75 protein-coding genes and 2 pseudogenes are annotated in these 90,017 nt (G+C 70.9%); 44 read left to right on the top strand and 33 right to left on the bottom strand.

From position 1 onward, the window contains the following. The first annotated feature begins 203 nt into the window (after nucleotides 1–203). From QSK32_RS33355 to QSK32_RS33365, 3 genes are all read left to right on the top strand, one after another. Complete coding sequence (locus QSK32_RS33355) at nucleotides 204–3,374, top strand: SNF2-related protein (protein WP_285474089.1); 3,171 nt, start codon at nucleotides 204–206, stop codon at nucleotides 3,372–3,374. Beyond that, entirely contained in the window at nucleotides 3,367–4,155 is a 789-nt protein-coding gene (locus QSK32_RS33360) for an SWIM zinc finger family protein (RefSeq protein ID WP_285474090.1), read from the top strand. The genes QSK32_RS33355 and QSK32_RS33360 overlap by 8 nt, the downstream gene beginning before the upstream one ends. Before the next feature lie 283 nt (nucleotides 4,156–4,438). Further along, nucleotides 4,439–5,197, top strand: a complete 759-nt coding sequence (locus tag QSK32_RS33365) for a hypothetical protein (protein WP_285474091.1) — start codon at nucleotides 4,439–4,441, stop codon at nucleotides 5,195–5,197. A gap of 65 nt (nucleotides 5,198–5,262) precedes the next feature. Here the strand turns inward: QSK32_RS33365 and QSK32_RS33370 are convergent, their stop codons facing one another. The 3 genes from QSK32_RS33370 to QSK32_RS33380 form a co-directional block, all read right to left on the bottom strand. Continuing rightward, nucleotides 5,263–6,657 (bottom strand): SDR family NAD(P)-dependent oxidoreductase, encoded by a 1,395-nt coding sequence (locus tag QSK32_RS33370; protein WP_045747250.1) that lies wholly within the window; start codon nucleotides 6,655–6,657, stop codon nucleotides 5,263–5,265. A gap of 331 nt (nucleotides 6,658–6,988) precedes the next feature. Further along, a complete protein-coding gene (locus QSK32_RS33375; protein ID WP_285474092.1) occupies nucleotides 6,989–12,127 on the bottom strand; it encodes an MMPL family transporter in 5,139 nt (1,712 codons plus the stop codon). Between the two features lie 33 nt (nucleotides 12,128–12,160). Continuing rightward, nucleotides 12,161–13,000, bottom strand: coding sequence for a hypothetical protein (locus QSK32_RS33380; RefSeq protein ID WP_285474093.1), 840 nt, complete (start codon nucleotides 12,998–13,000; stop codon nucleotides 12,161–12,163). A 156-nt stretch (nucleotides 13,001–13,156) separates the two neighbouring features. On the opposite strand from QSK32_RS33380, the gene QSK32_RS33385 reads away from it, so the two are divergent. Beyond that, complete coding sequence (locus tag QSK32_RS33385; protein ID WP_052721137.1) at nucleotides 13,157–13,678, top strand: FKBP-type peptidyl-prolyl cis-trans isomerase; 522 nt, start codon at nucleotides 13,157–13,159, stop codon at nucleotides 13,676–13,678. Here the strand turns inward: QSK32_RS33385 and yaaA are convergent, their stop codons facing one another. Genes yaaA through QSK32_RS33400 form a run of 3 tightly spaced genes read right to left on the bottom strand, consistent with a single transcriptional unit; the run spans nucleotide 13,679 to nucleotide 16,679 of the window. Continuing rightward, complete coding sequence (gene yaaA / locus QSK32_RS33390) at nucleotides 13,679–14,476, bottom strand: peroxide stress protein YaaA (RefSeq protein ID WP_285474094.1); 798 nt, start codon at nucleotides 14,474–14,476, stop codon at nucleotides 13,679–13,681. A gap of 10 nt (nucleotides 14,477–14,486) precedes the next feature. Then, nucleotides 14,487–14,846: an STAS domain-containing protein gene (locus QSK32_RS33395; RefSeq protein WP_083449606.1), complete on the bottom strand. Its 360-nt coding sequence runs from the start codon at nucleotides 14,844–14,846 to the stop codon at nucleotides 14,487–14,489. A gap of 51 nt (nucleotides 14,847–14,897) precedes the next feature. Then, entirely contained in the window at nucleotides 14,898–16,679 is a 1,782-nt protein-coding gene (locus QSK32_RS33400) for a copper resistance CopC/CopD family protein (RefSeq protein WP_245674289.1), read from the bottom strand. 64 nt (nucleotides 16,680–16,743) lie between these two features. Here QSK32_RS33400 and pgm point away from each other — a divergent pair, with 64 nt between their 5' ends. From pgm to QSK32_RS33415, 3 genes are read left to right on the top strand one after another with little or no spacing between them, the layout of a single operon-like run. Continuing rightward, nucleotides 16,744–18,384 carry a phosphoglucomutase (alpha-D-glucose-1,6-bisphosphate-dependent) gene (pgm, locus tag QSK32_RS33405; RefSeq protein WP_285474095.1) on the top strand — a complete coding sequence of 547 codons (1,641 nt, stop codon included), beginning with the start codon at nucleotides 16,744–16,746 and terminating at the stop codon, nucleotides 18,382–18,384. A 46-nt stretch (nucleotides 18,385–18,430) separates the two neighbouring features. After that, a complete protein-coding gene (locus QSK32_RS33410) occupies nucleotides 18,431–20,725 on the top strand; it encodes a putative bifunctional diguanylate cyclase/phosphodiesterase (RefSeq protein ID WP_045747246.1) in 2,295 nt (764 codons plus the stop codon). 18 nt (nucleotides 20,726–20,743) lie between these two features. Continuing rightward, complete coding sequence (locus tag QSK32_RS33415) at nucleotides 20,744–22,237, top strand: MFS transporter (protein WP_285474096.1); 1,494 nt, start codon at nucleotides 20,744–20,746, stop codon at nucleotides 22,235–22,237. A gap of 853 nt (nucleotides 22,238–23,090) precedes the next feature. On the opposite strand, the gene gnd is transcribed toward QSK32_RS33415, so the two are convergent. Beyond that, nucleotides 23,091–24,530 carry an NADP-dependent phosphogluconate dehydrogenase gene (gene gnd / locus QSK32_RS33420; protein ID WP_045747256.1) on the bottom strand — a complete coding sequence of 480 codons (1,440 nt, stop codon included), beginning with the start codon at nucleotides 24,528–24,530 and terminating at the stop codon, nucleotides 23,091–23,093. A 137-nt stretch (nucleotides 24,531–24,667) separates the two neighbouring features. On the opposite strand from gnd, the gene QSK32_RS33425 reads away from it, so the two are divergent. From QSK32_RS33425 to QSK32_RS33455, 7 genes are all read left to right on the top strand, one after another. Then, the gene (locus tag QSK32_RS33425) at nucleotides 24,668–26,080 is read left to right on the top strand and encodes a GGDEF domain-containing protein (RefSeq protein WP_285474097.1); all 1,413 of its coding nucleotides are present in this window, start codon (nucleotides 24,668–24,670) and stop codon (nucleotides 26,078–26,080) included. A gap of 115 nt (nucleotides 26,081–26,195) precedes the next feature. Next, nucleotides 26,196–26,510, top strand: coding sequence for a type II toxin-antitoxin system PemK/MazF family toxin (locus QSK32_RS33430; RefSeq protein ID WP_045747244.1), 315 nt, complete (start codon nucleotides 26,196–26,198; stop codon nucleotides 26,508–26,510). 183 nt (nucleotides 26,511–26,693) lie between these two features. Next, entirely contained in the window at nucleotides 26,694–28,541 is a 1,848-nt protein-coding gene (locus tag QSK32_RS33435; RefSeq protein ID WP_285474098.1) for a SpoIIE family protein phosphatase, read from the top strand. A gap of 251 nt (nucleotides 28,542–28,792) precedes the next feature. Next, nucleotides 28,793–29,146 (top strand): DUF1304 domain-containing protein, encoded by a 354-nt coding sequence (locus QSK32_RS33440; RefSeq protein ID WP_083449603.1) that lies wholly within the window; start codon nucleotides 28,793–28,795, stop codon nucleotides 29,144–29,146. A gap of 12 nt (nucleotides 29,147–29,158) precedes the next feature. Continuing rightward, a complete protein-coding gene (locus QSK32_RS33445; RefSeq protein WP_045747242.1) occupies nucleotides 29,159–29,572 on the top strand; it encodes an NUDIX domain-containing protein in 414 nt (137 codons plus the stop codon). Then, nucleotides 29,569–29,838 (top strand): sulfurtransferase TusA family protein, encoded by a 270-nt coding sequence (locus tag QSK32_RS33450; protein WP_045747241.1) that lies wholly within the window; start codon nucleotides 29,569–29,571, stop codon nucleotides 29,836–29,838. The genes QSK32_RS33445 and QSK32_RS33450 overlap by 4 nt, the downstream gene beginning before the upstream one ends. Before the next feature lie 389 nt (nucleotides 29,839–30,227). Continuing rightward, a complete protein-coding gene (locus QSK32_RS33455) occupies nucleotides 30,228–31,322 on the top strand; it encodes an alpha/beta fold hydrolase (RefSeq protein ID WP_045747240.1) in 1,095 nt (364 codons plus the stop codon). A 57-nt stretch (nucleotides 31,323–31,379) separates the two neighbouring features. Here QSK32_RS33455 and QSK32_RS33460 read toward each other — a convergent pair whose 3' ends face one another. The 3 genes from QSK32_RS33460 to QSK32_RS33470 form a co-directional block, all read right to left on the bottom strand. Continuing rightward, on the bottom strand, nucleotides 31,380–32,285 hold the full coding sequence (locus QSK32_RS33460; RefSeq protein WP_169792550.1) for a calcium-binding protein: 906 nt from the start codon (nucleotides 32,283–32,285) through the stop codon (nucleotides 31,380–31,382). Between the two features lie 263 nt (nucleotides 32,286–32,548). After that, complete coding sequence (locus QSK32_RS33465) at nucleotides 32,549–32,992, bottom strand: hypothetical protein (RefSeq protein ID WP_285474099.1); 444 nt, start codon at nucleotides 32,990–32,992, stop codon at nucleotides 32,549–32,551. A gap of 480 nt (nucleotides 32,993–33,472) precedes the next feature. Further along, the gene (locus QSK32_RS33470) at nucleotides 33,473–34,090 is read right to left on the bottom strand and encodes a DoxX family membrane protein (protein ID WP_285474100.1); all 618 of its coding nucleotides are present in this window, start codon (nucleotides 34,088–34,090) and stop codon (nucleotides 33,473–33,475) included. A 477-nt stretch (nucleotides 34,091–34,567) separates the two neighbouring features. Here QSK32_RS33470 and QSK32_RS33475 point away from each other — a divergent pair, with 477 nt between their 5' ends. Then, entirely contained in the window at nucleotides 34,568–35,359 is a 792-nt protein-coding gene (locus QSK32_RS33475; RefSeq protein ID WP_285474101.1) for a slipin family protein, read from the top strand. Beyond that, nucleotides 35,359–35,532, top strand: a pseudogene (locus QSK32_RS33480) (phosphoketolase family protein); the annotation flags it as partial. The gene QSK32_RS33475 and the pseudogene QSK32_RS33480, both read left to right, overlap by 1 nt. Nucleotides 35,533–35,642: 110 nt before the next feature. On the opposite strand, the gene QSK32_RS33485 reads toward QSK32_RS33480, so the two are convergent. Beyond that, the gene (locus tag QSK32_RS33485) at nucleotides 35,643–36,347 is read right to left on the bottom strand and encodes a VIT1/CCC1 transporter family protein (protein ID WP_285474102.1); all 705 of its coding nucleotides are present in this window, start codon (nucleotides 36,345–36,347) and stop codon (nucleotides 35,643–35,645) included. Nucleotides 36,348–36,807: 460 nt separating this feature from the next. Continuing rightward, nucleotides 36,808–37,020, bottom strand: coding sequence for a hypothetical protein (locus tag QSK32_RS33490; RefSeq protein WP_285474103.1), 213 nt, complete (start codon nucleotides 37,018–37,020; stop codon nucleotides 36,808–36,810). Nucleotides 37,021–37,507: 487 nt separating this feature from the next. Here QSK32_RS33490 and QSK32_RS33495 point away from each other — a divergent pair, with 487 nt between their 5' ends. Next, the gene (locus QSK32_RS33495; RefSeq protein WP_285474104.1) at nucleotides 37,508–38,845 is read left to right on the top strand and encodes a hypothetical protein; all 1,338 of its coding nucleotides are present in this window, start codon (nucleotides 37,508–37,510) and stop codon (nucleotides 38,843–38,845) included. On the opposite strand, the gene QSK32_RS33500 is transcribed toward QSK32_RS33495, so the two are convergent. From QSK32_RS33500 to QSK32_RS33530, 7 genes are all read right to left on the bottom strand, one after another. Next, entirely contained in the window at nucleotides 38,832–39,947 is a 1,116-nt protein-coding gene (locus tag QSK32_RS33500) for a Gfo/Idh/MocA family protein (RefSeq protein WP_285474105.1), read from the bottom strand. The two genes, QSK32_RS33495 and QSK32_RS33500, sit on opposite strands and share 14 nt — an antisense overlap. 31 nt (nucleotides 39,948–39,978) lie before the next feature. After that, nucleotides 39,979–42,960, bottom strand: a complete 2,982-nt coding sequence (locus tag QSK32_RS33505; protein ID WP_285474106.1) for a glycoside hydrolase family 2 TIM barrel-domain containing protein — start codon at nucleotides 42,958–42,960, stop codon at nucleotides 39,979–39,981. A gap of 95 nt (nucleotides 42,961–43,055) precedes the next feature. Then, complete coding sequence (locus QSK32_RS33510) at nucleotides 43,056–44,030, bottom strand: LacI family DNA-binding transcriptional regulator (RefSeq protein ID WP_285474107.1); 975 nt, start codon at nucleotides 44,028–44,030, stop codon at nucleotides 43,056–43,058. A gap of 47 nt (nucleotides 44,031–44,077) precedes the next feature. Continuing rightward, nucleotides 44,078–44,638 carry a hypothetical protein gene (locus tag QSK32_RS33515; protein ID WP_285474108.1) on the bottom strand — a complete coding sequence of 187 codons (561 nt, stop codon included), beginning with the start codon at nucleotides 44,636–44,638 and terminating at the stop codon, nucleotides 44,078–44,080. Next, nucleotides 44,635–45,498 (bottom strand): carbohydrate ABC transporter permease, encoded by an 864-nt coding sequence (locus QSK32_RS33520; protein ID WP_285474109.1) that lies wholly within the window; start codon nucleotides 45,496–45,498, stop codon nucleotides 44,635–44,637. Before QSK32_RS33520 ends, QSK32_RS33515 begins: the two co-directional genes overlap by 4 nt. Then, nucleotides 45,495–46,463, bottom strand: coding sequence for a carbohydrate ABC transporter permease (locus QSK32_RS33525; protein ID WP_045746647.1), 969 nt, complete (start codon nucleotides 46,461–46,463; stop codon nucleotides 45,495–45,497). The genes QSK32_RS33520 and QSK32_RS33525 overlap by 4 nt, the downstream gene beginning before the upstream one ends. Before the next feature lie 55 nt (nucleotides 46,464–46,518). Beyond that, on the bottom strand, nucleotides 46,519–47,811 hold the full coding sequence (locus QSK32_RS33530) for an ABC transporter substrate-binding protein (RefSeq protein ID WP_045746648.1): 1,293 nt from the start codon (nucleotides 47,809–47,811) through the stop codon (nucleotides 46,519–46,521). A 706-nt stretch (nucleotides 47,812–48,517) separates the two neighbouring features. Between QSK32_RS33530 and QSK32_RS33535 the strand changes: the two genes are divergently transcribed. Next, entirely contained in the window at nucleotides 48,518–50,506 is a 1,989-nt protein-coding gene (locus QSK32_RS33535; RefSeq protein WP_285474110.1) for a polysaccharide lyase family protein, read from the top strand. Nucleotides 50,507–50,690: 184 nt separating this feature from the next. Here the strand turns inward: QSK32_RS33535 and QSK32_RS33540 are convergent, their stop codons facing one another. Further along, on the bottom strand, nucleotides 50,691–52,628 hold the full coding sequence (locus QSK32_RS33540) for an Lcl domain-containing protein (protein WP_285474111.1): 1,938 nt from the start codon (nucleotides 52,626–52,628) through the stop codon (nucleotides 50,691–50,693). Between the two features lie 261 nt (nucleotides 52,629–52,889). Between QSK32_RS33540 and QSK32_RS33545 the strand changes: the two genes are divergently transcribed. Continuing rightward, a complete protein-coding gene (locus QSK32_RS33545; protein WP_285474112.1) occupies nucleotides 52,890–54,479 on the top strand; it encodes a rhamnogalacturonan lyase B N-terminal domain-containing protein in 1,590 nt (529 codons plus the stop codon). Nucleotides 54,480–54,523: 44 nt separating this feature from the next. On the opposite strand, the gene QSK32_RS33550 is transcribed toward QSK32_RS33545, so the two are convergent. Next, complete coding sequence (locus tag QSK32_RS33550; protein ID WP_285474113.1) at nucleotides 54,524–56,029, bottom strand: FAD-dependent monooxygenase; 1,506 nt, start codon at nucleotides 56,027–56,029, stop codon at nucleotides 54,524–54,526. A 308-nt stretch (nucleotides 56,030–56,337) separates the two neighbouring features. Between QSK32_RS33550 and QSK32_RS33555 the strand changes: the two genes are divergently transcribed. Then, complete coding sequence (locus QSK32_RS33555) at nucleotides 56,338–57,006, top strand: hypothetical protein (RefSeq protein WP_285474114.1); 669 nt, start codon at nucleotides 56,338–56,340, stop codon at nucleotides 57,004–57,006. Next, nucleotides 57,003–58,193 (top strand): PrsW family intramembrane metalloprotease, encoded by a 1,191-nt coding sequence (locus QSK32_RS33560; protein WP_285474115.1) that lies wholly within the window; start codon nucleotides 57,003–57,005, stop codon nucleotides 58,191–58,193. The genes QSK32_RS33555 and QSK32_RS33560 overlap by 4 nt, the downstream gene beginning before the upstream one ends. 512 nt (nucleotides 58,194–58,705) lie before the next feature. Here QSK32_RS33560 and QSK32_RS33565 read toward each other — a convergent pair. The 4 genes from QSK32_RS33565 to QSK32_RS33580 form a co-directional block, all read right to left on the bottom strand. Continuing rightward, nucleotides 58,706–59,578 carry an SDR family NAD(P)-dependent oxidoreductase gene (locus QSK32_RS33565; protein ID WP_285474116.1) on the bottom strand — a complete coding sequence of 291 codons (873 nt, stop codon included), beginning with the start codon at nucleotides 59,576–59,578 and terminating at the stop codon, nucleotides 58,706–58,708. Between the two features lie 50 nt (nucleotides 59,579–59,628). After that, the gene (locus QSK32_RS33570) at nucleotides 59,629–60,585 is read right to left on the bottom strand and encodes an AraC family transcriptional regulator (RefSeq protein WP_285474117.1); all 957 of its coding nucleotides are present in this window, start codon (nucleotides 60,583–60,585) and stop codon (nucleotides 59,629–59,631) included. Nucleotides 60,586–60,872: 287 nt separating this feature from the next. Then, entirely contained in the window at nucleotides 60,873–61,625 is a 753-nt protein-coding gene (locus QSK32_RS33575; RefSeq protein ID WP_285474118.1) for an SDR family oxidoreductase, read from the bottom strand. 77 nt (nucleotides 61,626–61,702) lie between these two features. Beyond that, nucleotides 61,703–62,542: a helix-turn-helix transcriptional regulator gene (locus QSK32_RS33580; protein ID WP_285474119.1), complete on the bottom strand. Its 840-nt coding sequence runs from the start codon at nucleotides 62,540–62,542 to the stop codon at nucleotides 61,703–61,705. Between the two features lie 298 nt (nucleotides 62,543–62,840). On the opposite strand from QSK32_RS33580, the gene QSK32_RS33585 reads away from it, so the two are divergent. Together QSK32_RS33585 and QSK32_RS33590 are read left to right on the top strand one after the other, a co-directional pair. Next, complete coding sequence (locus QSK32_RS33585) at nucleotides 62,841–64,019, top strand: aldo/keto reductase (protein ID WP_045746657.1); 1,179 nt, start codon at nucleotides 62,841–62,843, stop codon at nucleotides 64,017–64,019. 59 nt (nucleotides 64,020–64,078) lie between these two features. Continuing rightward, nucleotides 64,079–64,792, top strand: coding sequence for a flavodoxin (locus QSK32_RS33590; RefSeq protein ID WP_285474120.1), 714 nt, complete (start codon nucleotides 64,079–64,081; stop codon nucleotides 64,790–64,792). 130 nt (nucleotides 64,793–64,922) lie between these two features. Here the strand turns inward: QSK32_RS33590 and QSK32_RS33595 are convergent, their stop codons facing one another. Beyond that, entirely contained in the window at nucleotides 64,923–65,795 is an 873-nt protein-coding gene (locus QSK32_RS33595; RefSeq protein WP_285474121.1) for a helix-turn-helix transcriptional regulator, read from the bottom strand. Between the two features lie 100 nt (nucleotides 65,796–65,895). Between QSK32_RS33595 and QSK32_RS33600 the strand changes: the two genes are divergently transcribed. The 7 genes from QSK32_RS33600 (at nucleotide 65,896) to QSK32_RS33630 (ending at nucleotide 72,158) form a co-directional block, all read left to right on the top strand. Continuing rightward, entirely contained in the window at nucleotides 65,896–67,284 is a 1,389-nt protein-coding gene (locus QSK32_RS33600; protein WP_285474122.1) for an MFS transporter, read from the top strand. 12 nt (nucleotides 67,285–67,296) lie between these two features. Beyond that, the gene (locus tag QSK32_RS33605) at nucleotides 67,297–68,184 is read left to right on the top strand and encodes an aldo/keto reductase (protein WP_285474123.1); all 888 of its coding nucleotides are present in this window, start codon (nucleotides 67,297–67,299) and stop codon (nucleotides 68,182–68,184) included. Between the two features lie 75 nt (nucleotides 68,185–68,259). Next, entirely contained in the window at nucleotides 68,260–69,243 is a 984-nt protein-coding gene (locus tag QSK32_RS33610) for an aldo/keto reductase (protein WP_285474124.1), read from the top strand. A 602-nt stretch (nucleotides 69,244–69,845) separates the two neighbouring features. Then, nucleotides 69,846–70,658 (top strand): SPFH domain-containing protein, encoded by an 813-nt coding sequence (locus QSK32_RS33615; RefSeq protein WP_285474125.1) that lies wholly within the window; start codon nucleotides 69,846–69,848, stop codon nucleotides 70,656–70,658. A gap of 222 nt (nucleotides 70,659–70,880) precedes the next feature. Continuing rightward, the gene (locus tag QSK32_RS33620; protein WP_285474126.1) at nucleotides 70,881–71,048 is read left to right on the top strand and encodes a hypothetical protein; all 168 of its coding nucleotides are present in this window, start codon (nucleotides 70,881–70,883) and stop codon (nucleotides 71,046–71,048) included. 53 nt (nucleotides 71,049–71,101) lie between these two features. Then, entirely contained in the window at nucleotides 71,102–71,893 is a 792-nt protein-coding gene (locus QSK32_RS33625; protein ID WP_285474127.1) for a universal stress protein, read from the top strand. A gap of 64 nt (nucleotides 71,894–71,957) precedes the next feature. Beyond that, on the top strand, nucleotides 71,958–72,158 hold the full coding sequence (locus QSK32_RS33630; protein ID WP_285474128.1) for a hypothetical protein: 201 nt from the start codon (nucleotides 71,958–71,960) through the stop codon (nucleotides 72,156–72,158). A gap of 883 nt (nucleotides 72,159–73,041) precedes the next feature. On the opposite strand, the pseudogene QSK32_RS33635 reads toward QSK32_RS33630, so the two are convergent. The 5 genes and pseudogenes from QSK32_RS33635 to QSK32_RS33655 all read right to left on the bottom strand — a co-directional run. Beyond that, a pseudogene (locus QSK32_RS33635) lies at nucleotides 73,042–73,795 on the bottom strand (sulfite exporter TauE/SafE family protein); the annotation flags it as partial. Further along, nucleotides 73,792–74,391, bottom strand: coding sequence for a rhodanese-like domain-containing protein (locus QSK32_RS33640; protein ID WP_285474129.1), 600 nt, complete (start codon nucleotides 74,389–74,391; stop codon nucleotides 73,792–73,794). The gene QSK32_RS33640 and the pseudogene QSK32_RS33635, both read right to left, overlap by 4 nt. A gap of 83 nt (nucleotides 74,392–74,474) precedes the next feature. Continuing rightward, entirely contained in the window at nucleotides 74,475–75,836 is a 1,362-nt protein-coding gene (locus tag QSK32_RS33645) for an MBL fold metallo-hydrolase (RefSeq protein ID WP_285474130.1), read from the bottom strand. 24 nt (nucleotides 75,837–75,860) lie between these two features. Continuing rightward, nucleotides 75,861–76,181 carry a rhodanese-like domain-containing protein gene (locus QSK32_RS33650; RefSeq protein WP_285474131.1) on the bottom strand — a complete coding sequence of 107 codons (321 nt, stop codon included), beginning with the start codon at nucleotides 76,179–76,181 and terminating at the stop codon, nucleotides 75,861–75,863. 97 nt (nucleotides 76,182–76,278) lie between these two features. After that, nucleotides 76,279–76,407, bottom strand: coding sequence for a hypothetical protein (locus QSK32_RS33655; RefSeq protein WP_285474132.1), 129 nt, complete (start codon nucleotides 76,405–76,407; stop codon nucleotides 76,279–76,281). 215 nt (nucleotides 76,408–76,622) lie between these two features. Here QSK32_RS33655 and QSK32_RS33660 point away from each other — a divergent pair, with 215 nt between their 5' ends. Further along, nucleotides 76,623–76,889 carry a metal-sensitive transcriptional regulator gene (locus tag QSK32_RS33660; protein WP_285474133.1) on the top strand — a complete coding sequence of 89 codons (267 nt, stop codon included), beginning with the start codon at nucleotides 76,623–76,625 and terminating at the stop codon, nucleotides 76,887–76,889. A gap of 69 nt (nucleotides 76,890–76,958) precedes the next feature. Here the strand turns inward: QSK32_RS33660 and QSK32_RS33665 are convergent, their stop codons facing one another. Continuing rightward, a complete protein-coding gene (locus QSK32_RS33665; RefSeq protein ID WP_285474134.1) occupies nucleotides 76,959–77,135 on the bottom strand; it encodes a hypothetical protein in 177 nt (58 codons plus the stop codon). 214 nt (nucleotides 77,136–77,349) lie between these two features. Here QSK32_RS33665 and sqr point away from each other — a divergent pair, with 214 nt between their 5' ends. The 6 genes from sqr (at nucleotide 77,350) to QSK32_RS33695 (ending at nucleotide 82,055) form a co-directional block, all read left to right on the top strand. Then, nucleotides 77,350–78,591 (top strand): type III sulfide quinone reductase, selenoprotein subtype, encoded by a 1,242-nt coding sequence (gene sqr, locus QSK32_RS33670; protein ID WP_285474135.1) that lies wholly within the window; start codon nucleotides 77,350–77,352, stop codon nucleotides 78,589–78,591. 7 nt (nucleotides 78,592–78,598) lie between these two features. Then, the gene (locus QSK32_RS33675) at nucleotides 78,599–78,913 is read left to right on the top strand and encodes a TusE/DsrC/DsvC family sulfur relay protein (protein WP_285474136.1); all 315 of its coding nucleotides are present in this window, start codon (nucleotides 78,599–78,601) and stop codon (nucleotides 78,911–78,913) included. Between the two features lie 14 nt (nucleotides 78,914–78,927). Beyond that, nucleotides 78,928–79,440: a DsrE/DsrF/DrsH-like family protein gene (locus QSK32_RS33680; RefSeq protein ID WP_285474137.1), complete on the top strand. Its 513-nt coding sequence runs from the start codon at nucleotides 78,928–78,930 to the stop codon at nucleotides 79,438–79,440. A 9-nt stretch (nucleotides 79,441–79,449) separates the two neighbouring features. Further along, on the top strand, nucleotides 79,450–79,851 hold the full coding sequence (locus QSK32_RS33685) for an OsmC family protein (RefSeq protein ID WP_285474138.1): 402 nt from the start codon (nucleotides 79,450–79,452) through the stop codon (nucleotides 79,849–79,851). A 145-nt stretch (nucleotides 79,852–79,996) separates the two neighbouring features. Continuing rightward, complete coding sequence (locus QSK32_RS33690) at nucleotides 79,997–80,689, top strand: response regulator transcription factor (RefSeq protein ID WP_285474139.1); 693 nt, start codon at nucleotides 79,997–79,999, stop codon at nucleotides 80,687–80,689. Beyond that, the gene (locus QSK32_RS33695; RefSeq protein WP_285474140.1) at nucleotides 80,679–82,055 is read left to right on the top strand and encodes a HAMP domain-containing sensor histidine kinase; all 1,377 of its coding nucleotides are present in this window, start codon (nucleotides 80,679–80,681) and stop codon (nucleotides 82,053–82,055) included. The genes QSK32_RS33690 and QSK32_RS33695 overlap by 11 nt, the downstream gene beginning before the upstream one ends. Nucleotides 82,056–82,162: 107 nt before the next feature. On the opposite strand, the gene QSK32_RS33700 is transcribed toward QSK32_RS33695, so the two are convergent. After that, nucleotides 82,163–82,849, bottom strand: coding sequence for a ferritin-like domain-containing protein (locus QSK32_RS33700; protein WP_285474141.1), 687 nt, complete (start codon nucleotides 82,847–82,849; stop codon nucleotides 82,163–82,165). Between the two features lie 419 nt (nucleotides 82,850–83,268). Here QSK32_RS33700 and QSK32_RS33705 point away from each other — a divergent pair, with 419 nt between their 5' ends. The 7 genes from QSK32_RS33705 (at nucleotide 83,269) to QSK32_RS33735 (ending at nucleotide 89,790) form a co-directional block, all read left to right on the top strand. After that, nucleotides 83,269–83,955 carry a CBS domain-containing protein gene (locus tag QSK32_RS33705; protein ID WP_285474142.1) on the top strand — a complete coding sequence of 229 codons (687 nt, stop codon included), beginning with the start codon at nucleotides 83,269–83,271 and terminating at the stop codon, nucleotides 83,953–83,955. A 99-nt stretch (nucleotides 83,956–84,054) separates the two neighbouring features. Further along, the gene (locus QSK32_RS33710; protein ID WP_285474143.1) at nucleotides 84,055–84,279 is read left to right on the top strand and encodes an SHOCT domain-containing protein; all 225 of its coding nucleotides are present in this window, start codon (nucleotides 84,055–84,057) and stop codon (nucleotides 84,277–84,279) included. A gap of 378 nt (nucleotides 84,280–84,657) precedes the next feature. Continuing rightward, the gene (locus tag QSK32_RS33715; protein ID WP_285474144.1) at nucleotides 84,658–85,542 is read left to right on the top strand and encodes a universal stress protein; all 885 of its coding nucleotides are present in this window, start codon (nucleotides 84,658–84,660) and stop codon (nucleotides 85,540–85,542) included. Between the two features lie 11 nt (nucleotides 85,543–85,553). Then, a complete protein-coding gene (locus QSK32_RS33720) occupies nucleotides 85,554–85,829 on the top strand; it encodes a dsRBD fold-containing protein (protein WP_285474145.1) in 276 nt (91 codons plus the stop codon). A gap of 135 nt (nucleotides 85,830–85,964) precedes the next feature. After that, nucleotides 85,965–86,357 carry an Hsp20/alpha crystallin family protein gene (locus QSK32_RS33725; RefSeq protein WP_285474146.1) on the top strand — a complete coding sequence of 131 codons (393 nt, stop codon included), beginning with the start codon at nucleotides 85,965–85,967 and terminating at the stop codon, nucleotides 86,355–86,357. A 109-nt stretch (nucleotides 86,358–86,466) separates the two neighbouring features. Next, nucleotides 86,467–89,163 carry a cation-translocating P-type ATPase gene (locus QSK32_RS33730; RefSeq protein WP_285474147.1) on the top strand — a complete coding sequence of 899 codons (2,697 nt, stop codon included), beginning with the start codon at nucleotides 86,467–86,469 and terminating at the stop codon, nucleotides 89,161–89,163. A 6-nt stretch (nucleotides 89,164–89,169) separates the two neighbouring features. Continuing rightward, nucleotides 89,170–89,790 carry a CBS domain-containing protein gene (locus QSK32_RS33735; protein ID WP_285474148.1) on the top strand — a complete coding sequence of 207 codons (621 nt, stop codon included), beginning with the start codon at nucleotides 89,170–89,172 and terminating at the stop codon, nucleotides 89,788–89,790. The last annotated feature ends 227 nt before the right edge of the window (nucleotides 89,791–90,017 follow it).

The raw sequence follows: 90,017 nt of genomic DNA on the forward strand, positions 1-90,017 counted from the left end.
GGTGATTACGGGCGTGCTGGGCGCCCGAAGTCACCACACCCGTGGTGGTGTGGTGAATTCGGGCGGGCTGCGTGCCCCAAGTCACCACGGGGACGCTGACCGCGAAACGTGTCTAGAGTCGTCGGCGTGCTGATGAGGATGACGACGCCGCCGGAGAGCGGTCGTTCCCGGACGGTGTGGCCCGGGACGATCGGGGTCCCCGCATGAGCACGATGCTCGCCACCGGCGTCCGTGTCCTGCACGGCCTGGTCGCCCGCGACGGTTCCCTGCTTCTCTGGGCCGAGTCCGACGGCGGCGCCCCCACGATCCCGTCGCGCGATGATCCGTCGCGCGGCGACCCGTCGCGCGATGATCCGTCGCGCGGCGATCCGTCCCGCGATGATCCGTCCCGCGATGATCCGTCCCGCGAGGACCCGTCCCGCGAGGGCGCGCCTGCGGCCACGTCCGGTGGGCCTGGCGTGGCCGGGCAGCCGGGCAGGTCGGCCGGTGGGGTCTCGTCCGCGGTGCAGCGGCCGCGGCGGGGGTATGCGCCCTGGCATCCGTTCGCGGTCGCCGCGGGGGAGTTGCCGGCCGGGGAGGTACGCGACGGCGTCACCGTGATGCTGCCGTCCACCAGTACCGGTCCGCTGGCCTCGCCGCAGCTGGGACTGCCCCCGCGGCAGGGCCGTCCGCGGGCGCGCACCTGGCGGGTGCCGGTGGTGGCGGTGCCGTTCCTCGACGCCGACGTGACCGCCGAGTTCGAGGGGCGGGTCGCGCCGTCGGCGGCCTGGCTCGTCGAGCTGTGCGCGTTCGCCGCGTCGCTGGTGCGGCGGGGGCGGGTACTGCCGCTGGTGCGGGCCGACGGCGCGCGGCCGGTGGCCTACTGGCGACCGGTTCTGATCGGTGGCGACACCGCCCGGCAGGCCGCCCTGATCGAGCGGATGCCGCCCGCGTGCCGGGCCGGTGACCCCACCGTGGCGGCCGCCGACCTGGCCGGGAGCGCGCTGGAACTGCTCGTCGACGGCCTGGTGCGGACCCGGCTGGCCGAGGCGGGCGTGGAGCTGGCCGGGTACGGATGGCTGGCCGCGCTCACCGGCGAGCCCGCGTTCGCGGCCGCGCCCGCGCTGCTCGACGAGCTGATCCGGCGGCTCGACGGCTGGCACGAGCAGGCCGCCCGCGGGGCCGGGGTGCGGGTCTGTTTCCGGCTGTCCGATCCGCGCGAGCACGAGCCGGTGATGCCCGACGAGGTGCCGCTGCCGGAGGACGCGTGGCGTCTCGAGTTCCTGCTCCAGGCCACCGACGAGCCCAGTGTGCTGGTGTCGGCCGCCGAGGTCTGGAGCGACCACTACTCGCCGCTGAGCCGGTGGACCGACCATCCGCAGGAGCGGCTGCTCGCCGGGCTGGGCCGGGCCGCCCGTCTGTTCCCCGGCCTGGCCGAGGCGCTGCGTGAGGCGCGCCCGGCCGAGATGCTGCTCGACACCGAGGGCGCCCACCGGTTCCTCAGCCACGCCGGGGTGCTCGCCGAGGCGGGCTACGGCGTGTTGCTGCCCGCATGGTGGCAGCGCCGTCCCGGGCTCGGCCTGTCGCTCGACGTGCGGGGCCGCGAGCCGGTCGCCACGGTGCTGCGGGACCAGGCGGTCGGGTTGCGGGAGATCGTCGACTACCGGTGGGGGCTGGCACTCGGCGGCCGCACGCTCACCGCCGACGAGCTGACCGACCTGGCCCGGGCCAAGGTGCCGCTGGTCCGGCTGCGCGGGCGCTGGGTGTTCCTGGACGCCGGCCGGCTCGCGGCCGGCCTGCGGTTCCTGGCGCGCGGCGGCGGGACGATGACGGCCGGCGACGCGCTCAAGGTGACGCGGCTGCTGCCGCCCGAGGAGCTGCCGCTGCCGGTGACCGACGCCCGGGGCGAGGGCTGGCTGGCCGACCTGCTCTCCGGGCGCCTCGACTCCCGGCTCGAGCTGCTCGACCAGCCGGAGGGTCTGGGGACGGTGCTCCGGGCGTACCAGAGAAGGGGTTTCTCCTGGCTCGCCTTCATGGACGCCCTGGGTCTGGGGGCCTGCCTCGCCGACGACATGGGGCTGGGTAAGACGGTGCAGCTCCTGGCGCTGCTGCTGCATCATCGGGCCGGTCCGGCGCTGCTGATCTGTCCGCTGTCGGTGCTCGGCAACTGGCAGCGTGAGGCGGAACGTTTCGCCCCCTCGCTGCGGGTGCGGGTGCTGCACGGCGCCGGGCGCGACGACCCGGCCTCGCTGGCGGCCGGCGCCGACGTGGTGCTGACCACGTACGCCACGGCGGTCAGCGACATCGACGCCCTGGCCGCGATCGACTGGGACCGGGTGGTGCTCGACGAGGCCCAGCACATCAAGAACAGCGCCGGGCAGGCGGCTCGGGCGGTGCGGCGGTTGCCGGCCCGTAACCGGATCGCGCTGACCGGCACCCCGGTGGAGAACCGGCTGGCCGAACTCTGGTCGATCCTCGACTTCCTCAACCCCGGTGTGCTGGCCTCGGCGCACACGTTCCGGGCACGGTTCGCCGTGCCGATCGAACGCCACGCCGAGGAGGACGCGGCCGCCCGCCTGCGCCAGGCGACCCGGCCGTTCCTGCTGCGGCGCACCAAGGCCGACCCGGGGATCGCCGGTGACCTGCCCGCGAAACGGCACGTCCGCCACCTGTGCGGGATGACCACCGAGCAGGTCAGCCTCTACAAGGCGGTCCTCGACGAACTGCTGCTGCACCTCGAGGAGCCCGGCGAGACCCGCCGCAAGGGCCTGGTACTGGCCGCGATGACCAAGCTGAAACAGGCGTGCGTGCACCCGGCGCTGCTGCTCAAGGACAATTCGGCGCTGCCCGGCCGGTCCGGCAAGGTGGAACGGCTCGAGGAGATCGTCGATCACGCGCTGGCCGCGGGGGAGAGCGTGCTGTGCTTCACCCAGTTCGCCACGTTCGGCGCGATGCTGCAACCGCATCTGGCGGCGCGGTTCAACGTGCCGGTGCGGTACCTGCACGGCGGCACCCCGCGCGGCGCCCGCGACACCATGGTCAGCGAGTTCCAGCAGGCCACCCGGCCGGGCGTGTTCGTGCTGTCGCTGAAAGCCGGCGGCACCGGGATCAACCTGACCGCGGCCAACCATGTGGTGCACGTCGACCGCTGGTGGAACCCGGCCACCGAGACCCAGGCCTCCGACCGGGCCTTCCGTATCGGCCAGCGGCGTGACGTGCACGTCCACACGCTGGTCTGCCTGGGCACCCTGGAGGAACGCATCGACCGGCTGATCGCCGACAAGGGCGTGCTCGCCGAACGGGTGGTCGGCAACGGTGAGGGCTGGCTCACCGGGCTGTCCACCACCGAACTGCGTGACCTGGTCACGCTGGCCCCGGAGGCGATCGTTGACTGACCTGCCACTCGCCTTCCTGGGCATGTTCGAGTCGCTGCGGATGGGGCCCACGTTCGCCCGGGGCCGCCGCGACGAACGCGCCGGGCACGTCCGCAGTCTGACCGTGTCCGGGAGCCTGGCCGTCGCGCTGGTCCGCGGCCCCGACGACCCGGTGGCGTTCCGGTCCCGGATCGCGGTGCGCTCGTTCGGCGCGGCCGACTGGTCCCGGGTGGAGAAGGCCCTGGTCGCGGAGGCCCGGTTCGTGGCGGACCTGCTCGACGGGCGGATGCCGGCCGGGATCGAGGCGGTGTTCGCCGAAGCCGGTCTCGGGCTGTTGCCGCTGTCGCTCGACGAGGTGGCGATGGACTGTACGTGCGAGCGGTGGCCGATGCCGTGTATCCATCTGGCGGCCATGTGTTACGCCCTGGCTCGTACGTTCGAGAGTGATCCGTTCGAGGTCTTCACCTGGCGGGGGCGCCAGCGTGACGAGCTGCTGATGCGGTTGCGGCGGCTGCGGGAGTCGGCGGCGGTGGACTCGATGACCTCGGCCTCGGCCTCGACCTCGACCTCGGCGTCGGCAACGGCAACGGCGTCGGATCCTCGCCGGGTGGAGCGTCCGCTCGTCGACCCGGCTGATCCGGACGCCTTCTGGGGAGAGGTCCGCCCGGAGGACCCGGTGGAGCCGCCGGCCGGCGCCCGCCCGGATGCATTGCTGGATCAGTTGGATCCGCCCGGGCTCACCCATGAAGGGCGTCCAGTGAACGAGGTTCTGCGCGAGGCATATCTCGCGTTACCCGACTGATTCGGAATCTCGTATTTCCCGGTCATGGCGCGTTAAACACGGATTCTGCATTTCGCATATAAGTGTCCCCGTGGTGACGCGGTGGCCACCGTGTGCCTGGCAAGTGCCTGTGGAGAGCTGCGAAAGAGGTTCCACGCGCTTGAAACATGATCGGCCGGAATATGTCCGCACGGCCACGGAAAGGATCGTCCGAACGGCCCGGTTTCGGCAAACGCCTGATTTCTGCTATCGCCCGTGATGGGCTGAGGGAGTCAAGCAAATGTGGTCGAAAAAGGTGTTGGCAATGAATGATGTGACGCGCATGGTGGCGCTCACGGGCATGAGTGTGGCCGCGGGCGCGATGATGGGAATCGGACCGGCTCAGGCGGCTCCGGCGGCCACCACGAGCACCCTCGGCGGGAGCAGCAGCACCGCTCAGGTCCAGGGACCCTACGACGACGACTACGTGGTCGGCTACTTCCGGTCCGAGCGCCGCTGCCAGCGGGCCGGCTGGATCGGCGAGCGGCGGGGCGCCTGGGACGACTACCGGTGCTACAACGCCCGGGTTCCCGGATACGGCTGGGTGACTGTGCTCGAGGTCGAGCAGGACAACTGGCGGTGGCGGGACTGGCGGGGCGGCTGGCCGGGTGACTGGCCGGAGCGCCCGGACTGGGTGGTCGGGGTCTACCACATCGGTGGTCCCTACAAGCACCCGTTCCGGAACGGGCCGGGCAACTGGGACGGCCCCGGTGGTCCCGGCGGACCGGGTAACTGGGACGGTCCGAAGGGTGGCCCTGGCGGACCTGGTGGACCCGGTGGTCCTGGCGGTCCCGGCGGACCGGGTAACTGGGACGGTCCGAAGGGGGGCCCCGGCGGACCTGGCGGACCGGGTAACTGGGACGGTCCGAAGGGTGGCCCCGGCGGACCCGGGGGACCCGGTGGTCCTGGCGGCCCCGGCGGGCCGGGTAACTGGGACGGCCCGAAGGGCGGACCCGGTGGACCCGGCAACTGGGACAAGCCGAAAGGCAGCGTCAGCATCTCCGTGCTCGGCGGCGGCTTCTGAGATCGCGGACTGACGAGGGCCGCACCGGATCACTCCGGCGCGGCCCTCGCCGTGTCACCGTCGTCCTACCAGGCGACCGGCGCGTAATCCTTCAGGAAACACCCGTAGACGTCCTCGCCCCGCTCACCGCGGACGATCGGGTCGTACACCCGGGCCGCCCCGTCCACCAGGTCCAGCGGCGCGTGGAACCCCTCCTCGTGCAGGCGCATCTTCGTCGGATGCGGGCGCTCGTCGGTGATCCAGCCGGTGTCCACGCTCGTCATCAGGATCCCGTCGGCGAACATGTCCTCCGCACTGGTGCGGGTCAGCATGTTCAGCGCGGCCTTCGCCATGTTCGTGTGCGGATGCCCGGCACCCTTGTACCCACGGGCGAAGATCCCCTCCATCGCGGACACGTTCACCACGTACCGCCGGGGGAACGAGGACGCGGTCATCGCCGTACGCAGACGGCTGACCAGGATGAACGGCGCGGTCACGTTGCACAGCTGCACCTCGAGCAGTTCGAGGGGGTCGACCTCGTGCACCCGGTCGCTCCAGCTGTTCGTTGACGTCGTGTCCGGCACCAGGCCACCCGCGTCGATCGCCACCGACCGCGCGGTCAGCGCCATCTCGGTGATCTGCTGCGGCGTCAACGTGGTCACACCCGACGTCAGCGCGGCCGCCGGCGACGAACCGGCAGTCCCGAAATACTCCAGCTCGGGCAGCGGACCGGACGGCAGCGACTCGGCCTCGGCCGCCGCGATCGCCGCGTAGGAGCCGGCGGTCCGGCGTACCGTCTGCGCCGCGTTGTTCACCAGGATGTCCAACGGCCCGCGCGCCGCCACCGATTCGGCCAGACCCACCACCTGGGCCGGATCCCGCAGGTCGAGGCCGACCACCCGCAGCCGGTGCATCCAGTCACCGCTGTCCGGCATCGCCGTGAACCGCCGGACCGCGTCATGCGGGAACCGCGTCGTGATCGTCAGATCGGCCCCGTCGCGGAGCAGCCGCAACGCGATGTACATGCCGATCTTCGCCCGCCCGCCGGTGAGCAGCGCGGTCCGGCCGGTGAGGTCGGTGCGCGCGTCCCGCCGCGCATGGTTCAGCTCGGCGCACCGCGGACACAACTGGTGGTAGAACGCGTCCACCACGGTGAACCGCTGCTTGCACACGTAGCACCCGCGCGCCTGCTTGAGCACACCCGCCGACGCGCCGCGCACGGTGCTCTTCAACGGGATGCCGGCGGTCTCGTCGTCGATCCGTCCCGGCGCGCCGGTCGCGGTCGACGCGGTCACCGCGTCGTCGTGCGCCAGCATCGCCTGCCGCCGGTCCTTGCGCCGCTGCACCTTCACCGTCTTGAACAGGCTGGCGGTCGCCCGCCGCACCGCGACCGCGTCCGGGTGCTCCGGCGGCAGACCCTCCGCCTCGGCGATCACCGCGAGGCAGGCCGCGAGCCGTTCCGGCTCGATGCCGGGGACCATGTCCGTTTCGGCGCCCAGCGTCACATCCAGGTCCGGAGTCCGTTCCGGCCCGTGCTCCGCGCCCGGCCCGGCACCCGATGCCGCGCCCTGCCCGGCGCTTCGGTCCGAGCTCGGTCCCCCACCCCGTCCCAAGCGCTGTTCCACACCCGGCTCCACGCCCGCAGCGACACTGCCGGTCATTCCCACGTCCTTGTCTGATCCCACCGCGGGGCCCTCTGTTCCCACCGGAGGCACTGTACTGACCCGGCGGTCCTATCGGCCGCCGGGCATCATCCCGCAAGGATGCCGGTCACGCCTGCGGGAGGTGATTTTCCCCCGGAACGCGGACCCGTCACTTCCCCGCGTCGGGGCTGTGGTCCGGCTCGTCGTCCTTCTTGCGCGGGGTGCGCTTCGTGCCCGGGTGGTCGGCCAGCGATGCCGGGCGCCGGCTCCTCTCGGGGTACGAGTGATCGCCCGCGCCACTGGTGGACGCCGGAGGGCCGGCGTGACGTCCGCCCTCGTGCGTCTCGCCCCGCGTCCTGCGGGACTCGGCGTCCTTCTTCCGCCGGGGCTCGGCATCCTCCAGCGTCCGCGGCCGCCGCGCCGGCGTGCCGGCCGCCCTGCGGCCCCCCGTCACACCGGAACCCCGACCCGCGGGATCCTGACCCTCGACACCCTGGTTCGCGGCGGTCCCGGTCACGATGTTCTCGGCTTCGACGGGGCGTCGTTCCGTGGTGCTGGGCTCGGTGCTTCGTCCGGTCGAGAGGTCGCCCAGGGTCGCCGGACGGTCCGTAGCGGGAGAAACCGGCTCGATCGGCGAGGACCCACCCGACAGCCACTCGTCAAGAGTGTGCGGCCGCCGCTGCCGCTCACTCGCGGTGCCCGCGATCGGCACGGGCGTTTCGGGCGTGGTAGCCGCCTGAGGGGTCGTGGCCGGCTGAGGGGGCGTGGCCCGCTGGGGAGCGGCGGGTGTCTCGGGCGCGGCGGGCGCCTCGGATGTGGCGGGTGTCTCGGGCGCGGCGGGAGTCTCGGGTGTGGTGGGCGTCTCGGGTGTGCTGACGGTCGAACCGGTGGCGGTCGAACCCGCGGCGGTCGAACCGGTGGCGGCGTTCGGCCCGTCGTCGCCGCTCTGGGTGCGGATCAGCCAGTCGTCGAGTGTTGCGGGCCGGGGTGCGCTGGGCGGGTAGGGAAGTTCCGCCTCCGGCTTGCGCTGCGACAACCAGTCGAACGAACCCGCCCCCGAAGTGAGATCCGCCAGCCGGGGATCCGCCCGCCACGCGAACGGATCCGGGGCAGCCTCGCGGGTGCCCGCATCATTACTAGCGACATCATCAGAGACATCAACGGCTACGTCCTCGACCGCCTCAACGGCTGTCGGGGTGGCAGCTTCCTTCAGCTCCGCAGGCGGAGATGCCGCAGGCTCGTCGGCCTCCACAGATGGGGACGCCGCAACCTCGTCCGTCGTTTCGGCAGGCGTGGACTCTTCGTCCGCGTCCGATTCGGCTACCTCGTCCGATTCGGCTACCTCGGCTACGTCGGCTGCCTCAGCTGTCTCAACAACCTCAACTGCCTCGACTGCCTCGACTGCCTCAACGACCTCAGCCGTCTCAGCCTCAGCCGTCTCATTCGCCGCGGATTCGGACGGCTCGGCGAGGACCGTCTCGGGAAGGTCCTGGATGGACTCATGCTGCGCGGGTTCCTCGAGTTCGGTCGCCAGCTCCGGCTTTTCGGCGGCTGGTTCCTCGGGCTTCGGCTCGGACTCCTCGGCTTCGGGGGTCTCGGGTTCGGGTTCTGCCTCGATCGCCGCGGCGCCGGCGGCCAGGGTGGCATCCACCTCGGCCCAGATGTCGTCGCTTCCGGCCGGTTGGGGCGCTTCCGAAGAATCGGATTCCTGGGGCACCTGCTCCGGGGCCTGCGGTTCCTCGTGCAGGGTCTCTTCGGCCTGCGGTTCTTCGGCCTGCGGTTCCTCGTGCAGGGTCTCTTCGGCCTGCGGTTCTTCGGCCTGCGGTTCCTCGTGCAGGGTCTCTTCGGCCTGCGGTTCCTCGGGCTGAGGTTCCGGGGCTGGGGAATCCTGAGAGGTGGGCTCGTCTGGTTCGGGTTCTGTGCCGGTGGGCTCGGCGCGGGGGACCGACAGGTCTTCCATCAGGGCGGACCAGGTGGGTACCGGTTCGGCGGAGATGGCTACCTGGACCTCGGCGGCGGCGAACACCGGCAGGACTGTCGTCGCGTCCGGACCGGGGTCGGTGGTCGCCTCCGGCACGGGCACGTCCAGGACGTCAACCTCGACGTCGGTCTCGGCCTCGTCGGTCCTGATCGCATCAGGGACGGTCTCGGCGGTGCCGCCGGTAAGAGCCTCGGTGGTGCCGGGAAGAGCCTCGGCGGTGCCGGGCGAGGTGCCGGCGTCGGGGGTGGCCCGGGGCTCGGTGCTGTCGGGGGGAGTGTCCTTGCGGCCGGAGAGGGCGTCCTGACGGCCGGCTGCCTCCACCAGACGGGTGGCCTCGTGGGAGGACTCCTTCTCGGCGAGGAAGTCGAGGACCGTCTCGTAGTCCAGGATGGCCGTTCTGTTGACGTCCGCGTCCGATGCGGGCGAGGAGCCTGCGGGCAGGGCCAGGACGGTGAGGTACTGGGTGGGATCGGCGATCGTGCCGGTCAGCGCGGGAGGCTTCGGGTCGCTCTTCGCGTCTGAGTCGTCCGGCTCGTCCGGTGCCTTCTCGGCCGGGCGGCCGGAGTCTGCCTTCTCGGCCGGGCGGCCGGACTCGCCGAGCGCCTCGGCGTGGGTCGCCGACTCCTCGGACGGCTTCTCCGGCTTGGAGAGTCTCTCCGGCTTGGAGGGCTTCTCCGCAGCGGTGGGCTTGTCGTCGGGGTGTTCGACCTCGCCGAGCGCCTCGGACGGCTTCGCCGGTGTCTCGTTGCCGGGGTTGTCCAGGTCGCGGAGCGCCTCGTAGCGCTTCATCGACGTCTCGTCGTCCCGGGTCAGGTTGAGCTGGGTGACGGCCGGATCCTGGTAGGCCGCTGCGGGCTGGGCGGGATCGGTTCGTGTCGCCCGGCTCCGGGTCAGGGGTGACGGGTGGGTCGGAACCGGCGAGATGGGCGCCACGAGGGTGGTGACGGTGGCGGCGGGATCCTCGGGAACAGCGACGTCCGGTTCGTCGGGGACGGCGGCCGCAGGTTCGTCGGGGACGGCGACCGCCGGGTCGTCGGGAACGATCGCGGTGTCGGACGGGACGGGAGGAGCCGTGGGAACCGGGCCGGCGGGCGGGGCGGGAGCGGCCGGCGCCGCCGTCGTCGCCGCGGGGCTCGGGGTGGGGGGACCTTCGGGAGCTGACGGAGGCGTACCCGGAAGGAGGGAATGCCGCCCGGTGGGCTCGTCGTCGTCCTCCTCGCCGGCGTGTTCCGCCAGGCCCGCACGCTCCTGAAGGCGCCGCAGCGGCCCCGGCGCCCACCAGGCCGCGTCGCCGAAGAGGGCGAGTACCGCGGGGACCAGCAGCATCCGGACGACCGTGGCGTCCAGGACCAGCGCGATGATCATGCCGACGCCGACGAAGCGCATCGTGGTGACGGTGGAGAGGGCGAACGCGCCGGTGACCACGATCAGGAGCAGCGCCGCCGCGGTGATCACGCGGCCGGTGCTGGCCAGGCCGGCGGTGACGGCCTCGCGGCTGGTGGCGCCCTTGAGCCGGGCCTCGACCATCCGGGAGAGCAGGAACACCTCGTAGTCGGTGGAGAGGCCGAAGACGACGGCGGCCATCAGGACCACGATGCCCGCTTCCAGCGGTGCGGGAGTGACGTCGAGCAGCCCGGCGCCGTGGCCGTCCTGGAAGATCGCGACGAGCAGGCCGAAGGTGGCGGTGAGGCTGAGGCCGCTCATCACCACCGCCTTGATCGGCAGCAGGATCGAGCCGAAGGCCAGGAACATCAGGATCAGGGTGGCGCCGGCCAGCAGGCCGATCATCAGGGGCAGTTTGCCGGCGATGGCCTCCAGGCTGTCGACGTTGCGGGCGGTGGTGCCGCCGACCAGGATCTCGGCGTTCGCGGGTGGGGTGAGGGCGCGCAGGTCCGTGACGACCTGGCGGGAGGCGTCGCTGAACGAGTCGCCGTCGGTGAGCGCGGCGGTCAGCACCACGACGCCCGGGCCCTGACCGGACGGGGTCACCGCGGCGACACCCGGCACGGCACCGGCGGCCTGCGTCAGCGTGGTCACGTCCGGTTCGCTGCCGTCGGCGGTACGCACCACCACCTGCACACCGTCGGCGCTGAACTGCGGGTAGTCGGCCTTGAGCGTCTCGATGGCGATGCGGGACGGGTCGCCGGCCGGCAGGGTACGTTCGTCGACCTCGCCGAAGCGGACGCCGGTGATCGGCAGGGCGAGCAGGACGAGTCCGATCAGGATCGGCGCGGCCACGAGCAGCGGGCGGCGCAGCACGGCCCCGGAGAGGCGTTCCCAGCCGGTGCCGCCGCCGTTGCCGGTGAACGGCAGCCGGACCGGCAGCTTGTCGACGCGCGGGCCGAGGATCGCGAGCAGCGCCGGGAGCAGCGTCAGGGACAGCAGCATCGCCAGGAAGACGGCCGCGAGACCGCCGTAGGCGAGCGACTTGAGGAAGCCCTGCGGGAACAGCAGCAGGCCGGCCAGGGCGGTCATCAGCAGGGTGGCGGAGAAGAGCACGGTACGCCCGGCGGTCGCCACGGTCCGGCGGACCGCCTCCGCGGTGTCGTGCTTGGCCTGCTCCTCACGGAACCGGCCGACCATGAAGAGGCCGTAGTCGATGGCCATGCCCAGGCCGAGCAGGCTGGCCACGTTGACCGCGAACGAGTTGACCTCGTGGGTGAGGGCGACCGCGTGCAGCACCCCGAGGGAGCCGAGGACCGCGGCGCCGCCGACCACGACGGGCAGGGACGCGGCGACCAGCGAACCGAAGATGACCAGCAGCAGCACCAGCACGATCGGCAGCGAGATCATCTCGGCGAAGACCAGGTCGTCGGTGGACCGTGACGTCGAGGCGTGGGCGAGCGGGATGCCGCCGGCCAGTTCGACGCTCGCGCCGGGGACCGTGAAGTCGTCCTCGATCCCGGCGTACGCGGCCAGCTTGTCCGCGTCGTTCTCGCCGACCAGCGTGATCATGGCGACCGCGCTCGACTTGTCCGCGGCGGCGAACGCCGCGGATTTCGTCTCCCAGTACGACACCTTGGCGCTGACCGCGTCGGCGGGCAGTGCCGCGAGCCGTGCGGTGATCCGCTCGGCGAGCGCCGCGTCGTCGATGCCGCCCTGGTCCGGGCGGTAGATGGCGATGACGTCACCGCCCTGCCCACCGGCCGCCGTGGCGGCCACGTCGGCGGCCCGCGACGACTCACTTCCCGGGTCGTTGTAACCGCCCTCGGTGAGCTGCCCGAACACCCCGAAGCCCCAGACACCGGCGCCGAGCACCGCGACCAGCGCGACGATCAGTACCGGCCACCGACGTCGGGTGACTCGTGATCCCCAGCCCGCGAACACCGCAACCTCCCGCAGTCATGCTTCTCCCGCAGGTCAGCTCAGAGTCGCAGCCTGCAGGGCGACACCACCGCAATCCTCGTCGAAGGACTGCCGGGTGATCCATTCGACGGAGATCTTGCCAGGGCGGGTCGCGCTGTAGTGAACCGTGTAGGCCGCGGTCTTCAGCCCCGTGCCCCGATGCTCCCAGGAATCGGTCACCGTCTCACCCCCGGTGGACAGTTTCAGGCGCAGTTCGCCCTCGGCGGCGGCCAGCCCGACGTACAGCCGCAGGATGCTGATGCCGCTGCCGGCCGGGGCGGACAGCGTGAAGCCCTGACCGGCGCCGCAGACCCGGGCGCCGCTGGTCACCCCGGTCGCCGCGGCCAGCGGCTTCCCGCCGGTCCAGCTGAACCTCTCCGGGCTCAGGGTGTGCCGTTCCCGGGCGGTGCCGGGGGTGCCCTCCAGGATGGCGAAGCCGCCGGCGGCGTTGCGGTCCATCGCGTACCGGCCCTGCTCGCCCCAGTGCACCCAGTCGGCGACGCCCTCCTCGGTCAGGTCGACGGCCTCCGGCACCGCGGACCGCTCGATGGAGACCGAGTCGATGGAGACGAACGACGGTGCCACCGAGGCGCTGCCGAGCGGGATCGGGATCTGCGGGCCGGGGGTGGCGGCGAGTCCGTCGACCGGCGGCCCGGCCGGCGGTGGCGGGTTCGGCCGGCTGGTGTCGAGGACCACGAGACCGAAGGAGACCACGGCGATGATGCCCACCAGGATCACCGCGCCGGTCGCGGCGTGATCACGCCAGGGGCGCCGTCCACCGTCCATCGGCACTGCCTGCACCTCGTGCCGGGTACGGCGGCGGGCGGCGCGGCCGGTGGGCGGGCGATCAGGCACGGACGCCTCCAGGATCGGACGGGGAAGGGCCGTAAACGATCTCATCCTGCCGGTCCGGTGGTGAAGAGAGGGATGTTCCCCGCCACATCGGTGGCGATGACTAGTACGGTGTCCGGGCTGTTGCTTTCCGTCCGTTCCGAGCCCAAGGGGACCGCGATGCCCGACAAGAACGCCTCGACGAACACGCGCCGGGGTCCGGCGCTGGCGGGTCTCGCCGCCGCGGTCCTGATCCTCGTGGTGGCGGTCGTCGTCTTCGTCATGGTGCGGTCCGGTGATGACAAGGGCGCGACCGCAGCCCCGGAGAGCACCGCCGCCACCCTCTCGCCCGAACTCCAGAAGGAGCCCGAGGTCACCAAGGGTGACGGGGCGCCGCTCACCGCGCTGGGCATCACGGAGATCGTCGCGGGGGCGGGCCCGGTCGTGCAGAGCGGGCAGACCGTGACGTTCAACTACAAGCTGGTGTCGTACACGTCCGGCGAGATGATGGACTCGTCGTGGAGCCGGGGCGAGCCGTTCACCAGCCAGATCGGCGTCGGCTCGCTGATCAAGGGCTGGGACCAGGGCATTCCCGGGCAGAAGGTGGGCAGCCGGATCCAGATGGACGTGCCGGCCGATCTCGCCTACGGCCCGGAGCGCGGCGACCTGCGGTTCGTCGTCGACATCCTGGACGCCAAATAGCTACAGGTCGGTGACGACCACGTCGAGCTGGCGGGGCCTGGTGGCCGGTCCGGGGCGTTCCTCGACCGTGAACTTCAGGTCCCGCAGCGCGGTGACCAACTCGTCGACGCCGGTCGCGGTGACGCGTTCGGTGGCGAGGGCCCGCACCAGACGGCCCTTGGTGGCCTTGTTGAAGTGGCTCACCACCGACCGTTTCGGCACGCCGTCGACCACCCGCTCGTGCAGCACCCGCAGGGCGGCGGCGTCCGGCCCCGGCGTCCAGACCGCCGCGTAGGCGCCGGACCGCAGGTCGAGCACGGTCCGCCCCTCGGTGGCATTCTTCAGAGCCACGGTCAGGTTCTTCTTCCAGTACGCGGTGAGCCCGCCGACCGGAGCGGGCAGCGTCACGCCGATCGCGCACCGGTACGCCGGGATCCGGTCACCGAGCCCGACCACGCCCCACAGGCCGGAGAAGACGAGGGCGGTCCGGTCCAGCCACTCCCGTTCCGGCGCCGCCAGGGTGTCCGCACCCAGCGCGTCGTACAGCACCCCGGTGTAGATCTCCGCCGCCGGGGCGGCCGGTGCCGTCAGCAGTCCCGCGTTGCGGGCGATCTCCCCGCGCTGCCCCTCGCTCAACCCGAGCACCCTCAGCGAGTCGGTGATCGACCGTTCGCTGCTGCGCCCGCAGAGGGCGACCAGACGCTGGAGCACCCGGGTGCGGGCGGCGGCGAGTTCGGGCAGCCGGAGCCCGGCCGGGTCGGCGGGGTCGCCGGACACGGCCGGGGTCTTGCCCTCGGACGGGGGAAGCAGGATCAGCACGCGGGCGACATTAGCCCGCGTGGCCGTCCTGACGATCGGCGAGGGCGTCCGCCACGCTGGGGTAGATCCCGAGACGCTGGGTCAGGCCCACCGTGTCGAGCAGGCGTTCCAGGAACTCGCCGGGCCCGGCGATCCGCAGCCAGCCGCCGGCCCACTTGGCCCGGTTGTGGCCGATCACGAACGTGCTGAGCCCGATCGAGTCGCAGAAGTCGACGCCGGCGAGGTCGACGACCACCCGTGGCTCGGGCCGGGCCAGGGCTTCCTCGATCCGGTCGGCCAGCAGCGGCGCGGTGTCCAGGTCGAGGTTGCCCTGCACGGTCAGGACCACGGCGGGTGATCCGGGGTTATCAGCAATCGAAACATTCAACATGGGGGACCTCCTTGAGTCCCCTCTCTGCCCAAAAAGTGACTGGCTGTCACATCACTTGCCCGGCGGGACGGTCACGGTGGTCTTCACGGTGGCCCGGTTCAGGTCGTCGACCCGGATGGTGAAGGCCAGCTCGTACGTGCCGGGCAGCGGGAACGTGATCGAACCGAGGGCCTGGTGCGCCGGGCTGTCCAACGGGGCGATCTCCTGTTCGACCGCCTCCAGGTCGAGGTTCTCGTCGAGCAGACGGGCGGTCAGCTCCCATTCGGCGGCCCGCAGCGGGGCGCCGGACGGCGCGTACAGGAAGGCGTGCACCGTGTTGTACTCGCCGAGCTCGACCGGGTAGAGGTCGAACTGCAGCGCGTAGATCGAGCTGTCCAGCGTCTCGGCGGCGCCCTTGCCGGTGATCGCGCCGTCCTTGACGCCCGCGGTGCGGCCCGGGTCGACCTGCACCAGCACGGCGCTGAGCGCCAGGATCACGACCGTCGCGACGACCTCGACGCCCACGGTACGCGCCAGCCCGGTCCCGTGCCGCGCGGTGAGCACGAGCTTGCGGGCCAGGGCGGCGAACCCGAGGACCACGGCGAGCAGGCCCAGCTTGGCGAGCAGGAGCCGGCCGTAGCCGGTGTTCCAGAGGGCCGCGACCGAGCCGAGCTGGACGGCCGACTGGATGCCGCCGGCGATGGCCAGCCAGAGCACCGACATGGCCGCCCATCGTGACCAGACCGGCAGGATCCGGCCGAGGACCCGCCGGTGCACGCCGCGCAGCAGGAACCCGATCAGGGTGACCAGCCCGCCGATCCACACCGCCATGGCGGCCATGTGCACGGCACCGACGGTGACGGTGAGCCAGGGCATCGGGGCGGCGACGGCGTGGCCGGTGAGCGGCCAGGTGGTCAGCCCGGCGGCGCCGAGCGCGAGGACGAGGACGGCGCGTGCCCGCGACCGGTCCGGGCGCCGGGCGGCGAGTGTGGTGGCCGGGGGAGCGGTGAGGGTCAGCACGGCCCCGTCGGCGGGCGGGTCGGTGGAGACCAGGGTGACCGGGCGGGCCGGTGCGGTGGTGGCCGCCGCGGGGCGCAGCAGCGGCGGCACGAGCAGGGCGATCAGGGCGAGGACCGCCAGCCGGGCCATCAGGATCCAGCCGAACTGGCTGTTCAGCACCTCGGCGATCTCCGGAATGCTGACCTGCCAGGCCGCGGATCCGCTGCCCTGCGGTGCCTGGAGCAGCAGGGCGCCGACGGTGGCGACGGCGGTCAGCGCCACGCCGGCCCGCACGAGCCGCAGCGCCCCGCGACGGGAGCGCCGGGGCGGCCACAGCAGGGCCAGGAACAGGGCGGGGCCGGCGATCAGCGTGACTCCGGCGTACCCGGTGAAACGCAGGGTGGGGACCGCGGCCGCGACCGACCAGTGGGGTCCGGTGCTGGTGGCGGCCTCCGGGCGGGCCGAGGGCGCACCGACCGAGAAGGTGATCGCGCCGCCGATCGGGTGGCTGTCGGCGGAGATCACCCGGAAGCTGATCAGGTACGTGCCGAGCGGCCGGTCCGGTTTGCGGACCGGGATGGTCAGCACCGCGCCGTCGATCGTCGGGGTGCCGTTGATGCGCTCGCCGTCCGGGGCGATCACCTGGATCCGCCCGGCGACCGGCGCCACCGGCTCGCTGAACGTGACGGTCACCACCGACGGTGAGGTGCTGATCACGCTGCCCGGTGCGGGGTCCGACCCGACCGGGGTGGCGTGCGCGGACGCCGGGGCGGCGGGGGCGAGCAGCGCGCCGAACAGGATGAGCAGGAACAGCAGTACGCGCGGCCTCGTCACACCGGGTAGTTCGGATGCCACCCGAGAAAGGTTCAAGCGCGCTGGATACGATTCGGGGCAGGTCCACGCTCTCCAGGAGGCCGCCTTGTCAGTCCATCCCCGCGCCGGCCGGCCGGCCGAGGCCGCCGACCTGATCGATGTTCCCCAGGTCATCTCGCGTTACTACACGGAGCACCCGGACCCGTCGCAGGCGGGGCAGCGGGTCGCGTTCGGCACCTCCGGGCACCGTGGGTCCAGCCTGCGGTCCGCCTTCAACGAGGATCACATCGCCGCGACCAGCCAGGCGATCGTGGAGTACCGCCGGGAGCAGGGCACCACCGGCCCGCTGTTCCTGGGCCGCGACACCCACGCGCTCAGCGAACCCGCGATGATCACCGCGCTCGAGGTGTTCGCGGCGAACGACGTGACCACGCTGATCGACAGCCGGGACGGCTACACGCCGACGCCCGCCCTGTCGCACGCGATCCTCACCTACAACCGGACGTCCCCGGTCAAGGCGGACGGCGTGGTGGTCACCCCGTCGCACAATCCGCCGGACGACGGCGGCTTCAAGTACAACCCGCCGAACGGCGGGCCGGCCGACACCGACGCCACCAAGTGGATCCAGGACCGGGCCAACGAGCTGATCGCCGGCGGCCTCAAGGACGTGCGGCGGATCAGTGCGGCCCGGGCCCGGCAGTCGGCCACCGTCTCCGGCTACGACTTCTTGGCCGCGTACGTGGACGACCTGCCCTCGGTGATCGACGTGGACGCGATCCGCAAGGCGGGGGTGCGCATCGGCGCCGACCCGCTCGGCGGGGCGAGCGTGGCGTACTGGGGGGAGATCGCCGACCGGCACGGCCTGGACCTGACCGTGGTCAACCCGGCCGTCGACCCGCGGTTCGGCTTCATGACCCTGGACTGGGACGGCAAGATCCGGATGGACTGCTCGTCGCCGTACGCGATGGCGTCCCTGATCGAGCAGAAGGACCGGTTCCAGATCGCCACCGGCAACGACGCCGACGCCGACCGGCACGGCATCGTCACCCCGGACGGCGGGCTGATGAACCCGAACCACTACCTCGCGGTGGCGATCGACTACCTGTTCCGGACCCGTACCGGCTGGCCGGCGGGCGCCGGGATCGGCAAGACGCTGGTCTCCTCCTCGATGATCGACCGGGTGGCCGCTCAGCTCGGCCGCCGCCTCGACGAGGTGCCGGTCGGCTTCAAGTGGTTCGTGCCCGGCCTGATCGACGCGTCGATCGGCTTCGGCGGCGAGGAGAGCGCCGGGGCGTCGTTCCTGCGCCGCGACGGCAGCGTGTGGAGCACCGACAAGGACGGGCTGCTGCTCGACCTGCTCGCCGCGGAGATCATCGCCACCACCGGCAAGACGCCCAGTGAGCACTACCGGTCGCTGACCGGGCAGTTCGGCGAGCCGGCCTACGCCCGGATCGACGCGCCGGCCACCCGGGAGCAGAAGGCGATCCTCGGCAGGCTGTCCCCCGAGCAGGTCACCGCGAAGGAACTGGCCGGCGAGCCGATCACCGGCGTGCTGACCAGCGCGCCGGGCAACGGCGCGGCGATCGGCGGCCTCAAGGTGGTCACCGCCTCCGGCTGGTTCGCCGCCCGGCCGTCCGGCACCGAGGACGTCTACAAGATCTACGCCGAGTCGTTCCAGGGCCCGGACCACCTGGCCCGGATCCAGGACGAGGCCCGCGGGGTCGTCTCGGCAGCCCTCGGGGGCTGACCGGGGCGTCACTCAGGTTCCGGATGCGCCCGCCGACAGGTATGCCATGAGCACGCCCCGGTCCGGCCCCGGCGGACTCACCGCCGTGGTGGTCTCCCTCGCGGCCATCGCCGGGGCGGTGGTGTGGCTGGTCGTCCGGGACCCGGCCGACGTGACGCACGGCTATCTCGCCGCGCCGGTGGCGATGACGGCGGGTGTGGTCGCGGTGTTCCGGCTCGCGGCCCGGCCCGGTCTGCCGCGGCCGGCCCGGGCGTTCTGGCGGATGCTGCTGGCGTCCGGGTTCAGTCTGCTGGCCGCGTCGGTCGTCTCGCTGGCCCAGGCCAACAACGACACCGGCCTGTCGCCGTGGGTCGGGCTGCCGCTGCTGCTCGGCCTGCTCCTGCTGATGATCGCGTTCCTGCGGCTGCCGGTGGCGCGCCGGACCGCGGCCGGCTGGCTGCGGGCACTGCTCGACGGCGCGACCGTCGCCGTCGCCAGCGGGCTGATCTTCTGGTACCTGGTGCTCGACCTGGCCCCGGAGGGCTCCTCGCTGGTCAAACGGGTGGCCGCCGGCGTGCTCGGGGTGGGCGGCGTGCTGCTGCTCGTGGTGATCGGCAAATCGGCGGCCCGCCCGGCAAGCCTGATCTCGCCGGGCGCGCTGCGGGTCCTCACCATCGCGCCGCTCTCCGCGGTCGTCGGCACGGTCCTGCTGATCGCCGGCAACGACACCAGCCGCCTGGCCTTCTCGGTGCTGGCCATCTCCCTGGTCGGCGTGGCCCTGGCGATCGCCGCCCACGTGCAGTCCCGGGTGCCGGCCGCGCCCGCCGGAGACGACGAGCCGCTCTCCGGGCGGTCACTGTTCAACCTGCTGCCGGTCGTGGCGGTGGTCGCCACCGCGGCCATGGTGATCAGCGTCAGCGCGCAGGAGATGACCGCCCGCCAGCGTACGGTGATCATCGGCGCGGTGCTGATCGCCGGGTTCGTGGTCGCCCGCCAGCTGCTGTCGCTGCGGGAGAACACGGTGGCCTTGCGCGGCATCCGCCGCCAGCAGGAGGAACTCGAACGGCTCGCCCTCGTCGACCCGCTGTCCGGCCTGCGCAACCGCACCGGCTACAGCATGGCGCTCGCCCAGCGCCTGGACCACGGACTGCCCGCCGCCACGGTCCTGATCGACGTCGACGACTTCAAGATGATCAACGACACGCTCGGGCCGGCCGCCGGCGACCAGCTGCTTCGGCGGATCGCCGAACGCCTGCGGGACCGCTGCGCGGACAGCGAACTCCCGGCCCGGCTGGGCGGCGACGAGTTCGCGGTCCTGCTGCCCCTGGACGAACCGGCCGCCGCCGAACACTCCACCGCCCGGCTGCTGCAGACCCTCGCCGAGCCGCTGCGCGTCGGCGACCAGCAACTGCTGCTGCACGCCAGCGCCGGCATCGCCATCGCGGTGCCCGGCGAGACCGCCGACGAGGTGCTGCGCAACGCCGACATCGCGATGTACGCGGCCAAGGAAGCCGGCAAGGCGTCCGCGGTCCTCTTCGAACCGCGGATGCGCCAGGACATGGTCGGCCACGCCCGGGTCGCCGGCGAACTGCGCGACGGCATCCTGCGCGGCGAACTGCGGTTGCTCTACCAGCCGGTGTACGACCTGGTCACCGGAGCCGTCAGCGGCGCCGAGGCGCTGGTCCGCTGGCAGCACCCGCACCGCGGATTCGTGTCGCCCGCCGAATTCATCCCGGTCGCCGAGAAGTCCGGCCTGATCGTGCCACTGGGCTCCTGGGTGCTGCGCGAAGCCTGCTCCCAGCTGCACCGGTGGCGCGGCGAACTCGGCGACGCGGCCATCGAGGCGGTCAACGTGAACGTGGCCGTCCGCCAGCTGCGCCAGGCCGGGTTCGTCGACGAGGTGGCCGCGGTCCTCAGCGAACACGATTTGCAGCCGGTCAACCTGATCCTCGAGGTCACCGAGTCGTCGGTGGCCGACGGCTGGCAGGTCTCCGAAACCCTGGAAGCCCTGCACCGGATGGGCGTACGCCTGGCCCTCGACGACTTCGGCACCGGCCAGTCGTCGCTGAGCCTGCTGCGCGCCTTCCCGGTCGACGTCCTCAAACTGGACAAGTCGTTCGTCGACGGCATCGCCTCCGGCGCCGACCGGGGCCGGCTCGCGGTCGCCGCCGCCGTCGCCCAGCTCGCCGAACACCTGAAACTCAAAGCCGTCGCCGAAGGCATCGAGAGCCGCGACCAGATGGACCGGCTCCGCGAAATGGGATACCGGTACGGTCAGGGCTATTTCATGGCGAAACCCCTGCCCGCCGCCGAATGCGGCGCCCTGATGACCGCAATTCCGGTGGACCTCAAGGCGGGGTGAGGCCTTACCTTCGGTGGCATGCCCGCCATCCACGGACACCTGAAGACCTTCTACCAGCTGCTGGCCAACACGCTGCTGGTGTCGGTGATGAACTACACCGTCTGGTTCGCCGTCACCTTCTGGGTATATCTGGAGACCCGGTCGGTGTTCGCCACCGGCATGATCTCCGGCATCTTCCTGGTGCTCACCGCGCTCACCGGCATCTGGTTCGGCAGCCTCGTCGACGGCCACCGCAAGAAGACCGCCCTGCAGATCTCCGCGGCCGCCTCGCTGACCCTGTACGCGGTCGCCTTCGCCGTCTACCTGGCCACCCCGGACTTCTCCGACCCGGCGAGCGCCCGGCTGTGGCTGTTCGTCCTGCTGCTGATGTTCGGCGTGATCGCCGGCAACATCCGCGGCATCGCCCTGCCCACCCTGGTCACCCTGCTCATCGAGGAGGGCGGACGGGACCGGGCCAACGGGCTGGTCGGCACCGTCTCGGGCGGCAGCATGCTGGTCACCTCGGTGATCAGCGGGGTGCTGGTGGCGTTCGACGGGATGCGGTCCGTGCTGCTCCTGACCATCGTGGTGCTGATCATCGCCCTGGCCCACCTGGCCTTCGTGCCCATCCCGGAACGCGTCGCTCCCGTCGGCGGTTCCGCGACCGGCGGCGTGGACCTGCGCGGCACCCTGCGGATCATCGCGGGCGTACCGGGACTGTTCGCGCTGATCCTGTTCACCACGTTCAACAACTTCCTCGGCGGTGTGTTCATGGCGCTCGCCGACGCGTACGGGCTGTCCCTGGTGTCGGTGCAGACGTGGGGGCTGCTCTGGGGCGTCCTGAGCACCGGATTCATCGTGGGCGGCCTGATGGTGGCCCGGACCGGGCTGAGCCGCCGGCCGGTGCGCCTGCTCCTGCTGGTCAACATCGCCCTGTGGACCGTGATCGTGGTGTTCCCGCTGTGGGCGTCGATCATCCCGCTGGCGATCGGCTTCTACGCGTACATGGTGCTGGTGCCGTACGCGGAAGCGGCCGAACAGACGATCCTGCAACAGGCGGTGCCGTACGAGCGGCAGGGCCGGGTGTTCGGGCTGGCCCAGAGCGCCGAACAGGCGGCGTCACCGCTGACGGCATTCCTGATCTCGCCGATCGCGCAGTTCGTGTTCATCCCGTTCATGAGTACGGGCGGGGCGGGCGCGGACCTGATCGGATCGTGGTTCGGGACCGGGCCGGCCCGCGGGCTGGCGCTGGTGTTCGTGCTGACCGGGATCATCGGGGTGATCGCTACGACCCTGGCGATGCTCAGCCGGCCCTACCGTCGTCTCAACGCCGGGATCGCCCGTCCCCGTGCCGCCGAACCTGATGAGGACGGCAGCGGTGGGGCCGGCCCGGATGGGGACGGTCGCGGCCTTGCCGGGCCGGATGGGGACGGTCGCGGTGAGGCTGGACCGGGTGAGGACGATCGTCGTGTGACGGGGGCGGGTGGCGTCGGTGACGGGATCATCCGGACCGGGGTTGCCGGGCCGGATTGAAAGAACGACTCGGGTATTCCGGGCCGGATCGGACTGCGGTCCGAGGCTGCCGAGCCGGATCGGAGAGCGGCTCGGCAACCCCGGACCGGTGGGTGGCCCGGACAGTCAGCGGGTGGCGTGCCCGGTGGGCGGCCTCAGTAGAGGGAACGCCCGGTGCGGCGGCGACGGGTTGGGCGGGGAACGGGGCGGCGCTGACGGCAGCGTCGCCCGCGGCCCCGGGCCGTCAGCGAGACCGCCCACATCGGGACGGCCGACTCCGGGCGGCCGGCCCGGCGCCGGTCGCGGCGGTTGAGTGCGGTGCTCAGGGTGATGATCACAGAGGGGTGCCGTTCTGCTGCGACGTTCGCGTGCGGAGACGCGGCTCCGCGGGAATGTCCGCCCACGACGGTGTGGCGAGGGGCGTGGCCGTCCGTCGTGGGCGGCACGCCGCGCCCGCCCCGGTCGTGCGGGACTGCCGGTGCGCGGTGAACTGTCTCAGCGGTGATACAACGGCCGGCCTCTCTCGTCGGCGCCCGGACCACACGTCACAGGCGATGCGACAGCGACGCTAGCAGCGCCCCCGCCCGCCCTCCACCGATTATCGCCGCGCTGCCGGATCCGCTGCTCGGACGTGTTCCCGCCCGTCCCGGACCTGCCCGGACCCGCCCGGACCCGCCCGTCCCGGACCTGCCCGGACCCGCCCGTCCCGGCTCGGTCCAGACCTGCCCGCCCCGCCCGGAAAAGGCGAACGCCCCGGCCGATGGCCCGGCCGGGGCGTTCGTTCCGCGCTGTATCGAAGTTCCGCGCCTTTTAGCGAAAGGGAGAGTAGCGGACGTCGGGACTCGCGGAAGTCAGACGTTACTCATGCCGGGGATCAGGCGTCCACCTCGGGGCGCCCCTCGGCCGCCCACAGGGTGTGGAACGAGCCCGGCTTGTCCACCCGGTGGTAGGTGTGCGCACCGAAGAAGTCCCGCTGGCCCTGGATCAGAGCGGCCGGCAGGCGCTCGGCCCGCAGACCGTCGTAGTACGCCAGCGCGGACGCGAAGCCCGGTGCCGGGATGCCCTGCTGGGCGGCCGTGACGACGACCTTGCGCCAGGCGTCCTGGGCACCGCTGACGGCGTCCAGGAAGTACTGGTCCACGAGCAGTGTCGGCAGGGTGGGCTGCTTGTCGTACGCCTGCTTGATGAAGTCCAGGAACTTGGCCCGGATGATGCAGCCGTCCCGCCAGATCTTGGCCATCGCGCCGGGGTCGATCTCCCAGCCGTATTCCTTGCTGGCCGCCTGGATCTGCTGGAAGCCCTGCGCGTACGCGACGATCTTCGACGCGAACAGCGCCTGCTCGACGTCGGCGACCAGGTCACCGGCGTGCTGGCCGAGGTTCGCGGACGGGCCGGGCAGGCCCGCCTCGGCGGCGGCCTTGCGCTCGTCCTCGCCGCCGGACAGCGCGCGGGCGAACACCGACTCGGCGATGCCGGAGACGGGCACACCCAGGTCGAGGGCGGCCTGCACGGTCCAGCGGCCGGTGCCCTTCTGCTCGGCGGCGTCGGCCACGATGTCCACGAACGGCTTGCCGGTGGCGGCGTCGGTCTGCTTGAGGACCTCGGCGGTGATCTCGATCAGGTACGAGCCGAGACGGCCCTCGTTCCAGCCCTTGAAGATCTCGGCGATGTCCGACGGGGAGTGCCCGCCGACCCGGCGCAGCAGGTCGTACGCCTCGGCGATGAGCTGCATGTCGGCGTACTCGATGCCGTTGTGCACCATCTTGACGAAGTGGCCGGCGCCGTCCGGGCCGACGTGCACGCAGCACGGCTCGCCGTCGACCTTCGCCGCGATGTCCTCGAGCAGCGGGCCCAGGGCGTCGTAGCTCTCCTTCGGGCCGCCCGGCATGATGCTCGGCCCGTGCAGCGCGCCCTCCTCGCCGCCGGAGACGCCGGCGCCCACGAAGTGCAGGCCCTTCGCCTTCAGGGCCGCCTCACGGCGACGGGTGTCCGCGAAATGCGCGTTGCCCGCGTCGATCAGCATGTCGCCCTCCTCCAGGAGGGGGGCGAACTCGTCGATGACCGCGTCGGTGGCCGGCCCGGCCTTCACCATGATCACCACACGGCGGGGGCGTTCCAGGCTCGCCACGAAATCCTCGGCGGTCTCGGCCGGCAGGAAGGCGCCCTCGTGGCCGAACTCCTCGACGAGCTCCTTGGTGCGGCCGTAGGACCGGTTGTGCAACGCCACGGTGTGCCCGTGCCGGGCGAAGTTGCGAGCCAGGTTGCGGCCCATCACCGCCAGGCCGGTGACACCGATCTGCGCCTTCTGCGACATCGTCATGCGTCCTTCCTCGTTACCCGCCCGTTACGGGCCCCGCGGTCATTCTTACGGGACGCGGGGCCCGACGGTTCGATCACGTCCACGTGTTGAACTCACTCAGGTGTGACGCCCGCCCGCCGATGGCTTGCGGCGTGATCCGTATCCGGGGTGTGCCGGCCGTCGTCGGGGCCGGCGTCGTGCTCACCGCTGCCATGCTGGTCACCCCCGCCACCGGTCGCCGCGTCCTGTTCGTGCTGGTCACACTCTGCGCGCTTCTTCCCGTACTGGGAATCCTGCCACGCCTGCCGCGCGGGCAGCGTCTGCCGTGGGTCCTTCTCGGCGTGGCACTGGGCCTGGTGCTCGCCAACAATCTGACCGTGCTGATCGGCGGGGACGCGGCGGTGCCGCTCGCCGACCTGCTGGTCAGCGTGGGCAACGCGCACATGCTGGCCGCCGCGGTGCTGCTGGTGCTGCGCCGGGGCCGCAGCGACATCGGCGGGGTGCTCGACGTCACGCTGGTCTCGCTCGGCGCGGGCGGGCTGCTGTGGACCACGGTGCTGCTGCCCCGGCTGCGCGACTTCGCGGTGCCGGTCGACCAGCAGATCGTCCTGCTCGCCACGGTGCTGCTGCTGTTCGGGGTGCTCGGTGCGATGACCCGGCTGTGGCTGGCCGACGGACGGGCGCCGGTGCTCAAGTACTTCGCCGCGGCGGTCGCGGGCCTGCTCGCCGCCGACATCGCGATGATCACCGCGACCGGGGCGACGGCCAGTCAGGCCGCCGCCTGGTACGACGCGATCTACGTACCCTCGTATGTCTTCCTGGGTCTTGCGGTCCTGGATCCGTCGGCGTCGAGTCTGGCCCGGCCCGGGCACGCCCCGCAGGACACCCTCTCCACCGGCCGGTTGCTGTTCCTCGGCGGGGCCCTCGGGCTGGCGCCGTGCGTGGCCGGGATCCGTGAGATCGCCGGCCTGCAGGGTGACGGTGTGCTGCTCGCCCTGCAGAGCCTGCTCGTGGTGCCGCTGGTGATGCTGCGCATCGGCTGGCTGGGCCGGCAGCGGGAGCGTGCCGAACGGCGGCTGCGGCACCAGGCCACCCACGACCTGCTCACCGGCCTGCCCAACCGGGCCGAGTTGTGGTCCCGGCTGGACGCCGCCCTGGACGCCGAGCGCCGGGCCGGCCGGCCCGCCGTGGTGCTGCTGTTCTGCGACCTCAACGGGTTCAAGGCGGTCAACGACCGGCTCGGCCATCTGGCCGGCGACCGGCTGCTGACCGAGGTGGCCGCCCGGATCCGGGCCGGGCTGCGGGCCGGGGACACCCTGGCGCGGTACGGCGGTGACGAGTTCGTGCTGCTCTGCGAGGAGCCGGGCGCCCAGGAGGAGGCCGCCGACCGGCTGGCCGGCCACGTCCACGACGCCCTCGGCGTGCCGGTGACGTTGTCCGGTGAACAGGTGACGGTCAGCGCCAGCGTCGGTGTGGTCCTCTCGGCCGGCGGGGCCGGTGCCGACGAGCTGATCCGGCGTGCCGACGAGCGGATGTACGCGCACAAGGCCGCCCGGAGCGCCTGATATCGACGCGTTTCCGCACGGCACGCCGGGGCCGGGGGTGCACGTCGCGGAGATCCGTGCGGCGGTACGCTTCTCGCCATGCCGATCCGCCATCCGATGACCGGATCATGCTGACATGAGACGCGGCGAGATCTGGACGATCGGTGACCGATCCGATCTGCGTTACCGGGTCCTGGTGCTCTCCGCGGACACCTACAACGAGCGGGGCAACGCCGCGCCGTTCTGCGCGCCCATCGTCCGGCAGCGTGGTGTCACCGAGCTTCCCCCGTTCGCGGTCGCCCTCACCGAGCAGGACCCGATCACCGGGGTCGTCGTGGTCAACCGGATGCGCCGCCTGCCCGCCGCCACCGGTGCCGAACGCATCGGCATGGTCACCGGTGCCAGCATGGCCCGCCTCACCGAGGCGATGCGCGACCTCTTCGAGATGTGACCATCCGGCCGCCGACGGTCCGGATCCCCCGTTCGGCCCGCCACCGCTGGCGATCATGCGACGCCCGACCGGGTGACCACCGGCGGCGTCCCCGCAGGCCACGGCCGTGGCCGGATGATCGGGGGATGCGACGCCCCGTCGTACTGGCGTAAGCAGGAAGCCGGGAGACGGGGGAGGTCGCCGGTGGGAGGTCAGGTGTACGCGCAGGCAACGAGCGAGCTCTGGTCGACGGCCGGCAGCGAACCGGCCCGGATCGTGGTGGCCCGGGCCGTCGGACTGCTCGCCGGGCGGGCCCGGTGCCGCCTCGCCGACGCCCACCGGCACCTGATGCGGATGGCGTCCGCCCAGCACCGCGACGTGGGTGAGGTCGCCGGCCGGGTGATCCGGCTGCTGGACAGCGCCGGAGCCGTCGACGACCGGCCCGGCCCGGAGACCGTGCAGCGCCTGGTCGCCGTCGCCCTCGCCGGACCGGGCACGGTCGTCCCGGAGCCCGCCCCGGCCACCGGCCCCACCCCGTGGTTGTCCATCGTGCAGGGTGTGCTCGACGCGCTGCCCGGCATGGCCGGATATCTCACCCCGGTCCGCGGCCCCGACGGCACCGGCCTGACCGACCTGGTGTGGGCGGCCGTCAGCCCCGACGCGATCAGCCCGGACGGCCGGTGCGGTGCCGAACTGCTCGGCCTGCCGGTCAGCCGGCACTACCCGGACGTGCTGACCGCCGACCGCTGGCAGACCTACCAGCGGGTGCTGGAGACCGGTGAACCCGCCGACATCGGTCCGCTGCACCTCGGCGATGCCGAGTTCACCGTCCGGGCCCGCGCGCTCGGCCCCGGCCTGTTGCTCAGCTGGGACCGCCGCGACGCCACCGACCGGTCCCGGGTGGAACGCCTGGCCAACCTCGGCTGGGGCGAGTGGAACCTGGTCAGCGGCGAGATCTCCTGGTCCCCGCAGATGTACCGGATCTACGACCGGGACCCGGGTCTCGGCCCGCTCAGCCTCGACGACGGGCACGCCCTCACCGTGGTCGAGGACCGCCCCCAGCTGCTGTCCGCGCTGGAGTTCCTGCACCGCGGCCGGCGCGCCGACGTCGTCACCCGGATCCGCTCCGGCGACCGGGTCAAGCATCTGCGCATCGTCTGCGAGGCGGTCCGCGACGGCGAGGGCCGGACCCTGCGGCTGTACGGGATCATCCAGGACGTCACCGAACAGCAGGCGGGAGCGGAACGTCTCGCCGAGGTGGAACGTGACCTGGCCGCCGAACACGAACTGGCCGCCCGCCTGCAGCGCATCATCCTGCCGGTGCCGACCGAGGCGATCGACCTGCCCGGTCTCAGTGCGGCCGTCCGCTACCTGCCGGCCGGTGACGACACCGCGCTGGGCGGCGACTGGTACCAGGCGATCCCGCTGCCGGACGACTCGGTGCTGCTGGCCGTCGGCGACGTCGCCGGCCACGGCACCCAGGCGGCCACCACGATGGCCCAGTTGCGGCACGCCCTGCGCGCGCTGGCCGTGGTCACCAGCGATCCGGGCGCGCTGCTCGGGCACCTCAACCGGCTGACCTGCGACCTGGAACGCGACAACCCGGAACTCGCCGCGACCGCGGTGATCGCCCGCTTCGACCCGATCCGGGGGGAGCTGACCTGGGCGCAGGCCGGCCACCCGCCGCCGCTGGTGAGCCGGTCCGGGCGGACCGCGCCGCTGCACCGTCCGCCGGGGCCGATGCTCGGGGTGCTGGACGACGCGGCGTACACGAGCGCGGTCACCCCGTTCGGTGGCGACGACGTGCTGCTGCTGTACACCGACGGGCTGGTGGAGAGCCGCCGGTGGGGCTGGGACGCCGGCCTCGACTCGGTGATCACCATGATGGACGCGGCGGGGTCCGCGCCGGAGCAGCCGCTGACCGATCTGCTGGGCCGTCTGCGCCGCGCCAATCCCGACGACGACGCGTGCATCCTGGCGGTCCGGCCGTCGATGGCGGACGCGAGGCTGGCCGGGCTGACCCCGTGTCCCAGTGCGGCGTCCTTCCGCTGATCCGTCCACTGTGCTCGCGGGGTGGTCGCCGGGCGGATCGGCGTGCCCCCGGATCCGCCGGTGCCCGGTACGCCCGCCGGACGGTGACGGCGTGGGGAGTGCGGGTGCAGCGGGGCCCGGCAGCGCCGGACGGCCGGGACGGACCGCCCGGATCGCCGTCGCCCTCACCCGGGACGCGTCGTCTCGTACCCCATGGGGAGAAGGGGAAAGACGGCCGGAGGGACCCGGGGGAGTAGGGTGACGCGGTGATCATGGTGGGAAATGTGCTGGTGGCGCTGGTTGCGCTGATCCACGTCTACATCCTCGTGCTGGAGATGTTCCTGTGGACCAAGCCGCGCGGTTACCGGGCGTTCGGTCTGACGCCGGAGTTCGCGCAGCAGACCAAGGTGCTGGGCGCGAACCAGGGGCTGTACAACGGGTTCCTCGCGGCCGGGTTGTTCGGGGGGCTGATCGTGGGCGGGGACACCGGGACCGCCGCGAAGATCTTCTTCCTGGTGTGTGTGGCGATTGCCGGGCTCTACGGGGCGGCTACCGCGAGTAAGCGGATCCTGTTCGTGCAGACCGTTCCGGCGGTGCTGGCTTTGATTTTCGTGCTGCTGGGCTGAGATCATCAGTCGGTGACTCCCTCGGTTTCCTGCGTGTTCGTGTGTCATGACGGTGCGGGGCGGATCCTGCTGGCGCGGCGGTCGAAGCAGGCCAGGGACGAGCCGGGCGTCTGGGACTGCGGTGCGGGGGCGCTGGAGTTCGGGGAGTCGTTCGAGGCGGCGGTGACCCGGGAGGTCACCGAGGAGTACGCGACCGCGCCCCTGGAGATCGTCCAGTTGGGTGTGCGGAACGTGGTGCGGGCCGAGCCGGCGTCACACTGGGTGGCGATCGTGTTCGCGGTGCGGGTGGATCCGGCGGCGGCGCGGATCGGGGAGCCGCACAAGTTCGACGAGTTGGGCTGGTTCGGTGCGGGGGAGTTGCCGGCGCCGTTGCATTCGCAGCTGGCGGCGACGCTGGCGCTGGCCGGGGCGGTGACCGGGAAGTGACACCGGTCCTGCTGGACGGCGGTGACAAGCGGTGTGTGCTGCTGTTGATCGAGCTGCGGAAGCTGATCGCCACGCTGGAGCCCGAAGCGGTGGTTCACCTGCGTGCGACGGATCCGGCCGCGCCCCTCGACCTGCCGGCCTGGTGCCACTTGACCGGCCACGAGTACCTTGGCGTCATTTTTCAGGATATCTATGGTGTACGCGTGAAAAAAGCCGCAGTGGAGACCGACCCACGGCAACCGTGGCGCGCCATCGCCGCCGAATAACCTGTGAAGTCTTACATGAGCAGTCCTCGGAAAAGGCGGGACTCCGCCGGCCGCGACACGCCCCGCGACCGGATCTGGTCACCATCCGCCCCGCCTGCCGGCGGCCGCGCAAGGCCCTGCCCCGGGCGCCTTCGTTCGCGTGAATCCGGCCCTCGTGAGGTGGACGGCCACGAACCGGGCACTTCCCCCGCCGGTGTCTGATTCTGATAATGAAGAGCCGATTAAATCGATCTTTGCTACCGGGAACGCCTATCGGGCAGTTGACGTGCGCCGATGCCTGAAAAGTTAAAGATCCCTACCCCTCGATACTGATCCACAGTGTCGTGATCGGACTTACGCTGTGGCCTGCACCGATCACCATGTTGGATCTTCGATGGAACGGGGTTCCCATGAAAAGGATCTCACGCCTGCTCCTCGCCACGCTGATCGCGGCGGTAGGGGCCGTCGTCGGGACCACCGGACCGGCGGTCGCGCTGGCACCGGGATTCGTGCTCACATCGAGCACCGCCAGCCTGCCCACGGAACTGTCCGGGCTGGCCAACGGCAAACGCATCCAGTACGTCACCACCACCATCAACGGCAGCACCACCACCTCGACCGGTCTGGTACTCACCCCGAAGACCGGAAAGAACAACAAGACCGTCGTCTGGGCGCACGGCACCACCGGCCTCGCCGACCAGTGCGCACCATCGGCGAACCAGAGCGTCTTCTGGCCCGAGGCGCGCATCGCCATCGCCGAACTGCTCTCCCGCGGCTTCACCGTGGCCGCTCCCGACTACCCCGGGCTCGGCAGTGTGGGCGCCCACCCGTACCTGGTCGGGGCCAGTGAGGGACGCTCCATCATCGACAGCGTCAAGGCGGCCCGCAGCCTGGACTCCGCGCTGACCGTCAACTACGCCGTCGACGGCCACTCCCAGGGCGGCCAAGGCGCGATCTTCGCCAGCCAGCTCGCCCCGTCCTACGACGGGAACCTGGTGCTCAAGGGCACCGCCACCATCGCACCGGTCTCCAACACCCAGGAGATCATCCCGTACATCGCCGGCACCCCGGTCCAGGGCTACCTGCCGATGGCGATGTACGGCGTGGCCGCGGTCGACGCCACCTTCAACCCGCTGACCGTGCTGGCCGCCCCGGCCAAGGCCAAACTGGGCGTCCTGCAGACCGGCTGCCTCTACGAGATCCTCGACGCGTTCGAGGACCTCACCGCGGAGCAGATGGTCGTCGGCGGCGAGGTGCCGCCCGCGGTCGTCACCAAGATGGCGAGTTACGAGAACCCGGCGCAGACCGCGCCGAGCGCACCGGTGCTCATCGTCCACGGGACCGACGACGAGGCCGTGCCGTACTTCCTGTCCGAGATCCTGCAGGACCAGATCCAGGCGTACGGGGTGTCCGCCGAACTGGAGACCATCCCCGGCGCCAGCCACGACCAGGCCGTCATCGACTCGGCCGACCTGGTCGCGGACTGGATCGTCGCCCGCTTCTGAGACGTCCGGCCCGCACCCCTCACGACCGGTGAGGGGATGCGGGCCGGCCGCGAGGGATCAGCAGGAGTCCTCGGCGGCGACGACGCACTCGTCGTTGCCGGGGCCGCTGTAGTAGCGGTTGAGGCCGCTGTCGCCGCCGTTCAGGTAGTCGTCGCCGTCCTCGCCGTAGATGTCGTCGTTGTCGTTCTCGCCGTGCAGCTCGTCGTTGCCGGCGCCGCCGTACAGCAGGTCGTTGCCGTTGCCGCCGTAGACCGCGTCGTCACCGTCGTCGCCACGGAGCGTGTCGTCACCGTCGTCGCCGTGCACGCTGTCGTCGCCCGCGCCACCGGAGGCCTCGTCCGCACCCAGGTTGCCGTAGACGTCGTCGTCACCACCCTCGCCGAAGACGTGGTCGGCGCCGCCCCGGCCGTAGAGCCGGTCCCGGTCGTCACCGCCGCGCAGCGTGTCGCTGTCGGCCCCGCCGAACAGCCGGTCCGACCCGGGCCCGCCGTCGACCACGTTGTCGCCGCCGTCGCCGTAGAGCCAGTCGTTGCCGGCGCCGCCCTCGATGACCTCGGGCAAGCCGTTGCCGTAGACGGTGTCGTCGCCGTCGCCGGCGCGGATCGTGCTGGGTAGCTGAGTGTTGTTGCTGACCCGGTCCCTGCCGTCGCCGGCGTCCAGCACGAGCGCGGTGATCGACCCGGCGGCGCACCGGACGATCGCCCGGTTGTTGTTGTACTGCTCGCAGCCCTCACCGGCGGTGACCCCGGCGTAGTCCCGGATCCATACATACTCCGGTGCCGACTGGGTCAGATCGATGCGGCTGCCGCCGCCGGGAACGCTGGTGTAGTTCAGCACGCCGTCGCTGTCGACGTACGCGATGCCGTCGGCGGCGGCCTGAGCCGTGCCGGTGCCCGCGGCGACCGCGGTGGCCGCGGATAACAGGACGGTGGCGGCCACACGGGTGGCCAGTCTCGATGGCATGTACCGCTCCCCTCGTGCCGGCCCGGGCGCCATTCGTCCGGGCCGATGCGGTGTGATGGCGGTCACTGTAGGATCGGCTGCTCCGGGGCCGCATCTCTAGATCTGACAGAGCCGGATTGGCGACGCGGGCGCCCGGTCAGGCGGGGGTGCCCGGCGGCGGCCCCCAGTCGTCGTGGCCAGGGCCGGGCGGGAACGTTCCGCCGGGTCCCGGTCGGCGAGCAGGGTCTCGATCCGCACCGGCCCGCTGCGGCACCGGCAGAAGTTCATGGATTGAGCATCCGGTCCACGAGCGCCGTGCGCGCCTCGGGCATCGTGGCGAAGATCGGCAGACGGCGCGGGCTGAGCCGTTGCAGGCGCTGTTCCAGCAGGGCCGTGACCGGCAGACACAGTGCAAGCTGGATCGGCGGGCGCAGGACGCTGGTGGTCCTGCGGGCCGCCAGCCACAACGGCAGACTGGCGGCGTCCGGGTCGACCAGGTGGTGAAGGTCGACGATGAGCGCGGCCGGCCGGGTGGCGAGGTGTTCACGAAGCCGCTGGGTGATCTCGGTGCCGAGACGGCGCGACCACGGCCCGTGTACCTCGAGCTCGGCCACGACGGTGGCCGCAGGCCCGGCGGCGGATACCGGATCGGATGTCGCGTCGGTGTGTGCGGGGCGCGATGGCATCGCGTGAAGCCCTTCCGGCTGCCGCCCGCCGGTCCAGCGCACGCCCGGATGGCGCGCCGAGGCCCGGGGCCTGGACGCGGCCGCAACGAGGCGTCGCCGTGCCGTGAAGGTAGTGAAGCGGCAGTCATCGTGAAGCACAGTCCGGGCGCATGCTGCTCCCGGGTGTGCGGACGGATCGTCGAGCGCACTACCGAGGGCTGGGGCAGCGTGCGGCGGTGGATGGCCACCGACCTCACCGGTAACGGTAGACCGGTTAAGGGCCCCGCATCATCACCTGACAGAGGTACCCACCCGAACCAGGATTCCTGATCGGGTGGGACGCGCGGCGGCCGGCAGCGCCGCTGTCATCCAGGTGTCATGCGAGCCTCGGGGGCGCGGAGACGGTACGGCCGCGATGACCGCGATGATCCAGTTCACCCCACCACTCGTGCGGGCAGGCCCGATGATCACGGTGTTCCGGCTGAACGAGGCGGCGACGGCGTACGCACTCCGGGCAGGCGGACTGCGCACGCCGCGCGAGAACTACGTGAGCCAGGTGTTGCGGCGTACGAGTGAGGTCGCCGCCCAGCGGTGGCCGAGTCCCCACGTGTTTCCGGCGTTGAGCAGTGTCAACAGGATGAGGACCGCGGCGTAGACGAGGTGGTCGTCCATGAACGGGTTGGTGGCCGGTGGTAGTACCGCGGTCCACATCAGGACGGTCAGCAGTGCTCCGGCTGCCGCGGCGATACGCATGCCGATGCCGAGGATCAGCGCCATGCCGATGCCGAGCAGGGCCGTCATGAACAGGGTGTCGACGACGGCGTTGCCGGCCATCGAGTGGTAGATGCCGGCGAAGGGGCCGGTGGCGGCTTTGCCGAGGAACCCTGCGGTGGGGCTGCCGCCGTCCAGCCATGCGTTCGCGGCGGGGGTGCTGCGGCCGAGGCCGAACAGTTTGTCGAGGAACGCCCACAGGAAGATCCAGCCCAGTGCGAGGCGGAGGCCGGCCAGCAGGTATCGCGTCGTGGTGGTGGCCGTCGCGGTCGCTGCCGGTGCGGGGTCGGGGACGACAGCGGTGCCGGAGTAGTGCCGTGCGGTGTGTTGCGGCCGTTCGGTGGGGGTCGTGGGCGGCGACGATTCGTGGTTGTTGGCGATGTCGACCATCGCACTCACATTCCTTCGGGTGTTCGTGGCGCGTGTTCCGTGGCGCGTCGAGGGCGTCCACGGATCGATCGGATGGCGGCGCCACCGGTTCAGAGCGGCAGCCGTGCTCCTATGGGATTTCGAAGCCGTTCAGGAGCACGTCGACGGCGGCGGGATCCACGATCGGTGGGAGGCGTCGGCAGGACGGCGGGCTCGAACGGCCACCGGGGTCCGAGGCGACAGTTCGACCGTACGCGCATCTCGCCGGGACTGCTCGGCAGGCCGGCGTCCGCTGTCGGCCGGTGTGGACAGGGGTAGGGTCGGAGTGTCGCCCGGGACCCCGGTGGCTGGTATCCGGCTGCTGCGAGCGTCTCGGTGTCACCTCGCCCACCGCAGCGATCGGGTGCGTTTCGCACACAGGCTGTTCTCGGGCACGACTATCCGGCTGCGGCCGAAGTCAGGATCTCCACCATGTGGTACGTGTGGATCGTCCTCATCATGTTCTTGGTTGTGGCGGCGCTCGCGGTGAAGGTCGTCAAGCAGTACGAGCAGGGAGTCCTGTTCCGGCTCGGTAAGGTCATCGCCGTCCGCAAGGCCGGCCTCACCGTGATCATCCCGTTCGTGGACGTGCTGAACAGGGTGAGCCTGCGGATCGTCACCATGCCGATCCAGTCGCAGGGCATCATCACCCGCGACAACGTCAGCGTCGATGTCTCCGCCGTCGCCTACTACCGGATCGTCGACGCGCAGAAGTCCGTCGTCGCGATCGAGAACGTCGGGGCGGCGATCAACCAGATCGCCCAGACCACCCTGCGCAAGGTCGTCGGCCAGCACACTCTGGACGAGACCCTGTCCGAGACCGACCGGATCAACATCGACATCAAGACGATCCTGGACATCGCCACCGAGGACTGGGGCGTCGAAGTCACCCTGGTCGAACTCAAGGACATCCAGCTGCCCGAGAGCATGAAACGGGCGATGGCCCGGCAGGCCGAGGCGGAACGCGAGAAACGGGCGAAGATCATCGCCGCCGAGGGTGAGGCCCTGGCCGCCGACGCGCTCGGCTCCGCCGCCGACATCATGATGGCCCACCCGCTGGCCTTGCAGCTGCGTAACCTGCAGACCCTGGTCGAACTGGGCGTCGACAAGAACAGCACCGTCGTGTTCCCGGCCCCGCTGATGAGCACCATCGGCGAACTCGGCACCTTCCTCGCCCGCGAGAACGCCGCGGCGACCACACCGACCGGTATGCCGCCGCTCAACGGCGTGCCGCTGACGACGACCTCCTGATGACCGCGACACGCACCTTCCCCACGGTCACGGGGGAGCCGCTGGGCGCCGACGAACTGCACCGCGTCGACGCGTACTGGCGGGCCGCCAACTATCTGTCCGTCGGGCAGATCCATCTGATGGGCAACCCGCTGCTGCGTGAGCCGCTGCAACCGGCCCAGGTCAAACCGCGGCACCGGCCGCCGTCCGAGACGATCCTCGGCGCCGGACTGTGACAGCGCATCCTGCGTGTCGGCGCGGTCTCCCACCACACCACCCGCCGAGCATCCGCGGCCTGCGGGCCTCAGCCCACGGCGGCACCGACCAACTGCCCGATGCCGAAGGTCACCGCCATGGCCAGGGCGCCGCCGCCGACCAGGCGTGCGACCGCACGGGCGACACCGGCCGAGCCCAGCACGGCGCTCACCGCGCCGGTCACGGCCAGGGCGACGACGACCACGGCGACGGTGACCGGCAACCGTAGGCCCGGCGGCGGCAGCAGGATCGCGATCAGCGGGAGCAGCGAACCGGCGGTGAAGGCGACCGCCGAGGCGCCGGCCGCGTGCCAGGGATTCGTCAGGGCATCGGGGTCGATGCGCAGCTCCACGTCCGCGTGGGCGGCGAAGGCGTCCCTCGCGGTCAGCTCCAGCGCCACCTGGCGGGCGGTTGCCGCAGTCAGGCCCTTGGCCTCGTACAGGGTGGCGAGTTCGGCGAGCTCCTCCTCGGGGAACGCGGCGAGTTCGCTGCGTTCCCTGGCGAGCAGGGCCCGTTCGCTGTCGCGCTGGCTGCTGACCGAGACGTACTCGCCGAGGGCCATGGACACCGCACCGGCGACGACACCGGCGACTCCGGCCGTGGCGATCGCGGCGAGGGAAAGGGTCGCCCCGGCTACGCCGACGACCAGGCCCGCGGTCGAGACGATCCCGTCGTTGGCGCCCAGAACCCCGGCCCGGAGCCAGTTCAGACGGCCGGCCGGCACGCCGTCGTGTGGTTCTGCGGCATGTGTCATGACAACCCGGCTCGCTCTCTGGTCCGCATGATCGAATCGTGCTCCTCCCCGCCCCGCGCGGGTAGAGGCGACCGGCCCGCCTCCGTCGGGGCCGGTCTCTCTCCGTGACGATGCGGTCCGCCCCGTGCGCGACCGCGAACGTTCAGGTGCTCCACGGCGCCGTGGCCGACGGCGTCACTTGCTGACGTCGGGGGCGTCGTCGTCGCCGTCGGTGACGATCAGGGCGGTGGCGGAGTCACCCCACTGTTCGAGGAAGCCGTCGAAGTCCATGCCGCAGCTGCGCCCGACGATCTCGGGGCGCCGCTCACGATCGTCCTCACAGGTGGAACAGGGGCAGCCGCCGTGCCACATGCCGCCCCAGCTGAGCCGCCAGGCGACGGCCCCGGGATCGGGGGTGTCCAGGCCGGAGTAGTACTCCAGGGCGGGGAGCCCGGCGAAGGAGGCGAGACACCTTTCGCAGTCAGGGTCTGCCTCTGTGGTGATTTCGGGCGCTCAGCGCGCCCGTATTCACCACACCCACAACAGCGTGGTGATTTCGGGCGTCCAGCGCGCCCGTATTCACCACACCACCCGGGGTGTGGTGAATTGGGGCGTCGAGCGCGCCCGAAATCACCATGCGGACGGGCTTCGCACCCTGACCACGAAACGGGTCTAGGTGGTCGTCGTTGTCCATGGCCCGGCACGGTGGCAACGGCGTATGACACTCCCGGCGGGAGGAAAGCCGCCGCCGGATGAGCCGGTCCTGCTCGGAGCAGGACCCTGCAACGGACGGTGGACGTCCCGTTCCCGGCTGTTCCGCCGCGATGGAAAGATGGATTCCGGTACCCGCCGGGCGGGTGAACGCGGGCTGTTCTTCCCGCCGGGTCCCGGCGGTGCAGGACATCGGGGCGTTCGCCGGTGGCCGGGTCGTTGAAGCAGATATCGGAACAACCTGACGAATCACGGAAATGCCAGCTCAGGGCGGGTTCGGTGAGGCGTGATCAATATCCTGGTGGAAAAGTGATACGAGGTGGCCGCGATTTTGCTCGCATCTCTCGGCATCCAATTCAATGTTGACGTGATCGGTATTCGTGCATATGGTCTGATCCGGTTTCGGAAATGGCGGAAGCGTGGCGGCCACGGCAATTCCGTCGCCGCCGGCAGGTCGAGGAGTCCACGCGTTGAATCGTCAGTTGTCGGCCGGCGTGCTCGCCGTCCTTGCGGGAGCTGTTCTCGTCGTCGCGGGAGTCGGCCTGGTTCCCCGGGTCGCCGCGACGGTCAGTGCGGTGGCGGGCGAGGAGCCGTACACCCCCTCGCCCGGCGGCAGCGGGCGAGTCCCGGTGCCGCCGGCGACGCCGTCGGCCTCCGGGCTCGCGTCGACCGCGTCAGCCGTCCCGTCGAGCAGGGCGAGCGCGCCGGTGGCGGCGAGCGTGTCCGCCGCCGCCGTGCCGGTGCCGTCGTCGGCGTCGTCCTGTGGCGGCGGAGCCCAGGACGCCACGGTGGTCCGCTCCGGTGACACGTGGACCGCCAGCCGAGCCGGCCGGACGGTGTACACCGGTGCGGACACCCGCAGCGCCATTCAAGCCGGTATCGACAGTCTGACGCCGGGCCGGACCGTCAAGGAGCGGGTGGTGGTCCGGGGCTCCGGATCGGTGTCCGCCGCGGCGCGGATCAAACTGCACAGCTACACCACCATCGACGTGTGCGGCACGATCGACGTCGTCGGCGCGGGTGCGACGGACATGGCGCCCGTCTTCGCCCGTGACGTCACCGACATCGAGGTCCAGCATCTCAAGGTCACCGGCACACCGATGTACGGCATCTTCCTGCGCGACGTGACCAACGTGAAGCTCGGCCGGATCGACATGCGGCTCTCGGGCGGGCTCGGTGTCCGCATCGACAACGGCAGCACCGGCCCGTTCAGCAAGAACATCGTCATCGACGACGTGTACGTCTCCGGTGCCGGCTCGCATGCCGTGGAGACCGCCGGGGTGGACGGTCTGACGATCGGCACGGTGACCGCCCGCGACGTCGGCGAGGCCGGTCTGCTGCTGAACACCACGATCAACGCCACCATCGGCACCGTCGACGCCGCGAACACCGGCACCGGCACCGGGTACGCCGCCTTCCGGATGGCCAACCGCAACGGCCGCGTCGGTGACGCCTACCCGTCCAACATCACCGTCGGCCTTGTCAAGGCCCGCGGCGGCGGCCGGGGTATCTTCTGCGTCTCCGAGAGCGGCGGCGCGAGGATCGGCCGCGTCGACATCGCCGACACCGGCGGCAACGCCATCCTCCTCGAGAACTGCTACAACACCACGATCGCCACCCGGGGCGGCACCATCACCGGCGGCGGCGAGATCCGGCTGGCGTCCCGCAGAACCTTCGCCCCCAGCCGGGACCTCACGCTCGGGAAGCTGACCATCGTAGACAACCACATCACGGAAGCGCCGTGCGTCGCCGGGCTCACCATCACCGACGTCGAGGTCGACAGCCCCGCGGACATCAGGCGCTGCTGACCGACGGCCTACCGGCCCGCGGCCAGGGCGCGCCGGTACCGTCCATCCGTTGCGTGAACGGGTCGCCCGGCCCGAGTTGCCCGGCGCGGACCGGGCGGCCGGTGAACGCGGACGCGTACAGCGCGGCGATGAACTCCACGGTGGTCCGGGTGTCGGCCAGTGTCACCGGTGGTGCGGCGCCCGCATCCAGGGCATCGAGGACCGCGGCCAGCTGGGCGAGGTGACCGTTGCCGGCGGTCGAGGGGGATCCGGCCCACGCGGCGGTGAGGTGCTCGTGGCCGGGGGCGGGGGTCACCGTCCAGTCGTCGTCGGTGTAGCCGTACAGGTGGGTGAGTTCGATCGTGGCGTGTGCGTAGTCGAATCGCAGCGCGGAGACCTGCCGGGGCGAGACCACCGAGTTGACCACCGAGGCGACGGCGCCGCCGGCGAACGTGACGATGGCCAGCGACACGTCCTCGGTGTCCGTCGGCCGGCTCTGCCGGGCCGCCACGGCGACGACCTGCTCCCACGGGCCAAGAATCGACAGCAGCAGGTCGAACTGGTGGATGCCGTGTCCCATGGTGGGGCCGCCGCCCTCGGTCTCCCAGCGTCCGCGCCACGGTACGGCGTAGTAGGCGTCGTCGCGGTACCAGTGGGTGTGGCAGGTCGCCAGCAGTGGCGCTCCGAGGTCGCCGGCGGCCGCCAGGGAACGCAGCCGCGGGGTGCCGGGCCCGAAACGCTGCTGGAAGACCGTCGCCACGTGGGCGCCGGTCCGGGCGGACGCCTCGATCAGGGTGTCGAGTTCGGCCAGCGACAGCGTCGGTGGCTTCTCCAGCACGACGGTGACTCCGGCCTCGAGGCACTGCAGTGCGAGGGCCGCGTGCGTCGACGGTGGTGTGCACACGTGCACCAGGTCCACGTCGCCGGCCGCCAGCAGTGTTGCCAGGTCCGGTGCCACCGAGGGCACGGCCCATTCGTGGGCGAAGCCGTGTGCCCGGGCCGGGTCGACGTCCACGACCGCGGTGAGCTGGACCCGGTCTTCCAGGCCGTGCAGGGCCGCGGCGTGGGCGTTGGCGATCGACCCGGTGCCGACGATGGCCGCCCGGCGGACAGTGTGGGTCATGACGTCCTCGTTCCTTCTCGGTGTGGTGGGGTCAGCCGGCCGTGTGCACCCGGAGCCGGGCGCGGAGTTCCGTCGTCCGGGGTGACAGGCGATCCGCCGGCAGTGGTGCGGGGCCGCACGCGGCGCTGCCGATGCCGTCGAGTGCGATGTCGAGCGTGAAGACCGTTTCCGGGCCGGGGCTGAGTTCGTGGTGGTGCCGTGCCGCTGTCAGGTCCTCCGGCGTCCACGGCCGTGCGGTGAACCCGAGCTCCGATTCGGCGACCACGTCGAGACGGTGGTGGCCGTTCGTGGTGGTGAGGTGGCGCAGGCCGCCTCGCGCGCCGTTCTCCTGCGGCACCACGTACGGCGTCTGGAGTTCGGTGACCGGCGCGGACCACCGGCCCAGCCGGGTCGCCGAGTAGGTGTCGGGGTACCGCTCGCCGGGGCCGTAGCCGTACCAGGTCACGTGGTCGTAGGTGGCCGGGACCGCGAAGCGGAGTCCGATCCGGGGCCAGGTCGACGGCCAGGCGCCGTACGGGGTCGCGGTGAGCGACAGCCGCACCTCGCCGGGGTCTCCGGTGAGTGACCAGAGCGCGTCGACGTGGACGCCGAAGCTGCGTGCGAGCGGCGCCACCCGGGTGAGGACCCGGATCTGGCCGGTCGTCTCCGTGACGGCCAGGACGGTGTGGTCCAGGGCGTGGAGGTTCGCGCGCCGCCAGCGGGCCGCCGCGGAGCCGTCCTGGCCGGTCTGGAGGTCGTTGCTGGTCGGCGCCCGCCACAGGTCGAGGCGGGGCGGGGAGGTGAACGTGACGCCGCCGAGACGGGTGAGTGTGCCGGACCCGGTGTCGAAGGAGGCCGGCCCGAGCCGGATCGACGCGGCCCGTACGGCGTCGACGGCGACCGCCCCGGGCCGGGGTGTCGGGGCCGGAGCGGGTACCGGCCGGTGCCCGGCGGCCTGGCCGAAGGCGATCTCGTGACCCGCGTCCGCCCACCGGCTGCCGGACCGGGTGACCGCGGTGACGGTGACGACGCGTTCGCCGTCGCCCGGTGGTGTCGCGGGGACCGGGACGGTCACGGCCGTCCCGGCCGGCAACCGGGGGACGTCGAGAGTGCCGGAGGCGGCTGTCATCCCGTCGAAGGCGACCGTCCACCGGAACTCGGTGTCGTCGAGGGTGGCGAAGTCGCGCAGGTTACGGATGTGGACGGTGTCGCCGCCGGGTTCGACGGTGATGCGGATCGGGGCGAAGACGGCCTTGAACTCGAGCAGCCCGGGTGAGGGGTTTCCGTCGGGGAACACCAGACCGTCGATCGAGAAGGTGCCGTCGTGTACGGGCTCCCCGAAGTCGCCGCCGTAGGTGTACCCGATCCGCCCGTCCGGTAGTGGCCGCGCCAGGCCCTGATCACGCCACTCCCAGACGAACCCGCCCTGGCAACGGTCGTACTTCTCGAACAGGGCCCGATAGTCGAGCAGGCCGCCGGGACCGTTGCCCATGGCGTGACCGAACTCGGTGAGCAGGTACGGCAGGCGGCGCCGGGCGACGTCCTGGAGGGTGTCGACGGTGGACGCGGGATCGATGCGGTCCAGGCGCCGGCCGATCTCGTCCATCCGTGCGAACGGGGTGTACATCTCGCCGAACACGTCGACGTACTCGCAGGCCACGTCGTCCGCGTAGTGGATCGGCCGGGTGTCGTCGCGGTGCCGGGCCCAGGCGGCCATCGCGGCGAAGTTCTCCCCGGTGCCGGCTTCGTTGCCCAGCGACCAGAGGATGATGCTCGGGTGGTTCTTGTCGCGTTCGACCATGCGCCGCATCCGGTCGAGATAGGCCGGTTTCCAGGACGCGTCGTCTGACGGGTTCGACTTCCAGGGGGCGGTCCACGCGCCGTGTTCCTCGTCCTGGTGCAGGAACCCGTGTGTCTCGATGTCGCATTCGTCGACGACCCACAGTCCGTACTCGTCGCACAGGTCGAGCAGGCGCGGCGACGGCGGGTAGTGACTGGTCCGGACCGCGTTGACGTTGTGCCGTTTCATCGTGCGGATGTTCGCCTCGAGGTCGGCGGGGGTCACCGCACGTCCGCGTTCCGGGTGGAATTCGTGGTGGTTGACACCGCGCAGTTGTACGGCCCGGCCGTTGACCAGCAGGTTGCCGTCACGGACCTCGACCCGGCGGAAGCCCACCCGCAGCGTCCGTGTCTCCGCGGCGGTGGAGACCGTCACGGTGTACAGGCGGGGGGTCTCGGCGGTCCAGGGTTCGGCCCCGGGCAGGTCGATGGTCTCGCCGCTGCTTCGTCCGGTGATGCCGAGTTCGGGGGAGTCGATGCGGGCCGGCTCGGTCGTCTCGATCCGCAGTGTCGCGGTGCCGGTGCCGGTGCCGGTGCCGGCGTCGAAGTCGGCGCGGACGAAGAGGTCGCCGATCTCGCCGTCCGGGCGTTCGAGCAGGGACACGCCCCGGAAGATTCCGGGGAGCCACCACATGTCCTGGTCCTCGAGGTAGCTGTGTGCCGACCACTGGTGGACGCGGATCTCGAGCAGGTTGGTGCCGGGCACGAGGTGGTCGGTGACGTCGAAGTCCTGTTCCAGCCGGCTTCCGCGGGTGACGCCGACCAGGACGCCGTTCACCCGGATCCGGCCGATCGACTCGATGCCCTCGCAGCGCAGGACCCATCGCCGGCCTTCGACCGGCTTGTCCCAGGTGAATGCGCGCCGGTAGTCACCGGTCAGATTGTCGGAGGGCACCCGGGGCGGGTCGACCGGGAAGGGGTAGTCGGCGTTGGTGTACCAGGGGTCGCCGAAGCCCTGCAACGGCCAGTGCCCCGGCACCTGGATGTCCTTCCAGCCGTCGGTGCCGGGTGCCAGGTCGTGCCGTTCCGCCGCGACGGCGGACCGGGAGAGACGGAACTGCCATGTCCCGTCGAGGTCGACACGGTCGGCGTCGGTGACCGGTGTGGAGGCGCGCGGGGGCAGGGTGCCGTCCGGGGGTGTGATGGCGGTGATGTAGTCGAGGTCGCTGCCCGTCGTGGGGGAGATCTCCTGCATGCTGTTCCCTGTGTGGCGGGGGCCGTGACCGGTCACGGCCGGGGGAGGTGGAGTTCGGTCCGGCCGGTGGTCCACCGGCCGGGAAGGGGTGCGGGTCAGGCGGATTCACGCCAGACGACGACAGGGGTGACGGCCCTGGTGAGAGATCCGTCCGGCACCGGGCCGCCGGCGAAGAGCTGCGCGAGGATCTCCGCGGCCTCACCGGCGACGGCTGCGGATTCCAGCGACAGGCTCGTCAGCCGCGGGCTCACCGCCTCGCCGAGCGAGAGCCCGTCGACGCCGACGATGCGGATCGTGTCCGGGACCGCGATGCCCAGCGTGTGCGCGCCCTGCACCGCACCCATCGCCATCAGGTCGTTGAAAGCCAGGACCGTGTCGATCCGCGGGTCCCGCTCGAGCAGGTTCCGGATGCCGTCGGCGCCACCGGCGATCGACTGCGTCTCGGTGACGACGGTGCACGGTTCGCCGACCGCATCCTCGAAGAAGCGGCGGCGGGGTGCGAGGCCGTGGGGCTCGGGCGCCGCCGCATCGATCATCGCGAACCGCCGAGAACCCTTGGCCCGCAGGGCGGAGACCATGTCGGCGATGCCCCGCTCCCAGTCGAGTTCGACGGAGTGGATGCCCGCTGTCGTCGCGCGATGTTCGAGACGGATGATCGGCATGCCCCGGAACGTCGCCGCGATCTCGTCCTCGGCCTGGTCGATGTAACCGACGATGGCATCGACCTGTGCGGCCATCGCACCGATCACCTCGGCTTCGCCCCGTTCCGAGGTGCCGACGACGAGTTGCCAGTCCCGGCGCTGCAGCTCGTTGACGAACGCGTCGGCGAGCTGGGCGTAGTACGGGTTCCGGAACGTTCCTATGATCAGGCCGACCGAGAGGGTGCGCTGGCGGGAGAGTTCGATCGCGAACCGGTTCGGCCGGTAGCCGAGTTCCTCCACCGTCTTCATGACACGTTCCCGTGTCTCCCGGCTGATGTCGGCCATGTCGTTGATGGCCCGGGTGACCGTCTGCCGCGACACCCCCGCGGCGTGGGCGACATCCCGGATCGTCACCCGGCGAGACTGCATGCGGACTCCTTCGGTCAAGGGATACGTGTCGAAACCAGGGACCATCCTCAGGTAACCATGCCGGGTCCGCGGTCCCGGCCCGCGAGGTCCACGGCGACGGCGCCGAACGCCAGCAACCCCGGCAGCAGCAGGGCCGTGATCGGCACCGCCACGGCCACGACGATCGCGATGACCGTCGCGAGCAGCAACAGTAAGCTCTCCCGGACGCCGTGCAGCAGGTCGGTGGCCGCGGCCCGGGCCACCTGCGGCCAGCGCCGGCCAGGCCGCCATCGGGCCGCGGCCCGCAGGCCGAACGGCACCGCGGCGGCACCGGCCAGCACGGTGATCGTGGCGAGCACGGGGGCGCCGGGGACACCCGATCCGACCGCGACCGCGTCCGCCACCAGCACGAGCAGTACCAGGGGCGGCACGATCAGCACGAGTGGCCCGCTTCGCAGGACCTCGGCCAGGCACCTCACATATGTGCCCGGACCGGCCGGGCGCTCTTCACGAAGCATCGTGCACGCCGCGGTGAAGGCCGCGAACGCGCTCACCACCGGGAGCGAGAAGAGGGCGGTGAACATGCCGACCAGCAGACACTCGGAGAATCTTGCGAACCGGTCGCTCATCCCTTCATCCCCGTGGTCGTGACGCCCTGCACCAGCAGGCGCTGGAACGCCACGAAGAACAGGGCGATCGGCAGCAGGGTGAGCACCGACATCGCCATCATCGCACCGTACGAACTCTCGCCGGTCTGGTCGATGAAGAGGCGCAGCGCCAGTGGCATGGTGTAGGTCTCGGGGCTGTTGAGGTAGATCAGCTGGCTCAGGAAGTCGTTCCAGGACCAGATGAAGGTGAAGATGGCGGTGGTGACGAGCGCGGGTTTGCTCAGCGGAAGTACCACGTACCGGAACGCGCGCAGTGGTCCGCAGCCGTCGATGCGGGCGGCGTCGCCGAGTTCGCTGGGCAATCCGCGCATGAACTGCACGATCATGAAGATGAAGAACGCATCGGTGGCCAGCAGCTTGGGCAGTACCAGCGGCCAGATGGTGTCGATCATGCCGAGGTTCTGGAAGATCGTGTACTGGGGGATGAGCAGCACGTGTACCGGCAGCATGATCGTGCCGATCATGAAGGCGAACATCGGGCCGCGCAGCCGGAACCGCATCCAGGCGAAGGCGTACGCGGCCAGCGAGCACGACACGACGTTGCCGACGACCGCGCCGGCGGAGATGAGCAGCGAGTTGACGGCGAATCGCCAGACGCCGACCCCGGCGACGCCGGCGAACACCTCGGTGTAGTTGCTCAGCACGATGCGGCTCGGCCACAGGCTCGCACCGGACAGGATCTCGGACGCCGGTTTGAAGGACGACGAGATCAGCCAGGCGACCGGGTAGAGCAGTGCGCAGATCGCAGCGATCATGGCGAGGTGGAGGAGGACCTTGCGGACCCTGCGGGTGACCGGGACGGCGGCCGTGACAGTGGTCATCGCGCATCCTCTCCCGCGTAGTAGACCCACCGGCGTGATGTCCCGAACAGTGCCGCCGTGACGACGGCGATCACCAGGAGCAGCACCCAGGCCATCGCTGAGGCGTAGCCCATCCGGAAGTTCGAGAAGGCGTTGTCGTACAGGTACAGGGTGTAGAAGAGGGTGGTGTCGCTGGGCCCGCCACGTCCGCCGCTGACCACGAACGCGCCGGTGAACGACTGGAAGGCGTGGATCATCTCCAGAACCAGGTTGAAGAAGACGACCGGCGACAGCATCGGCAGGGTGACCGAGCGGAAGGTCCGCCACGGGCTCGCCCCGTCGACGGCGGAGGCGTCGTAGAGTTCCTGCGGGATCTGCTTGAGGCCGGCCAGGAAGATGACCATCGGTGCGCCGAACTGCCAGACCGCGAGTGCCACGATGACCAGCAGCGCGTACCGGGGTGAGGCGACCCAGCCGCCGGTGTGGATGCCGACCGCGGACAGTCCCTTGTCGACGATGCCCTGGTTGTCGAAGATCAGGCGCCAGACGATGGCGATGGCGGCGCTGGCGCCCAGCAGGGACGGCGCATAGAACGCGGAGCGGTAGAACGCGGAACCCCGGGTCACCCGGTTCAGCAGGATGGCGACGCCGAGGGCGGCGATCAGTTTGAGCGGTGTGGAGATCAGCACGTACCGCAGGGTGACGCCGACCGAGGTGAGGAAGCGGGGATCGTCGTCGAACAGCCGTCGATAGTTGGCCAGGCCGACCCACTGCGGCGAGGTGAACAGGTCGTAGTCGGTGAACGAGAGGTAGAGCGAGGCGAGCATCGGGCCGATCGTCAGCACCAGCGCTCCGGCGATCCATGGGGACAGGAACAGGTAGGCCAGGCCCGGCCGTTCGCCGTACCGGTGTCGCCGGCGCCGGTGTCCCGGGTCGGTGGGCGGTTCGCTGGCGGCGGCCGGCCTCGCCAGGGTTTGTTGTGTCATGTCAGAGGTCTCCCGGATGGTGGGGCCGCGCCGGGCGCGGCCCCGGATGCCGACGTCAGGACGCGATCGCCCGTTCCGCCTCGCTGATGAACTTGGCCGCGCTGGCCTCGATCGTGGCGCGTTCGAAGATGACGTCGTCGTACACCCGCTGGAAGGCGACCTTGGCCTCGCCGGCGCCCTTCGGCGGAGGCGGGGGAGCCGCGTCGAGCCCGGCGATGACCTTCTGCTCGTATTCGTAGGCGGCTTGCGGCGGCCCCTGCAGGGTGGCACCGACCAGCTTGCGCACCTGCTCGTCGGCGGGCAGGCCACGGGACATCCCCAGGGCGGTGCCGGCGCCGGTGTCGTGGATCAGGAAGTCGACCAGTTTGGCCGCCGCCTGTTTGTGCTGCGAGCGCTGGGCGACGCTGAGCATCATGGCGGGTTTGGCGTACTGGCCGCGCTTGCCGGTGCCGGTGGGGAAGGACGCGGCGGTGAGTTCCCGGCCGTACTGCTCCCAGAGCTTCGGTGTGAAGCCGCTGTCGTAGCCGAACGTCGCCGAGGACAGCTTCTGCGCGACCGGGTCGTTCTCCTGTGTACCGTCGATCTTCGTGGTGGTCTCCGCCGGTGTGACGGCGCCGGTGCGCCGCCAGGAGTCGCTCATCTGCCACCAGGCGGTGACGTCCGCAGCCGTGTAGCCGAGCCGGCCGTCCTCGGTGTAGAGCTGCTTGCCCTGCTGGCGCAGCCACACCTCGAACCAGTCCAGGACGCCGCCGAAGTCGTTGAGCCCGTGCACCTTCGCGCCGGTGCCGTCGGTGACCGCCTGGGCTGCTGCCCGCAGGTCGTCCCAGGTCCAGGTGTCGGCCGGCGTGGTGGCGCCCGCCTGCTTCCACTGCGCGGCGTCGTAGCTGAACATCTGCGTGTTCTGCGCGATCGGGATGGCGAACAGTTTGTCGCCGACGGATCCTCCGGTGAGCAGTTGCCGACTCAGGCCCGAGGTCTGTACCTGTGCTTCGCCGCTGTCCAGTTGCGCGAGCACCCCGCGGTCGCCGTACTCGCGGACGTAGCTGTAGTCCATCTGGAGCACGTCGGGGGCGCTGCCGCCGGCGATCTGTGTCGCCAGCTTCTGGAAGTATCCGCCGAAGTCGGAGAAGGAGGACTCCACGGTGATCGCCGGGTTGGCCTGCTCGAAGAGGGCTATCGCATCGTTGGTGGCCTGGGCGCGTTCGGTCGAGCCCCAGTAGTCGAACCGGATGGTCACCCGGCCGTCCTCGCCGTCCCCGCCACCACCGCAGCCGGCGGCGAGGAGTGCGCCGATCACCGTGACGGCGAGAACGCGTGGAACTCGATACGGATGTTTCCGGAGCCGCATATCTGTCTCCTTCAAAGCTGGTGAGCGCTGGAAGGTTCAGGCCGTGACCGGTCACGGTCCCTGCACCGTGACCGGTCACGGAATAAGCCGACGAGGGCGTGACCGTTACTGATGGATTGACTGAGAGGGGAGGCGAAGAAGCTGAGGAGAATGCGTCAATGAAACGTTCAAATGTCCCCGCAGGTCGGAGCGTAACGCCGCCGAAACAGTCGTGTCAAGAAGGTGTCCGCGGTTGATGAATGCGGCAGTACGGGGCCTGGCTGCGGCAACTCCGCCCGGGTGGTGGCGGGGGAGCGCGCCCGGCCGCCGGCGGCGACGGAGCGCGCCGCGGATGTGCGGTCATGGATTGACGCGCATGACACCCGGGGGTAGCGTCCCGGCAATCAGGTAAGCGCTTACCCGCACGTCGCCGGCTCCCTGCCCGGTGGCGGGGCCGCGCGGATCCCCGTCGGCGACCGTGACCGGCCCGCCGTTCAGAACGTTTTGCGCCGTGATTCCCGAAGCGGATGTCTTCGGGTGCCACTCGTCCTGAATCGGCACCACGAAAACCTGTGAAACGCGCTCCGGGAAACTTCTGTGCCGCCCGGTGGCAATTCGCCGCGCAGCGCCGAGAACCGGAGAATCTCGACCACGGAATCCGCCGTAACCGGGCGTCCGTGGCAATGGTGTCTGCCGAAGAATCGATTCCATCGAACAGGGAGAAGCTATGTCCCGACCTGTCTCACGGCGCACTGTCCTCGGCCTTGCCGGGGGCGTGGCGGGAGCCGCCGTCCTGGCTCCGGCCCTCGCCACGCCCGCGACCGCCGATGCCGGATCCGACGTCACCCTCACCGACAACGGCACGACCGTGACCCTGGCCAACGGCATCATCGAATTCACCGTCGTCAAAGCAACGGCGGAACTCGTCAAGCTCCGGCTGATCGGCAGCACGCAGGGCAACGAGAACATCGACCTGCTGCCCGGCGGACGCAGTCACGGATACACGACCTTCAACATCGGCACCGCGCCCGCGAGCGGCATGAAGGGCGCGACCTTCAGCGTGACCGCGCGGACGACCGACCGCATCGAGATCTCCCTGCTGTCGGACGACGCCACCCTGCTGCCCTTCCGCCTCGACATCCGCTTCGCGCTCGAACGCGGCGCGTCCGGGCTGTACTCCTACTGGCTGGCCGGATACCCCGACGGCATGCCCGACGGCCTCGCACTCGGACAGCTCCGGTACGCCTTCTCCACCGGCGCCGACCCGTCCTTCCGCTGGTTCGTCGTCGACGACGCACGTGGTGTCCAGCAACGGCCGAGCATCGCCGACCTGCAGAACGCGGTGACCCTGCAGGACTCGACCGTCGTGCTGCCCGACGGCCGGATCTGGAGCAAGTACCAGAACAGCTCGGACCTCGAAGGCGACAACAACGTCTTCCTGATGTCCAACGGCACCATCGGGCTCTCCCTCGTCCAGGCGAGCAAGGAGAGCTTCGGTGGGCCGACCCGCCAGGAACTCACCGTCCACGACTACTACGACGGCATGATCCTGCTCTGGCATCCGCTGACCGGCCACTACGGCATGCCGGACGTACGACCCGAAAAAGGGTGGAGCAAGGTCTACGGGCCCTTCTACCTCCACGTCGGCGAAGCCGCGGTGGGCGACGAGGCCGGCAACGTCGCGGCGCTCTGGCAGGACGCCAAACAGGTCGCGGCCCGCGAAGTGGCGCGCTGGCCCTATCAATGGGTCACCGATCCGGGTTACGCCGCCACGCAACGGTCCGCCGTCAGCGGCCGGCTCGCGATCACCGGACATCCCGTCGTCCGCGACGGCTGGGCGGTGCTCTACCGGCCGGGCCCGGACCGGGACTGGCGCGGCACCGTCCTCGACGGCACCGACTGGCAGTATCTCGGCCTCGACTACCACTACTTCGCCCGGATCGACCCCGCCGGCACCTTCACGATCCCCGCCGTGAGACCCGGCACCTACACCCTCGCCGCATTCGCCGGAGGCGCGCTCGGGGAGTACCGCCGGACCGGGATCACCGTGCCCGCCGGTACCCGGGTCGACGCCGGCCGACACTCGTGGAAGCCGGTCAGCCACGGAACGACCCTCTGGCAGATCGGCACACCCGACCGGACCGCCAAGGAGTTCCACATCCCCGGCGGCGCCGACGGGTACCGCAGCACCCTGGCCTGGCTCGAATATCCCTACGACTTCCCGGACGGTGTCGATTTCACCGTCGGTGTCGACGACCCGGCCGAGAAATGGAACTACTTCCACCCCGTCCTGGCCACACCCGGCACGGCCGCCCAGTTGCAGTGGCGGGGCACCACCCCCGACGACACGCTCACCGAGTGGACCATCCGTTTCGCCGCGCGCCGCTACCGGGCCGGCACCGGGCACGTGGACATCGCGGTGGCCGGGGCCGTCTTCGCCACCCTCGCCGTGACACTCAACGGCACCCGCATCGCCAACCTCGACCCGCTCCCCGGTGTGCCCGGTGACAACAGCTCCTACCGCCAGGTCGCACGATCCATGTACCGGCTGCTGCCGACCATCGCCTTCCCCGCCACACTGCTGCGGGCGGGCGACAACGTCCTGACCCTCGCCCCGCTACGCCCCGGCGAGATCACCGACGGCCTGGACGACTGGATGGAGCCGATGTCCGGCATCATGTACGACACCATCCGGCTGCAGGTCGACCCCCGATGACGCGGTCGCGGTGACGACGGGCGCCACCCCGGTGCCGGTGTCGTCCCCCCAGGGTTCCGGCCGGCACCGCGCCCGGGGTCGTCCCACCGCGGTTCCGGTCGGCGCCGCGGTCGGTGACCCGAGCGGGGAGGCGTCCGCCCGGCGGAGCGCGGCGATGCCGGCCGCGCCCGTCACCACGAGGTCGTCAGCGTACGCAGCGGGCGTACCCGGAAACGATCTTGCGGTAGTTGGTGTAGCCGTCGTCGTAGTTGAGGGCCCACCGCAGGCCGGTGTCAGGGGCCGCCCGGGTGGCGGTCCAGTACCAGCCGGCCTTCACCGTGCCGGGGAACGCCGTCGTGGTGATCGCGGGGGCGACCCGGGAGTCGTCGACCGTTGTCGACACCTCCTGCAGGGTCGGCAGGCGCCACCGGTGCCCGCCCAGGTCGAGGGCGGCGCAGTAGCCGGTCGCGGCGGCGGCGCTCATCTGCTCCGAGGTGGCGCGCTGCCAGACGAGGCCGGTCTTCGGGTCGGTGACCTGGCCCCCGGCGATCCGGTAGGACGGCTTGCCGGAGCCGCCCGCAGAGCGTACGCAGCGCACCCGGTAGTCCGCGGACTGGTAGGCGCCGTTGCTGGCCAGGCCCTCGTAGAAGTTGACGATCCAGGCGCGCAGCGGGGTCTTCGTCACCGCCCACGGCGTCGACGTCCAGAAGAACTGGGCGGGGGTGCCCGGGAACGCGGTGGTGTCGATCGCCGGGCCGGAGCGGCCGCTGTCGATGATCGAGCTGAGCTCGACGCGGGTGGGCAGGTGCCAGCCGCCACCGTCCAGGGCGAGATCCGCGCAGTATTCACCGGCCGCGGTGAACGTGTAGGTGCCGGGGGCCGGCTCGCGCTGCCATTCCAGGCAGGTGACCTGGTCGCGGACGGTGCCGTCCTTGAGGTTGCGGTAGCTCGCCGGGCGGTCCGGGCCGGGCATCGGCCAGCTCGCCCAGCGGCTCGCCAGTCCCGCACCGCCGCATCGCGCCGTGCCGCTGCTCGGGGCGGGACTCGCCGCGGGCACCGCCGCGGCGGAGGTGGCACGGGCCGTGCTGGGCGACGGCGTGCCGCCGACCGCCGCGGAGGCCGGGGTCGCGGGCGTGGCGGCGGACGCGACGGCGGGGGCGGCCGCGGTGGTGGCGGCCGGGGACTCGGGGCCGGCGGCGTACGCGACGATTCCGGCCGCCACCACGGCGACGGCCACCACCGACGCGGCCACCGTCTTGACCGCACCGGCCCGGCCGCCGGACACCGGGCCGCCAGCGGGAGCCGCGGACGCCGGGCCGCCGGCGGGAGCCGCGGACGCCGGGGTGCCGGCGAGAGCCGCGGCCGCCGTGGCCTTGCCGAGCACGGCGGTGGACAACGTGGCCGGAACCGGCACCATGGCGCAGCCGACCAGCAGCCGCTCGACGGCGATCTCGCCGCCCGGCCGCCCGGGACAGACTCGGCAGTCACGCACGTGCCGGTCGATCCGTTTGCGCCACAGCGGACTCGGCCGCGAGTCCCAGCCGCCCAGGACCGCCTGCAACCGCGGGCAGCGCGGCTCGGCGTCCAGCGCGGACACCAGCGCCCGGCACCGGTCGAGCTGGGCCCGCATCCGCTGGATCCGCACGGCCGCGTACGCGACGCCGGTGTTCAGCGCCGCGGCCGTCTCCTCCCGGTTCAGTTCGCCGGCAGCCTCCTGCCACCAGAGCGCCAGCACACCGCGGTCCTCGTCGTCGAGCCAGCGTGCCGCCTCGGCGACCTGCCGGCGTTCCCCGGTCAGCCGCAGCCGCAGGATCGCCAGTTCCTCGAAGTCGGCGGCCGGGCCGGGGACCTCCGGGACCACGCTCACCCGGGCGTCCGCGTCCGCGCGCTGCCGGTGAACGCCGATCTGGTGCATGGTGATGGTGAGCACCCACGCCCGGACGCTCTGCGGCTGCCGCAGGGAGGGCAGGTCGCGGATCACCCGCAGCATCGTCTCCTGCACGACGTCGTCGACGTCCGGATGCCCGTTCAGCGCCCGGCCGATCACGTTGTAGACCAGCGGCAGCCAGACCCGGGCGAACTCGTCCCGGGCACGCCGGTCGCCGCGCTGGGCGGCGGTGACGAGATCGTCGTACCTGCTCATCGAATCTGCCTTTGCATCCGAACATCATTTCGAGCGCACCGAGGCTAAATACGGCGGACGGCGCTGTCAACGCACGGCAGTCGCGGAGACGTCCGCATATCATTTTTCGGCGAGACGCCCGTCACCGGACGGGGACCGGGAAAACGATATTCGCCGGAATTGCTTTCCCTCGGTTGACTCGGCCCGTTTCCGGAACCTAGTCTCGGCCGCGATTCCTCCCCTAGTCCCCATTTACGGAAGAGCTCGCGTATGCGTAGGAAAATGATCACCGGGAGTGTCGCCGCGGTCGCGCTGGTGGCGAGTGTCGTGCTGGCGCACACCGCGCGGGCCGCCACCTTCGGCGTCACCGAGAGCGACGGGGCGTACATCGTCGACACCGGCGCCGGCCTGATGTTCACCGTCAGCCGCACCAACGGCGACATGACGTCGATGACCTACGAAGGCCGTGAACTGCTCAGCGGCCGCGCCTCCCACGTCCAGTCCGGATTCGGTTCGGACACCGAGGTCACCGCCGAGGTCAGGGGCGACACGATCGTCGTCACCGAGCACGCGCCGGACTTCTACACCGACGGCGAGATCTACCATTACCTGGTCGTCCGCGAGGACCAGAACAACATCTACATGGCGACCTGGGTCGACGCGCACGCCGCCGGAGAGTTGCGGTGGTACTCGTCGTTCCGCGGCGATGTGCTCACCGGCGCCTACGAGCCGTCCGACACCGCCGGCGACACCGTCATCGAGAGCGCGGACGTATTCCGCGACGGCGGCCGGACATCGTCGAAGTACTACTCGAACCGGCGCGCCATCGACCAGGGCATCCGTGGCCTCACCGGCGACGGCGTCGGCGTATTCATGGATTACGGGAATCGCGAATCCAGTTCCGGTGGTCCATTCTTCCGCGACATCGAACAGCAGCGCACCGGCAACAACGACCTCTACAACTACCTTTTCTCCGGGCACAACCAGACCGAGGGGCAGCGCACCGGCGAGCTGTACGGCCCCTATGCGCTGATGGTCACCGACGGATCCACCCCGAAAGCCCGGGACCTCTCCTTCATGTACGACCTGAACCTGCACGACGCCGTCGGTCCGGCCGGGCGCGGCTGGATCGTCGGCAAGGTCTCCGGCGTCGACCGGGCGAACGCCGTCGTCGGCTGGTCGAATCCGGCCGCTCAGTACTGGACCCGGCCGGACGCCTCGACCGGAAACTTCGCCAGCCCGCTGATGAAACCCGGCTCCTACACACAGACCCTCTACCAGGGCGAACTCGCCGTCGCCAGGCGTAGCGTGACCGTCGCCGCCGGCACCGGCACCACTGGCGCCAACCAGAGCTCCACCTGGGCCGAGCAGGACACCATCGTCCGGCTCGGCGAGTGGGACGGCACCCCGGCCGGTTTCAAGAACGCCGCCGAGTCGACCTCGATGCACCCGTCCGACAGCCGCCTGCAGCCATGGCGGTCCGCGGTCACCGGCTCGCAGACCGCGTCGTTCCCCGCCGCCCAGTGGAGCGGGATCAACAACGGGACGACCGTGACCTTCGACCTGACCGAGGAACAGCTCACGGCCCGTACCGTCCGGATCGGCATCACCGCCGCCTTCGCCGGCGGCCGGCCCCAGATCTCGATCAACGACTGGACCCCGAAGAAGGTCCCCGCCGCGTCGGCCCAGCCGAAGTCGCGCAGCCTCACGATCGGCACCTACCGGGGCAACAACACCCTCTACGAGTACGCCGTGCCGGCGAGCGCCCTCGTCGCGGGCACCAACACCCTGACCATCACGGTGGTCAGCGGCTCGACCGGCACCGGTTACCTCAGCCCGGGTTTCAGCTACGACGCCGTCGACCTGTACTGACCGGGGCGGCCCCGCACGGGAGGCCCGTGCTCCCACGGACAGGCCTAGCTCTTGCCGCGGCCGAACCAGCGGCCCGCCGCCTGCGGAAACGTCGCGGAGGCGGTTTCGTGGCCCTCGGCCCACGCCACGATGCCGTCCGGCCTGACGAGGAGAGCGCGGATCCCGAGGTCGTGGCGCGCCTGTCCACCGATGTAGCGCAGACGGTCCCACGCCGTCGCCGCTTCGCGAAGACGCCCGCTGCCGCTGAGGTCGAGCAGCACGCCCTGTCCTTCTCGGAGCAGCTCACCGAGGCGGGTGCCGTCCGTGAGCAGGAGGTCCGGTGCGGTCCGGCCCACCAGGGGATGCTCCCCGCCCAGGTCGTAACGGTGGCACAACCCGGACGTACGCCGGTAGACGTGGGTCGTTCCGGCGGGGGTGCCCAGCAGGTCACGGATCAGGCGCTGGAGCGCGGCGGCGCCGGGGCCCGGCCGCATGGTCGCGACCTGGGCGCGTGACCAGTCGAGCACCGACGCGCCGACGGGATGGCGTTCGCCGGTGTAGGTGTCGAGCAGACCCTCCGGCGCGAACCCGCGCACGGTCGCCGCCAGCTTCCAGCCGAGGTTCATGGCGTCACCGATGCCGAGGTTGAGTCCCTGGCCGCCCAGCGGTGCGTGAATGTGCGCGGCGTCGCCGGCGAGGAGGATCCGGCCCTGACGGTAGGTCGTCGCCTGCATCGCCCGGTCGGTGAAGCTGGAGGCCAGATGAACCTCTTTCAGGATCACCCCGGTGCCGGAGACCCGGCGCAGGACCGCTTGCAGGTGATCGCGGGTCAGTTCCTGCCGGCGGTCGAAGGCGCCGCCGTCGAAGTCCATCATGCCCACATGCCCGTCGAAGGGGGTGCGCAGGTACATGCCGGCCGGTGTCAGGCTGAACCCGAGCGGCAACGCGTCCGGGTCGTCGAACGTCACACGCGCCACATAGCCGGTGAACAGCGGTTCGGTGCCGACGAACGTGAAGCCCGCGGACCGGCGCACCACGCTGCGTCCACCGTCGCAGCCGACGAGCCACCCGGCGCGGTACTCCTTGCCGCCCGCCGTCACGGTGACGCCGTCGGCATCCTGCTCCACGGCGGTGACGGGAACACCACGGACGATCCCGATCCGGTACGCGTCGGCACGCGCGGTCAGCACCTCACCGACCGCTTCGAGACTCGTCATGAGACCCTCCGAAGCCGGACCGGGCACCCGGTACGGCAGAGAGGCCGGGTCGATGTCGGCGGCGTCGAGTTCGATGCCGGCGAAATGACTCACCGATCGAGGCCCGCCGGAGTTCGCAGCGAATTCCGCCGCGTCGACGCCGGAGGCCGCCGACAGCGCGTCCAGCATCCCGCGGCGGTGGAACGTCTCGACCGAGCCGGGACTCAGGCCCCGTAAGCCCAGCGGGAACGACTTCCACGCGGCATGCGGATGCTCGTCCTGTTCCAGCACGAGCACCGAGCATCCGGCCAGGGCGAGTTCGCCCGCGAGGAACAGACCGACCGGCCCGGCGCCCGCGATGACAACATCATGCATGAGAGATTCCCGTCGACAACGGTGGTCGGTGACCGGGCCGAGGTTCGGCGCGGCCACGCAGGTGGCCCTGCCTCACCAGACTGACGGTGGCCGCTCCCGCGACGCTGGCACCGCGCTGCCGCCGCACTGGCACGGCCGCCCCGCACAGTGGATTCCGTGACGCCCGGGCCGGGGCCGCGGATCCCCCAAGGGCGCGGGTGGCCCGGAGGCTTCTCAGCACATCCGGTCACCGGCTGCCGGCTCAGCGGAAGGATGCAGGCGTGACAGGCTGCTAGCGTCGTGATCACCGATGGCGACGGGGAGGGTCGATGTCAGGGCTGTACACGGCGGACCATGCCGACAGTGAGCAGAGGTGGCGGGACGCCTGGGTTCCGGTGGAGCGGCGCCTGCTGGGACTGGACCGGCGCACGCTGCTGCCCGCGGGGCTCGTCGCGCTGCTGTTCGCCGTCGCGGTGTGGATCCTGCCGGCGATCAACGCGTCGGTCGGCGTCGACGACCCGATCAAGGCCGGTGATGTGATCCAGGTCGGCGACGACGTCCAGTTCGTGCCCGTCGCCGGAGCGCAACTGATGACCGGACTGCGTCAGGGCCGGCGGGGCCCGGCGGGCTACCCGCAGACGGCCGCGGTGTCCTACAACGGCACCGTCTTCGAGGTCGTCACCGACACCTACCGGGGCACACCGGCACAGCTTCTCGCACAGATCAAGAAGACCAACGAGGGACTGCGCGTCGACGGCCACGCCGGCTTCCACGTCATCGGCGACCCGGTGACGATCACCAACGAGACCGGTGAGCACGGTGTCGCCGCGCACTTCGACGGCACCAATGCCGTCGGCCTGATCGCGGCGTTCGTGTTCGGTGACACCGGGGTGGAGATCGAGGTCATCGGCCCGCAGGCCGTCTCCGGCACCGTGACCCGGGAGATCGCCGCGATGCTCAAGTCGGTACGCCCGAACGGCGAAGGGACCGGAGCATGACCGCCCCCTCGCAGCCGGCGCCCACCGGCCCGGCCATCGCCGCCCGCGACGCCGCGATCGAAAGGACCGGCTGGGGTAACCCGGTCATCCTCTGGCAGCCGCGTAACGCCTGCTTCTGGGTCTACCTGTTCGGTGTCGGCTACGGGATCCGGGTCCTGGCCGGCATCATCAACGAGGGGATCCGCCTCTACGCACCGGCACTCACCGCCAGCACCGCGATCTTCACCCTCTACGCCGTGCTGTTCTGGTGGTTCACCGCGCGCATCGACCGGTACTCCCGGCAGCCGCTCGCCCTGATCGTCGCGGCGTTCGTGTGGGGCGGATTCGCCGCGACCTGGGCCATCGCCCTGTCCGGCAACACCGCCTTGCTCGGGCTCTGGGGCAAGTGGTTCGGCCAGAGTTTCCAGATGGCGTTCGGTGCCGGGCTGACGGCCCCGTTCTTCGAGGAACTCGGCAAGGGCTCCGCCGTGCTCCTGCTGATGTTCCTGGCACCGCAGGTCGTCCGCACCGCCTACGACGGGTTCATCCTCGGCGCGTTCGCCGGCCTCGGGTTCGAGATCATCGAAGACATCTCGTACGCGTTGAACGCCGCCCCGGCGGAATTCGGCTCCGACCAGATGAACGCCAGCCTGCACACCGTGGGCCTGCGCCTGCTGACCGGTTTCTCCTCGCACATCCTCTACTCGGCGATCGTCGGCGCCGGCGTCGTCTACCTGGTCGGCACGGTCGCCCAGCGCCGCCGGGCGGGTCTCGGCATCGTCCTCGTACTCACCTCGATGGTGCTGCACGGCACCTGGGACGCCAACGCCGGACTCGGCAACGGCAACGGCCTGGTGGTCATCGTCCTGATGGCCGTCGAGATCATCGTTGCCTTCGTCGTGGTCATCCGGGTCTTCAACTACACCGTCCGCCCGGAACGCGAGGCCATGCGCGCGGTCATGACACCCGAAGCCGACAGCGGCGTGATCACCACCGAGGAACTCGACGCCCTGGCCGGCGACCGCAAACAGCGCCGCGCCTACCGCAGAGCCGCCCGCGATCGCGCTGACCGCCGTGTCCGGCACCATCGGCTCGAAGCGGCCCACGACCTCGCCGGCCAGCTCGCCGCCTCCGCGGGCGCCGACACCGCCCGGGTCCGCTTCGCCCGTGCCGAACTGGAACGGCTTCGCGCGACGCCGACGACCTGAATCCGCCTACCGGGTGGCGCTGCAGCGCGGAGCGGCCGGTGGCGAATCGCGGTTCGCCTGACGGTCGCCCGCCGGGCCGCCGGGCCGCCGGGCCGCCGGGCCGCCGTGCGGCCGCGCCGCCGTGAAGACGTGAAGACGTGAAGACGTGAAGACGTGAAGACGTGAAGACGTGAAGACGTGAAGACGTGAAGACGTGAAGACGTGAAGACGTGAAGACGTACAGTGCGGTGAGAAGCGCGTCGATGTCGGCAGTCACGCAGGCAGCGACGCCCTTCTCCTCTTCGAGACGACCGCGTCTCCCTCTTATGTCACCAGCCGAGATTCGGGACTCGATCATCCATATATGTGCACGGAGCTACCTGGGTCGTCGACGGCGGACTGAGCGCCTGAAGCTTTAGCCGTAAGCGGGCTGAAGTCATTCGACGGTGAGGACCGCCGGGTCGCGGACAGTAGGCCGGACGTCGGTGGCACCAGCGGCGCACGGTTCGCCCGCGATGGGTCGCCGACGATGGCTACACGGCGCGGACGACGGCGAGGTCCGCCAGGCCCATCTGGGACCAGAGGTCGGCGCGGATCTGCTCGCGGAAGCTGTTGACCCGGTCGGTGACGGCGCCGAGGCCCATGCGGTCGACGGTGGTGCGGAACGGGCGGGTGCCGTGCGGCATGGCGACGAGGTCGCGGACAGCGTCGGCGACCAGTTGCGGGTCGTGTTCCGCAATGGCGTCGAACTGCTCGTTGTAGGCGGCCAGGGCCTGTGCGGGCATCGCGGCGAAGTCGCCGTAGACGGGCCTCCACGCCTCGACGTCGGTCATCAGGTTCTTGTCGAGGAACTCGGTGCGGAAGCCGTTCGGTTCGATGACCGCCGACTCGATACCGAACTGGGGCAGCTCGAGGCGGTAGAACTCCGACAACGCCTCGGCCGCGGCCTTGGAAGCGCCGTACGGGCCCTGGAACGGGACCGGCAACTGGGCGGTCATGCTGGAGATGAGCAGCAGCAGGCCGGTGTGCCGCTCGCGGAAGTGCGGGATCACGGCCTGGCTGACCCGCTGCACACCGAAGACGTTGACGTCGAAGATGCGCTTCCAGTCCTCGGCGGAGAAACTCTCGGCCAGCCCCAGGGCGCCACGCCCGGCGTTGTTGACGACGACGTCGAGCCGGCCGAGCCGTTCGATGGCCGTGGCGACACCGGCCCGGACGCTGTCGTCGTCGGTCACGTCCATGTCGACGACTTCGGCGCCTTCCGCGCGTAGCCGCTCCGCCGCGGCGGAGCGCCGGCCGTGCGAGTCGAGGACGGTGGCGGCGACCTGGTGGCCGGCCGCCAGAAGGGTGGTGGTGATGAGCCGGCCGAATCCCGATGCGGCACCGGTGACCAATACGTTCGTCATGGAGATCTCCGTCGTCCCGGGCGCACCGCTGTGCGCCTCGGGCTACGAAGTTACGGATGTTCGTCGGACGATGATCGCGTCCCGATCCGGTTTTCTGTTGCGATCGTCCGAAAGTCGCGAGGTGACAGACCGACCTCGCGGCGGAATGCCGCGCTGAAGGCACTCTCCGAGGAGTAGCCGAGGGCCGGGGCGAGATCGCTGATCCGGGTTCCGTCCTCGCGCAGACGGCGGCGGGCGGTCAGCATGCGCAGGCGGGTCAGGTATGCGACCGGCGGCTCGCCGAGCGTCGCCGTGAATCGCTCGGCGAAGGAACTGCGTGACATGGCGGCCGCCCGGGCGAGATCGTCGAGCCGCCACGCGCGGCCGAGGTCGGCGTGCAACAGGTCCAGGGCCGGCCGCAGACGGTCGTCGCTCAGACCACGCAGCCAGCCGGTGCCGCCGAGCGTGGCGTCACGAGCCACGATTCGCAGCACGTCGAGCAGCAGCAACTGCCCGCCGAGCCGCAGCACCGCCCGGCGGCCGAGGCGGTCACCGGCGAACTCCCCGGCCAGGCGGTCGAGTGTCGAGCGCAGGTGCTCGGCGTCCTGCGCGGTCGAGCGCACCACCACCAGCTCGGGCAGTGCACGCGACATCAGCTCCTCCCCGGCGTGATCAACCTCGATGTGCCCGCCGAGCACGACGTCCGGGGCCTCGGTCCCGGAAGCGCCGACGTGCAGGAACGGGTCGTCGGCGCGGATGCTGAACTCCCGCTGCAGGCCCGCCGAACCGGTGTCGTCGATCGTCACCGAGGACCGTCCGTTGAGGATCGCGACGTCACCGGCCCGCAGGACGGACCGGGTCACCCCGTCGGCGGTGACTCCGGCGCTCCCACGCCCCACCGCAACGATCTTGAGCGGTGACTCCGGGGTGAACCGTGTCAGCCACCGGCCCCCGGCAGCGAAGCCCCCACTGATGACGCCCCGCACCTCGATCAGATCGAGGATCCGGGAAAGGTGATCGTCGTGCACCGCGCCAGCCTGGCACACGGGCCTCGGCGCTCACCTCGGCAGCCTTGAGATCCGGACGAGTCCCGCCCTGACGAGAGCGGCGATCGGGTCTGCCCAACGCCGCCCCCGTCACCCTTCTTGCCGACCGGGGACACCGGGCCCGCCGGCCCGTCGCTCCAGCCGATGCGCCGGGTGCGGTGGCTGATGACGGACACCAGGGGATCCCGATCCGCCTACCGGACTTCGACGCGCAGGATGCGGCCGTACTCGCCGCGGTAGTGCTCGACCGCCTGGCCGGTCGCGGTCTGTCAGGAGCGGTACCGGCCGCTGAGCACGCCCAGCACGTCGGCGTAGCGGCCCTCGGCCTCGGCGTTGCGCTGCCACTTGACCCGCTCGACCAGGATCTGCTCGGCCTTCGGGTCGGCTTCGAGCAGGCTGATCACCTCGTCGAGGAACTCCTCCAGAGGCATCGCCACGTCGGAGTCCTGCTGGTTCATCAGGGTGGTGCGGGTGGCCGGCGGCACCAGTTCGATCACCTGGACATCGCTCTTGGTGAGCTGCACGCGCAGGCTCTCCGTGAAGGAGTGGACCGCGGCCTTGGTGGCGTTGTACGTCGGCGTCGCCGGCAGGGGCACGTACGCCAGACCCGAGCTGACCGTCATGACCGTTGCGGCGGGCTGGGCGAGCAGGCCGGGCAGGAACGCGTTGACCAGGCGGATCGTGCCGAGCAGGTTGAGGGTGACGGTGCGTTCGGCGACGTCCAGCGACGCCGGGTCGCGCAGGTCCTCCGGTTCCATGATGCCGGCCATGGTGATCAGAGTGTCCAGGGCCGGGTAGCGGGTGGCGACCTCGTCGCGGGCCGCGGCGATCGATGCCGGGTCGGTGGCGTCGATGGTGACGGTGCCGATGCCGGGGTGCTCGGCGGCGATCTGCTCGAGCAGGGCGGTGCGGCGTCCGCCGACGATGACGGTGTTGCCCTTGGCCTGCAGGCGCAGCGCGAGGCCGAGGCCGATACCGGAGGTGGCGCCGGGGATGAAGATGGTGTTTCCGCTGATGTTCACGGGGTTCCTTCGAGTTCCGATTTCGGGCACGCGGAGATGTCCGCGTTTCCCGGGTGATTGATGAAAAGCAGGGAGATTCAGGCGAACTTCTGATTCCCGAGGACGTCCAGGAAAGCGATCTGTTCGTGGGCGTTGGACCCGGGGCGGGGCCGGAAGATGATGAGGCGGTGGCCGGTGGCCGGACTCAGCACGACGTCGCATTGCAGGTCGAGTTCGCCGACCAGCGGGTGCCGGATGAGTTTCGGCGTCGAGGTCAGTGCCACCACCTGCTGCTGCGCCCACAGCTGACCGAACTCGGCGCTGCGCCCGAGCAGGTCGGCCACCAGCCCTTGCGCGAACCGGTCACTCGTCGACCGTTGCGCGACTCCGGCCCGCAAGTCGGCCGCATAGGCCCGGCCGATGCGCTCGTGCTCGGCCGGATCGTTGCTGTCCCGCGACGCCGGATCGGTGAACCAGCGCCACGTGACATTGGACTCGTAACCGGGCAACCCGGCCCAGACGCCCAGCAGGTTCTCCGCCGCCCGGTTCTGGGCGACGACGGTGAGCAGGTCGTCGGTGACCTGCGCCGGCGTGTGCTCGAGCGCGTCCAGCAGATACAACATCGCCGGGTCGACGTGCGCCAGCGGTGAGCGTGGCTCCGGCGGCTGCAGCCCGGCGAGGCGGAACAGGTAGTCCTGCTCGTCGCCGGTGAGGCGGATCGCTCGCGCGAGGCTGGCCAGTGCCGATGCCGACGGGGTGCGTACCCTGCCCTGCTCGAGCCGGCCGTAGTAATCCGGCGACAGCGCCGCCAGGCTCGCGACCTCTTCCCGGCGCAGCCCGGGAGTGCGGCGACGGCCCCCACCGGGCAGGCCCACATCCTCCGGCCGTAACCGTTCCCGTCGATGCCGGAGGAACTCCCCGAGCGCATTGTCGTCCATGTCGACCTCCTTTCTTTCCGGCGTGCATCCAGCATCGCCGGAATGAAACGGGATATGAAGGCCACGTTCAGCCTAGGTGTCGCATACCCCGGCTACCGCCCGATCCGGGGCGTCGGCGACGGCGACCTGCAGCCGCGATGCCGGCCGCGGTGTCACCAGCGGTGGTTCGCCGCTGGACCGGGATCAAACGCCGGAGAGGGTCCCTGTTCCGACCCCTTTCGGCAGGGACTCCCCAGCCATTGAGGATCGGTGTTGTCTGAGGTGAGAACGTCCATTCGCGGAAACGAGAGGGTACGGAATGCCTGACGACAACAGCCGCCGCCGGTTCCTGCTCGGCGCGGCCGGTGTGACCACGACGTCGCTGGTCGCCGGGATGGCCGGCTGCACGGCGAACGACGAGCCGTCCGCGGCGCAGGGCACCACCCCGGCGGCCGCCGCGGGAGGGGAGACCGCCGCGGCCGCGACCACGCTGACCACCCGCCGCAAGCTCGGCGAGCTGGAGGTGTCCAGCGTCGGCCTGGGCTGCCAGACGATGCCCGGGAATCTGTACGGGCCGGTGAGCAGCCGCCCCGACATGATCAAAGTGATCCGGACCGCGGTCGACCAGGGTGTCACGTTCTTCGACACCGCCGAGGTGTACGGGCCGCTGGAGTCCGAGCGGATCGTCGGCGAGGCCCTGGAACCGGTGCGTGACCGGGTGGTGATCGCGACCAAGTTCGGTTTCGAGGTCGATCAGCAGACCGGGGAGCGCGGCGGCCTGAACAGCCGGCCCGAGCACATCAAGCAGGCCGTCGACGGCATGCTGGGTCGCCTGCGCACCGACCACATCGACCTGCTGTACCAACACCGGGTGGACCCGCAGGTTCCGATCGAGGACGTGGCCGGCGCGGTCAAGGAGCTGATCACGGCGGGTAAGGTCCGGCACTGGGGGCTGTCTGAACCGGGGGTGCAGACGATCCGGCGGGCGCACGCGGTGCAGCCGCTGACGGCGATCCAGAACCAGTACGACCTGCTGGCGCGGGACCCGGAGAAGCAGGTTCTGCCGCTGTGCGAGGAACTGGGCATCGGTTTCGTGTGCTGGGCGCCGCTGGCGTACGGCTTCACCACCGGCACCATCAACCCGTACACCCGGTTCGTCCAAGGGGACTTCCGGGCCTCGGTGCCGTGGTTCTCGCGGGAGAACATCACGGCCAACATGGCGGTCGTGCAGCTGTTGCACGACTGGTCGGTACGCAAGGGCGTCACTCCGGCGCAGTTGTCGCTGGCCTGGCTGCAGGCGCAGAAGCCGTGGATCGTGCCCATTCCGAGCGCCACCCGCACCCCGCATCTGCTGGACAACCTGGGCGCCGAGGAGGTCACGTTCGCCGGCGACGAGCTGCGGCAGTTCACGACCGCGCTGAACGCGATCACGATCCGGGGCGCGCGGGTACCGGCGCCGGTGCTCGCCGGCACCGGGGTCGAAGCGCCGATGCCGTGACGTGGCAGGGCCGGACCGGCCGCCGCTTCCCCCACTTCGGAGTGATGATGATGTCCGCGATGACCCCACACCCACGCCGTACGCTGCTGCGGGTTGCTCTGTTCGGCGCGGCCGGAACCGCGTCCGGGACGGTCCTCAGCGCCTGCTCCGATGCGCCGGCGGCAACCCCCGCTCCGGCGTCCGCGCCGGCCCAGCCGCCGGTGACCAGCGCGTCGCGTGGCGCCGCGGCCCGCACCCCGTCGTCCGGCGGCAGGGTGCTGCTGGCCTACTTCTCCCGCGCCGGGGAGAACTACTTCAACGGCGGCCGCCGCCGTCTGACGGTCGGCAACACCGAGGTGGTGGCGGGCATGATCGGCCGATTGACCGGCTGCGACGTGCACCGGATCGAGGCCGCAGACCCGTACTCCGACGACTATGAGCCGACCGTGCGGCGCAACGTCGAGGAGCAGAACGCCGATGCCCGGCCGGGCATCGCGAACCCGCTCTCCTCGATCGAGAACTATGACATCATCCTGCTGGGCAGCCCGATCTGGAACGTGCGGGCACCGATGATCATGACGACGTTCACCGAAGGACTCGACTTCGCCGGCAAGACGATCCACCCCCTCACCACGTACGCGATGAGCGGTCTCGGAAACACCGAGCGTGACTACGCCGCTTCCTGTCCCACCGCCGAGCTGGGGGAGGGTCTTGCCGTGCGCGGCGAGGAGGCCGCCGATGCGCAGCCTGCCGTCGAGGCATGGCTGCGCCGCATCGGCCTGCTTCCCCGCTGACCTCCACCTCCCGGAGACCGGTACCCACGACCGTCCTTCTCCGCAGCCGGTGCGAGGCGGTGCGCCGTCCGGCATCACGGTCGTGGAGCCGGCCTCGACGCGAACGTGAGCGGCACCGTCATCGTCATCGTCACCGTTGGGCCGTGACGCTCTGCTGCGTCGCGGCCCACGTGGCCAGCAGTTCCAGGCCGTCACCGGACGGTGTGCCGGGCTGCGCGGAGTAGGTCAACATGGTCAGGCACTCGTCGCCGGGCAGTGCGAGCGCCTCGTACTCCAGTTCCAGTTCGCCGATGGCCGGGTGCCGGAACCGTTTGGCGCCGTTGCGGTGCACGTACACGTCCTGGGCGGCCCACCAGCCGCGGAACGGTTCGCTGCGCATGGACAACTCGCCGATCAGATTCATCAGGTGCTGGTCGTCGGGGTGCTGGGCGGCGGCGATGCGCAGCGCGGCGGCAGCGGAGCGGGCCATCGCCGCCCAGTCCGGGTAGAACGCCTGGGCGTGCGGATTCAGGAAGGTGAAGCGCATCGAGTTGACCGGCAGCGCCGGACTCGCGGCGAACATGGGCGCGTACAGCGCCCTGCCCAGCGGGTTCGCGGCCAGGATGTCGAAGCGGTGGTTGCGCAGGAAGGCGGGCACCCCGGTCATCGAGTCCAGCACCCGGCGGACGGCCGGCCGGATCTCCGGCTCCTTGTCCCGGCGCACACGGGCACGGGCCGGGGCCGGCCCGGCGGCGCGAGCCAGGTGATGCAGGTGCGCGGTCTCCGTCTCGTCGAGCCGCAGCGCCCGGGCGACGGCGTCCAGGACACTGTCCGAGGCCCCGCCGAGGTTCCCGCGTTCCAGCCGGGTGTAGTACTCGACGCTGACCCCGGCCAGCGCGGCGACCTCTCCGCGGCGCAGCCCGGCGACCCGGCGGTTGCCGTACGAGGGAATGCCGGCCTGTTCGGGACTCACCTTCGCCCGGCGTGAGCTGAGGAAGGCCTTCACCTCGCTGCGGTTGTCCATGAACTCAGGTTAGGCATCGGACCCCGGGGGAGGGGGTCCCTGCCGGTACCCCTTTGCAGAGGGCCTCCTCACCAGGGCCGGCAGAGGGTTTGCTGCAAACATGTCCCGCCCCCTCACCACGGTGCTCGACCCCGGCGACCGCATCACGGCGCCGCCCGGCCGGGCACGCGCATCCCTGATCGTGGCGATGCTCGGCTTCGCCGTCGTCACCCTCGACACCCAGGTCGTCAACGTCGCCCTGCCCGACATCAGCCGTGACGTCGGGGGCAGCCTGTCCGGGCTGCAGTGGGTGGTCACCGCCTACACCCTGATGTTCTCAGCGCTGCTGCTGTTCGCCGGCACGTTCGCCGACCGGATCGGGGCGCGCCGGGCGTACGGGATCGGCATGATGATTTTCGTGGTGGCCTCCGCAGCGTGCGGGCTCGCCCCGGGGCTGGGGTTCCTGGTGGCGGCGCGGGTGCTGCAGGGCATCGGCGCGGCGCTGGTCACACCGACCTCACTGGCGCTGATCCGGGCCGCCTACGCCGACAGCGCCGCCCGGGCCCGGGCGATCGCGTTGTGGGCGATGGGCGGATCGATCGCCGCCGCGGCCGGACCGGTACTCGGCGGGGCGCTGACCCAGCTCGACTGGCGGTGGATCTTCCTTCTCAACCTGCCGGTCGGCGTCGTCGCCGTGCTGGTGCTGCGCCGGGCCGCCGACTCGCCCCGCACCGTCGTGCCGTTCGACGGGATCGGTCAGGTCACCGCCGTGCTCGCGCTCGGCGCGCTCACCTTCGCGGTCATCGAGGGCGGCGAACTCGGGTACGGCAACCCCCGGATCCTCGCCGCGTTCACCCTCGCAGTCCTCGCCGCCGCCGTGTTCCTCATCGCGCAGATGCGGGGCCGGCACCCGATGGTGCCCCTGGACCTGTTCCGGTCCCGGACGGTCAGCGTCACCCTCGCGGTGGGGTTCGTCAACATGGCGGCCTTCTACGGCGTCGTCTTCCTGCAATCGCTGTACTTCCAGCAGCAGCGCGGCGCGACACCGCTGCTCACCGGCCTGCTGTTCCTGCCGATGACCGGGCTGGTCGCCGGATTCAACCCCCTGGCCGCGCGCGCCGCGAACCGGTTCGGGGCGGCCGCGACGATCATCGGAGGCCAACTCGTCATGACCGCCGGCCTCATCGGGCTGGTACTGCTGCCGGCCGGCGCGCCGGTGTGGCTGGTCGCCGCGGTCATGGTGCCGGTCGGCGTCGGTGGCTCGTTCACCGTCCCGCCGACCACCGCGCTGATCCTCGACAGCGTCCCCGCCGAACGGGCCGGCACCGCCAGCGGCGTGTTCAACACCTTCCGCCAGATGGGCGGCTCGCTGGGTGTCGCCGCCTACGGCGCGGTCGTCGCCAGCCAGGCGACCTTCCGCTCGGGCCTGCACATCAGCCTGACGGCCACCGCGATCCTCATCGTCCTCACCGCCGCCGCGAGCCTGGCGCTACGCGATGGCCACCGCTGAAAGGAAACTCTCATGATCACCGTTCCGAACCTGACGCTGAACAACAGCGTCGAGATCCCCGCGATCGGGCTCGGCGTCTTCCAGACCCCGCCGGACGAGACCCGCGCCGCCGTGCAGGCGGCCCTGTCAGCCGGCTACCGCCACATCGACACCGCGGCCGCGTACGGCAACGAACGCGAGGTCGGCGAGGCGATCGCCGAATCCGGGGTCGACCGCTCCGCGGTGTTCCTCGAAACCAAGATCTGGATCAGCGATTACGGGTACGACGAGACGCTGCACGGTTTCGACAAGAGCACGGCCAAGCTCGGTGTCGAGCAGATCGACCTGCTGATCCTGCACCAGGCGCTGCCCTCGGACTTCGACAGGACCCTGGACGCCTACCGCGCGCTGGAGAAGCTCTACGCCGACGGCAAGGTCCGCGCCATCGGCGTCAGCAACTTCATGGTCGACCACCTCACCGCCCTGCTGGACAAGGCGACGGTGGTCCCCGCGGTGAACCAGATCGAAGTCCACCCGTACTTCGCCCAGCGCGAGGTCCAGGACTTCGGGGCCGAGCACGACATCCTGACCCAGGCGTGGTCGCCGATCGGTGGCATCACGTTCTACCGCGACAGCGAGCACACCAGCACCCTGCAGGACCCGGCGATCGGCGAGATCGCCAAGACGCACGGCAAGTCACCGGCGCAGGTGATGCTGCGCTGGCACCTGCAGCAGGGCCGCCAGGTCATCCCGAAGTCGACGAAACCGGAACGGATCGCGGAGAACTTCGACGTGTTCGACTTCGACCTGACCGCCGAGCAACTCGCCGCGATCGACGCCCTGGACACCGGTAAGCGCGGCGGCCCGGAACCGGAAGCGATCACCCTGGAAACCTTCGGCCGGCCGATCCCCGAAGCCTGACCGGTGCGACCCCGCCGCCCCGCGGGGACGGCGAGGTCTCCCCTTTCCCGTACGAGAAGACACGGAGGAGTCAACATGCGTACCGCCAAGCTCGGTGAACTGGAAGTCTCCCGGATCGGCCTGGGCGCGATGGGTATGTCGCACGGCTACACCGGCGCCGGCAGCGACGACGCCGAGTCGATCCGCACCATCCACCGCGCGATCGACCTCGGAGTCACCCTGATCGACACCGCCGAGATCTACGGCCCGTACAGCAACGAGGAACTCGTCGGCCGGGCCCTCGAGGGACGCCGTGACCGGGTGGTCGTGGCCACCAAGTTCGGCCTGATCGCGCACGGCGGCGCCGGCCCGTGGCATCGCGACAGCAGCCCCGACAACATCCGCACCGCCGTCGAAGGCTCACTCAAACGGCTCGGCACCGACCACATCGACCTGTACTACCAGCACCGCGTCGACCCGGAGACCCCGATCGAGGACACCATGGGCGCCCTCGCCGAACTCGTCGAACAGGGCAAGATCCGGTACATCGGCCTGTCCGAGGCGTGGACCGGCACGATCCGCCGCGCGCACGCCGTGCACCCGGTGACCGCGCTGCAGTCGGAGTACTCGCTGTGGACCCGCGACCAGGAGCAGATCCTGCCCGTGCTGAGGGAACTGGGGATCGGCCTGGTGCCGTACTCGCCGCTCGGGCACGGCTTCCTCACCGGCGCCCTACGCACCCCCGCCGACATCGAGAAGCTCGACGACAGCGACTTCCGCAAGACCAACCCGCGTTTCACCGGCGAGAACTTCCAGCGCAACGTGCGCCTTGCCGACCAGGTGCAGGACATCGCCGACCAGGTGGGCGCCACCCCGGCCCAGGTCGCGCTGGCCTGGCTGCTGACCAAAGGCGACGACGTCGCGCCCATCCCGGGAACCAAGCGGGTCGGCAGGGTCGAGGAGAACACCGCCGCGGACGGTGTCACGCTCACACCTGATCAGATCGCCACGCTCGACGCGCTGCCGGTGGCCGAAGGCGGGCACCACACCGACGAGCAGATGCAGATGATCGAACGCTGAGCGCGCCGGGGCCGGTCCGCCGTGAGCGGACCGGCCCCCGGAAACTCTTCGGATCGCTTGCTTCGGGAGTGGGGATACTGCATGGCGTTACATGGGGGCGCGGTATGGAGTCCCTGATAGTGGTGTAACGCGGTTGGCGTGATCGTCGGACAGGGCGTCCGGCATAGAGCGCGGCCATGACGTGATCTTTCGAGTGAACCTCTCACAGCACTCTCGAGAGGGGGATCACGTCGTTGTCGAAGTCGCAGGTCTCCCGGACGGCCGCCGACCTCGACGACGCCCGCGCCGACCTAGTCGCCTCACCACGTTTCCTTCCAGGGGCTTGACCCGCGGGGGCCTTTGTCCGGTTGGTGATCGGGTGGTGGCTTCGATCGAGCGGACGGCATATCCACGGTTGAAGCTGGAGCGTCTCGTCGCGCGTGACGATGCGGTGCACCCGATGACGCGCCGGGCAACGGCGATTCCACCAGCCCGGTCTCCTGAGACGACCGGTGCCGAGACGGGCCGATGTGCCCTTGCCCGTCCGCCGGGCGCGGTCCGAGTCTGAGAGCGACCCCGGGCTGTCCGCCCGGAGCCACCACCGGCCCGAGGAGAGTGAAGGGATGTCTGTCTGGTGGGTCGCCGGGGGAATCCTCGGCGCGGTCGTCGTGCTGATCTTTCTGAGTCTGCGGATCGTTCAGCAGTACCAGCGGGGAGTCGTGTTCCGGTTCGGACGGGTGCAGGAACGGGTGCGGGAGCCCGGCCTGCGGATGATCATTCCGTTCGTGGACCGGATGGTGAAGGTGACCATGCAGACGGTGGTGATGCCGGTACCCGCGCAGGGTGCGATCACTCACGACAACGTCACCCTGACCGTGGACGCGGTGGTCTACTACCGGGTCGTCGATCCGATCCGGTCCTTGGTCAACGTGCGCCGCTACAGCCAAGCGGTCCTTCAGGTCGCGCAGACCGCGTTGCGGTCGGTGATCGGCCGGGCCGATCTGGACACCGTGCTCGGTGACCGGGAACGGATCAACGCCGAGCTCAAGGCCGCCATCGACGCGCCGACCGAGAAACCGTGGGGCGTGCTGATCGAGCGGGTCGAGGTCAAGGACGTGTCCCTGCCCGACACGATGAAACGCTCGATGTCCCGGCAGGCCGAGGCCGAGCGGGAACGCCGGGCGCGGGTCATCGCGGCCGACGGCGAGTACCAGGCGTCGCGCCGGCTCGCGGATGCGGCCCGGGCGATGGCCGACACGCCGGCCGCGTTCCAGTTGCGGCTGCTGCAGACCGTGGTCGACGTGGCCGCGGAGAAGAACAGCACCCTGGTGATGCCGTTCCCGGTCGAGCTGCTCCGCTTCTTCGAGCAGACCACCACGGCCGCTCGCAGCGCGGGTGCGACGTCGCCCGCCGTCAACGGGGTCACGGTGAACTGACGGGACGGAGGGGAGCCGGCCGGGCGGGCCGCGGCTGTGGTCATCGGCCGGCATGGTGTCGGGTCGGTGTTGAGTCCCGCGGTCCGGATGCTGCAGGAACGCGCGTACTGCCCGGTGTTCCTGGTGGGCTGAGCCCCGGGCCGCAAGGGAGACGGTCATGGACACACTGCTCGTCACCTTGAAGACCTGTGGGCACGCAACGTCACCATCACCACCGGTCTCGTGGACACGTCCTCGACGCCGCGGCTGCCCGACATGCTGGCCGCCGGGCAACTCGACGCGTCCCCGCTGATCACCCACCGGCTGCCCATCGAGGACATCATGCACGGGTACGACGTCTTCGCCGCCCCGTCGCGGACCGGTGCCCTCAAGGTCGTGCTCAGCAGATGACACAGGGTCGAAGGACCGTTACCAGATGAGATGACGAGACTTAGGTTCCGATTATGGAAAGCCTGCCGGAGAACCAGAAGCTGCCCGTCGTGGTCGGCGTTGACGGCCCGCCGACCAAGTTCCCGATCGTTGACGTCGCCGCCGCCGAGGCGGAGCACCACCACGTCCCGCTCATCATCGTGCACGCCTGGCCGGGGCGATACAGCAACGTTCCCCGCGACCACGCCGTGTCGCCCCGCCCGGAGCAGGGAAGGCATCTGCTCGACATCGCCGTCCAGCGGGCCGAGCACGTCGCGCCGGGCGTGCCGGTCCGCGCCGAACTGTCCGACGACACCGCGGCCGAGACACTCGTCCGATGGTCGCGGTACGCGCGGCTCCTCGTGGTCGGCCACCGCGACGACCCGGGCATCCGTCGAGGGTGGGGTTCCACGGCGGCGTACCTGACCCACCACAGCGCCTGTCCACTGCTCGTCCAGCGTGGCTTCCGTCTCCGCCAGGGGCCGGTCGTGCTCGCCGCTTCCGGCCGGACCACTGCCACCGTCGTCGCCGCCGCCGAAGCGGCCGACCGGGCCGGATGCCGCCTGGTCGCGGTACACGTCCGGGCCGGTTCGGAGCCGGTGACCTGGCCGGACGTCCCCGCCGACCGGGTACTCATCGAGGAGCGGGACGTGCCCTACACGCTGGACCGTGCCTCCCGCCGCGGTCGGCTGCTGGTGGCCGGGCAGGGCCGCAAGGGCTGGCTCGCCGAGATGCTCTACAGCATGGTCGGCACCACAGTGGGCGGGTTGCAGGCCTGCCCGGTGCTGTTTGTGCCCCCGCAAGCGGGGCAGGAACCGGCTCGGTGACAAGGACGATCTCCTTGCCGCGGGTGCTCCTCGCGTACGGGCTGCACGGCTTCGGGCATCTCGGGTGGCCGCTGTCGCCCGCCGGGACGTCTCGGGTGTCCTGACGGCGCCGGTCGTCTTCATCCCGTACTGGTTGTGGGCGCGGCGGGAACTCGCCCGGCATGACGTGCCGGAGAGGGACGCGGCCACTGTGGCCGTTGCGGTGGCAGGCCCGGCGGTCCTGATGAGCATCCACGCGCTCATGAACCGGTCGCTACGCGGCTGAGACCCCGTGCCCACCCGCCTCGTGGGAACCGGCAGGCCGGGTGCGCCGGGCGCCGGCTTGGCAGGATCCTCGTCGTGACGACGGCGAAGGCCGACCCGGTCGGTCGGGGCTCAGTCGCTACAGGTTGCTGGTCAAAGGCCGGTCGTCGTGGGAACGCCCGGTCAGCCCGTTCGTGCCCGGCGAACCCGTCGACGGGGGAGTGACAGTGGCCTGCGCCGGCAGGGGAACCGCGATCATGATCTCCCCTTCCGGTTCGGCCAGATGAGCCGACCATTGCTCCGAGTCGATGGATACGAATTGAGGAAGACGGCCCTTGCCGTTCGCGTGACAATTGTTTGTCGGGATCTGGCGCGGAGCGGGCGGGATCGTCACACGCGAGCTGATACCCCAGCAGGAGATTCGTTCTGAACTGCTGTGACGGTGTGGTTTTGTCCGTGGACAGCAAGCAGCCATCGTCGAGTCTCAGCGGTTGTGCGGACCCCAAAACGCGGTGTCGGCTGCCCCCTGCAGAGTGGACGCTCGGCGATGTTCTGCGCTGTTCGGCGAAGTGATGGACACGATCGGGGCGCGCTTCAGCCCGCCTGAGCCCCGGCGCGGGTCCGGGACTTGCTGTCCGGGCTCCTGGCACCGCTGCCGGTGAAGCAACGCCGGCACTACCGGGTGGCGCCATTCCCGGTGGACGGGGGCAGGGTGCCGGACCGCTTTCGTGGCATCGGCGGTGCCGCGCCGGGCGGTGCCGGCTCGGTGATCTTCGTCTGCGGTATGGGGTGGGCGTCTGGCAGGGTCGCGGACCGCCGGTGCCGGCGGGCGAGGGCCCATGCCGTGCTGGCAGCGGCGAGCAGGGTGGCACCCACCCACAGGATCGGGTTGGTGGAGAGGCGGGCGGGGAGTTGCTGGGCCAGGACGAAGATTCCCATGACTGCCACGAACCAGCCGAAGGCCTTACGAAGAATCACTTCGGGGATTCTTCCGGCGAGTTTCCCGCCGACGAGGCTGCCGAGGATGGCGGCGGCGGTGACGGCGGCGGCGAGGGGCCAGTTGATGTGCACGGTGGAGAGGTATCCGGCGAGGCCGGCGAAGGACTTCATGGCGATGACCAGCAGGGAGGTCCCGACGGCGACGGGCATCGGTAAGCCGCCGAGGAGGGCGAGGGCGGGGACGACGAGGAAGCCGCCGCCGGCGCCGACGAGGCCGGTGACCAGACCGACGATGATGCCGTCGGCGATGACGTGCAGGACGGGCAGTTCGTGGGGTACGGGTTTGTCGGGTCGGGGGCGGCGTCCGCGGATCATCGCGATGGAGGTGGCGAGCATCATCAGGGCGAAGCCGGCGAGTAGGACGGTGTCGGGGATGTAGACGGCGAGGCGTCCGCCTGCGTAGGCGCCGGTCATGCCGGCGGTACCGAAGATGAGGCCGGTGCGCCGGCGTACCCGGTGGGCGCGGGCGTGGGGGATGGCGCCGACGGCGCTGGTGGCGCCGACGACCAGCAGGGAGGCGGCGATGGCCTCTTTCGCGGGCAGCCCGGCGACGTAGACGAGCAAGGGCACGGCGAGGATGGATCCGCCGCCGCCGAGCAGGCCGAGGCTGACCCCGATGCCCACGGCGAGCACGACCGTGAGGACCAGTGTGGCTGTCATGGCCGGCTCCTGGTGTCGCGTAGTTGCCCGACGATGGTGGTGAGGTCGCAGCTGGCGGTGCCGCGGTTGTAGGGCAGCTTTGCCAGGAGCATGCCCATGGCGCAGGCGTTGGTGAGCGCGGCGGCGGTCAGGCCGGCGCCCATCAGTGCGGCGACCCATTGCAGACCGGGCACCAGCAGGGAGCCCAGGACGCTGGACAGCACGATGATGCCGGCGACAAGGCGGACCTGCCGTTCCAGATCCCAGCGGGTCCGGCCGCGGTTGACCGGGGCGTCGGTGTGCTGCCAGGCGAGCATGCCGCCGTCGAGGATCTTCACGTTGGGCAGGCCGACCTCGGCGAGGGTCTGCCCCGCCTGGGCGGCGCGGGCGCCGGAACGGCAGACGAGTACCACCTGGTCGTCGAGGTGGGCCCGTAGTTCGGTGCGGTGCTCGCGGAGTAGGTCCAGCGGCACGTTGTAGGCGCCGGGAATGTGTGCGGTCTCGAACTCGCCCGGGGTGCGTACGTCGAGGATGCGCAGGCCCCGGCTGGTGGTGAGAAGGTCTCGCAGGGTCGCGGCGTCCACGCCGGCGGGGTTGGTGACGTCGGGAGAGGTCATGTCTTCCTCGTTCGGTTCGGGTTTTTCGGGCAGGGTGGGGCGGCCGGACCGGCCTCTTGCCGGTCCGGCGCGGGTCCGGACGGTCAGTTCACGGCGAGGGTGAGCAGGCCGTCGGCGTGGGCCTGGTCGAAGTCGTCGTCGACGGCGACGACACGGCGGCCTGTGGCGGCGAGCAGTGATGCGGCGATGGCGGCGCGGTAGCCGGCGGCGCAGTGCACCCAGATCTCGCCGCCGGGTACGTCGTCGATGCGGTGCGGGAGGTCGTGCAGGGGGATGTGCAGTGCACCGTCGATGTGCGCGCCTGCCCGTTCGAGGTCGCGGCGGACGTCGAGGACGGTGACCTGCCGGTGGTGGCGGATCAGGGCAAGGTCGGCGAAGGTGGCGCGCGGGATCGCGGCCAGGGCCTTGCCGCCGGCCCACTGCTGGGGGGTGCCGGTGGCGTGGGCGGCGGGCCGGTCGATACCGATGCGGACCAGTTCCCGCTGGGCTTCGGCGATCTGGTCGGGGGTTTCGCCGAGCAGGGTGAGCGGTGTCCCCCACGGGATGAGCCAGCCGAGGTAGGTGGCGAAGCTGCCGTCGAGGCCGAAGTTCAGGGTGCCGGCCAGGTGCCCGGCGGTGAACGCGACCCGGTTGCGCAGGTCGACCACCCATTCCCCGGCCGCGATGCGTTGACGCAGCTGTTCGGCGTCTGCCCGATCCGGCAGGGACAGATCGGGTGCGGTCGGGCCGGCGGTGTTGGCGGTGGCCATGTGGGCGTAGTAGGCGGGCCAGGCGTCCAGGCCGGCGAGCAGTTCGTCGACGAAGGTCTGCTCGTCGTGGGTGAGTACCGGGTTGATCAGCTTCTCCGAGCCGATGGTGGCGGTGCTCGCCTCGCTCTGGGTCGCCGAGCAGAAGCTGCCGAACCCATGCGTCGGATACACCGCGGCGCTGTCCGGCAGCTCGGTTGCGAGACGGTGGGCGGAGGCGTACTGGTGCCGGACGAGGGTGTGGGTGTGGTCGGGGCCGAGCAGGTCGGGCCGGCCGACCGAGCCGTACAGCAGTGACCCGCCGGAGAACACCGCCACCTGCTGCTCGTCGGCGTCGAGGGCGTAGGACAGGTGGGTGAAGGTGTGCCCGGGGGTGGCCAGGACCCGTACCCGCATGGTGTCGCCGACTGCGATGACGTCGCCGTCGCTGACCGGGATGCGGTCGAAGGTGACCGGGTCGTCGGCGTTGACGTGGTATGCGGCGCCGGTCGCGGCGGCGAGGGCGTATCCGCCGGTGACGTAGTCGTTGTGGATGTGCGTCTCGAAGACATGGGTGATTTGGACGCCTTCGCTGGTGGCGAGGGTGAGGATGCGGTCGATGTCGCGTTGCGGGTCGACCACGAACGCGACGCGGCCGTCGTGGACCAGGTAGCTGCGGTCGCCAAGGGTCGTGGTGTCGATCGGCAAGATGTGCGGCACGGCAGAGATCTCCTTCGTGGATGGTCAGGCGGCGGTGTTCATGCCGCGGGTCACCGGATGGCCGGCGCGGATCCATGCGCCGGTTCCGCCGGCGACCGACCAGGCGTCGATGCCGGCGGCGGCCAGGAAGGCGGCGGCGGACAGGCTGCGGCGGCCGCTCGCGCACACGACGTAGACCGGCGCGTTCCGTGGCAGGTCGCCGACGCGCGACGTCAGCTGCCCGAGTGGGATCAGCCGGGCGCCGGGCACGTGGCCCTCGACGTATTCGGACGGCTCCCGCACATCGATCACGAGCGCCCCGTCACCGTGAGCGGCGGCGAACGTCCTCTGGTCGATCTCGCGCATCTGGCGCCGTCCCCTCTTCCTCTGCATACCCCCGGGGGTATCTGTTTTCAACGATAGCGCGGCGGTCGATGGTCGTGTCAACGTCGTCGGGGAGGCCTCATGCCCGGCCGCGGAACAGGCCGTGCCAGGACGACTGCGGCAGCGCGTGGCGCTTGGGCGGATACATGTCGTCGCGGGCTGCCGGTGGTCCGCCGCAGCGGGCGGCGAGCACATTGGCGGCCACCACCGGCGCTTGCGGGCGGCGAACCCGCCGGCGAGTTCGGCGAAGGCGACGAACTCTGTCGGTCGACCTCACCGGGGTGCGCACGTCGAGCACGGCCGGCGGGTTCTCGCCGGCCATTCCTGAGATCAAAGTCTCGCCGCTCCCGCCGTCGCGGACGATGCGGGACGTATACCCCCGGGGGTAGCTTTGGCGTTCAGGCATGAATGGGGGAGTGCGTGATGCAGGTCGACGAGGCCGCCACCGGTGATGTGATCAAGCGGCTACGCCGAGCCGAGGGGCAGATCCGCGGTGTGATCGGCATGCTCGAGGACGGCAGGGACTGCGCCGAGGTCGTCATGCAGTTGGCTGCGGTCTCCCGGGCGCTGGACCGGGCCGGCTTCAAAGTCATCGCCAGCGGGCTGCGGCAGTGCATGACCGCCGACGACGGCGAGGACCAGAGTGCCAATCTGGAACGCATGGAGAAGCTGTTCATGTCCCTGGCCTGACCGAGGCTGTCTCAATGTGATGGGCCGGTGGCGCTTGGGATTCCACCGGCCCACCGTGTTCGGGAGTGCTCAGCCTTTGGCGCCTGCGGTCTTCGCCGCGATCTCGGCGCGGACATCCTCCATGTCGAGGCCCTCGACGGCGGCGATGACCTGCTCCAGCGCTGCAGCCGAGGGCGCGCCGGGCTTGGAGAGGACGCCGCACCAGCCGGCCCGGAATTCCACCAGGACGATGCCGTTGTCGGCCACCGTCTACTCGATCGTGTCGGCGGTCAACGCCACTGTCGCCATCTGAACCCTCCTCGGCGGATACCCCCATGGGTATGCGCCTCAATGGTACGGCGACGTCGGCGTATTCCGTACCGCTTGATGGTCTCGCCCTGAACGGGACTTAGTCCCCTGGGGTGCCGCCCACCCCGCTAATACCGTGGGGGGTATCGGAGGTTGATGGGAGGTGAGCGTGATGCGCAGGTTGCTCGTGCTGGGCGCCGGTACCGCAGGCACGATGGCGGTCAACAAGCTGCGCCACCGGCTGGCCCGCACGGACTGGCGGATCACCGTGGTGGAGGCCAGCGACACGCACTACTACCAGCCGGGATACCTGTTCCTGCCGTTCGGCATGTACACCCCGGAACAGGTGGTCAAGCCGACCCGGCCGCTGATCACCGACGGCGTGGAGTCGATAAGCGGCGAGGCGGACCGGGTGATGCCCGACCAGAACCGGGTGGTGCTGTCTGACGGACGGTCGCTGCCGTACGACTACCTGGTCATCGCCACCGGCGTCACTCCGCGCCCGGACCAGACCCCGGGGATGCTCGACGGCGGGCAGTGGCGCCGCAGCATCTTCGACTTCTACACCTACGACGGGGCTCTCGCCCTGGCGAAAGCCCTCGACTCCTTCGATGGCGGGCGGCTGGTCGTGCACATCGCCGACATGCCGATCAAGTGCCCGGTCGCGCCGCTGGAGTTCACCTTCCTCGCCGACGCCTACTTCCGGCAGCGCGGCATGCGCGACCGCGTCGAACTGGTCTACGCCACCCCGCTGCCCGGGGCGTTCACCAAACCCGTCGCCTCCGCGAGGCTCGGCTCGATGCTCGACGACCGGAAGATCACCGTCGAGCCGGACTTCCTGGTCGATCGCATCGACGGTTCGACCCTGGTGTCCTACGACGAACGGGAAATCCCGTTCGACCTGCTGGTCACTGTGCCGCTGAACATGGGCGCCGACTACGTGGCCCGTTCCGGGCTCGGCAACGAACTGAACCTGGTCCCGGTCGACCGGCACACCATGCTCGCCAAGGCGTACGGCAATGTCTTCGCCCTCGGCGACGCCAGCGACATTCCGACCTCCAAGGCCGGCTCGGTGGCACACTTCTCCGTCGACGTGTTCACCGAGAACTTCATGCAGTACGCCGACGGCAAGCCGATGACCGGTAGCTTCGACGGACACGCCAACTGCTTCATCGAGTCCGGAAACGGCAAAGCTCTGCTCATCGACTTCAACTACGACATCCAACCCCTACCGGGCAGTTACCCGGTGCCCGGACTCGGCCCGTTCCGGCTCCTCGACGAGGCCGCCGTGAACCACTGGGGCAAACTCGCGTTCCGCTGGATGTACTGGAATCTCCTGCTCCCCGGCCGTCCGATCCCGCTGCCGGCCGCCATGTCCATGGCCGGCAAACACACCCCGACAGCCGAGGAGTGAGACAGCCATGCCCGTCACCACCATCGCCGGCCGCGGCATCCACGTCGACGACGAAGGCTTCCTGACCGTCTACGACGAATGGGACCCCGACCTCGCCAAGCAACTGGCCGCCCAGATCGGCATCGACCTGACCGACGCGCACGTCAAGGTCATCGATTTCCTGCGCGCCGACTACGCCACCCAGGGCGAGACCGCCACGCTGCGCCGCGTCTCCATGCTGGGTGGGATCCCCACCAAAGAACTCTTCACGCTGTTTCCCAAGAAACCGGCCAAGAAGATGGCTTACATCGCCGGGTTGCCCAAACCCCATGGCTGCGTCTGAACGGGAGCGACACCATGACCACACAAGCCACCCCGGCGATCGTCCCGAACTTCGACGACGACGCCACCGTCGGCCGCAAACTCGCCATCATCTGCTCCAAAGGCACCCTCGACATGGCCTACCCCGGCCTCATCCTCGCCAACGCCGCCCTCGGCGAAGGCGTCGATACCCACCTGTTCTTCATCTTCTGGGGTTTCGACATGATCACCAAGTCGAGGATGGGCGACCTGAAGTTCACGATGCTGGGCAACACCGCCACCCACCTGCCGCAGGGGATCGGCGGCCTGCCGGGGATGACCGCCATGACCACCCACCAGATGCGCAGGCAGATCGCCGAAGTCGGTGTCCCCGAGGTCCCCGAGTTCCTCGAACACATCGTCGCCTCCGGCGGCCACCTCTGGGCCTGCCGGATGTCGGCCGACATGATGCACCTGACCAAGGACGACCTCTACGACGGCGTCGAGGACATCATCAACGCCGCCGACTTCATCGAGAAAACCGACGACGCCCAACTGCTGTTCATCTAGGAGATCACCATGACCAGCGCAGAAGTGAGCGTCGGCCACGTCGACGGCGACGTCTACGAGATCCACGTACGCGGACACCACCTCACCGTCGACCAGCCCGTCGACGCCGGTGGCACCGACAAAGCACCCACTCCGACCGAGCTGTTCGCCGCCTCGCTCGCCGCGTGCGTTGCCTTCTACGCCGGCCGCTACCTCGACCGGCACGGCGACAGCCGTGCCGGATTGCGCGTCCACGCCGACTTCGACATGGCCACCGACCGGCCCGCCCGGGTCGCCGCGATACGGGTCAGCGTCCGCCCGCCCGAGGGCTTCCCCGCCGAACGCATTCCCGCGTTGACCGCGGTAGCCGGGCACTGCACCGTCCACAACACCCTGATGCAGCCGCCCGACGTGAACATCACCGTCGGGTAGGAGACGTCAGATGGACATCGCGGGCAGTCACGGCATCGCACCGCTGACGGGCACCGCCAGAGTGTGACGCCCACTGAGATCGAGCGGGTATTCCAGAACATTCGGATGGCTCAGGAACAACGATAGTCGGGGAGGGCACGAAGCCATGTCGGGTGTGGTGCTCGTGGTCGAGGACGATCGGGAGCTGCGGGAGGTCGTCCGCCGCTACCTCGAACGCGCCGGCCACACCGTGCACACCACCGGCTCCGGCGCCGAGGCGCTGAGCCTGCTGGAGGACGGCGGGTTCGGCCTGGTCGTCCTCGATCTGGGCCTGCCCGACGTGGACGGGCGGGAAGTCCTGGCCGCCGCCCGCCAGGGGCGAGAGGTGCCGGTGGTGGTGCTGACCGCGCGCAGCCAGGTCGAGGACCGCATCGACGGGCTGCGCCGCGGCGCCGACGACTACGTCACCAAACCGTTCAGCCCCACCGAACTCGTCCTGCGGGTCGAGGCCGTCCTGCACCGCACTCAGAGCACCAGCGGCATCGCTGAGCCACCCGTGTTCGGTGGTGGACGACTGCGGATCGACGAGACGCGCCACGAAGCACACCTCGACGGTCTAGCGTTGGAGCTGACCCCCACCGAGTGGGGACTGCTGACCGTCCTGGCCTCCTCCCCGGGCCGGGTGTACTCCCGCTACGAACTGGTCAACCGAGTCCGCGGGTACGAGTTCGCCGGTTACGAGCGCACCATCGACTCGCACGTGAAGAACCTGCGCCACAAACTCGGCGACAACGGCGGCGCGATCGTCGAGACCGTCCTCGGCGCCGGGTACCGCCTCGGGTGGTCCCGTGACCGCTGACCCATGGGTTCGTGGCCCGCTGCGCAGCCCGCTCGGGCGGCGGTTGTTCGCCGCGTTCCTGTTCGCCGCGCTGTCCTCGGTCGCCGTCCTGACCGCGGCGGCCCTGGTCGGCACCGCCAAAGGTTTGACCAGTGCCCAGCAGAGCGACCGCCGGGAAGCCACGGCCCGTGCCGCCGAAGCCGTGGCCGTCGCCTACGAGCAGGCCGGTGGCTGGGCAGGCGCCGACCTGAACGCAGCGTCGGCGATCGCGGGCGCAGCCGGCGCCCGACTCATCGTGCGGGACAACGATGACCAGATGGTCTGGCCGGGCCGAGGGATGGGCCCGGGAATGAGTAGCGGCATGCACGCTGCGGCGAACGCCGCCGTGGTCGAGGCGCCCGTCGTCGCCGGTGGGCAGACCGTCGGCAGCGTCCAGCTCGCGTTCACCCCGACTGCCACCGCCGGGCGGGCGGTGGCCTGGTCATGGGTACTCGGCGCCGCAGCCGTCGCACTGCTCACCGCCCTGGTCGCCGCAGGCCATGTGAGCCGGCGGCTGACCCGACCCCTGCAGGCACTCACGAGGGCGGCGCGCCGGTTCGCCGCCGGGGAACCCGGCGCTCGTGCCGACACCGGCGGCCCCGGCGAGCTCGGCGAACTCGCCACCGCGTTCGACACCATGGCCGACGACGTGGTCCGCGCCGACCAAGCCCGGCGCAGCCTGGCCGCCGACGTCGCCCACGAACTACGCACCCCGCTCGCCGCCCTGCAGGCCGGCCTCGAAGAACTCCGCGACGGCCTGCGCGAACCGGACACCGAATGCCTCGCCGCCCTGCACGACCAGACCCTGCGCCTCGGCCGGGTGGTTCAGGACCTCGCGGAACTCTCCGCCGCCGAGTCCGCCGCGCTGTCGTTGCACCGTACCGACACCGATCTCGCTGAGATCGCCCGGACCGCCCTCACCACGCAACAGGCCCCACTGGATGCCGCCGGCCTGTACACCGACACCGATCTGACGGTCGCCCTACCCGTAAACGTCGACCCGGACCGGCTGCACCAGGTCGTCACCAACCTGCTCACCAATACCGCCCGCTACTGCCGCCCCGGCGACCGCGTCACCGTCCGCGGACACCGTAGCGGCGAGTTCGCCGTTCTGGAGATCGCCGACACCGGCCCCGGCATCCCCGCCGACGAACTCCCACACGTCTTCCAGCGACTCTGGCGCGGAGCCCAGGCACGATCCATCGCCGGTTCCGGGATCGGCCTGGCCATCGTCCGCGAACTGGTCACCGCCCACGGCGGTACCGTCTCAGCCGCCTCACCCACCGGCGGCGGCACCACCATCACCATCCGACTCCCGCTCGCCCGTACCGACCGGGCAGATCGATAGGTTTGCCGTTCATGACCTGGTTTCCAAGGCGGGCGCCCGAGCCCGCAGTGACCTGTCGCCCGCGCGGCAGGCGGCGGGTGTGACCCCGCCACCCTGCCGCGCCCTGGTCACCGGGTAGACCAGTTCTGGAACGCGGCCAGGTGATGCTGCGAAGCCAACCGCAACCGGCCGTAGACCTGCGTGACATCAGGAGCGCTCAGCCCATTCAGGCCGGCGGTGAGATCATCGATGTCGGTCTGCTCGACCGCCACGCCCGCCCGCAGCGCGGCGGCCTGGTCGCCCTGGCCCTGTGCCAGCAACTTGTCGTAGGTCGCCTGCACCGTCGGGTCGCTGAACTGCCCGGCAGGCTTGCCGGCTGTCGGGTCGGCGACGCCGTACCGGGCAAGCAGGGTCCGAACCGCGGTCAGGTGCCGGGTTTCGGATACGGCGATCCGGTCGAACACGACCACGTCGTACTCACCGGCGAACGCCGTGTACAAATCGTGCGCCAGCTTCTCCTCCTGCGCCATCGCACCCAGGGTCGTCTTCTCCTGCTCGGTGAGGGTGCCTTTCGCAGCGGTGATCAACGGGGCGAGGCAGGTACCGTCACGCGCGCCGGCCCCCATCATCCCGGAACCTCCCATGCCGTACCCGGAGCCCATACCGCCGCCGGCCCAGCCCGGCCCGGGGGTAGCCGCCGCCACTGGCTGGCCGGCGAACGGACCCATCCCGGCCAGTGCCGGCACCGCGACCCCACCAAGGCCGAGCGCACCCGCCGCCACCAGAACCGTCGCCCGGCGTGCCGACTTCCTCATCGTTTCCTCCATTCATCGATCCACCTGACACCCCTACCGTGGCCCCGCGCTGTGCGGGCCGGATGGAACCGATGTGGAGAACCCGTGGAGAACCACCGACGATGGCAGACAGCGTGCAAGTCCGGCGGGTTTCAGTAGTCCGGTGCTGTCGCATCGGGTATCCCGGTGCTTGCGCCCGTGCGGCACCTCAGAACGGCTCGGGGATTCGTCGCGGCGCGCCTCCACGCGCAATGGGTAAAGGTCCATGAAGCACCTCCCAGAATCACCTCCAGGACAGCGTCACCCGGCCGGGTACGGCAGAGTCTCAGGTCACGGAACGCGTGCGGCGGTCCACACCGGCGGCTTAGGGCCGGAAGTCCCTACTGGCCGGGGCGTCGGGGGGCCACGGTGGGTGGAGCCGAACATGAGGAGGGACGACGGTGAAGACATGGAGAGTCAGTGATGTGATGACGCGCGACGTGGTGTCCGTCGCCGAGGACGTGTCGTATCGCGATCTGGTGGACCTGCTGGTGGAGAAGCGCATCAGCGCGGTCCCGGTGGTCGACGAGTTCCGCCGGGTGACTGGAGTGGTCTCCGAGGCCGATCTGCTTCGCAAGATCGAGTTCGGGGGTGACGGCCAGCCCCGGATCTTCGAGAGCCGTCGTCGGCGGGGGGACCGGCACAAGGCGTCGGCCCGTACCGCGGCCGGTCTGATGAGCTTCCCGCCGGTGGTCGCGCTGGAGAGCACGCCGATCGCTGCTGCGGCACGGCTGATGGAGAGCAGCAGGGTCAAGCGGCTGCCGGTCACCGACGACATGGGCCGGCTGACCGGGATCGTGGCGCGCAGCGACCTGTTGCGGACCTACCTGCGCCCGGACAGCGAGATCGAGGCCGACATCCGGGCCGGTGTGCTGCGGGCCTTCCTGGCCGACGACACCGACGGCGTGACCGTCGAGGTGGATCAGGGAGTGGTCAGACTGTCCGGGCAGCTCGACCGCTGGTCGGCGACCGACATCGCTGAACGGATGGCCGGCCAGGTCGCCGGCGTGGTGCAGGTGAACTCGGCGCTGACCTACGCGCTCGACGACCACCGGGTACCCCCGCCGCCACCGTTCGCCAGTTACTGATCAGGGGCGCGGCGGGTTCGGTGGGGCGGGGCCGGTCGGCCCTGTTCCCGGCCGGGCCGACCGCGAACCATGGAAGACGAAGCGGAAAGGAGCATCGCCATGATGATGCACTACTACCCGCACTTCATGCCGATGGGAACCGGCTGGTCCGTGATCCTGCCGGCGCTTCTGTTGGCGCTGATCGTCACGACCCTGGTGGCCTGGAGGCCGCCACGCCGGGACGAGAAGGACCGCGCGGACCGGATCCTGGCCGAGCGGTTCGCCCGCGGCGAGATCGATGCCGAGGAGTACGAGCAGCGCCGGCGCACGCTCGAGCACGTTTGACGTACCTCATGAAGCTCAGTCAATGTCGACCAGTCGTCCCTGCGGGCCCGTGCCCGGTGTACGCCGCCCTGCGCCTGGTCCCCGGAGTGCTGTCCACCCTCGTCCGGGTCGCCCCCGAGTGCGGCCTGGTCCTCGACCCCGGAGCCCGCTGGTGAGCGCCTCGGCGGTCGTCGCCGGGCTGTCCCGTCTGGACCGTTTCCTGCCCCCCCCGTGGATCGGCGTGGCGATGGCCGCCGGACAGCCGTTCGGCCCCACCACGTACGGCCTTCGGCCCTGCCGTCCCCGACGGGGACCGGCGACACTGGTGGCAGCGGTGATCCGTGGGGCCCCGCAACCGGGAGTCTCCGCGGACCGTGGCTTCGCCGGGAGGGCAGAGGCGTGCGGGACAGCACACTATGGCGGATTCTCGCCGGATACGACGGATCGTTACCGGCCGGCACGGCGATCGAGGCGGGCGCCCGGCTGATGCCGACGGCGCAGGCACGGATCGCCTATCTGTGGACCCCACCGTTCGCCAGCGATGCCATGCGCCGCCGACTCTGGCGCAAGATCGGGGGCGTCGACGACTTCGTCGCCGCGGTCGAGCGCGAGGGAGAGGCCGAGGCGCGCCGGGTGGCCGCCGTCGGGGTCCTTCTCGCCGAGGGGTACGGCTGGAAGGCCGAGCCGCTGATCCGGCACACCTACAGCGGCGAGGGCCTGCAACTGGCCCGGCTGGCCGGACGGATCGGCACGGACCTGGCCGTCGTCGGGTCCCGGGGACTCGGCGGCGCCCGAGCGATCCTCGGCAGCGTCTCCGACATGTTCGTGCACTACGCGCCCTGCCCGGTGCTGGTCGTCCCGTACCCGCTGCTGCAGAACGACTGGGCGGCCCTGGCGGACGGGCCCGTAGTGGTCGGCTGGGACGGCTCCGCCGGTGCCCGGACGGCTCTGGAGACGGCTGGCACCCTGCTGCCCACTCGCCCGCTGGTGCCGGTGTTCGTCCGCGACGGCGACGAACCCGCCGGTGTGCCACCCGCGGGCCTGGTGACCCGGCCCGAGCGACCGGCCGTCCTCGAACACGGCAGGTCGGTCGCCGCCGCGTTGGTGGCCGAGGCCCGGGACCGCCGGGCTGCGGTGATCGCCGTGGGCTCGCTCGGCCGGTCGGCGCTGCGGGAGATCGTGGTCGGCAGTGTGGCCATGGCGACGCTGCACCACGCATTCCGGCCGGTGCTGTTCGTGCCGCAGAGTCATGACCCCGTCCCGGACGAGGGCGGAGAACCGTAAGGAGGTGGGTGATGGTCCATACCCGAACCTGGACAGTGCAGATCACCATCGACGAGCGCGAGGACGAGCGGCGTACCCGCGCGGTGGCCGTCCTGCGCACCGAGGCCCGGCCGCAGGTACGCGGCGAGGGAACCGCCCGCCGGGCGCCCCGGGACCGCGAGATCCCGGAGATCGGTGACGAACTGGCCGCCGCCCGGGCGCTGGCCGACCTGGCCTACCAGCTGCTGGACGTCACCGCTGCCGACATCGAGGAGGTCACCCACCGGCCGGTACGTCTGCCGGGTTGACGGCTCGCCGGATCCACGCCGGGGCCGCCACGGCGGTCCCCGGCCCGCTCGGCGGGATCGGGGCCGAACGGCCCTGACCGGACGGTGTGCGGCGCGCTGTGATGGAGACAGACGAATCGAGAGGAGGGGTCGGAGATGTCCACACTGTTGCCGTGGCTACTCGGCGACATGAGCGAGTCGTTCGAGGTCGACCTTCCGCGTTTGCGGACGGCGATCCGGATGGAGGAACGGATCACCGACCAGGAGTACGTGCTGCGCGCCGAACTGCCGGGCCTGGACCCGGAGAAGGACGTGCAGCTCAGCACCCTGAACGGGGTGCTGACCCTGCGTGCGGAACGCCGGGAGGAGAACCGCGAACTGGGCCGCTCCGAGTTCCGGTACGGCATGCTGTACCGCTCGTTGCGGCTGCCCGCCAACGCCGAAGAGACCGCGATCGCAGCCACCTACGACAAGGGAATCCTGGAGATCACGATCCCGCTGACCGCGCCCGAGAGGGCCGGACAGCAGATCGCGATCACCCGGAAGTGACCTCGGCGGACACCGGTCGACGCCCAGCGCCGGCCGGTGTCCGCGTGTCCCGCCCCGCCGGGACGTTCGGCCCTGCCCACCCGCGCGCGGGCGGGCCGACGCTGAGGACATGGCTGAGACGACGACGGTTCCCACCGAGGTCGACGAGCGCCGGCCCCCGGCCGAACTCTTCCGGTACCTGCGCTCCACGCCGACAGGCCTGCGCTCGCGCGAGGCGGCCCGCCGGCTGACCGTCCACGGCCCCAACGAACTATCCCGCCGTACCGTCCGGCACTGGCCGCGGCAGCTGCTCACCCAGTTCACCCAGCCACTGGCGGTGCTGCTCGTGGTCGCGGCCGTCCTGGCCTGGACCGGGCACAGCCCCGCGCTGGCCGTCGCGATCCTGGCGGTGGTCGTCCTCAACGCCGGATTCGCCTTCGCCCAGGAACAGCAGGCCGAACGCGCTGTCGAGGCCCTCGCCGCCTTCCTGCCCCTGACCGCCCAGGCGATGCGGGACGGCCAACTGGTCGATGTGCCGGCCCGTGACCTGGTGCCCGGTGACGTCGTCGTCATCGCCGAAGGCGACCGGATCTGCGCCGACGCCCGGCTGATCGACGGATCCGTGGCGGTCGACATGTCCGCCCTCAACGGCGAGTCGGCGCCGGTGGTCCGCAATGCGGACGGCGCCGTCGTCCCCGGGCCCCTGCTGGAGGCCACCGAGCTGGTGTTCAGCGGCACCAGCTGCACCGCCGGGCAGGCGCACGCCGTGGTGACCCACACCGGGATGCACACCGAGATCGGCCGGATCGCCGCCCTGTCGCAACGTGGCCACACCGAACCCAGCCCGCTGGAACGCCAGGTCCGGCACGCCACCTGGATCATCGCCGTCGTCGCGGTCACCGCCGGCGTCGCCTTCCTGCCGATCGGCGTGCTCGCCGGGCTGGGCTGGGCCGCCGCGATCAGCTTCTCGATCGGGCTCATCGTCGCCAACGTGCCCGAGGGGCTGCTGCCGACGATCACGCTCGCGCTGGCGGCCGGTGTGCGTACCCTCGCCCGGGCCGGCGCGGTCGTCAAGCGCTTGTCCGCGGTGGAGACCCTCGGCTCGACCACGGTGATCTGCACCGACAAGACCGGCACCCTGACCGAGAACCGGATGCGGGTCACCCGCGTCTGGTTAGCGGCCGGCGAGCACGACATGACGACGGCGTACGACGACGCGCTCTGCCGTGAACTGGCCGTCTGCGCGGCCACCTGCACCACCGCCCGCCTGGGCGGGGACGGCACACCGGCGGACACCGGGGACCCGACCGAACTCGCCCTGTTACGGCTGGCGGCGGCCCTGAAGACGCCGGTACGCGCCACCGACCGCGACACCGCCCGCACCACCCTGTACGCCTTCGACCCGCGGACCAAACTCATGTCCACTGCGGCCGGCCATCACCTGTGCACCAAGGGTGCCCCCGAAGCGGTGATCCCGCGGTGCACCGGCGTCCTGGCCGGCGACGGCCGGGACACCCCGCTCACCGCGACGCTGCGCGCCGACGCCCTCGCCGCCGTCGACCGGTACGCCCACGACGGCCTGCGCGTCCTGGCGGTCGCCCGCCGCGTCGCCGGCCAGGACCTGACGGCCGCCGGCCGGGACAGCGCCGAGACCGGCCTGACCCTGATCGGCCTGGTCGCCCTGCACGACCCGCCGCGCGAGGCGGTGCCCGCCGCGGTCGCCGCCGCCCACCGGGCCGGCATCACCGTCCACATCATCACCGGCGACTACGGGGCCACCGCAGCCCGGATCGCCGACTCGGTCGGTATCGGCGACGGCACCCACGTGGTGACCGGCGCCGAACTGGACCGGATGAGCGACGCCGACCTGGACGGTCTGCTGCGCGACGGCCGTGAGGTGGTCTTCGCCCGGTCCGCCCCGGAGGACAAGCTGCGCATCTGCGAAGCGTTGCGCGCCGCAGGAAACGTGGTGGCGATGACCGGTGACGGCGTGAACGACGCACCGGCACTGCGCCGCGCCGACATCGGTGTCGCTATGGGCCGCTCCGGCACCGGCGTGGCCCGGGAGGCCGCGACCATGGTGCTCACTGACGACAACTTCGCCACCATCGTCCGTGCGATCGAGGCGGGCCGCCGCGTCTACGACAACGTCCGCAAGTTCGTGTTGTACATATTCGCCCACGCCGTGCCGGAGGTCGTGCCCTTCCTGGTCTTCGCGCTTTCCGGCGGCACCGTGCCGCTGCCCCTGACGGTGCTGCAGATCCTCGCGATCGACCTGGGCACCGAGACCCTGCCCGCCCTGGCCCTGGGCCGGGAGCGCGCCGAACCCGGACTGATGGACCGGCGACCCCGGGCCCGTGGCACCGGCGTCATCGACGGCCGTCTGCTGCTGCGCGCGTGGGGACTGCTCGGGGTGACCTCGGCGGTCCTGGTCATGGCCGGCTTCTTCGCCGTCCTGTGGCGGGCCGGCTGGCATCCCGGCGCGAACCTGGACGCGGCCACCTACGCCCGGGCCACCACCATGACCTTCGCCGGCATCGTGGCCTGCCAGATCGGCACCGCCTTCGCCTCCCGCACCGACCACGCCTCGCTGCGGTCCATCGGGGTGTTCAGCAACCGGCTGCTGCTCGGCGGTATCGCCTTCGAGCTGGCGTTCGCCGCCGCCCTCATCTACCTGCCGCCCCTGCAGGCCGTGTTCGGCACGGCCGCCCTCGGCCTCGGCGAACTGGCGCTGCTGGCGCCGTTCCCCCTGGTGGTCTGGGGCGCCGACGAGATCTACCGCGCGCGGCGACGCCGCCGCGGCACCCGCTGCGTACCGGAGGAGTGAAACGTCATGCGAGTCCACGACATCATGACTACATCGGTGCAGGTCGTCACCCAGCGTGCCCCGGTCGAGGACGCCGTCGCCCTGATGCTCGCCCACGAGGTGACCGCCCTGCCAGTCGTCGACGCCCGCGGCTTGCTGACCGGCATGGTCAGCGACAGTGACCTGCTCTGGCACCGGGTACCCGCCGAACCCGGCGCGGACCCGGGCCTGCACCGGGACACCGACCCGTCGGCCCGGCCCACCCTGGTGTCCGAGGTGATGTCGGAACACCTGGTCGCCACCGAACCCGGCGCCGACGTGGCCGACGTCGCCCAACTGATGCTCGACCACGATGTGCGCAGCGTGCCGGTCCAGGCCGGCGGAGCGGTCGTCGGCATCGTCAGCCGCCGCGACATCCTGCGGGCGATGGTCCGCGACGACGGCGCGTTGCGGGCCGACGTCCAGCGGCGCCTGGACGACTACGCAGGCTGTCCCGGACGGTGGAACGCCGAGGTCCGTGCCGGCCTCGTGACCATCGGCGGCGTATGTCCCAACGAGCAGCAGCGCACCACGGTGGAGCTGCTCGCGCGTACCGTGCCCGGCGTCGCCGCCGTCGAATTGCAGCCGGTGGAGGCGGTCCCGGGCTGACCGGGCCGGTTCGCCATCTGCACGGCTGTCCGGCCGCCGCCGGGACTTTGGACCCTGCCTCGTGGGGATACGTCCGAGGCACGGTGAAGGAGAAGGGGCGACTAGCTCGTGTTTTGTAGATCTTGAAGGAAGATCTTGATGCTCCTCGATGTTGATCGAGACGCTATGAGCGCACGATTCGAACTCACCGACGCCGAGTGGGTTCTGCTCCAGCCACTGCTGCCGCA

The sequence above is a fragment of the Actinoplanes sp. NBRC 101535 genome, assembly GCF_030269225.1.
Taxonomy (GTDB): domain Bacteria; phylum Actinomycetota; class Actinomycetes; order Mycobacteriales; family Micromonosporaceae; genus Actinoplanes; species Actinoplanes rectilineatus.

What these genes read in the sequence shown, in the direction of transcription:
- QSK32_RS33355 (WP_285474089.1), top strand. Translation starts at nt 204, where the DNA reads ATGAGCACGATGCTCGCCACCGGCGTCCGTGTCCTGCACGGCCTGGTC.
- QSK32_RS33365 (WP_285474091.1), top strand. Translation starts at nt 4,439, where the DNA reads ATGAATGATGTGACGCGCATGGTGGCGCTCACGGGCATGAGTGTGGCC.
- QSK32_RS33370 (WP_045747250.1), bottom strand. Translation starts at nt 6,657, where the DNA reads ATGGTCCCCGGCATCGAGCCGGAACGGCTCGCGGCCTGCCTCGCGGTG.
- QSK32_RS33385 (WP_052721137.1), top strand. Translation starts at nt 13,157, where the DNA reads ATGCCCGACAAGAACGCCTCGACGAACACGCGCCGGGGTCCGGCGCTG.
- QSK32_RS33395 (WP_083449606.1), bottom strand. Translation starts at nt 14,846, where the DNA reads ATGTTGAATGTTTCGATTGCTGATAACCCCGGATCACCCGCCGTGGTC.
- QSK32_RS33410 (WP_045747246.1), top strand. Translation starts at nt 18,431, where the DNA reads ATGAGCACGCCCCGGTCCGGCCCCGGCGGACTCACCGCCGTGGTGGTC.
- QSK32_RS33415 (WP_285474096.1), top strand. Translation starts at nt 20,744, where the DNA reads ATGCCCGCCATCCACGGACACCTGAAGACCTTCTACCAGCTGCTGGCC.
- gnd (WP_045747256.1), bottom strand. Translation starts at nt 24,530, where the DNA reads ATGTCGCAGAAGGCGCAGATCGGTGTCACCGGCCTGGCGGTGATGGGC.
- QSK32_RS33430 (WP_045747244.1), top strand. Translation starts at nt 26,196, where the DNA reads ATGAGACGCGGCGAGATCTGGACGATCGGTGACCGATCCGATCTGCGT.
- QSK32_RS33440 (WP_083449603.1), top strand. Translation starts at nt 28,793, where the DNA reads ATGGTGGGAAATGTGCTGGTGGCGCTGGTTGCGCTGATCCACGTCTAC.
- QSK32_RS33455 (WP_045747240.1), top strand. Translation starts at nt 30,228, where the DNA reads ATGAAAAGGATCTCACGCCTGCTCCTCGCCACGCTGATCGCGGCGGTA.
- QSK32_RS33460 (WP_169792550.1), bottom strand. Translation starts at nt 32,285, where the DNA reads ATGCCATCGAGACTGGCCACCCGTGTGGCCGCCACCGTCCTGTTATCC.
- QSK32_RS33470 (WP_285474100.1), bottom strand. Translation starts at nt 34,090, where the DNA reads ATGGTCGACATCGCCAACAACCACGAATCGTCGCCGCCCACGACCCCC.
- QSK32_RS33475 (WP_285474101.1), top strand. Translation starts at nt 34,568, where the DNA reads ATGTTCTTGGTTGTGGCGGCGCTCGCGGTGAAGGTCGTCAAGCAGTAC.
- QSK32_RS33485 (WP_285474102.1), bottom strand. Translation starts at nt 36,347, where the DNA reads ATGACACATGCCGCAGAACCACACGACGGCGTGCCGGCCGGCCGTCTG.
- QSK32_RS33490 (WP_285474103.1), bottom strand. Translation starts at nt 37,020, where the DNA reads ATGGACAACGACGACCACCTAGACCCGTTTCGTGGTCAGGGTGCGAAG.
- QSK32_RS33500 (WP_285474105.1), bottom strand. Translation starts at nt 39,947, where the DNA reads ATGACCCACACTGTCCGCCGGGCGGCCATCGTCGGCACCGGGTCGATC.
- QSK32_RS33505 (WP_285474106.1), bottom strand. Translation starts at nt 42,960, where the DNA reads ATGCAGGAGATCTCCCCCACGACGGGCAGCGACCTCGACTACATCACC.
- QSK32_RS33510 (WP_285474107.1), bottom strand. Translation starts at nt 44,030, where the DNA reads ATGCAGTCTCGCCGGGTGACGATCCGGGATGTCGCCCACGCCGCGGGG.
- QSK32_RS33515 (WP_285474108.1), bottom strand. Translation starts at nt 44,638, where the DNA reads ATGAGCGACCGGTTCGCAAGATTCTCCGAGTGTCTGCTGGTCGGCATG.
- QSK32_RS33520 (WP_285474109.1), bottom strand. Translation starts at nt 45,498, where the DNA reads ATGACCACTGTCACGGCCGCCGTCCCGGTCACCCGCAGGGTCCGCAAG.
- QSK32_RS33525 (WP_045746647.1), bottom strand. Translation starts at nt 46,463, where the DNA reads ATGACACAACAAACCCTGGCGAGGCCGGCCGCCGCCAGCGAACCGCCC.
- QSK32_RS33530 (WP_045746648.1), bottom strand. Translation starts at nt 47,811, where the DNA reads ATGCGGCTCCGGAAACATCCGTATCGAGTTCCACGCGTTCTCGCCGTC.
- QSK32_RS33535 (WP_285474110.1), top strand. Translation starts at nt 48,518, where the DNA reads ATGTCCCGACCTGTCTCACGGCGCACTGTCCTCGGCCTTGCCGGGGGC.
- QSK32_RS33540 (WP_285474111.1), bottom strand. Translation starts at nt 52,628, where the DNA reads ATGAGCAGGTACGACGATCTCGTCACCGCCGCCCAGCGCGGCGACCGG.
- QSK32_RS33545 (WP_285474112.1), top strand. Translation starts at nt 52,890, where the DNA reads ATGATCACCGGGAGTGTCGCCGCGGTCGCGCTGGTGGCGAGTGTCGTG.
- QSK32_RS33550 (WP_285474113.1), bottom strand. Translation starts at nt 56,029, where the DNA reads ATGCATGATGTTGTCATCGCGGGCGCCGGGCCGGTCGGTCTGTTCCTC.
- QSK32_RS33555 (WP_285474114.1), top strand. Translation starts at nt 56,338, where the DNA reads ATGTCAGGGCTGTACACGGCGGACCATGCCGACAGTGAGCAGAGGTGG.
- QSK32_RS33560 (WP_285474115.1), top strand. Translation starts at nt 57,003, where the DNA reads ATGACCGCCCCCTCGCAGCCGGCGCCCACCGGCCCGGCCATCGCCGCC.
- QSK32_RS33565 (WP_285474116.1), bottom strand. Translation starts at nt 59,578, where the DNA reads ATGACGAACGTATTGGTCACCGGTGCCGCATCGGGATTCGGCCGGCTC.
- QSK32_RS33580 (WP_285474119.1), bottom strand. Translation starts at nt 62,542, where the DNA reads ATGGACGACAATGCGCTCGGGGAGTTCCTCCGGCATCGACGGGAACGG.
- QSK32_RS33585 (WP_045746657.1), top strand. Translation starts at nt 62,841, where the DNA reads ATGCCTGACGACAACAGCCGCCGCCGGTTCCTGCTCGGCGCGGCCGGT.
- QSK32_RS33590 (WP_285474120.1), top strand. Translation starts at nt 64,079, where the DNA reads ATGACCCCACACCCACGCCGTACGCTGCTGCGGGTTGCTCTGTTCGGC.
- QSK32_RS33595 (WP_285474121.1), bottom strand. Translation starts at nt 65,795, where the DNA reads ATGGACAACCGCAGCGAGGTGAAGGCCTTCCTCAGCTCACGCCGGGCG.
- QSK32_RS33600 (WP_285474122.1), top strand. Translation starts at nt 65,896, where the DNA reads ATGTCCCGCCCCCTCACCACGGTGCTCGACCCCGGCGACCGCATCACG.
- QSK32_RS33605 (WP_285474123.1), top strand. Translation starts at nt 67,297, where the DNA reads ATGATCACCGTTCCGAACCTGACGCTGAACAACAGCGTCGAGATCCCC.
- QSK32_RS33610 (WP_285474124.1), top strand. Translation starts at nt 68,260, where the DNA reads ATGCGTACCGCCAAGCTCGGTGAACTGGAAGTCTCCCGGATCGGCCTG.
- QSK32_RS33615 (WP_285474125.1), top strand. Translation starts at nt 69,846, where the DNA reads ATGTCTGTCTGGTGGGTCGCCGGGGGAATCCTCGGCGCGGTCGTCGTG.
- QSK32_RS33625 (WP_285474127.1), top strand. Translation starts at nt 71,102, where the DNA reads ATGGAAAGCCTGCCGGAGAACCAGAAGCTGCCCGTCGTGGTCGGCGTT.
- QSK32_RS33640 (WP_285474129.1), bottom strand. Translation starts at nt 74,391, where the DNA reads ATGACCTCTCCCGACGTCACCAACCCCGCCGGCGTGGACGCCGCGACC.
- QSK32_RS33650 (WP_285474131.1), bottom strand. Translation starts at nt 76,181, where the DNA reads ATGCGCGAGATCGACCAGAGGACGTTCGCCGCCGCTCACGGTGACGGG.
- QSK32_RS33660 (WP_285474133.1), top strand. Translation starts at nt 76,623, where the DNA reads ATGCAGGTCGACGAGGCCGCCACCGGTGATGTGATCAAGCGGCTACGC.
- sqr (WP_285474135.1), top strand. Translation starts at nt 77,350, where the DNA reads ATGCGCAGGTTGCTCGTGCTGGGCGCCGGTACCGCAGGCACGATGGCG.
- QSK32_RS33675 (WP_285474136.1), top strand. Translation starts at nt 78,599, where the DNA reads ATGCCCGTCACCACCATCGCCGGCCGCGGCATCCACGTCGACGACGAA.
- QSK32_RS33680 (WP_285474137.1), top strand. Translation starts at nt 78,928, where the DNA reads ATGACCACACAAGCCACCCCGGCGATCGTCCCGAACTTCGACGACGAC.
- QSK32_RS33685 (WP_285474138.1), top strand. Translation starts at nt 79,450, where the DNA reads ATGACCAGCGCAGAAGTGAGCGTCGGCCACGTCGACGGCGACGTCTAC.
- QSK32_RS33690 (WP_285474139.1), top strand. Translation starts at nt 79,997, where the DNA reads ATGTCGGGTGTGGTGCTCGTGGTCGAGGACGATCGGGAGCTGCGGGAG.
- QSK32_RS33700 (WP_285474141.1), bottom strand. Translation starts at nt 82,849, where the DNA reads ATGAGGAAGTCGGCACGCCGGGCGACGGTTCTGGTGGCGGCGGGTGCG.
- QSK32_RS33710 (WP_285474143.1), top strand. Translation starts at nt 84,055, where the DNA reads ATGATGATGCACTACTACCCGCACTTCATGCCGATGGGAACCGGCTGG.
- QSK32_RS33720 (WP_285474145.1), top strand. Translation starts at nt 85,554, where the DNA reads ATGGTCCATACCCGAACCTGGACAGTGCAGATCACCATCGACGAGCGC.
- QSK32_RS33725 (WP_285474146.1), top strand. Translation starts at nt 85,965, where the DNA reads ATGTCCACACTGTTGCCGTGGCTACTCGGCGACATGAGCGAGTCGTTC.
- QSK32_RS33730 (WP_285474147.1), top strand. Translation starts at nt 86,467, where the DNA reads ATGGCTGAGACGACGACGGTTCCCACCGAGGTCGACGAGCGCCGGCCC.
- QSK32_RS33735 (WP_285474148.1), top strand. Translation starts at nt 89,170, where the DNA reads ATGCGAGTCCACGACATCATGACTACATCGGTGCAGGTCGTCACCCAG.